We start from the raw sequence: 107,369 nt of genomic DNA, 5'->3' as shown, positions 1-107,369 counted from the left end.
GAGAGCAAGGGGCGCGGCTTTCGCCGCCTCCGCATCCAGATCTCCGGCTGACCCCCGCCTGCCGGGCGCAGGCTGGTCAGCGGGGCCCGATCACGGAGGCGAGGCCGTCGAGCAGGGGTTTCAGGCCGAACTCGAAGAGCACGTCGAGGTCGAGGTCGAAGTCCCCGTCCAGCTCCGCCACGACCCCGGCGAAGGCCCGGTAGCGCCCCGACCGCGTGATCCAGCCCAGGTGCTCCTCCTGCCTGCTCATCCACTCGTCGGCGGTCAGCCCGGTGGCGGCCCGCGCCCGCCGTTCCAGTTCGAGGTTGGCCGCGATCCCCTGCACGTAGCTGTAGAGCAGCGTGTGCACGTGCATCTTGGCCACCGCGTCGAGCGCCGTGTCCCGCAGCGCCGCCATCACCCATTCGGTGTGCCTGAGCAGGGCGGGTGAGGGCAGCGGCCGGGTCAGCGAGGTGACCCCGGCCATCCACGGGTGGGCGCGGTAGCCGGCCCACTGGACCCGGGCCGAGACCTCCAGCCGCGCCCGCCACCCCTCGGGCGGCTCGGCGGGCAGCGCGAACTTCTCGATCACCGCCTCGACCATCATCATGACCAGGTCGTCCTTGCCGCCGACGTGACGGTAGAGGGACATGGTGGCCACGCCCAGCCGTCCCGCGACGGCGCGCATGGTCAGCTCGGGCAGGCCCTCCGCGTCGGCGATCTCGATCGCGGCCCTGACGACGCGCTCGCGCGTCAGCTCGCCGCCGGACGGCGCCGGTCGGGCCCGTACGCCCCTGCGCTCGGCCACGACGGTGCCCACCCGGGGCTCGGCGACCACGACGCCCTCCCGCGCCAGCAGGGTCAGCGCCTTGGCGGCGGTGGCGAGGGCGACGCCCCAGTCTCGGGCGAGCTGCCGGGTGGAGGGCACCCGCTCGCCGGGACGGAGGCGGCCGTCGGCGACGCGCTGCCTGATGTCGGCGGCGACGCGGGCGTGGGGAGCTGTGGCCATCAAGCCTCCTGTACTAGTACAGATCCTCTCATCATAGCCTTGTGAGCTGCTGTATTTACTACGTACATTCAGATCTGCGTACGACGTCAACAACAAAGGAGTGGTGATGAGGGTACTGGTGTCAGGGGCGAGCGTCGGCGGCCCGGTGCTGGCCCACTGGCTGGGCCGGCACGGCTACGACGTGACCGTGGTCGAACGGGCGCCGGCCCCGCGCAAGGGCGGCCAGGCCGTCGACCTCAGGGGCGCCGCCCTGACCGTGGCCGCGCGCATGGGGGTGCTGTCGGAGATCGAGACCCTGCGTACGACCATGCGCGGCATGTCCATGGTCGACCGCGACGGCAACGAGACCATGCGCAGCACCGAGGAGACGTTCAGCGGCGGCCGGTTCGACAGCCCCGACGTGGAGATCATGCGCGACGACCTCACCCGGATCCTCGTCGCCACCAGCGGCGCCCGCCACGTCTACGGCGACTCGATCGCCACGCTGACCGAGGAGGGCGAGGTGACGTTCGAGAGCGGCGCGGAGGACCGCTACGACTACGTCATCGGCGCCGACGGCCTGCACTCCAACGTGCGCGGGCTCGCCTTCGGCCCGGAGTCGCGCTTCGTGCGTCACCTCGGCACGTACGTCTCCATCTTCACCGCCGAGAACTTCCTGGGCCTGGACCGCTGGCAGACCTGGTTCGGGGAGGGCGGGGCGGGAGGAGCCGTCTTCAGCGACCGCGACGGCTCGGTGATGCGGGTCAACCTGGGCTTCGAGGCCGAAGAGCCGATCGACTACGACCACCGCGACCTCGACGCGCAGCGGCGGCTCGTCGAGCGGCACTGCGCGCGGGTCTGGGAGGCGCCCAGGCTGCTGGAGGCGATGTGGAAGGCCGACGACTTCTACTTCGACGCCATGGCCCAGGTCAGGATGGAGCACTGGACGAAGGGCCGGGTCGCGCTGCTGGGCGACGCGGGCTACTGCGCCTCGCCGCTGTCGGGGCAGGGCACGAGCCTGGCCGTGGTGGGGGCGTACGTGCTGGCCGAGGAGCTGGGCGCGGACCCCGCGACCGCCTTCGCACGCTACGAGGAGCGCATGCGCCCGTACGTGGCCGCGAACCAGGCGCTGGCCCTGGAGAACCCCGGGCGGGGCGCGTCGCCGGAGAGCGTTCAGCGGGCGGCGAATGCCATCACACTGGACTGACAGTCACGAACCGATACGATTTGCCGCCATGACGGGTATCAGGCTGACGATGGCCGCCCTGGCGGCCACCGCTCTCACCTTGACCACCGCGCCGGCCGCCCTCGCGGCGCGGGCCGGGATCACGGACGAGGTGACGATGACCCTCGGCAAGGACGGCACCCTGCACGTGGTCGAGAAGATCAGCGGGGCGTCGGGGCCGCTCGAGCGGACGTTCATCACCCGGACCCGCTACGACGACACCACCGACCGCGTCTACCGGATCGCGAACGTCAAGGGCGGCACCCTGGCCGGCGACGTGCTCACCGTGACGGGCCAGACCGTCGAGTACGACGTCATCGGCGCGGTGACGACCTCGGGCGGCGTCGAGGAGCTGCGCTGGTTCGCGGTGAACGGCTGGAACCAGCCGGTCGCCAAGGCCACCGTCAAGGTGAACGGCCCCGGGCAGGTGCAGAACCTGTCCTGCTTCGCCGGCGATCTCACCTCGGCCATCGGCTGCACCTCGGCCTCCATGGACCACGTGGCCACGCGGGCCGACTTCGAGCAGGCGAACCTCTCCCCCGGCCAGGCCCTGACCGTGGTCATCGGATACCCGAAGGGCTCCAGCGGCGGCCGGCCCATCCTGGAGCGGCGCTTCTCGCTGGCCGCCGCGTTCACGCTGGACGCCGTCACCGGGGGCGCGCTGGCCGGGCTGCTGGTGCTGCTGCTCGGCGGCGTGGCGCTGCTCTACTGGACGCGGGGCCGCGACGCGCGGATCGCCGGCCACGAGAGCGGCGCGGTGGTCCCGGTACACAACGGGCATTTCACCCCGCCCGACGGCGTACGGCCCGGCCAGATCGGCACGCTGGTGGACGAGCAGGCCGACGTGGTCGACGTGACCGCCACCATCGTGGACCTCGCGGTACGCGGCTACCTGCGCATCGACGAGCAGCCCCGCCAGACGTACGACGCGCCCGACTGGCTGCTCGTCAGGCTGCCGAACGCGCCCGTCGACGCGCTCCTGCCGTACGAGCGGGCCCTCCACGACGCCATCTTCGAAGGCCGGGACGCGGTGCTGCTGTCGCAGTTGACCGGCTCGTTCGCGGCCCACCTGGGCGAGGTGCGCGACGCGCTCTACGCGGACGTGGTCAGGCAGGGCTGGTTCGCCCGCCGCCCCGACACCGAGCGCACCCGGTGGACCACGATCGGCGTGGTCCTCATCGGCGCGGGGCTGCTGGCCACGGTCGGGCTGGCCTGGTTCACCACGTACGGGCTGCTGGGCCTGGCCCTGGTCATCGCGGGCGGCGCGCTGGCGGTCGGCGGCCAGTACATGCCGGCCAAGACCGCCAAAGGCTCGGCGGCACTCGCGCACACCATGGGCTTTCGGCAGTACCTGTTCTCCGGCGAGCTGGGCGAGGTGCCGGAACAGCACCGGGTGGAGCTGTTCTCCCGCTACCTGCCCTACGCCGTGATCTTCGACGGGGTCGAGCACTGGTCGCGGGTGGTGGCCTCCGTCACCGGCAACGGCCACCGGGCCGACAACCTGTACTGGTACCACGGGCCGGCGGAGTGGGACCTGTCGAAGTTCGCCGGATCGATGCGGACGTTCACCACGACCACCTCCGGCGCCATCTCCGCCACCCGGCAGTTCCGCAGCCTCTAGCGGATCCTCAGCTCGCCCACGGGCCGTCCGCCGCCCAGCACCTCGGGGGCGCCGAGTTCGGCCAGTTCGGGCGCGTCCAGGCCGAGCGAGCGCAGCGCCGCGACGGTGACGGGCACGCGGGCCCGCTGGGAGCCGTCCTCGATCTTGATGGTGCCCGCGCGGCCGTCCTCGAACACGAACGCGTCGAACGCCTCCGCCCCGGCCTTCAGCATCAGGCCGGGCAGCGCCCGCATGAGCTTGGCCTCGGGCCGGTCGGTGCCCGAGGTCCACTCGGGGTAGGTGCGCATGGCGTCGAAGATCTTCCGTTCGAACGAGTCCTCCGCCGACATCGGGAACGCGCGGAACGCCTTGGTCACCCCGAGCATCGACACGAAGAACAGCGGCGCCCCGCACCCGTCCACGCCCGAGGCCGCGATCCGCTCCCCGGTCAGCTCCTCCACCGTCTCGCGGATCGTGCGCTGGAGCGGGTGCGCGGGCTCCAGGTACGTCGTCAGCGGCCAGTCGTTCACCACGCAGGTGGCGAGCATGGCGGCGTGCTTGCCCGAGCAGTTCATGTAGACGCGCCCGCGCTCGGTCACCGACCGGTCGAACGGGTAGTCCTCTGGACACCCCAGCGCCGACTCCTCCAGGCCCGCCCCGGCCAGGATCTTCCTGACGCCGTCCACGTGGAAGGGCTCGCCCGAGTGCGAGGCGCAGGCCAGCGCGAGCAGCTCGCCCTCCAGGCGCAGGCCGCCACGGAGCATGCCGAGCGCCTGCAGCGGCTTCATCGACGACCGTGGGGAGGCCGGCACGTGCACCGCGCCCCTGGTCTCGACCGGCCGGCCCTGGGCGTCCACGGTCAGCACGCGTGCCCGATGCGTGGACTCCACGAACCCCGAACGGACGACTTCCACCATCATCGACATGTCACATCCCCTTTCGGGACGAGTGTAGGGAGGGGCCGCACCTGGTCCAGAATGGGATTCCATGCGGGCAGTCGTACAGCGGGTCAGTTCAGCGTCGGTCGAGGTCGAGGGGCGCACGGTCGGGGCGATCGGCGAGCCCGGCCTGCTCGTCCTGGTGGGGGTCACGCACACCGACACGCGCGCGCAGGCCGCCAGGCTCGCCGCCAAGCTCTGGGGGCTGCGGATCCTGGACGGCGAGAAGTCGTGCTCCGACGTGGCCGCCCCACTGCTGGTGATCAGCCAGTTCACCCTGTACGGCGACGCGCGCAGGGGCCGCCGGCCCACCTGGCAGGCGGCCGCCCCAGGGCCGGTCGCCGAGCCGCTGGTGGCGGCCGTGGTGGAGGAGCTGAGGGCCTTGGGGGCGCACGTCGAGACGGGCGTGTTCGGGGCGGACATGAAGGTGTCGCTGGTGAACGACGGGCCGATCACGCTGGTGCTGGACCTGTGACCGCGCCTGCCGTGGAGCCCCGGCCAGGGCCCACGGCACGCGTGGCGGTCAGCGGACGCGGCGGCGCAGGGCGGGGTCGATGGCGACGTTGCGGCCCGCGTCCGGCGGGACGACGACCTCCTGCGCGGCGGCCACCCCACCGGCCAGCAGCGGGGCGTCGACCGGCACCGTACGCTTGATCACGGCCAGCGCGATCGGCCCCAGCTCGTGGTGCCGGGCCGCCGAGCCGACCACCCCGACCTCCTGGCTCTCGAAGATCACCGGGGCGCCGTGCTCGGGCAGCGTGTCGACGCTGCCGTCGAGGTGCAGGAAGACCAGGCGGCGCGGCGGGTGCCCGAGGTTGTGCACCCGCGCCACGGTCTCCTGACCGCGGTAGCAGCCCTTGCTGAGATGGACGGCCCCGCCGATCCAGGCCACCTCGTGGGGGATCGTCTTGTGGTCGGTCTCGAAGCCGAGCCGCGGCCGGTGCGCCTCGATCCGCAGCGCCTCGTAGGCCCACAGCCCCGCCAGGGGCTTGCCCAGGTGCTCGGCCAGCTCGGCCCGCGGCACCAGGAAGTCTTCCGCGGCCGTGGACAGCACGGCCAGGTCGTCGGCCCGCGACACCTCCACGCGCAGCATGAACCGCATGCGGTCGAGGTAGTCGACCAGGCTCTGCGCGGTGCCCGGCTCGACGTGGGCCAGCACGCTCTCGCCGTCGTCCACCAGCGTCAGGTGGTGCAGCACCCGGCCCTGCAGGTCGAGGTCGAGCGTCTGGGTCCACTCGCCCGGTCGCAACGTGTCGAGCTTTTGCGAGGTGAGGTCGTTGAGCCATTTCAGCCGGTCCGCGCCGGAGATGCGGATCACCTCGCGATTGCTGCGGTCGACGACCGCCTCTCCCTTGGCCAGCGCGCGCTGCTCGGCGAACAGGTCGCCGTAGTGCGCGGCTACGTCGGAGTCCGGGGCGTCCGCGGGGACTGCGCCGGGGAGATCGAGCAGAGGGCTACGCATGCCTTCCAGGCTATCCGCAGTCGCGGGACGGCCGGAAAGGGTGCCCACGCGGGACGGGCCCGCACTCCCTTCGCGGGAGGGAACCGGGGGTCAGCGGCAGTTGCGGCAGCGGCCGAAGACGGTCAGGTGGGCGACGTCCGCGGCGAAGCCCAGCTCCTCGTCCAGCCCGTTGACCAGCCCTTCGGCCAGCTCGGGGCGTACTTCGAAGACCTCGTCGCAGCCCCGGCACACCAGGTGCACGTGATCTGCCTCGGCGGCCAGGTGGTAGGTGGGGGCACCGTGACTCAGGTGGGTGTGGGTGACCAGGCCCAGCTCTTCGAGCAGCTCGAGCGTGCGGTAGACGGTCGAGATGTTGACGCCGCGGGCCGTCTCGCGGACCTTGACGCAGATCTCTTCCGGGGTGGCGTGCTCCAGCTCTTTGACCGCCTCCAGGACGAGCTGGCGCTGCGGGGTGACCCGGTAGCCCTTGGCGCGGAGTTCTTCATGCCACTGCGTCTCCGTCATAACCCCGAGTCTAAGCGCGCCTTGGATATTCGCTTGCCCCTTTCGCACGGCACCGCATAGCTTCATGGGTACGCGGAAAGGAGGTGGTCCGAATAATGGTTAGTCATAGTCGGGCTAGCGAGGTGGTTGCCCGCTGACCTCGCGGGCTGTTGTCTCGTGCTGTTAGCCGAATACGAGGCAACCACCGGGGCCCCTGGCAGCCGGAGGGCGGGACACCCGTCCCGACCATGGTCCATCCGGCCCGTCTGCACCGCAGGCGGAGCGCCGCCCGGGGCCCTTCTTCATGTCCGGGCCAGGTCCGGCACGACCGCTCACCTTCAGGGATGATCAGTCCTGACGCTCACCGCCAGGGGTGATCAGTCCTGGTGCTCGCCGCGGGCCTGGACCCCGAGCCTGGCGCACGCCTCCCGGTAGAGCCGTACCACGGCCTTGCGCACCTGGGCCCGCTCGGTCAGCGTCTCGCCCCAGGGCACCCGCACCCGCTCCCCGCCGTCGATCGTGAACGTGATCGCCTCGGAGTCCACGTCGCTCGTCACGGCGCTGCCCGCCCCCGGCCGGTCGCCGAGCGCCCGAACGATGAGCAGCGCGTCGCCGGCGTGGTCGTCGTTCATGTGGCGCTTGATCGCCTCGACGACCTCCTCGGTGAACGGCGTGCTCATCAGGCGACCTTCTTCAGCTCTGCCGACATGTGGTCGGTGAGCGGATGACCGACGGCGGCCATCTCATAGGCCCACATGAGGTTGCCGTTGACCAGCCCATAGAGCCGGTGGCCCGCGGTGTACTCCTTGGCGGAGGCGGTGCGCGCGACCATGTCGGTGCGCAGCTCGATCTTGTGGAAGACGACCTCGCCGATGTAGATCTCGACGATCCCGGTCGGGTGCGCGAGCACGACCTCGACCTGCCTGTCGGGCTGGGGCCGCCAGTAGCCCGACTCGGTCGCCAGCGGCCTGACCCGGTTGCCGTCGTCGTCGAGCAGCCAGGTGCGGCTCACGTAGGACAGGAACGGCTTCCCGTTGTGCCCGAACTCGATCTCCTGGCCGAAGTTGAAGCTCTCGATCGTCGGGTAGCCGCCCACGCCGGCGCCTTCCCACCGCCCCAGCAGGAACGCGATCGGCTCCAGGTCGGGGTGCACCTCAGGTTGTTCCATGCTGCCCAAGACTAGTGGCGGCGGGCGCCGCCGCGACTCCCGCGTGGCGTTAGGGTGGCGGGCATGGCACGATCACTGGTGATCAAGGTTACCGCCGGGGCCGACGCCCCCGAGCGGTGCAACCAGGCTTTCACGGTCGCGGCGGCCGCGCTCGCGAGCGGGGTGTCCGTCTCCCTGTGGCTGACCGGCGAGTCGTCGTGGTTCGCGGTGCCGGGGCGGGCCAAGGAGTTCGCCCTGCCGCACGCCGCACCCCTCCCCGACCTGCTCGACGCCGTGCTGGCCGCCGGCCGGGTGACGCTCTGCACCCAGTGCGCGGCCCGCAGGAACATCACCGTCGACGACCTCATCGACGGCATCCGCATCGCGGGGGCGCCGGCGTTCGTCGAGGAAGTGACCGCCGAAGGCGTGCAGGCCCTGGTTTACTGACCGGCCTCCCGGCCCGCCTGCTGGTCAGCGGCGGGCAGGGCCTCGCCGGTCTCCAGCAGGGTCTTGAGGCTGGACAGGATCTCCGGCCAGCCGCCGCTGATGCTCGCGCGTACGGCGCTGCCGGGCACGAAGCCGCCGTGCACGACGGTGAGCCTGACCGTCGGGCCCATCTGCTCGATCTCGAAGGACACCGTCGATCTCGGCTCCTGGTTCAACGCGGCCAGCTCGCCGGCGCTCACCCCGATGATCTCGCCGAACTCGGGGGTGAACGTGTGCCAGGTGTAGGCCAGGCGCTTGTGCGGATCCGACTCGGTCACGACCTGCTCGGGGTCGGTCATCGTGACGCCCTCGAACTCCCACGTCACCGCCGAGCCGACGGTCCAGTCGGAGGTGAGTTCGACGCCCCAGTAGCGCTTGGTCCAGGCGGGTTCGGTGAGCGCCTGCCAGAGGCGTTCCGGGGTGGTGCGGATGTGGGTGGTGTAGACGAAGTCGGTGCTCGCCTGGTCCATGGGGTGTTCCTCCAGTGCCGTCTTCAGGTCCGCCAGGGCTTCGGCGCGGTGGCGGTCGTACTGGTTGATCCAGCGTTCGGCGATGGCGTTGATCGGCTCGGCGTTGAGATGGTGCAGCTTCTCCCGCCCTCGCCGTACGGTGGTGACCAGGTTGGCCTCCTCCAGCACGGCCAGGTGCTTGCTGACCGACTGCCTGGCCATGTCGAGCCCGGCGCACAGCTCGCGCAGGGTCTGGCCGTTGCGGGAGTTGAGCGCGTCCAGCAGTCTGCGGCGGCTGGGGTCTGCCAGCGCTCTGAACACCTCGTCCATCTATCGCCGTCCAAACAGGCAGCCGTTTGGCTGCATGTCTGCAGAATAGGCAGCCGCACGGCTGCATGTCAACCGTGCGCCCATGGTCAGGCACCTCCTGAAGAAGGATCTTTGGGACGCCGTCAGCCCTGGAGGACGGTGGTGAGGCGTTCCTGGCGCAGGGCCTCGTAGCGGGAGTCGTCGAGCGGCGCCAGCTCCCCCACCCGCCACGACAGCAGCAGGTCGGCCAGGGCCGGGTTACGGGCCAGCGCGGGGCCGTGCAGGTAGGTGCCGACGACGTGCCCCGCGTAGCAGCCCTCGAACCCGTCGCCGTTGCCCACGCCCGCGATCGTCCTCGACAGCGGCCGGACGCCGGGGCCGAGGCTGGTGACGCCCATGTGGTTCTCGAACCCGGTCAGCGTGGGCAGGTTGAGGGCGGCGTCGACCTCGGCCACCAGCTCGCCCACGGCCCGCGCGGGCCCTCGGGTGCTGGCGATGTCGAGCAGGCCGATGCCGTCGACCGGCTGGCCCTCCTCGCCGCCGAACGTGCTGCCCATGATCTGGTAGCCGGCGCACACCGCCAGCATGGCCGCGCCGCGGGCGATGGCGCGGTGCAGGCCGCCGTCACGGCGCAGGCGCGCGGCGGCCAGGATCTGCGGGCGGTCCTCGCCGCCGCCGATCAGGTAGATGTCGCCCGTCTCTGGGACGGGGTCGGCCGAGCGTACGTGGATCGTCTCCGTCTCGATCCCCCTGCGCTGCGCCCGCTGCTCCAGGACCAGGACGTTGCCCTGGTCGCCGTACGTGCTCAGCAGGTCGGGGTAGATCCAGACGATGCGAAGGGCGCTGTCACTCGGCACGACCGAACTCCGATCGGATCTGCTGGAAGGCGGTGTAGTTGGCGATCACGTCGACCCGGCCCTGCGGCTGCATGGCCAGGGCCTCGGCGAACGTGCCGCAGAGCGTGAACGGCACGCCGGCCACGTCGAGCCGCAGCGCCAGGTCGAGCCGGCGCTCGCCGGTGACGAACACGGGACGCCCGCGCAGGATGCGGTAGTCGACGTCCCACAGCCACGAGGTGTCGCGGCCGTCGGGGCCCTGCGCGTTGACCGACAGGATGATGGGCAACTGCGGGTCGGCCACGTCGAACGCCTCCAGCCAGCCCGCCGGGTTCTTCGACAGCAGCAGGCGGGCGTGACGGCCGTCGCGCTCGACCGTGGTGTAGCGGCCGGCCACCGAGGTGACCTCGCGCAGCCTGGGCAGCGCCCGCTCCACCGGCACCCCGAACGCGTCGGCCACCGCCAGCGCCATCACCGCGTTGGAGCGGTTGGCCTGCCCGGGAAGCTGGATGTCGAGCAGCCAGCGCTGCCCGCGCGGGTCGATCGCCGACTCCTCGTCGACCGCCCACTGCGGCTCCGGCCGGTGGAAGGTGCACTCGCGGCACGCCCAGTCGGCGTCTTTACGGTCGAGCGGGCCGCCGCACTCGGGGCAGCACCAGGAGTCTTCCTTCCACCGCTGCCCGCCGGCCACCCAGGTGACCTTGGCGGCCGTGGAGGCGCCCCAGGTGACGAGCGGGTCGTCGCAGTTGGCGATGACGTGGGTGGGCTTGCCGGACAGGGCCTTGCGCCACTTCTGCGCCAGCAGCCAGATCTCGGCCGCGCGGTCCATCTGGTCGCGGCTGAGGTTCATCAGGCACACGACGCCCGCACCGGTCGTGCCGAGCACCTCGGGCAGGTACTTCTCGTCGACCTCCAGCACGCCGAACGGCGCGTTCTTGTGCATGGAGAGCGCGGAGACGTGCCCGGCCGGCATGTTGGCGCCGAAGGCGTTGGTGGCCACCTCGCCGACGTCGAGCAGGGCCGAGGTGATCAGCCGGGTCGTGGTGGTCTTGCCGTTGGTCGCACTGACCAGGGCCAGCTTGCGGTCGCGGGCCAGTTGGCGCAGGAGGTCGGGCTCCAGCAGCAGGCCCACCCGTCCGCCGATCACCGAGCCGTCGCCACGCCCGGTCATCCTGGACAGCGTGGCGGCACTGCGGCCCAGGGCACTGGCGAGCTGCGCCCGCAGAGGAAGCTGGGTCATGTGCATGAATCCTAGTCCGCGTTGGCCCTCGGACTGGAGACACACGGGAAAACGCCGCCAGGTCCGGCGCGTCCGGCACCCGGCGGCCGGTCCCTCCTCACGGCGAGGTGGCGGCGGGCTCACCGAAGGTGATCTCCGGGGCGCCGCCCTGCTCGAACGGGAGCACGAAGCGGCGCGGCCACGACAGCACGCCCTCCAGCCAGCCCGCGCCCATCGTCTGCCCCACGTGCCGGATCCGCGCCGACGACTCGACGCCGATCGCGACGGTCACGATGTCCCGCTGCACGCCGTCGTGCTCGTCGTCCCCGAGTATCACCCGCCACGCCAGCGTCCTGTTGCGGTCCACCTCCATCGACAGCGGGTGGTGGCGCAGCGCCCTGGCCCGGTGGCCGAGCAGCTCGGCGTGGACGAGGTCGCCCGAGCCGTTGCCGTTCGGCGGGCGGAACAGGGCGTACTCCATGGGCGGGGCGGGGCTGCGCAGGTTCGGGGCGGGCTGCCCGTACGGGAAGAGCCGGTCGACCTCGTGCAGCCAGCGCACCTGGGGGATGACCCACGACGCCCCAGGGCGCTCGCCGCCGGCGTCGAGCCCGCCGAGCAGGCGTCCGGCCGTCTCCGCCGCCTTCTCGGTGAGCAGCGCCGGGTCGAACCAGGTCCGCAGCGACCAGGCACGCCGCTGCACCGAGCGTTCGACCATGGTGGCCAGCAGGCACTCCCTGCGCCGCGCCGGCAGGTCACCCCAGGCGGCCGCCAGGGCGCGCGGCACGCCGGGCAGCGGCCGGTTGCTCACGAACGCCAGCACGACCGTGTCGCACCAGATCCGCAACCACGACCATTCGGGCGCGGCGGCCAGCACGTCGGCCTCGCGCAGCTCCACCAGCGTGCACGCCAGCCCGGTACGGCACTGCGTCCCGCACGCCGCCGACCTGCGCCCCCGGATGGGCGGCGGCGGCCCCGGCAGCACCTTCTCCCGCGACTCCCCCAGCGGCACGCGCACCCGCAGCGGCCGGTCCATGCCGTCGGCGAACACGGCGGCCGAGCCCGGCTCCAGCGAGACCACGTGGCGGGACTGCTCGTCGCTGAGGTTCATGGCGGCACCGACGAGCTTCCTGTCGTCCTCGGCGGGCAGCCGGTGCACGACCTTCAGCGCCGTGTTCTTGACCACGTCGGAGACGAGCTTGGTGGGGATCTGCTCGGCCACCACGATGCCCTCCCCGTACGCCCTGATCTCCGCGAGCATCCCGGCCAGCAGCTCCACGGCGTGGGTGGAGGCGCGGCCGTGCCCCCGGTCGCGCAGCAGCCGGTGCGCCTCCTCGATCACGATGACGTGGCGCAGCTCGGCCGAGCGCTCCTTCCTGGCGCGCATGCGCAGGTGCTCGACGATCCGGATGATCAGGGTGCCCATGAGGAACGCCTTGTCCTCGTCGTTGGCCACGTCCTCGATGGCCAGGACGACGTCGCGTTCGAGCAGGCCGCCGATGTCGGCGGGGTGGCCGCCCTCGAAGAAGCGCCCGGCCGAGCCCACCCGCAGCGAGCGCAGCCGCAGCGAGATGAAGCCCTCGACGTCGGCCTGCACCTCACGCCCGTAGCCGATCTCCTTGATGACGTCCATGGCGTGCTGCTGGAGCTGTTCGAGGGTGGGGACGCTGGGCGGGACGTTCGAGCCGGGCACGGCGCCGCCGGTGACCACGTCCCAGCCGGTGGCCTCGTAGACGCGCTGCAGGGCCAGCGACATGATCTGCGGGAACGGCTCCTCGGCGTCGAAGGCGGCCATGAACAGCGCCCTGACCATGTCGATGTGGGCCTGTACGGGGTAGCCGGGCTCGGGTTCGAGCGGGTTGACGCTGAACGGCACGCCGTCGGGCGCCGACGGGTTGATCACCGTGACGGGGTTGTCGATGCGGCCGGCCATGGCGGCGTACTCGGACTTGGCCGGCTCGATGGCCAGCCACGGGATGCGGGCCCGGCTGAGCTGCTCCAGCAGGTGCCGTACGGTCTGCGACTTGCCCGAGCCGGTCGCCCCCGTGACGAAGGCGTGCCGGTTGAGCGTCGCCAGGGGCACCCGGAACGTGCCGACCCCCCGGTCCTGACCGTCGAGGATCTCGCCCAGCTCCAGCTCGGCCCCGTCGGCCCGGCCGTCGGACTCGGACGTGACGTCGAAGAAGCCCGAGTCGAGCACGCGTACGCCGGGCACCTCCCGCCGGGGCAGCCCGGCCAGCGCCGCCAGCGCCCCCGCCGTGGCGGCGAACGGGGCGGCGGCGCCGTCGGCCGGGTCCTGCGCGGCGATGGCCAGGGCCTCCGACAGGGCGTAGGCGGCCCCGTGCGAGCTGCGCAGCCGGTAGGGGTGGTGGCTCATCTCGACCGACCCGACGAGGACGGGCGCGATCTGCCGCAGCTCATCGGCCGTGGCGCCGCCGGCCAGGACGCGTACGTTCCACAGGCCCGCCTCGCGGAAGGCGTCCAGCTCCTGCATGCGGCGCTCGGCCCGCTCGGCGTCGAAGCGGGAGCGCTCGGAGGCGTCGCCGTACTGGCGCAGCACGTTGAGCTGGGTACGCAGGTGCGCCACCTCGGCGTCCAGCAGGTCGGTCGGCTCGGCGACGACGAGCCAGGCGAACGGCCGCGACATCAGGGTCACCAGCGTCGACTCGAACAACGTCGGCCGCCGCAGCTCGTCGGGGTCGAACTCGCGCCCCTTGCTCCCCAGCGGCGGCGCCTGCCGCCCCGGGCACGGCGCCCACACCAGGTCCGCCAGGTCGGCGAGGTACTCCTCGTCGAGCCGCACCCCGCGCGCTCCCCCGGGGAACAGCAGCGGCTGCGGCCCGCTCGGGTCGTCGGGCAGGTCGGTGGACCGGCGCGGCTGGCGCGGCGGCGACAACGGGCCGGCGTTGGTGATGAGTTCGAGCGGCGCCCCGGAACCCCGCGACAGCCAGCCGATGACGAACGGCCGGCCACGCTGCGCCGCCGACAACACCGCGGGAAGCACGGTGACGAAATCCCATTCCGCCGACGAGCTTCGCGAGGGTGCTGCGATCGACTGAATTCGATACCAGGGCCCACTCAGCGACACACTCGGCTGCATTTCAATCCCCCACAGACGGTTCTTTGTTAAATTCCGCCAACCGTCAGCTCGTCACCTTGACATTGACCATGTCATTGCCTCCCCTTGCGCCAGTCCAGGCGCGGCGGTGGTGGCCCGAGGTTGGGCGGCGGCTCCGCCTCGCCGTTGCCGCCCCTGGGATCGAGGGCCAGCACGGCGTCTCCCACCTCCTCCAGCTCGCCCAGCGTGGTCTTGGGGAAGGCGAGGATGGCGGGGTTCGCGTCGGCCAGGCGTACGCGCCTGCCCTGGGTCGTGGCGTCCGTGACGATCACGGACGTCGTGGGGAGCTGCTGGAGCTGGTGCGGCTCGACGAGGAACTCGCGCGAGCGCTGGAGCACCCGCTCCTTCTCGGAGATCTTGTCGGCGGTCCTGCCCCACTCGGTGGACTCGGTGATGTCCCCGACCAGGTCCACCCGGTTCTGCTCGCGGTCCTCCCGCTCGTCGTCGAACTGGGCGATCGTGGAGGTGTAGCCGCCGTCGAGGCCCGGCAGCGAGTCGCTGATCGTCTCGGTGAGCTGGGCCAGCTCCAGCCGGTGCTCGGTGCCGACGTGCTCGCTGGCCACCCGGGCGTCCTCGGCGTTGCCCAGCCTCATGAACGCGACCGCGGCGTGCCCCCTGCCGAGCCGTTCGCGCACGGTCGGCGTCAGCGACCGGTACGTCAGGACCAGCCCGGTACGGGAGGTCTCGCAGGCGTCCATGAGCCGGTCGAGCACGTCGCCCCTGAGCTTGTCCGCGCCCGCCACGATGATCGTGTGGTACCAGGGGCGGTCGGAGGCGGGCGACTGGCGCAGGATGTGGGTCAGGGCGGTGGCCACGTACGTGCCGAGCACCCGGTTGCCGAACACGCCCGCCTGCCGGTCCATGCTCACCACCCGGAGCCGGGCGGGCGGCAGGCGTACGGCCTCGGTGCCGAGGGACTCGAGCTTGCGGAGCTGCGACTCCAGCGCCCAGGCCCGTTCGATCACCACCCGGTCGCTCACGCCGCGGCCGAACAGCGTGCCGATGCGTTCGAGCTGGGTGGCGGTGATCAGCCCGGACCGCAGGTCGTCGCGCGGGTCGCCCACCTGCGCCAGCGCCCGCAGGGCTGCCGTGACCTGCCTGATCGTGGCGTTCTCGCCGAGCACCTCCAGCACCCGCTCCAGGATCGCGTTGTCGAAGCTGAGGTCGCGCGTGGTGCGGTGTTCCTCGCTCACGCTCACCACGTGGGCCAGCACGTCCGCGAACGCCTCGGGTTTGAGCGTGGCGCCCAGGTCGAGCCGGGGCAGATCGACCGGCAGCACCCACACGAGCGGGTCGTCGCCGCCCTTGCGGGCCAGCTCGATCAGGTCTTTGGCGATGGCGCCCTCGGACAGGTCGAGCACGGTCAGGTGGCCGCCGCTGTAGAGCCGGGTGGCCCCGAGCAGCGTGATCAGCGCGGACCAGCCGGGTAAGGTGCCGCCCGCCACGTCGATGCGGTCGATCTCGTCGGGCACCGCGACGGCGTACCAGGAGAGCTGCCGGTCGTGCCGCTCCTTCGACTCCTGCCACTCGCGGTAGCGCCGGGCGTGCTCCTCCTGGGCGCGGAACAGCTCCCGGTCGCGTTCCTGCTGCTGGCGTTCGTCCCTGGCCTGCTGTTCCAGCACCCGGTACCTGACCGCCCGGTCGCCCTGCGCCAGCGCGTAGGTGCAGATGCCCGCCACGCCGCCGGCGGCGATGAGCCCGACCAGCGCGAACATCCAGGCGAGGTAACCGGCCAGGGCGGCGGCGAGGATCAGGGCGCTGAGGATCAGCATGAACAGGCGCACGTGCCGGACCGGCCGGTTGAGCATGTCCTTCTGGAGCCGCTCGCGGCGCAGCAGCTCGGACTGCGCGGGGTCGGGCGCGGCGGCCTCCTGGGGCGCCTCCTGGACGGGAGAGGGGCGCTTGGGCGGTGGGCCGGGGTCGGGGTGCAGCAGGATGTACTGCCAGCCCAGGTAGATGCGGTCCGCCTGGAGCTGGGCATGCTCGGGATGCACGTCCGTCACGTGACCCTCCGGCCGCCGATATGTCATTAGGTGTTGGGCTCGCCCTTTCCGCTTCGTGACAGCGTATGAGTTACCGGCCCGGTAATGGCAGGGTTCTCGGCAATTCGACCGACCCGATGGGAGCATAGGGGCAGATGGGACAAGCGATACCTATTACCATCCATACCCATGACGGAACCCACCGGCGGCAGCACCGACAGGCCCAGACGTCCGGTAGTGGTGCCCGCCATCGCCCTGGTGGCGGCCACCACCCTCGGGATCACCGCTCTCCTGGGCGGTCTGAGCGAGGCCGCCGAGGAGCCTGACCCTCTGGGCCAGGGCGCGGTGCTCGACCAGGGGCTGTACTCCACCAAGTTCGTCGAGTCGCGGGTGAAGGTCGAACCCCCGGAAAACGATTGGGACGAGGAGAAGCGGTTCGTGGAGCTGGTCTTCGACGTCACCAACCAGGCGGACGACACCTTCAGCGTGGGCGCCCCGCCCGTACGGCCTGACCAGGCCCACCTGGCCACCTCCTTCGCCGGCTCGCTGATCAAGATCAGCCCGGCCTTCGACAAGGACGCGGGGCCGTTCGCCTACGCCCTCAGCAAGGGCGGCGAGACGAGCCAGCTCTTCCCCGGGGTGACCAGCCAGGTCGTCGTGCGCTACGAGCTGAAGAACGGCCGGCAGCCGCCGGAGAAGATCACGATGGACGTGGCCGCCTTCGAGTTCACCACCGACTTCAACAACGTCCTCCCGCGCTGGACGATGGTCACCCAAGAGGTGGACGACAAGTTCGCACCCGAGATCAAGGCCCGGGTGACCCTGCCGGTCAAGAAGGGCGACCCAGCGTGACCGCCACACAGCGACGATCGGCGGCCGGCCCCGAGCCCCGGCGCGGCAGGCGGGCCGAGCGGCGGCGGGGCACCGGCTCGCGGCTGCTGAACGCGGTCGCCGGCCTGGTGCTGCTCGCCGGCGCCGTCGGGCTCCAGACCCTGCACCTGGGTGAGGGCGAACTCTCCGACGCGCTCACGTACACCGGGGGCAAGGGCGAGGAGGTGGACGCGCGGCGGTTCTCCGTACGGCTCGACTCGTTCACCGCCGCGAAGTCGATCGAGAGCTTCAGCAAGACCATCGGGACCGACAACCTCTTCCTCATCGTCAGCGTGTCCGCCAAGTCCAGCCGCCAGCCGTTCCGCCTCGGGCAGCCGGTGCTGCTGGCGGCCGACGGGAAGAGGTTCGACGCCACCGACCGGGTGGACAACTCCGTGCAGTTGTCGGACACCTGGCTGCAGCCGGACATCTGGGCCAGCGGGCGCTTCTTCTTCGAGGTCCCGGCGTCGGCGCTGCCGGGCGCGGGCGTCGTGTTCGGGCTCCCCGGGTCGGTGCTGGTCGAGTCGTACCGGCCGGAGGTCGAGATCGACCTCGGGCTCGACGAGCAGGGCGCGCGCACGCTCGCCGCCTCGCCACAGGCCGTCTACTCGGTGAAGAAGTGATCGCAGCATGAGCACGAACGAGGAGCGCGACTGGTTCACGCCGCGGAACGACCGGCGGCCGGACGCGGATCAACCGCCCCCGCCCGGCCAGGTTCCGCCGCCCAGTCAGGCCCCGCCGCCCGGCCTCGGAGCGCGTCCGGAGCAGGACGTGCCGCCCCGTCAGGGCCCGCCCCACCCTCAGGGCCCACCTCACCCCCAGAGCCCGCCCCAGTCGCAGGGAGCGCCGTACCAGCAGCGGGCGCCGCGCCCCCAGCGGCCGTTCCCGGCGAGGCCGCGCCCCCGGCAGGGCACGCCTCCCCAGCCCCGCCCCCGGCAGCCCCATCCCGACCAGCAGGTCTGGCCACCGGCTCAGCGTGAGCCCATCGACGACGCCACCCAGCCCTTCCCCGCCGTACGGTCCACCGCCGGGACGGCGCGGAGCGTCCCCATGTTCGGCCCCCCACCGGGCACACAGCAGGGCGCGGGGCCTGCCGCTCCGGAGCCGCCACCGTCCTCAGGCCAGGAGCAGCCCGCCCCGACCGTGGACGCGCCGCCCGCGCCGCGCGCCCGTCGCCGCGGCCGCACGGCGTTGGCCGCGGCCGCGGCCGTCGTCGTGTCCCTGCTCACCGTCGGCGCCCAGAGCTACGACGGCTACCTGTTCTACGAGAAGACCACCGAGAAGGAGACCAGGGAGATCGTCGTCCCGTTCGGCCAGGCGGGGAAGACCAGCTACAACATCGAGTTCACGGCCGCCATCAGCCACACCGAGGCCCCCGAGGACACCGTGTACGGCTCCGACGGGACCTGGCTGAAGGTCGACATCACGCGGAAGGTCCTGGACGAGCGCAGCGCCACCATGACCGCGGAACCCCAGGAGGTACGGCTGGAGGACGCCCAGGGGCGCATGTGGGCGGTGCAGCCCTTGCCGGTGGGCGACAGGCCGTTCGACCGGCTCGTGGTGGGCCAGGAGTACACGATCGAAGGGCGGGTCATCGTGCCCAGCCCGGTGGCCGACGAGGTCGAGCTCACGTTCCGGCCGAGCACCTACCGCTCCGACACCCCCACGGAGGACCTCCTCGACCCGGAGGCCGTCAAGAAGCTGGAGAAGAACGTCGACGTGCTGCGGTTCACACGTCGTTGAGCGGCTCTCCGCGCAGGCGGGCGCGGGTGGCCGCGAGGTCGTACGTGGCCGCCAGCAGCGCCGTCGTGAGCACCGTCACGACCAGCTCGCGCAGGAAGGACAGTGGCGGCCCCTGGAAGGTCCACACCCACTCCTCCTGGGTGCCGATGAGCTGCCGCAGCCAGCGGTCGGCGTACTCGGCGGCCACCGTCACGCCGACGTAGCACAGGCACATCATGCCGAACAGGGGCGCGCCCGCCCTGAACACCACCCGCAGCGAGTTGGCCAGCGGCAGCCAGCGGTCCCGGAAGCCGCCGGTGACCTGGTCGAACGACTTCTGGGTGAGGTCGTGGCTGCCTTCGAGGCGATCGACGCCCCCTTCCAGCCTGGTGCCCTTGACGAGCGTGCGGGTCTCGTCGGAGTAGGCGCCGTAGACGAGCATCGCCACGGTGAGCCAGGCCAGCGGGACCGCGACCGCGTCCAGGAAGAACGGCCAGACGTCGCCGAACCAGTCCGTGACGGCGTCCCAGACGGGCACGCTCTTCTTGGTCTCGGCCCAGATCTCCTCTGCGCCGCTGACCACGCTGCGGTGCTCCACCCAGTCGGAACGCGCGTTCGCGAGGACCACGGTGGCGTTCAGCCCGTAGAAGACGAACGCGAACTCGGAGAAGGCGGCGCCGAAGCCGAAGAACCCGCCCTTGCCCTTCGCCACGAACTTCGCGAACAGCGCCTTCAGCGCGAACATGGCGGCCATCGCCCCGAGCGACACCCGCCAGTCGAGGTCGACCAGCCCGCGCCCGACGTCGGAGTCCTCGCCGAACCAGGAGGCGCTGGTCAGGTCGTAGAAGTGGTGGAAGATGTCCATCTGGTAGACGTCACGGGCGTCCTCCTTCTGGAACCCCCACGCCAGGTAGAGCACGGCGAAGGCCGGGGCCACCCGGTCGAGGGTACGGAAGAACCGCTCGTCCGCCGCGCCCTCCCCGCTCCTGGCCCGGATCTCCCACAGCGCGCCGCGCAGGGCGTGCAGCATGCCGGTGACCACGGTCATCGCGGCCAGGATGATGAACGTGAGCAGCGTCATGACGGCCACGAGCCGGACCTGCCGGAAGTCGCCGTAGGCCACCTCGGTGGCGGCGTAGAGCAGCACGAAGCGCACCAGCTCACCGGCGGCGAACCAGAGGATCAGCGGCAGCGCGCACCTCTGGAGCAGGCGGAGGGCGTGGAGGGGCAGCGAGTACGGCGACGGCAGCTCCTGAGCCGTCGTGGGCCCAGGTCGCGGGGGCGCCGTCGCACCTGTCGATCCGGACATCGGTGGAATCGTAGCGGTATGCCCCTCGCGACGCAGCAGCAACACCCGAAGAACGCCACGCTCCGCAGATCGATCATGGACGCACAGCGAACACGACGCACGCGCCGACCTCGCACGGGCCCGACCCGCGCAGGCCAGATCCTGTGCAGGCCAGATCCTGTGCAGGCCCGACCCCGCGCAGGCCCGACACCGCGCAGGCCCGGCGCAGGCCCGACCCCGTGCGGGCGATGCCGCCGTGCACCCGGCCGGGCCTCTGTGCCCCTCGGGGGAGCTACCCGGCCTGGTCGTAGGCCGGGCGGCAGGTGCGGCAGGGGCGGTAGCCGGCCGCCCTGGCCTGGGCGAGGTCGCGGAACCCGTGCCGGTGGGCGGACGTGATGCGGCGAGCGTTGTGGCACGTCGGGAAGCAGACCACCCCCGTCGTGTCGCTGGCCAGGTAGAACACCCGCCGCCCTGCCAGCTCCCGCACCCGGTCCAGGTCGACGCCCTCGGCCAGCAGCAACCGCTCCTTGGCCGACGGGCCGAACACATGGTCGCCCGGCACCCCGTCCGACCGCGTGACCCGGTGGCAGGGGATGAGCAGCGGCACGGGGTTACGGGCCAGGGCCGTGCCGACCGCGCGTACGGCCTTGGGACGGCCCACGCGGGCCGCGATCCACGAGTACGGCCGCACCTCGCCCCTCGGGATCGTCCGCACCACCTCCAGCACCTCGCGCTGGAAGCCGCTCGCCCCGCGCAGGTCCAGCCGGACCCCCGACGAGCGGCCCGTACGCAGGGCGGGCAGCAGACCGGCGGGCGGCCGGTCGGCGGGCCGCAGCGGACGGGCGAAGCGCTTCCTGAACGTCTCGGCGAAGCCCTCCCCCTCGTGCACGTACGCCACGCCCTGGTCGGTGAACGCGACGGACAGCTCCCCGAGCGGGCTCGGCACGCGTACCCAGCGGGCCGCGATCCGGTCGAGAAGGCCGGCCGGCGGCTCTGCGCCCAGTGCCGCGAGTGCGGTGAGCAGTGGATCGTGGGTCATCGGGCACCTCCCCCTGCGCGCAGGCGCCGCAGCCCTCTGGACACGTGCGACTTGACCGTACCCTGGGGGATCTTCAGCACGGTGGCGATCTCGCTGACCGGCAGGTCCACGACGTGCCTGAGCACGACCGCGGCCCGCTGCTCCTCCGGCAGCAGGCCGAGCAGCTCGGCCAGTTCGTCGCCGGTCTCGTGGCGCACCGCCGCCTCCTCCACGTCCTCGCCGGGATCGACGGTGTCGACCGGCTCGTCCCACAGGTCGGGCGGGGGTTTGCGGGACCTCTTGCGCGCGCAGTTGCGCCAGATGTTCATGAGGATCGTCATGAGCCACGCGCGCGGCTGGAGCGCGGCGACGCGGTCTCGCTCATATCCGGCCAGCGCCCGGTACGCCCGCAGGAACGCCTCCGCGGTGAGGTCCTCGGCGTCGGCCCAGCGCCCGGTCAGCCGCAGCGCGGCCGAGAAGACCAGGCCCCGGTAGGCGCCGTACAGCTCGGCGAAGCCCTCGTCGAGGTCGTCGAGCAGCGCCTTGCGCACCGGCTCGGGGCAGTCGGATTCGCTCACGTCCACTACAACACCGCCGGGTCCCGTCCCGTTGCACCCCGCTGCGCCGCATTCCGGTCCACCGCAGCCCGGTTCCCTGCACCTCGGTTCACCGCACCCCGGTCCGTCGCGCCCCGGCCGGTGGCACGCGAGAGGCCCGCGTCCGTGGCGGACGCGGGCCTCAGGCGCGTTTCAGCGGTCAGACGGCCACCGCGAGCTGGGCGACCTCGCCCAGCCTCGCCTCGACGCGCACGTCCCTGGTGACGCCGCCGCCCGCGATGATGCGGACGGTCCAGTCGCCGGGCGCGGCGAAGAACCGGAAGACCCCGTCGTCGGACACCACGACCTCGCCGGTGAACTCACCGGACTTGTCGAGCAGCCGCGCGTACGCGGTGCCCACGCCGGTCACGACGCCCTGGATCACGGCCTGGTTGGACAGATCGATCCCGGCGGGCAGCGTCGCGGTCTGCTCCGGCGCTCCGCATCCCTGTGCCGCGGTGGTCATCAGCGGGCCTCCCCCAACTCGATCGGCACGCCCACGAGCGAGCCGTACTCGGTCCACGAACCGTCGTAGTTCTTCACGTTGGCCTGCTCGAGCAGCTCGTGCAGCACGAACCAGGTGTGCGCCGAGCGCTCGCCGATGCGGCAGTAGGCGATGGTGTCCTTGCCGAAGTCGACCCCGGCGTCCTGGTAGAGGACGCGCAGGTCGTCGTCGGACTTGAAGGTGCCGTCGTCGTTGGCGGCCTTGGACCACGGGATGTTGCGGGCCGTGGGCACGTGCCCGCCGCGCTGGGCCTGCTCCTGCGGGAGGTGGGCCGGGGCCAGCAGCTTGCCGGTGAACTCGTCGGGCGAGCGCACGTCGACCAGGTTGAGCTTGCCGATCGCCGAGACGACGTCGTCGCGGAAGGCGCGGATGGCGGAGTCTTGCTCCTGGGCGGCGTACTGGGTCTTGGCCCGCTCGGCCACCTCGCGCACCAGTTCGCGGGAGTCGAGCTCCCACTTCTTGCGCCCGCCGTCGAGCAGCTTCACGTCGGAGTGGCCGTAGAGCTTGAAGTACCAGTAGGCGTAGGCGGCGAACCAGTTGTTGTTTCCGCCGTAGAGCACGACGGTGTCGTCGTTGGAGATGCCCCGGTCGGACAGCAGTGCCTCGAAACCGGTCTTGTCCACGAAGTCGCGGCGCACCGGGTCCTGCAGGTCCTGGCGCCAGTCGACCTTGACGGCGCCACGGATGTGGCCCTTGTCATAGGCGCTGACGTCCTCGTCGACCTCCACGAGGACGACTCCGGGGGTGTCGAGGTTGGCTTCGACCCAGTCGGCGTCCACCAGGGCGGCGGAGCGGCTCATTTGGATACCTCCATGTTGGCGGCGGGCAGTAGTCGGCGGATGAGCAGGTACATCTCGCAGCCAAGGCAGAATCCGAAGGCTGCGTTGAGGAAGGCGGCGAGGAGAGCCGCGGCCGTGGCCGCGAGGGCCAGCGGCGTGATCCCGGTGGAGTACCCGACCAGGCCCGCGACCGCGAAGACCAACCCGACCGCCTGGGCGAAGCGCGGTGGGCGGGCGTCCTCGGTCTCCTTCGGGACGCTTCGGACGAGCACCTTGAAAAGCATCGGGTACGGCGAGCGCCAGACTGCTCCGAGGGCGAAGACCACCGCCTGGGCGGCGAGCAGCCAGAGACTCCCCGTCACCAGAACGGAGGCGAGGACAAGAGTGGTGACGGCCGCGCCGAAACGCAGCGCTCTAGGATCGGCACGCATCGCGGGATGCTCCTGAAGGGTCGATTTGGGGCGGATCGGAAGTCCGCGCGAGATCGTCCTCAGGCAGCGCGACAGAGCGCGGTGGCGACGCGGCAGAAATCAACCGCGCGCCGCTTCGTGAGCAGCTCTGTCGACGGGTTCATGGCGATGACACTACTCGGCGTCTCGTCATCTGTCACATCTCGTCCGGTTGGTGAGACAACTTGTGAGACGGCTCACACTCACCCCTCCGGTACGGCCTCCGCCAGCGCCGCCAGCACCTCGGCCTTCCTCGGCTGGCCGGCGGCCTTCTTGACCACGGCGCCCGCCGGGTCGAGCACCAGGACGGTGGGCGTGCGGGTGATGTCGAGACGCCGTACGAGATCGAGCCTCGACTCGGCGTCGACCTCGATGTGCCGCACCCCCGGCACGACCGCGCTCACGTCGGCCAGGATCCGCCGGGTGGCCCGGCACGGCTGGCAGAACGCGGTCGAGAACTGCACCAGCGTGGCCCGCTCCCCGAGCCCCTGCCCGAGGTCGGCCTCGGACAGCCGGTCGCCGTCCGTGTCGCGTACGCGTCCGTCGCGGCGCAGGCGGATCACCCCGATCACCGTGCCCAGCGCCAGCGTCGCCAGCACCACCCAGAATCCCGTCATCGTCAGATGCAACCGAGCGGGCCCGCGATTACTTCCGCGCGTCCTCCGGCACCGGGACGTTGACGAGCAGCCTGCCCGTCTGGTCGACGACCTCGAACCTGACGATCTCCCGCAGGGCCAAGGTCGTGTCCTGCCGGAAGACCGTGTTGTCCTGGTACGACTGGCGGCTGACGACCCACGTCGGCGTCTCCTCGCGTCGCCCGTCCGCGGCGACCACGACCAGGCGGCAGACGGTGCCCACCGGCACGCCGCCGACCTGGACGCCCAGCTCCGTACCGGTGTCGGAGGGCAGGGTCAGCACCGTGGCGCGGTACTGTTCCGCCTCGTTCACGCCGGGGAACTCGCGGCCCTCGCCGGGCTGCCGCGTGGCCGCCGTGTCGGCCTGCCCCTCGGCCTTCTCCGCGAGCGTCTCCTCGGGCTTGTCGGCGGGCTGCGACTGCGACGCGGGGCTCTTCGACGGCTGCGACCGCGCCTCGGGACTCCGCGAGGGCTCTTCGCTGCTCAGCGGGGCCACCAGCGCGGAGCCCTGGTCCTGCTGCGCCCCCGACTCAGGCTCCGCCGACCGGGCCGCCGCGGGGGCCTGCGCCGAAGTCGACGTCCCCATGCCCGACCTCGCCTGGATCGCCGTCCACACCGTGCCGCCCACCACCAGCACCGCCGCCGAGGCGGCCACGGCCATCAGGATCCGGCCGCGTCTGGCCCGCCTGACGCGGTCGTTCAGCAGCCGGTCGAGCACTCGGCGCGGGGGGCTGGCCACCAGCTCGACGTCGCGTTCCGACACCTTGCCCAGGAACGACCCGACGCCCTCCAGCTCGACCAGCTCGGCGCCGCACGCCTCGCAGGTCGCCAGATGGTGGTCGACCTCCAGCGCCTCCTCCGGGTCGAGCGCGCCCAGGGCGTGCGCGCCCAGCGCGATCCGGACCTCCTCGCACGTCATCACGGTGCCAGCCCCCGTTCTTCGAGCGCCAGTTTGAGTGCGCGCAACGCGTAGTACGTACGGGACTTGACCGTGCCCGCCGGAATGCCCAGCGTCGCCGACGCCTCCTTCACTGATCGCCCCCGGTAGTAGACCTCCAGCAGCACCTCGCGGTGCTCCGGTCGCAGAGCGGCCAGCGCCTCGGCGACCGCCCACGACTCGACCGCCCGCTCCAGCTCGTCGTCGGCCGGCAGGACCGCCAGCGCCTCGTCGCCGGTCTCCTGCGGCCTGGCCTTCTTGGCCCGATGCTGGTCGACGACGAGATTGCGGGCCACGGTGAACAGCCAGGCGCGGACGGGCCTGCCCGCCAGGGCGTCGGGATGCCGCCAGGCCCGCAACAGGGTCTCCTGGACGACGTCCTCGGCCCGGCCGGAGTCGCCGGTCAGCCGCAGCACGTAGCCGTAGAGGGGCCCGGCGTGCTCGTCGAAGAGGGTTCTCACCAGTTCCTCGTCAGCGGTGTCCGCCGCGCTCACAGGCCCGGCTCCGTCGGGCCCGCGGGCGCCGTGCCCCGGCTCCGGCCGGCTCGCTCGCTCTGCTCGCTCACGCCCCTCATCACGTACGCCGGGGCGCAGCGGTTCAACCTCATCCACGAATCGGCACGTCAGACGCTTCGGCCGAGATCTCCAGCCCTTCGGCCACGCTTCGCACCTTGGTCACCTTCACGTCGAAGGGCAGGTTCCCCTTGAACGGGATCGTGTACGAGAGCAGCCCGGCGACCTGGTCGGGCACGCCCTCGATCTTCTCCGCGGTGACCCTGATGCCGCCGTCGGCGACCTCGACCCGCAGCTCGGCGTCGAACTTGACCTTGCTTGCCCCCACCGCCACCTCGCCCGACGCCGTGAGCCGGTCCCCGTTGCCGCCGATCTTCACGCCGTCCGGCGCGAACTTGTCGATGGTCGCCCGGGTGAGCGTGCCGCTGACGGTCACCCGGCCGGCCCGGACGTCGGGCCGGTTCTGGATGATGTCGGCCAGGGGCGCCGTCACGTCGTAGGCGGCGCCACGCAGGTCGTTGATCGGCACTCCCCCGTAGGAGAACGTGCCGAGGTCGAACCGCACCTCGGGATAGTGGCCGGAGAGCGCCTGGGTGAGGAAGGGGATGCCCTCGATGGTCACGGTCGGGGGGTCGGAGAGGTCCGCGGCGGCCGCGATCCTGTTGCCCAGGTCCTTCTCGACGCCGGCCACGGCCACCCGGTCGACGGCGACAAGGAGAACGACGAGCACGATCAGGAAAACGATCAGCTTGCGCATGGGGCTCCCTGTCTTCGAGCGGGGGTCAAGAGCCTACCGACTGGCATCCCCCATTCCCCCGCAAAGCGCCCGCTCACCCGCCCGCTCACCCGCCCGCTCACCCGCCCGCGAACGGAGGCAGCACCTCCACGGTCGAGCCGTCGCCGAGCAGCACGTCGTCATGGGACCGCTTCCCGACCGGGGAGCCGTCGACGAGGAACGAGCAGCGCCGCACAATCCGTGCCAGATCTGCACGATTTTGTGTGATTTTCGTCATGAGTTCACCAAGAGTGACCGCCTCGAACGGCTCTTCGGCGACTCCGGCCGCTTCCTTCGCCGCCGCCCAATAACGTACTTTTCCCGTGGCCATGCCTGCCTCACAATCGGTTTCTGCTCTATTGTGCGCCGTCCTTAACAAGGTTGTTTCAGGAGACGCGCTGTTCACCTGCAGGACTCGCAATGGACGCCACTTACTCGTGGGATATCCTCACCTACAGGACCTGGGCGACGTAGCCCCCGGGTCCTTGCGTGTTTGAGGAGGCCGTAATGAGCAACCTGCTCCTGCTGACCAACGCCCTCGAGCCGTCCTCCGAGGTGCTACCGGCGCTGGGGTTGCTGCTGCACTCGATCCGCGTCGCACCGGCGGAGGCGTCCGCACTCATCGACACCCCGCCCGCCGACGCGGTCCTCGTCGACGCGCGCAAGGAGTTGGTGCAGGCCAAGAGCCTGTGCCGGCTGATCCGCACCACGGGCATCGACTGCCCGCTGCTGGTCGTCGTGACCGAGGGCGGGCTGGCCGCGATGACCGCGGAGTGGGGCGTCGACGACGTGCTGCTCGACAGCGCGGGCCCGGCCGAGGTGGAGGCGCGGCTGCGGATGGCCACGGGCCGCATCTCGCAGACCGGCGCGGAGGACACGCCCGACGAGATCCGCAGCGGCGACCTGGCGATCGACGAGGCCACCTACACGGCGCGGCTGCGCGGCCGGGTGCTCGACCTCACGTTCAAGGAGTTCGAGCTGCTCAAATACCTCGCCCAGCACCCCGGCCGGGTCTTCACCCGCGCCCAGTTGCTGCAGGAGGTCTGGGGCTACGACTACTTCGGCGGCACCAGGACGGTCGACGTCCACGTCCGACGTCTGCGCGCCAAGCTCGGCACCGAGTACGAATCCCTGATCGGGACGGTCCGTAACGTCGGCTACCGCTTCGTCCCCGACCGGGCCGACACCGCCAACGTCTGAGGCGCATTGACAGCGGGGTTCCTCCCGCAGTCCACTGTGGTGACAGGTCGTCGCGCAGGCCGTATCGCGCCTGTCATGCCGGGACACCGCCGTCCTAGAGGGGTGGCGTCGGGGTGGGTCCGTTCAGGTCGCTGGTCGACGAGGGCGCCCGCCCGCGCGTCTACCGGCGCAACGAGACGATCTGCTCACCGCTCAGGCCCGCGCACAGCGTCTACCTGATCGACTACGGCTACGCCCGCGAGCACACCCCGGCCGGCGACCGCGAGGCCGTGCACGACCTGCGGGGCGAGGGCGACCTCGTCGGCGAGCTGGCGTTCTGGAGCCCCGCCGACCGCGTCAAGATCGACGCGCTGACCGAGGTGCGCGTCTGGCCCATCGACCTGCGGCGATTACGCGAGCACGCCGCCTCCTCCGCGACTGTGGCGACGGCGCTGGTGCAGGAGCTGTTCGCCAGGAACATGGCCGCCCGCAGGCACGAGGCGCTGGCCCGCGCGCCCGTGGCCGCCCGGCTGGCGGTCTGGCTGCTGCACCTGGACGAACGGTACGGGCTGGCCGCCGAGTCGGCCCCGCCGCTGTCCATGGAGACGCTGGCCGACCTCGTGGGCAGTTCGCCGGACGTGGTGCAGCGGCAGCTCACCCAGTGGGTGCACCGGGGCTGGCTGGTCCGGCCCGGATACCGGCGGATGCGGATCGCCGACCCCTCCGCGCTGCGCGGCGTGGCGGGGAGCTGGGAGCACCTGTCGGCTCCGTGGCGGGGGCGGGTGACGCCGTTCCTCGTCCGGCCGGGCGGACCGGCCGAGCCGCTGCCGGTGGGCGAGGTGCCCAAGCCGCGCCAGCTCCCCGCCGACGTCCCCGACTTCACCGGCCGGCAGCAGAGCCTCGACCTGCTCACCGCCTGGCTGGAACGCCCTCGCCGGACCAACACCATGGTCGTGGCGGGGCTGCCGGGGATCGGCAAGACCGCCCTGGTGACGCACTGGGGGCACCTGCACGCCGACCGGTTCCCCGACGGGCAGATCGTCATCGACCTGCGGGGCCAGTCGCCGAGCCAGCCGCCGATGAGCGCCACGGAGGCGCTCGGGCAGATCCTGCGCTCGCTCGGCATCGGCGAGCACATGCCGGCCGCCGACGAGGCCGAGCTGATGCTGCTCTACCGCAGCAGGATCGCCGGGCGCAGGCTGCTGCTCATCCTCGACAACGCCGCCGACCCGTCCCAGGTGCGGGCCCTGCTGCCCGGCGGCAAGGACTGCGTGGTGCTGGTGACCAGCAGGACGCGGATGGCCCCGCTGCGCGCCACCGGGCACGCCGACCTCATGGACCTGCTGGTGCTGGACCCGGGCAACGCGGTGGCGCTGCTGGTGGCGGTGCTCGGGGAGGGTTCGCCGCGGGCGGCCGACCGGGACGCGCTGGCCGAGCTGGCGCGGGTGTGCTCGTACCATCCGTTCGCGTTGCGGATCTCGGCCGCCAAACTGGCCGAGAACCCCGGGCTCAGCGTGCAGCGGCGGGTGGAGGAGCTGCGCAGGCCCGATCCGCTGCTGGTGGGCGATCCCGAGGAGGCGTTCAGGTCGGCGCTGGACCTGGCGTACGAGTCGCTGAGCCCGGCGCAGCGGCGGGCGTTCCGGCACGTCGGGCTGCTGCCGACGCGCGACTTCAGCCCCGAGGTGCTGGCCGCCGCGCTCGGCGTGCCGGTGAGCGAGGCGGTGGTCGCGGTGGAGGGGCTGCACCGGGCGTACCTGGTGGAGCCGTTGCCCGGCCCCCGCTACCGGGTGCACGACCTGGTCAAGCGGCTGGCCAGGGAGCTGGGCAGGCACGCGGAGGCGGGCGTGCGCGAGGCCAGGGCGCGGCTGCTCGACCACTACCTGGCCAAGGCGATCGACGCTGAGACGCCGCGCGAGTGGTTCGAGGCGGAGCGGCGGTCGCTGGTCTCGTCCGTACGGCTGGCCGGGGAGAGCGGCGCGCACGGGATGGCCTGGCGGCTGGCGGAGGCGGTGTTCGAACCGTTCCGGCGGCTGCGCTACTACGCGAACAACCTGGAGGTCCAGCAGGGCGGCCTGACCTCGGCCATGCAGGTCAGCAACCGGCGGGCCATCGCGCTGATGCGCAGCAACCTCGGCTCGATCCACCGGGACATCGGGCCCTCGACGCTGGCGGCCAGGTTCATCGGCGAGGCGCTGGCGGACTTCGCCGAGCTGGGCGACAGCGTGGGGCGGGCGCGGGCGCTCAACGACCTGGCGGAGGTGCACGGCATCGCGGGCAACAGCGAGGACGCGCTGAGCCACGCCGGCGCCGCCCTGGAGGTCTACAAGGAGATCGGCGACCTGCGCGGGGTGGCGAGCTGCCTGCACACACTGTCGCGGCTGCACGTGTCCCAGGAGCGGTACGAGCTGGCGCTGCACCACGCCGGCCAGGCCCTCGACGTACGGGAGCAGCTCGGCGACCGGCACGGCACCGCCCAGAGCCTGATCATCCTGGCCACCGTGCAGCGCAACCTGGGCGAGCCGAACGCCGCGCTGTCGGAGGGCCTGGAGGCGCTGTCGATCTGCCACGAGCTGGGCGACGAGCACGCCGAGGCCGAGACCCTGCTGTGCCTGGCCGAGATCTACGACCTGCTGCGACTGCCGTACGACGCCCAGCGGGACGCGGAACGCGCGCTGGCCGGCTACACCGCGACCGGCGACCAGTACGGCTGCGGGCGGGCCCTGTGCGCGCTCGGCCGCATCGCGCGCAACGGCTCCCGCTACGACGAGGCGCTGTCGTACTACGAACAGGCCCTGGCCGTGCAGGTGGAGCTCCACCACGAGCAGGGCAAGGCCGAGACCCTCGGCGACATCGGCCTGGTGCACTGGCGGCTGTCGGACTACCTGCGGGCCGACGACTATCTCAACCAGGCGCTGGCCATCGGCCGGGTGATCCGCGACGAGCCGGTCGAGGCCCGCATGCTCAACCGGCTGGCCCGCGTGCGGCGGCGGCAGGGGCTGCCGCAGGTGGCCTTCGTGTACGCGCTCGAAGCGCTCGACATCGTGCAGGGCATGGGGAACCGGCGGGCCGAGGCCGACGTGCAGGAGACGCTGGCGTACACGTACCTGTCGCTGGGGCAGCACCGGCCCGCGCTGCGGGCGGCCAAGGCGGCGCTGGCGATCAGGGAGGAGCTGCGCGACAACCGGGCCGGCGCGCTGCTGTCCATGGCGCAGGCGCTGCACACGGCGGGCCGGTCGGCGGCGGCGCTGGAACCGGCCAGGGAGACCGTGGAGCTGCAGAACGAGAGCGGCACCCGCGACCGCTGGGCGGCGGCGCTGACCACGCTGGCCATGGTGCTGCTCGACCTGGACCGGGCGGACGAGGCCCTGGTGTACGCCCGGCAGGCCAGGGACGTGCACCTGGAGTGCGGGACGCGGCGGGACCTCGGGTGCGCGCTGCGGGCGCTGGGGCTGGTCTCGGCCCGGCTGGGGCACCGGGCCCAGGCGGTCGCCCATCTCAGGGACGCCGTACGGACGCTCGAGGACGTGGGAGACGTGTTCGAGGCGCAGCAGGCCGCGGCGGAGCTTCGGGATCTTTCCTGAGAACGCGAACATTCCTGAAATGCCGGACAAAGTCGGGAAAAGCCGGAAATCTCGATAAAAGTCGTTAAATCTCGGGGTCGAGGTCGCAGATCTTTTCCCGATCTCCTCGTTAGCTGTTCTCACCGGCTGCTCACAACGGAGGTGATCCGGATGCTCAAGAACCATCTGCGTCGAGACCTTCAATGGCTCAAGCGACAGGCACGCAAGGACCGGCGGATCACCGTCGCCCTGCTCGCCGTGGTGCTGGGCGCGTGGCTCCGCCAGCTCCCGACCGCCCCGGCCCCTGGGGAGTCACCGGTCCTGACGGCGCTCGCGCTCGGGCTCGTCATCGGGTCGGGTTCGGCCTGGCTGGTGTCGGCGTACTACGTCAGCAGGAGCCTGCGGGTACGCCGCGAGCCCACCGAGGAGCTGCGATGGGTCTCGCGGATCGGCAGGGGGAAGGAGTGGGCGTTCTGCTCGCTCGGCGCGTACGTGGCCTGGCACCTGCTGCGGTTCGTGACGGCGCTGGTGCTGGGCTGAGGACCGGCGGCGGGGCGGCACCGTGAAACGGGGCCAGGATGCCGTCCCGCCGTCATCCCGTAAGGCGGGCCAGTTCCAGGGAGTCCACCCGGATACCGGGGCCCGTGTGGACGAACTGGACGATCTCCGCCGTCTCCAGGTCCACCGGGCCGAAGTCGGCGGCCGCGTGGGCGTCGCACCACTCGACGATCTCCGCGCCGTTCGTCAGCGGGGCGGCGAAGTGCACGAGGCTGACGTACCAGCGGTCGCGGACGCGTCCGTGGTCCAGGTCGCGTACGCCGCGCGACTCCAGCGCGTGGGCGTAGCGCTTGGACAGCGTGCCCAGCGTGTCGTCGACCGGATGCGCCCCCACCAGGACGCCGCCCTGGTGGGGGCTCACGCCCGCCAGGTAGACCCGGGCCGGGACCAGGCCCTGTACGGCCTCGGACAGCGCCTCCCCATAGGCGCGGCGCAGCGGGTCGTCCGCCGGGATGCGGGCCCGGTACGCCTCCAGGGACCTGAGCGTGAGGTGCAGGGCCCGGCCGCCGTGCACCCAGTGGCCGGGGGCGGGGGCCGTGGCGGCCAGCTCCGTCATGCGCGTCACGGCCGCCCCCTCGGGCCGCAGCACGGCCGCCGCGCCCCAGCGGTCGGACCCCTCCACCATCGGGCTGTCGTGGACGGCCCGGCCGGACAGCAGGGTCTCGCGTCCCCTGACTCTGAACTCGGCGAAGTCGGACATCCGAGCAGTATGCCATGATCATCCCCGCGCGACGCCGGGTCCGACCTCCGAGGACCGGTCCGGGGGCTGCCCTGCGGCCGCCCGGCGGCTGCTGGGCGGCGCGGCTGATAGCGGGGTCCGTAACCGGGTAGCGGCAGGGTGCGAGGGGAGGGGGCGCATGTCCGGTGATCTGATCGTTCCTGACGCCGCTCAGGGCGTGGTGGTGTTCGTGCACGGCAGCGGCAGCAGCCGGCACAGCCCGCGCAACCGTTACGTGGCCGGCGCGCTCAACGAGTCGGGGCTGGGGACGCTGCTGTTCGACCTGCTCACGCCGGAGGAGGAGGCCGATCGGCGTAACGTGTTCGACATCGGGCTGCTGGCGGGGCGGCTGCTGGAGCGTACGGCGTGGGTGCGGGCGCAGCCGGAGGCGGCCGGGCTGCCGATCGGCTACTTCGGCGCCAGCACCGGCGCGGCGGCGGCGCTGTGGGCGGCGGCCGAGCCGGACAACGCGGTCACCGCGATCGTCTCGCGCGGCGGGCGTCCCGATCTGGCCGGTGACCGCCTGGCCCTGGTACGCGCGCCAACCCTGCTCATCGTGGGCGGACGCGACCCCCTGGTGGTGGAGCTGAACGAGGAGGCGCAGCAGCGGCTGCGCGCCGACAGCCGGATCACGGTGGTGCCCGGGGCCACCCACCTGTTCGAGGAGCCCGGCGCGCTGGAGGCCGTGGCCGGTCACGCCAGGGACTGGTTCGTCACCCATTTCGCGGCATCCCGCAGGCCGACGGGCTGACCACCGCGCCCGCCACGCCCTGACGGGGCCTGCCCGGCGCGGGGCGTCCGGCCGTTTCATCGAATTTTCAGCGACGTTCAAGGGCCGAGCGATACCTTCCGCTCGAGTAAAGACCAAGGCTCTTTCACCGCACCGAGAATGACGCGGTGACTCCTGCGCCCCCGGAGTAATCTTGCGCATTCGGACAAGGCGCTCCCGCACGCGCCCCCGTCATCTCCCCAGCCGAACGCCGTGAACCGGCGAGTCCCCCGATCAAGGGTCCGATGAACAGCAAACTCACCGCACTTGTCTCCGCTCTCCTGATCAGCTTCGGTGTCGGCCTCGCCGCTCCTCCTGCATCGGCGGCCGTACCGCACGACACGATGGTCGCGGCCCCCTTCGCGGCCGCACCCCCGAAGTCGTGCGACATCAATTCCAACCTCAACATGACGGCGACCGCCTACATCTCGGCCTGCCGCAAGGCGGGCATTCGCAAGGTATTCCCCGGCCAATATCTGAACGCCGCCATCATCAAGATCAAAAACGACCGGACCGCGGCGGGAAAGAAAGCCTGGAAACTTCTCAACGACCAGCGATGGAGAAAATAGCCGGTTGAATTCGCTCGGTGGCCGGCGGCGGCGTCGGCCACACGGGTCTGACGCCGGTGAAGCAGATCTTGACCGGGGACCGGCGGATGCCCACGATCGGTGCATGCGTCTACCCCGGGTCAAACCCGAGCACGCTCCCCACCGCCTCGACGACGGCACCATCCGGCTGGGCGGCGCCATGTACGGCATAGCCTCGGAGATCAGGGACGCCGACGGATGGGCCTGGTCGGCCCTGGCCCTCATGGACGGCACCCGGCCCCCCACCGCGATCGCCGCCGAGCTGTGCGCCGCCTTCACCGCCCTGACCCCCGACGAGGCCCACGGCATCGTGACGACGCTGCTCTCCTCCGGCCACGTGGAGGACGCCGTCCCCGCGCCCTGCGCCGAGCTGAGCGAACGGGAGCAGGAGCGCTACCGCCGCAACCGGGAGTTCTTCCGCTGGGTGGACCTGACCCCGCGCGAGCACGGCTGGGAGCCCCAGGTACGCCTCAAGTCCGCCCGCGTGCTGGTGCTCGGCCTGGGCGGGACCGGCAGCCACGCGGCCTGGTCACTGGCCGCCGCCGGGGTGGGCCGATTGCACCTGGTGGACCCCGACGTGGTCGAGCTGTCGAACCTCAACCGGCAGATCCTCTACACCGAGGCGGATGTCGGCCGGCCCAAGACCGAGGCTGCCCTGGAACGGTTGCGCCGGGTCAACTCCGACATCGAGATCACCGGCGAACAGGCCGCCGTGGACGGGCCCGAGCACCTGGCCCGGCTGGTCGGCGGCTTCCACGCGCTGGCGTTGTGCGCCGACCGGCCGCGCGAGCCGTACGGGATCCAGACCTGGGCGAACCGCGTCTGCGCGGCGGCCGGGATCCCGTGGGTGAGCGGCGGGTACAACGGCCCGCTGGTCAGCGTGGGCGTCTTCGGGCCGGGCGGGCCGTGTTTCGAGTGCGTACGGGCCGGGATCCCGCCGCAGCCCGGCGACGGGTACGCCTGGCCCGGCGTGACCGGCGCCTCGGCCGGGCTGTCGGGGCAACTGGTGGCGCACGACGTGCTGACGCTGGTGACCGGGCTCGCGAGGACGCCGCCCGGCTATTTCCACGGCCTGACATTGCTGGATCCGGACGCGCACGTCTATGCGCGATATCCCGCGAGAAACGAATGTGAAATCTGTTGTTGAGGTGACTCGGATTCGATCATACGATGACGCCACCGTTTCCCCGACCCGACCGGTAAGGAGTGCGATGAGTAACACCCCTGCCCCGGAACCACCGCAGGAGCGAAAGGCGCCGAAGAAGATCACGGTGCGCCGGCTGGACAAGATCGAGACGACTGGCGTACTCAAGCCCAGCCACGGCAACTCCAACTGATCCACGTGCGGGCAGGGCGACCTGCCCGCACCCCGGGAGTCTTGATGAGTGATGTCCTGACCCGGCTGCGGTCCGCCCCCGGCACCTCGATGAACGCCGCTGAATACGGCGCCGACTTCGCCCGGGAATTCGAAATCGCGAGTGGCGTCCTCTGGAAACTCGAACGCGCCCAGGAATTCGACGAGGGCGACCTGCCGAGCTATCGGGCGATGCTCGACGGCGATTGGCGGCGGGCCATGGCGCTGGTCGCGGAGATGCGTACCGGATTTCGTTCCGACAATCCCGGCCGGATGGACTTCCGGTGGATCAGGGTGGTCGAGGAGCCGCTCACGCGCTACCTGCGCTGGGAGCTGGCGGTGTTGTCGGCGCGCGCCGAGGAGGGCGAGAACAGCAGGGTGGTGCCGGTCTCCGCGCTGCGGCCGTACGAGGGCGGGGGGCCCGCGCCGGAACTGGTCCTGTTCCATCCCGCGCTGCTGTACGAGGTGCTCTACGACCGGCACGGCAGGCACCGCGGCGCGCGCCGCATCACCGACCCGCGCTTCGTGGAGCCGTGCGTCCCGGTGCTGTGGGGGTTGTTCGACCGGGGTGAGGACCTGCGCTCCTACTGGGCCGGGATGAGGACGGGTTGACTGTCACGTTCCACGAGCTGGGCGTCCGCCACGACGGCGACGAGTGGATCGTCGGGCGGGTGGACTCCGGCGACTTCGTGGCCGTGCCCGAGGAGGGGCTGCGGGTCATCCGCCTGCTGCAGGACGGGATGGACCGCGACCAGGCCAGGACCCACCTGCTGGCCGAGACCGGCGTCGACCTCGACGTGGCGGACTTCGTCGCCGCCCTCGTGGCGGCCGGGCTGGTGGCCGAGGTGGCGGGCCGTCCGGTGCCGAGCCCGCCGCCGGTACGGCCAAGTCTCCCGTGGTTGCGTCCGCGGCACCTTCGCTGGGCGCTGCATCCCGTGACGCACCTGGCCCTGCTGGTTCCGATCGCGGCGGGGGTCGCCTGCCTGGTCGCGCGGCCGTCGATCTTCCCGGCCTGGGAGGCGGCGCTCTGGACCGACCACGCCGCCGTCGTCCTGCTGACCTGGGCGGCCGTCCTGTGGCTGGCGACCGGCCTGCACGAGCTGGGCCACCTGGTCACCGCCCGCGCCGCCGGGGTGCCCGCGCGGATCGCGCTCGGCACGCGCCTGCAGTTCCTGGTGGCCCAGACCGACGTGTCGGGGGTGTGGGTGGCCCCCAGGCGGGTGCGGGTCGCCGTCTACCTGTCCGGCACCGTCCTCGACCTGGCCGTCTGCGGCCTGGCGCTGACGTGGGCGTACTTCGCGGGGCCGCATCCGCTCGTCACCTGGGTCGTCCTCATCCAGGTGGTCCGGGTGGCCGCGCAGCTCCTCGTGTTCATGCGTACCGATCTGTACTTCCTGCTGCAGGACCTCACCGGCTGCCGCAACCTCTACGGGGACGGGGGCGTCTACCTGCGCGGGCTCCTGCGGGGCAGGCGGGGCACGCTGGCCGGGCTGCCGCCGCGCGAGCGTACGGTCGTGCGCCTCTACGCGGCGCTCCAGAGCACGGGCACGCTCGCCTGCCTGGCCTTCGCCGTGCTCGTCACCCTGCCGCTGGTGCTCACCGTGCTGCTGGAGTCGGTACGCCATCTCGTACGGGCGGAGAGCCTGCCCGCCATGGCCGAAGCCGTCGTGGTGCTGGCGCTGATCATCCTCCCGGACGTGGTGTGGGCGCGGGCCTGGTGGCGGCGGCACGGCGACAGGCTGCGACGGCTGGCCCGGCGGCTCAGGCCGGGTCGGGCACGGCCGTGAAGAACTCGTAGCTGTGCCCGTCGGGGTCGCGGACGTAGACGCCACGGCCTCCGGCGAGGTGGTTGATCTCCCGGTCCCAGCCGTTCATGGGCCCGGACCCGTAGTCGATCGACGTGGCGGCCCGCAGCCGCTCGAGGACGGCGTCGAAGGTGGCGTCGTCCACGAGAAACGCGTAGTGGCCCGGCTGCGGTCGGCGGCGGTCGTCGAAGTCGAGGGTGAGGTCGCCGTTGACCCGTACGGGGGCGAACGGGCCGGCCGGGGCGCCGACCCGCAGGCCGAGCAGCTCGGCGAAGAAGGCGGCGGCGACGGTCTTGTCCGCGGCCGGGACGATCAGGTGGTTCATGACGATGCCCATGCGGCACTCCTCCTGCGCAGGACTGAAATGTGTGCGATACGCACATAATCATATATGCGTATCGCATGCAATCTGTCGTAAGATGGTCGGCATGAGCGAGGAGTCGGCATGAGCGAGCCGGAGGGCGGCGGGCCCGCGTTGTTCCGGCTGGTGCGGTTCTGGTCCCGGCGGTGGGCGGGCCGGGCGTCGCAGGAGCTGACCGGGCAGGGCCGTCACGTGCAGCACATCCTCGTGGTGGAGGCCGTTCACACGGGCACCCGCGAGGAGCCCACCGTGGGCACGGTGGCGCACCAGCTCGGGCTCGACCACTCCGGCGCCAGCCGCATGGTCAAGGACGCCGTCGACGCCGGCTACCTGGCCCGCGCCACCTCCGAGCACGACCGCCGCCGCGCCTCCCTGCGCCTCACGGAACGCGGCCACGACCTGCTGGCGGGCTCGCGGGCCTGGCAGGTGGACGCCTTCGCCGAGCTGACCGCCTCCTGGGACGAGCAGGACCGGCGGCGGTTCGCGGGCTACCTGCGACGCCTGGCCGACGAGGTGGGCGCCTGAGCCTCCCGCTACAGCTTCCGGGCGCTGAACAGGTAGTTGCGCCGCCGGTGGGTGACCTCGCGGGTCCGCTGCCATCGGCCGCGCCACCAGATGTGCATCCGGTATCCCATCCCCAGCAGCGGCTCCACCACGTCGTCCGCGGCCAGGCCGTACTTGTCGAGATGACGGTCCTCGATCTCCAGCAGGAGAGTGGGCCGCTGGCGCTCGATCGTCCGCTGCCCGCCTTCCAGCACCGCCGACTCGAAGCCCTCCACGTCCACCTTCATGAAGTTCACCCACGGGATCTTGCGGGTCTCGCAGATGTGGTCGATGGAGTACACCGGCACCTCCAGCGTCCTGCCACCGGACTCGTCCGGGCGTTTCACACCCGTCATCAGGTGGGCCCAGCCGTGGTTGGGCAGCAGCCCGAACCGGTAGGGCAGGCGGAGCCGCTGCCGTCCGTTACGGGGGCCGAGCGCGGCATTGGTGGCGATCACGTGACCGGCCCCCGCCGCCCGCCGCGCCGACTCCAGGATCCGGTACGGCACGCCCAGCGGCTCGAAGCTGTGCACCTGCCCTCCACGCCCCACCAGGCGGGCCAGCGGAAAGGTGTACATCCCGTACGCGGCGCCGACGTCCAGACACACGTCACCACGCCCTACGAACTGCGCCAGCCCGCGCAGCTCCGACTCCCGGGACAGCGTGCGAGCCACCGTGGCCGCCGTCGACAATCTGATCATGCCCAGGACGGTACGAACCAGCTCGGTGCGCCCGGATCCCCCTCAGGAGCGCAACCTCCGGCCGCGCCGTGCCTCCGCGGAGCTACGTCCGGCCACCACCAGGCCGCTCTCGTAGGCCAGCACCACCGCCTGCGCCCTGTCGCGCAGGTGGAGCTTGCCGAGGATCCGGCCCACGTGCGACTTGACCGTCTCCTCCGCGATGGTGAGGCTTCGCGCGATCTCGGCGTTGGACTGACCGTCGGCGATGAGCCTGAGCACGTCGAGTTCGCGAGGGGTGAGCGCGTTCAGCCGCAACGCCTCGCGCTCGTCGATCGACTGCCTGCTCGTGAACTCCTCGATCAGCCGCCGCGTCACCGACGGGGCCAGCAGCGCCTCTCCCCCGGCCACCACGCGCACCGCGCTGATCAGATCCTCCGGCGGCGCGTCCTTCAACAGGAACCCGCTGGCCCCGGCACGCAGCGCCGTGTACACGTAGTCGTCGACGTCGAACGTGGTCAGGATCACCACCCTGGTCCCCGGGACGTCCGCGACCACGCGCCGGGTGGCCTCCAGCCCGTCGAGCCGCGGCATGCGTACGTCCATGAGCGCCACGTCCGGTCGCGTGCTCCTGGCCATGGCCACCGCCTCGACGCCGTCGGCGGCCTCGCCCACCACCCGGACGTCGGGCTGCGCCGACAAAAGCGCCGCGAACCCTCCCCTGACCATCGCCTGGTCGTCCGCGATCAGCACGGAGATCATTTCTCCTCCTGTGGCAGCACGGCCCGCACGGCGTAACGCCCGTCGGCCCGCGTCCCCGTGAACAGCTCACCGCCCAGCAGCGTCACCCGCTCACGCATGCCCACCAGCCCGAACCCGGCCCCTGCCCGTGGCCCTGCCCCCGCCCCGAACCCGGGCTTGGCCCCGGGCTCCGGCTCCGCCCCCGCCTCGTTGACCACCTCGACCACGAGACCCGCGCCGTCCCGGCCGATCGTGACCGCTGTCGGGGCGCCGTTGGCATGCTTGATCACGTTGCTCAGCGCCTCCTGAACGATCCGGTACACGGTCAGCGACACCGACGCCCCCAGCTCGGGGACCGGCTCCCGCAGCTCCATCCGTACCGGCGTACCCGCCCGCCGCGCCGACTCCACCAACTCGGCCAGCTCGCCCAGCCCCGGCTGCGGCTCCGTCAGCGGACCGTCCCGATCACCCCGCAGCACACCCAGAAGCTGCCGCATCTCACCCAGCGAGGCGCTCGCGGCGGCGTTGATGTCACGAAACTCCCGCGCCACCTCCCCCGACACCCCACCCTCGATCCGGTACGGGGCCGTCGCCGCCTGCACCGCGATCACGGACATGTGGTGCGCCACCAGATCGTGCAGCTCACGGGCGACCCGCGCGCGCTCCTCCAGCAGCCGCCGCTTGCCGTACTCCTCCGCGACCCGCAGGGTGCTCAGCCGCCGCAGCTTGAGATGGTGCCCGAGCACCGTCGCGGTCAACAGGCTCAGCCCCCAGAGCATCATGGCCAGCACCACGTTCGGCCACCTGGACTGCACCCACGACGCCGACAACACCCCCGCCCCCAGCGTGATCAGGTACGCCACGGCGGTGACCCGCCACGTGGACACCAACGCCACGGTGAACATCACCACCGCCTGGGGCAACCCCTCACTGACCAGCCAGGGCCCCCAGTCACCCACGCTCAACAGGGTCGCCACGAGCAGCAACCCCAGCATGCTCCACCACGCCGCCATCGGCCGGTACCAGGCCACGACGACCGGCACCGCGTACAACACCCCGATCAGCAGCCCGGGAACACCCAGCCCTTGGAGGAACGCGAACATCCATACGTTCAACACGGCGACCACGCCTGCGATGGCCACGTACGGACGCCGCGCCACCAACGGCCTCCCCGGATCGGCCGGCGAACCAGGCATCCGCGCGAGGTGCGCATCACGCAGGACGGTCAACACCCCCACAACCTACGCGGTCACACCACACGATCAGCCCGCACGGCCCTCCCCACGAGGGAGCCGCTCGGGCTCGGGACAACGGCTCGCTGAATTCGGCGACCGGATGCCGTACGGTGGAGTTCCAATATCGCCCGTCGGAAGCCGCACGGGTCACTTGCGGCACTTGACGAATCCGTGGATGCCGGTTCCATGCCGAGATCTTGTTGCCCCTACACCATCAGCCAGGCCGTGCCCGCTGCGTGCCCGTTCGGACGGCGATCGACGGGAAGTCGCGGGAACTCACGATCACTCGACCCTAATCGGCTCAGGTCAGCATTTCCCTGGTCAAATTCTGTGACCTTGAAGGAATTCCCAAGCTGACAGCACGGGTTCGATTCCCGTCACCCGCTCCACAACGAAGGCCCAAGTCATCCCGCGCAGGTCGAGGCTATCGCGGCGACGCTGGTGTGCGCGTGCCCGGAATGCGGGCGATTGGCGCGATCGCTGAACCGTCTGGGCTTGACCTTGACGCGACGTCAACGTTTCTCATCGGAGGTGAACCGCCGAGGAGAGGAACGTGATGGTCGAAGCCGTGCTGCGGGTCGTGGGGTTCGAGCTCAAGGGCCTGGCCGCCATCGGGCAGTGGGTCGTACGCCGACGGCACGGGGTGCCCGCCGGTGCGACCGTCGTGACGTACGCCAAGGAGCAGGCGTTCATGCTGACGCTGATGGTGTTCGCCATGGCGGTGGAGACCGTGGTGGTGGACCTGCTGCTGGTGGCCCTCGGCGTGCCCGACTGGCTGCGGTACGCGGTGTTGGTCGCCGACGTGTACGGCCTGCTGTTCGGCGCCATGCTGGCCGCAGCCTGCGCGACCCGGCCCCACGTCGTCACCCCCGGCGAACTGCGCATCCGGTACGGCGTGTACTTCGACCTGCGCGTGCCCCGCGACCGCATCGCCTCCGTACGCACCAGCCGGGTCTACAACGAGTCGCACCTGGTCGCGATCGAGAACGACCGGCTCACCGTGGCCGTCTCCTCGCAGACCAACGTGACGATCGAGCTGACCGGGCCGGTCACCGCCGTGCGCCCGTTCGGCCGCCGGGCCGAGGTCACCTCGATCCGCCTGTTCGCCGACGCGCCGGACGTGCTGCTGTCGGCCCTGCGTACGGGCGACCCCGCGCAGCCCCGGACGTAGGGGGACCAAGGGGGCAAGCGCGTGGCCGGGCGGGCACCCCGCCCGGCCACGACGGAGTCAGCCCGCCGACAGAGCGGTGGCCGACTGGGCGGCCGCGGTCCTGGATGGGATGGCGCGCAGGTCGAAGGCGAAGCGGGCGACCGAGTCCGCGATCGCGTCCGCGTCGACGTCGAGCGCCGTCAGGTCGATGTTGGCGATCGTGTCGCACGCCTGGTGGTAGCACGGGTCGTACGCCACTCCCGCCGTCCCGCCGAACAGCGCCGCCTCCTCGGCCGTCTTGATCCCCTCGGCACCGGTGAAGATGCCGCCCGACGGGATCCCGACCGCGATGAACGGCCCATAGTCGGAGCGCCCGTCGAAGTCGGTGCCGACGGTGGGCAGGTCGCGGGAGTCGTAGAAGGCGGAGAGCTGCCGTTCGATCTGGGCCGAGCCGGGGGGACCCGCCGGTGAGCCGACGTTGTCGGAGTCGTCGCCGTCATACAGCTTGTACGCGTAGTTCGGCGAGGCGATCATGTCGAAGTTCAGGTAGACCCTGATCCGGTCTCGCTGCGACTCCGACAGGGAGGCGACGTACTGGTCCGACCCGAGCAGCCCGATCTCCTCCGCGGCCCAGAAGGCGAAGCGGACCTTGTTCTTGACGGGGAAGAACGCCATCTCCTCCGCCACTTCCAGGATCGCCGCGCTGCCCGAGCCGTTGTCGTTGATGCCGGGACCGACGGGCACGCCATCGAGATGCGCGCCGACCATGACGACGTTGCGCGGGTCACCGAAGCGGGACTCGGCGATCACGTTGTCGGTGGTGCCGAGCACGAGGTTGGCGTCGACCTTGAGCCGGACGGTCGCGCCCGCCGTGCCCGCCAGCTCCGCGCCCACGGCGAAGTCGGCGAACACCATCGGGATCCCGGCCCGCCACTCGCCGATGTCCAGCGGGTACGCGTCGGTGCGCCCCGGCTGGCCCTCGTTGAAGACGATGATGCCGGACGCTCCGGCGTTCTTCGCGTTCTGGACCTTCTGTACGAAGGCGCAGGTGCCGCGCTGGATGAGCGCGATGCGGCCGGCGGTGAACCCGGCGAAGTCCGACTCCTCGCAGCCGCTGGTCGAGCTGGGCGTCGGGGCCGGTGGCAGGGTCAGGTCCACGGCCTGGACCTGCGCGGTCACGTCGCCCGCCGGGGATGGCTGGAAGGAGAAGAAGTCCTCGTTGGGCACGTACGTCTTCGCGCCCGGCGCGGTGAGGTCGAGGACCGGCGGGCTGTTCTCGGACCAGCTCTCGACGTAGTTGATCGGCTGCAACGTCACCTTGTACCCGGCTTTGCGCAGCTTGCCGGCCACGTAGTCGCGGGAGGCGTCGTAGCCGGGGGTGCCGGTGGCGCGGTTGCCGCCGTTGGCGTCGGCGATGGCCTGCAGGGCGTCGAGGTGTTTCTTGGCGTTCGTCCCCTTGACCTGCTTGACGAGCAGCTTGGCGAACACGTCGTCGAGGCCGCCCGCGTGCGCGGGAGCAGCCATGGCCAGGGGTAAGGCGAGCACGGTGATCAGTACGGTGAGCGTTCTTCTCATTCGGGTTCCCCCCACGGTGGACGGAAGTCGCGGCCACGTCCCCCGAGGCGCCGCCTCAGGAAGGTAACCCGGAAGAGGATCAACGAGAAGACCCACTCATGTGGCAAAAACCGGACATCGTCCTCGGCTACTCGGCGCGACGCGCGCGTGCCCGCCGCTTCCCCTCGTGCATCGCCTGTACGCGGGCCACCGGAATCGTGTGCCCCTCCTCGACGAGGTCGGCGGGCAGCCGCTGCGGCTCGGGCATGTGCTCGGCCCACGGGTCTGCCTCGGCCAGCAGCCCCGGCGCGGTGCGGATGGTGAAGTCGCCCGGCGTCACCCGGTCGAGATCGTCCCAGGCCACGGGGAACGACACGGGCACCCCCGGCCGGATGCGCGGACTGTAGGCGGCCGCGACCGTCGCGCCGCCCGCCCGCGTCGAGTCGAGGAACACCTTGCCCGCGCGATCTTCCCTGATGAACGCCGTGGTGGCCAGCGAGGGGTCCACCCGTTCGGCACGGGCGGCCAGGGCTCTGGTAGCCGCCGCGAGATCGTCCATCGGCGTGCCCTCCACGACGGGTACGAACACGTGCACGCCCTTCGCCCCGCTCGTCTTCACCGCGCCCGTCAGTCCTGCGTCGGCGAGCGCCTGGCGCACCAGGAACGCGCCGCGCACGGCCAGCGAGAAGGAGTCGTCGTGCTCGGGCGGGTCGAGGTCGAGGACCAGGTGGGTGGGATGGTGACCGGCGAACAGCGCCGGATGGTATTCGACCGCCCGCTGGTTGGCGAACCACAGCAGCGTCCTGCGGTCGTCGCACAGCGCGTACGTGACCTGCCGGCGCGACGCCTCGGCCCACATCGACACCGAACGCACCCAGTCGGGGGCATATTTGGGGAGGTTTTTCTGCACGAACGGCTCTTGCCCTGGACGAACGCGGATGACCGAGAGCGCCCGGTCGCGCAGCACGGGCAGGATACGGTCACGGACGGCGTCGAGATAGTCGACCAGATCGCGCTTGGTGGCCTCGGCACCGTCGAACAGCGACTGGTCGAGGTTGGTCAGGGCAACCCCGTCACGCGTCTCATCAGCGGCCACCCGACCTACGATGCCCACATTCGAACGTGTGGTCAACTTCCCTGGCGGGGCTCGACCGCCGCTGGTGCACGAAGGAGGGCTGCGGCGACCGGGCCGAGGCGGCCAGGCGCTACCGGCGGGTCAAGCTCGTAGAATGCCACCTTCGCAACCGCGATGACGTCCGGCCGTCCTGTCTTCATCCGCATATTTCCCCGCCTTCCGGGCCAAAGCCTCACGGCACCCGGTGACCTCGGAAAAGAGACCGTGATGTTCTCCCACGACATGTGGCAGCGCACGTCCGACCTGATGAGCGCCGTCCACCGGCACCCCTTCGTCGTCGCCCTGGGCGACGGCACCCTCGACCGCGACCGGTTCGCGTTCTACATGGTGCAGGACGGCCGCTATCTGGAGGCGTACTCAAAGGTGCTGGCCACGGCCTCGGCCCGCGCCACGGACCCGGCCGACGCGGCGTTCTGGGCGCGGAGCGCGCACACCGCGCTGGCCGCCGAACGCCTGCTGCACGCCGGCTACATCGAGGAGCTGGGCGCCGACGCCAAGGCCCTGGCCACCTCGCCGACCTGCCTGGCATACGCGTCGTACCTGCAGGCTACGGCCCTCACCGCGCCGTACGAGGTGATCGCGGCGGCCGTCCTGCCGTGCTTCTGGATCTACCAGGACGTCGGTACGGCGCTGCTGCGCCACGCGGGCGACGCCACCGGTCACCCGTACGGCAAGTGGATCTCCACCTACGCGGACCCGGGCTTCGCAGCCTCGGTCGAGCAGGCCAAGGGCATCGCCGACCGGCTCGCCGCCGCCACTGACGGGGACACCCGCGCGGCCATGGCGCAGGCGTACTGCCGGGCGGCGGCGTACGAGTGGATGTTCTGGGACAGCGCCTGGCGGCGCGAGACCTGGCCGACACAACAGTGGCTGGCGCCCTGAGCGCAGCGAGCGCCGTGAGGTGCGTCAGCCGCCCGGCGAAGCCTTCGCCATCGCCTCCCTCTCCTCGCGGGTGGCGATGAGCCCGGCCGGCGCGAGCAGCTTCGACTCCTGGTACGGCGCCTCGGTGTCGGGCAGCGGCTCCCGCGACCTGATCGCCTTGACCCACACCCGGGCCGCGTCGAGGATCACCACGATGATCAGGACGGCGAACAGCGCCGCCAGGATGCCGTCGACGGTCGAGTTGACCACGATCTGCCGCATCGCGCCGGTCGTCTTGGCCGGTGCGAGGAGCTGCCCCTGGTCCAGCGCCGTCTGGTAGCGGTCACGCTGGGCGAAGAAGCCGAGCGTGGGGTCGGCCGAGAACACCTTCTGGTAGCTGGCGGTCAGCGTGACCGCCACGTCCCAGGCCAGCGGTATCCCCGTCACCCAGGCCCACTTGAGCCGCCCGCTCTTGATCAGCAGGGTCGTGGCCACGGTGAGCGCCACGGCGGCCAGGAGCTGGTTGGCGATGCCGAACAGCGGGAAGAGCTGGTTGATGCCGCCCAGCGGGTCGTTGACGCCCTGGTAGAGGAAGTAGCCCCAGGCCGCCACGACCACGGCGCTGGCCGCGACGAGCCCCGGCCACCAGCTCACCCGCGCGATCGGCTTCCACAGGTTGCCCAGCGTGTCCTGGAGCATGAACCGCCCCACCCGCGTGCCCGCGTCGACCGTGGTGAGGATGAACAGCGCCTCGAACATGATCGCGAAGTGGTACCAGAACGCCTGCAGCCCCGCTCCCCCGAGGAAGCCGGAGAAGATCTGCGAGATGCCGACGGCCAGCGTGGGCGCGCCGCCCGTCCTGGCGATCAGCGTCTCCTCCTGGACGGCCGCCGCCGCGGCCTGCAGTTGGTCGGGCGTGATGACGAAGCCCATGTTGGTGACCGCCTCAGCGGCGCTCTGCACGGTGGCCCCGACGACGCCCGCGGGCGAGTTCATCGCGAAGTAGAGCCCCGGGCTGAGCACGCTGGCCGCCGTGATGGCCATGACCGCCACGAACGACTCCATGAGCATGGAGCCGTAGCCGATCATCCGGACCTGGCTCTCCTTCTGGATCATCTTGGGCGTCGTGCCGGACGAGATCAGCGAGTGGAAGCCGGACAGCGCGCCGCAGGCGATGATGATGAACACGAACGGGAACAACGACCCGGCGAAGACCGGCCCCTTGCCGTTGAACGCGAAGTCGGTGAACGCGGTGGTCTGCAGCGGAGGCATGGTGACGGCGATGCCGACGGCGATCAGCACGATGGTGCCGATCTTCATGAACGTGGACAGGTAGTCGCGCGGCGCCAGCAGCATCCACACGGGCAGCACGGCGGCGACGAACCCGTACGCGATGAGCCACAGCGCCAGCGCCGACGGGCTGAGCGTGAAGAACGGCGCCCAGCTCGACCCCTGCACCCAGCCGCCCGCCACGATCGACAGGATCAGCAGCGCGACCCCGATCACCGTGGTCTCGACGACCCTGCCCGGCCGGATCACCCGCAGGTAGAACCCCATGAACAGGGCGATCGGGATGGTCATCGCGATGGAGAAGACACCCCACGGCGACTGCGCCAGGGCGTTGACCACGACGAGCGCCAGCACGGCCAGCAGGATGATCATGATGGCGAAGACCGCGACGAGCGCCGCCGCCCCGCCAACGGGCCCGATCTCCTCGCGGGCCATCTGCCCCAGGCTGCGCCCGTTGCGGCGCATGGAGAAGAACAGCACCACCATGTCCTGCACGGCCCCGGCGAAGATCACGCCCGCGATGATCCAGATGGTGCCGGGCAGATAGCCCATCTGAGCGGCCAGTACGGGCCCGACCAGCGGCCCCGCCCCGGCGATGGCGGCGAAGTGGTGGCCGAACAGGATCCGCCGGTCGGTCGGCTGGTAGTCGATGCCGTTGTCGAGCCGTTCGGCCGGGGTGGCCCTGCGGTCGTCGGCCCGCAGCACCTTGCGCACGATGAACCGGGCATAGAAGCGGTAGGCGATGGCGTACGAGCCGAGCGCGGCGCACAGGAGCCACACCGCGTTGACGTTCTCGCCTCTGGACAGGGCGAGCACGCCCCACCCCACGGCGCCGACGGCGGCCACCGCCGTCCAGATGATGATGGAACGCAGCTTCACCCGTTACCTCCCTGATGAAGGGCCATATATGGGGCGCCCCAGGCAGCAGCGCAGACCGGCGTCCGGCGGCAGATCGGAGGTGAACCGCCGCCAGCGCCACAGCGGACGGCAGTCGATCGTCACAGGAAGCTCGGCGAGATGCACCCAGGCGGTCGGATGGGCGTACACCAGATCGGTCGTCCCGAGCCTGCGCGCACGCCGGGGCAGCTTGGCGCGGCTCAGCGGCCTGACCGAGAACTCGCCCGCGTCGGCACAGCACAGGCCCGTCACGTGCCAGTCGAAGAAGACGACTTCTTCGGTGCGGAGGGCTTCTCGGGCGGCGGGAGTGAGCGTTATCGGGGACATCTGTGGCTCCTGAAAGAACAGGCAGCTCAGAAATTCACGTCCGCCGTACCCGGCGGTATGGCCGTTGAAACGTTTGTACGCCTCACGAGATGATCTCGGCCGCTCAGGAGTGGCCGGCCAGGCGGCGTTCCCAGGCCCAGGCGACCAGTTCGACCCGGTTGCGCATCCCGAGCTTGGCCAGGACGGCGGTGACGTGCCCCTTGACCGTGCTCAGGGAGATGCACAGCTCGGCGGCGATCTCCTGGTTGGTACGGCCCCTGGCGACGGCCAGGACGACCTCGGTCTCCCGCTCGGACAGGGGTTGCGAGGGCGCTCTGACGGGTTCGTCCATGGTGACCCCGGTGGCCGCGAGGTGGCGCAGCAGGCGCAGGGTGATCTGCGGTGAGATCAGGGAGTCGCCCTGGTGGGCCGCCCGTACCGCCTCGACCAGCAGGTCGGGGCCGGCGTCCTTGAGCACGAAGCCGGTCGCGCCGCCGCGGAGCGCGCCGTAGACGTACTCGTCGAGGTCGAACGTGGTGACCACGATGACGCGCAGCGGGTCGCGGGCGCCCGGCCCGGCCAGCGCGCCGGTCACCTCGATACCGTCTAGGCGGGGCATCTGGACGTCCACCAGGCACACGTCCGGACGCAGCCGCCGGGCCAGCGCGACCGCCTCGGCGCCGTCCGCCGCCTCGGCGATCACGCGGATGTCGGGCTGGTCCTCCAGGATGAGGCGCAGGCAGTCGCGAATCACCGCCTGGTCGTCGGCCAGCAGCACCGTGATGCTCACCGCCACCCCCGACCGCCGTCGCCCCGCCCCCGACCGCCCTCGCCCTCGCCCTGCCCGCGATCGCCGTCGCCCCGCCTCCGATCGCCGTCGCCCCGCCCGCGACCGGCAGGGGTGGCGCGGGCCGGGAGCGGCAGCTCCGCCCGGACGGCCCAGCCGCCCTCGGGACGCGGCCCCGCCGTCAGCTCCCCGCCCAGGGACTCCACCCGCTCCCGCATGCCGACCAGCCCGTATCCGCCACCGACACCGACACCAACCCAGCCGGTGCCGGTGCCGGGAGAGGGCGGGGCGTCGTCAGCGACCTCGACCGTCACCAGCCCTGCGGCCTGTGCGACGGTGACGGTGACCGCGGCGGCCTCGGACGCGTGGCGGGAGACGTTGGTCAGCGCCTCCTGGACCACCCGATGGACGGTGCCGGCCACCTCCGACGGCCACACCGGCTCCCCATCGGGCAGGCGCAGGGACACCGAAGGCCCGGCGAAGCGGCCGACCAGCTCCGTGAGCCGTTCGGCGGGTCCGTACGCGTCGCGAGGCGGCCCTCCCGACTCGCGCAACAGGCCGACCACCCGCCGGGTCGCGGCCAGCGCGTCGGAACCGGCGGCCTCGATGTCCGCCAGCGAGCCCGCCACCCGGCCCGGGTCCCCCCGGGCGACGAGCCGCGCGGCCTGGGCCTGGAGCACGACGCAGGTGACGTGGTGGGCCACGACGTCGTGCAGCTCCCTGGCCAGCTCGAGGCGTTCGTGGCGGCGTACCCGGTCGGCGGCGGCCGCACGGCGGGCGTCGAGCAGCCGTGGCCCCAGACCGGCGGCGAGCGCGGCGAGCCAGGCCCCACCGTTCAGCAGGACGGGCGCGGTGTGCGCGGAGCCGGAGAACAGGCTGCCCACCACCACCGCCAGACCGCCACCGCCCACCGCCACGGCCTGCGACGGCGGCAGCACCCTGATCGCGGACCCGACCAGCACCGACAGTCCAAGAGCCAGACCCGGCCCCGGCTCGGCGGGCAGTTCGGCCAGCCGCGCGACCACGATGGCGGCCACCGCCACGCCGAGACCGGCGACGGCCGCCCACCACCGGGCGCGACGGCGTACGAGGGCGAGCCCGCACACCACCGCGCCCGCCGCACAGTCGAACACCCAATAGCCGCCGCCCCAGGTCACCGCCAGCCGGTACGCGCAGAAGGCGAGCACCACGGCGAACACCACGGCGAGCCCGGCCTCCACCCATCGCTCCCGCACAAGCCCACGCTAGGGTCGGCGCCTCGCACGGCGACACCGGCCAAAAGTACGGTCCCACCCCCGCGCCCGCCCGACCCGCCTCGACTTCGCCGACGTCAGCACTCCTCCACGGAAACGACCAGCTTCTCCTGACCACCCTCCGGGGAGTCGTCAACCGCTGCCGTCCCCGCCCTCTACTTCAACTACGACGCCGCGAACCACGACACCCGCCGGCTGGACGGCACCGGCGCCACCGTCACCCGCCACGACCGTCCACTCGACCTGGTCGCCCGCTACGAGCACCTCGACCCGCGCTGACCGGCCCGCGCCGATCCCGCGGAGAGCGGACCCGTCGATCTTGTTAGGCTCCGTGACGGGACCCGCCCCCACCTGACCATGGAGGCCGCCGATGCCACCCGAGCCCGCCACCACCGCCGACGGCACGGCCGAGCAGTACCGGCTTTTCGCGTCCATGGAGGCCCACGGAGAGTCCCCGCTCTACGAGCACCTGGCCAGGAGCGTGGCCGACGACCCCGTCCTGCTCGACCTCCTGGCCACCCTCCCCCCGGCCAAGCGCCAGCCCAACCTCCTCTTCGCCGCCGTCCGCCACGTCACCGGCGTCCCGGACGACTACGCCGGCTTCCGGCGGGCCCTCCTCGGCCACCGTGACGCGGTCGTCGCCACGATGCTCGCCCGCCGCACCCAGACGAACGAACCGGCCAGATGCGCCGCGCTCTACCCGCTGCTCGCGTCCCTGCCCCAGCCCCTCGCCCTGCTGGAGGTGGGGGCGTCGGCCGGGCTGTGCCTGCTCCCCGACCGCTACGCCTACGACTACGACGGCGTCGTGACCGGGGACGTGGACAGCTCGTTGCGGCTGCCCTGCCACGTCGAGGGCGAGCTGCCCAGGCCGGGGGCCGTCTCGGTCGCCTGGCGGGCCGGCATCGACCTCAACCCGCTCGACGTCACCGACCCGGACGACGTCCGCTGGCTGCGTACGCTGGTCTGGCCGGAACAACACGACCGCCTGCGCCGGCTGGACACCGCGATCGCCCTGGCCGGCGCCGACCCGCCGCGCATCGTACGGGGCGACCTGAACGCCCGGCTCGGCGAGCTGGCGGCCGAAGCCCCTCAGGACGCCACGCTCGTCGTCTACCACACCGCGGTCCTCACGTACGTGCCGATGGCGGAGCGGGCCGCGTTCGTGGACCGGCTCGCCCGCCTCGACGCCCACTGGATCTCCCAGGAGGGCCCCGACGTGCTGCCCGACATCACCGCCCGCCTCGGGCCGCTCCCGCCGGCGCGGAAGCTGACGTACGTCCTGGCACTGGACCACCGGCCCGTCGCGCTCACCGCCGTCCACGGCGGCCTGATCCAGTGGCTGCCGTGACCCCTGGACGCCCCAGGGCGTTCGGCGCTCCCTAGAGTCTCCGTCATGCCGACAAACCTCCACCTCGTGCCTGTGACTTCCGCCAACTTCGACGCGGCCATCGCGGTCAAGGTCCGGCCCGACCAGGAGCGCTTCGTCTCGCCGGTGGTGAAGTCGCTGGCCGAGGCGTACGTGTATCCCAAGGCGGCCTGGCCGCGCCTCATCCTCGACGGCGACGACCACCCGGTGGGTTTCCTCATGGCCTTCATCGACATCGACTGGACCGGCACCGGCACCGACTTCCGCTCCGGGCTGTGGCGACTCAACGTGACACCGGACGCGCAGGGCAAGGGGGTCGGCCGTTTCGCGGTCGAGTCGGTGGCCGCCGAGGTCAGGCGCAACGGCGGCCACCAGATGTACGTCACGTGGGAGCCAGGGGAAGCCGGCCCCGAGGGTTTCTACCGCAAGCTCGGATTCCGGCTCACCGGCGAAACGAGCGGCGGCCAGACGGTCGGCGTCCTCGACCTGCCGTCACCCGTTGCCCTCACTCACCCCACACGAGCCTGACGAACACGATGAAGAACGCGCTGCCCACCGCCAGCCACTGGGCTGCCCGCGCCCACGCCGGAAGCTTCGCGCCGGGCTCGCCCGCCACGCGTCTCCTCGCATGGACTACGAGCCCCAGCCCGGCGAAGACCACGGGTGCGAGCAGCAAGGTCAGCCAATCAACCAGCACCGGCATGTTCATCGGACGCCCTCCCCCTCCAGCCACCACGCCCCGCATCCTCCCCCACCAACCCGGGACCCTTCCCACAGCCCACAGACCCGGGCCGGTTCCCCCCGCCTGACCGCCACAAGGAGCCCCGTGACCTCGTCTCCCCGCCCTCCCCGCCCGAAGACCAGGGACGAGGCACTGGGCTGGATCCGGTGGAATCAGCACGGCCGGGCCGGTGCGACCCCCCCGGCCTGAACGAGCCCGCGGGAGCGCCAGGGCCGTTCAGGCGGGTGGCCAGTTCCTGAGGACGGCGTCGAGGGCGTCCAAGGTCCGCTGCCACGAAACCTCCACGTCGCGCGGGTGGCGACCGAACCCGCCCTGCGCCTCCAGGCTCACGTAGCCGTGGAACATGCTGCCCAGCATCCGTACCGCGTCCGTCTGGTCGGGCTCCGCCAGGTCGTAGCCGCGCAGGATCGCCCGCGTCATGTCCGAGTGCCGCCGCGCGGCGCTCGCCACCGCCGTCTCCGGGTCGAGCTCGATCTGCGCCGCCGCGTACCTGCCCGGGTGTTCCTTCGCGTAGTCCCGGTACGCGTTGGCGAACGCCACCAGAGCGTCCTTGCCCGCGCGCCCGACCAGGGCGGCGGCGGCCCGGTCGGCCAGTTCGGACAGGGCCAGCGCCGCCACCCTGACGCGCAGGTCCTGGAGGTCCTTGACGTGCGCGTACAGGGCCGCGGGCTTGACGCCGAACCTGCGGGCGAGCGCCGAGGCGGTCACGTTGTGGAAGCCGATCTCGTCGGCCAGTTCCGCCGCCGCCCGGGTCAGCCGCTCCGGAGTCACTCCCGCACGTGCCATGGGCCACCCTTCGCCTTCTTACACGTTTTAAGTATTTGCATAGCATGCCTAGGACGGCTAGCCTCGCCGCTCATGAGACCAGTCACCGAACGCGACATCCGCACATCATTCATCAACTGCTCCAAGGGTGAGGCCAACCGGCTCGGCCTGCCCAAGGACCTCGCCGACCTGCCATGGGACGACCTCGACTTCCTCGGCTGGCGAGATCCGGGCGCGCCGGAACGCGCCTACCTCATCGCCGAGCGGGACGGCCCGCTGGTCGGGATCGCCCTCCGGGTGACGTCCGGCGCCTCGCGGGGCTTCACGGCACGCAGCATGTGCTCGCTGTGCCTGACCACGCACACGGGCGGGGGCGTGGCGCTGATGACCGCACGCCGTACCGGCGAGGCCGGTCGCCAGGGCAACTCGGTCGGGCAGTACCTGTGCACCGACCTGTCCTGCTCCCTCTACACCAGAGGGAGGAAGGACACCGCGGGAGCCGGAGTCATCGACGAGTCCCTCACCCTGGAGGAGAAGGTCGCCCGCATCCGGCTCAACCTGCACTCCTTCCTGGACAAGGTCGGATGACGACGGCGACCGGGCGAGGCCCAACCGCGCGCCAGGATCAACGACCTCACCGAACCAGCCGCGTCCCCCTCCCGCCCCACACCCGAGACGGCCCCGACCACGGCGCCTCACTGGAACGAGATCTCAACGGAACGGCGCCTCACCGACCGCCGCGAGCAACTGGATCGGAAACTCCGGATCGGCCTGCCCCACCACGAGCGCAACCCATCGTCCGGCCACGCCGCCCGGCCGCCAGACCACCATCCTGTCGCTGAGCTGGCTGAGCCGGCCCATCGGCTCAGGCGCCGGGGCCTCGCTCTCCAGCCAAGGCCACAGATCGACCACCTCAGGCCGCCCCCAGCGCTTGGTCAGCGCGCTCGCCAGCGCCTCGTACGCGGCGTCGATCTCTTCCTCCGCCGCCTCGACGACCTCCTCGCCGCGACCGTCCCAGAAGTCCTGGCTGGCCTTCAGAACGCACACGTGATAGCCCTGCCCGCTGGGGCGACACCCCTCCCACGCCCCTCCGTCCACCGCCACTCGTTCCACTTCGCCGGGAAAGGGCCGGACGAGCAGTCCGTCAACGGCGGCGAGCCGGTCTTCCACTGTCATGCGTCGAGGCTAGTAACCCGGCGAGACTTCACGGCCCCCGCGCAACCTTCGCCGTAGGACGTCAGCGGATCCCCCTGGCGAGAAGATCCTTGGCGGCCTGCGGCGCCTTGGCGGGTGAGCCGGCATCGAAAGGCGGCTGGGGGTCGTACTCGATCGCAAGCTGGATCGCCTCGGCCGTGGTCTGATCAGCGATCTGCGCCGCCAGGGCGAGGGCCATGTCGATGCCGGAAGAAACCCCTGCCGCGGTCACGATCTTCCCCTGGAACACGACTCTCTCGGGGGTGTAGGTGGCTCCGAACGACTCCAGTACGTCGATCGCCGCCCAGTGCGTCGTCGCGGAGAGCCCATCGAGCAGCCCGGCTGCGGCCAGCAGCAGCGAACCCGTACAGACGGAGGTGGTCCAGACACTCCCCCGGTGCATTCGACGGATCCAGCCGAGAAGCCTGTCGTCCTGGAGGAGGCCCCTGCTGCCGGGCCCTCCTGGAACGAGCAGTACATCGCAGAAGTCGATCTCGGCGAACGCCGCGTCGGCGCTGATGGCCAACCACTTGGGGACGTCACGCACCGGCCCGGCTTCTTCGGCGACGAACACGATCTCGGCCTCAGGAAGGAATTTGAGCACCTCGTACGGGCCGACCGCGTCAAGGGCCGTGAACCGATCGAACAGCGGGATGGCGATGCGCACGACGACTCCTCCGGTCAGCTTGATTGGTCGAGCAGGGCGCGGGCCTCGTCCGGCCCCAGCTCGAGACCTCGGCCGAACGCCTCGGCGAAGCCGTCGTCGCCCAGGGCGGCTCGTGCCGCGGCGGTCGCCCGTTCCGTGTCGCCCCGTTCGGCAGGAGTGGCCGCGACGCGCGTCGATTCGCGCGCGGCCGCCGCCGCGCCCAGCAACCGGGCGGCATCGTGGGGGCGGCCGTCGAGCGCGCTCGCGCCGGCGAGTCCGGACAGCGCCTGGACGATGTCACCCATGACTCCGAGCTGGCGGCCGACCGCGAAGGCTTCCAGATGCCGGGCCAGGGCCGCCGCCGCGTTCCCGCGCAGCTCCTCGACGTACCCGAACTCGACCAGCACGCTTGGCAGGTACAGCGGGCGGCCCGGTCCCTCGTCCTGCCGCTCCGCGGCCTCCATCAGAGTACGTAGGTGAGCCTCGGCGGCATCGAGGTCGCCCTCCCTACGAGCGGCGAAGGCCAGCCCCATCTCGGCGAACACGACCCCAAGCGGAGAGCCCTGCTCGACGGCGAGCCGCAGGCCCCTGCCGCAGTAGTCGCGTGCCAGGGGGTAGTCGCCGTTCTGCATGGCGATCCAGCCGAGCCAGGACAGGTGCCCGGAGACGTCGGGCCACAGCTCGAGCTCCTCGGCTATGCGCAGGGCGTCGCGGTGCAGGCGGGCGGCCCGTTCGTAGTCACCGGTCAACCCGGCGTGGGCGCCGAGCCACTCGGTGGCCTGCAGCAGGCCCCACCGGTCGCCGAGCCGGTGGAACAGAGCCGCGCTCTCCGCGCCGTCCCGTTCGAGCGCGCCGGCGTCACCTCTCACGTGGGCCTGCTTGGCCCGCAGTGCCAGCGCGGCGGCGACTCCCCACTGGTCGTCCAGCGCGCGGAAGGAGTCAAGGGCGCGGTCTATCCGTTCTCCCGTGGCGGCCACGTCGCCCAGGTCGATCTCGGCGAACGAGAGGAACCACTCCGCCCTGGCCCGTCCCCTGGGGTCGTCCGCCTTCTCGTAGGGGCGCAGCGCGGCCGCGTGGCGCTCCGGCCAGTCCGCGAGGTCGCCGAGGAGAAACGAGATGCCGGTGCGACAGGCCGCGGCCCGCGCTCGGGCGGACGGTGGGGCGGCGGTGCCGACGCGGAGCGCGGCCTCGAGCGAGCGCCGGGCCTCGGCCAGCCGCCCGCGCAGGAACCAGTACCAGGTGAGCGCGTTGACCAGCCGCAACGCCAGGTCGGCGGCACCCTGCTGCACGGCGGTGTCGAGCGCGCCGCGCAGGTTGGCGGCCTCGGCGTCCAGGCGCTGCAGCCATCGCCGTTGCTCAGGCCCGTACAGGTGCGGCTCGGCCTCCTCTGCCAGCGCGACGTAGTGGGCGCAGTGCCTCAGCCGGATCCGCTGGACCTCGCCCGCCTCGTGCAGCCGATCCAGGCAGTAGGCGGCCACCGATTCGAGCAGCCGGTAGCGAGGTCTGTCGTCACCACGGTCGGAAACGGTCACCAGCGAGCGATCCACCAGGCGGGCCAGGGTGTCGAGCGTCTCCCCGCGCGACGCGCCGTCCGCCGAGGACACCGCCTCGGCGGCCTCCGCCGTGCAGCCGTCCGAGTGGACGGCCAGTCGGCGCAGTACGACCCGCTCGGCGGGAGTGAGCAACTGCCAGCTCCAGTCGATCGTCCCCGTGAGCGTCTGCTGGCGTGGCGGAGCACCCCGGTGTCCCGTGGCCAGCAACCGGAAGCGGTCGTCGAGCCCAGCGGCCAGACCGTTCATCCCGAGTGCCCGTACGCGGGTGGCGGCCAGCTCCAGCGCCAGCGGAATGCCGTCCAGCCTGCGACAGACCAGGGCGACGGCCTCCGCGTTGCCGGGGGTGAGGGCGAACCCGCGGGCCGCGGCGCCGGCCCGGGTGACGAACAGCCGCACCGCGCTGAAGCGCTCCAGGCTCGCGGGGTCGCTCCCGTGGGCGGGTTCCGGCGCCTCGAGCGGAGGCACGGGCCACACGACCTCGCCCGCCAGGCCGAGCGGCTCGCGGCTGGTCGCCAGAACGCGCAGGCCGGGAGCGGCGCGGAGCAGGAGATTCGCTAGCTCGGCCACATGCTCGACCACGTGCTCGCAGTTGTCGAGCACCAGCATCAGCCGCCGGGTGCGCAGGGCGCGGGCGAGCCGTTCGGTCGGCGTCAACTGCTCGTGCGGCGCGGCGACGTCCCGGATGTCCAGTACGGCCATCACCGCGTCGGCGAGGACATCCACGGCGTCCGGCTCCCCGGGACGGTCGAACGTCCCCAGCTCGGCCAGCCAGACGCCGTCGGGGTACGACTCGACCAGCGGGATGGCCACCTCCACCGCGAGACGGGTCTTGCCGACTCCCCCGGACCCGGTGAGCGTCACCAGGCGGCTCCGCTCCAGCACCACGCGCACCTCGGCGACGGCATCGTCCCGGCCGATGAGGCCGGTGACCGGGCTGGGCAGGTTCGTCGCGGGCCGTACCGCGGCCACGGCGATCCCGGAAACGCCGATCTCGGAGACGACGGGGGACGCGACGGGCACGTCCAGCCCGCGATCCTGGACCAGGATCGCCTGTCGCAGGCCAGCCAGATCTTGGCCAGGGACCAGCCCCAGCTCCTCGTCCAGGTGAACGCGCAGTTCCTCGTAGCTCGCCAGTGCCTCGGCCTGCCGCCCGGCCCGGTACAGGGCGAGCATGTGCAGGGCCCGCGCCCGCTCGCGCAGCGGGTGCCGGGCCAGCAGGTCACCGAGGTCGGCGGCCACGTCGGCGGCGACGCCGAGTGCGAGCCGCGCCTCCGCCAGGTCCTCCAGGGCAGCCAGGCGCAGCTCCTCGACGCGGGCGATCGTGGCGCGCGCGAACGGCTCGTCGGCGAAGTCCGCGAAGGCGGGCCCGCGCCACAGCGCGAGGGCGTCGGACAGCAGCGCCGCCTTCGCCCGCGGGTCCGTCGTGTCGCGGGCCTCGGCCGTCAGGCGCTCGAACCGGCCGGCGTCCACCAGGTCGTCGCCTGCCGCGAGCAGGTAGCCGGGCGGGGGCGAGATGACGAGCGCGCGGCCGCCCGGCTCGGCGTCCTCCAGCGCCCGGCGGAGCTGGGAGACCTTCGCCGACAGCGCTCCCGGGGGATTGCCTGGCAGGTCGTCGCCCCACAGGTGCTCGATCAGCGTGTCGGCGGAGACCGGGCGTCCCGCGTGCACGAGCAGCGCCGCGAGCAGGGCACGGACCTTGAGCCCCGGCACCGCGACGAGGTCGCCCTCGTCGCTCCACACGGCCAGCGGCCCCAGGACCCCGAAACGCATGACCGTCACGATAACCGCACGCGGTCGCGCTCCGCCTGCCAGGAAGGCCCCTGTGTACGGCGCTTCAGCAACGAGCCGGGTGGCCCGTCACCGGGGAGACAGCACCTTGGCGACGATCGCGCCGAGGTGGTGGAAGGTGCTGTAGTCGCCGGCGGTGACCCGGGTCTTCGCGACCGCGAAGGCGACGCCGCTCGCGGTGTCGGCGTACGCGGCGGTGCCGCCGCTGCCGGCCAGGCCGAACAGGGTGGGGCTGTCCAGCGGGCCGGGGAAGCCGAGGTCGTAGCCCAGCCCTCGGTTCGCCGGGAAGCCGGTGGTCTCGTCGACACCGCCGATCGCGACGGCGGTGACCTCGCTGAGCCGCTCGGGGGAGATGAGCCGTACGCCGTCGACCTCGCCCATCAACGCCGCGTACATCCGCGCCACGGCGCGGGCGGTCACGACGGCGCCCGCGGGGATGTCGGCGGTGAGCAGGTCACGGCGATTGCAGTACGCGGCGGTCGGCATGGCGGCGGGCGGCGCCGCCGTCCACCCGTTGACGACGCGGAAGAACGGCACCTGTTCGGCCATCGCCGCCATCATCTCCGGGGTCAACTCCAGGCCGCCCTCCGGCTCCCCGAGGCGGGCCAGGCGGTCCAGCTCGGACTCCGGAACCCCGAAGAACATCTCCGCGGAGACGCCGAGCGGCCCGGCCACCTCGTCCGCGAGCACGCGTGAGATCGGCCGGCCGGTGACGCGCCGCACGATCTCGCCGATGATGTACCCGTACGACTGGGGGTGGTAGCCGGTCCTGGTTCCCGGCTCCCACCATGGCGCGGCCCCGGCGATCGCCGCGCACATGGCGTCCCAGTCGGTCAGGTCCTCGGGCGTGGTGGCCTGGGGGAGGCCGGGCACGCCTGTCGAGTGGGTGAGCGCGTGGCGGACCGTGGCCCGCTCCTTGCCGTGCACGCCGAACTCCGGCCACAGATCCACGATCGGTGTGTCGTAGCCGAGCACGCCCCTTTCCACGAGCACGTGAACGACGGTCGAGGCGACACCCTTGCCCGTCGACGTGACGTGGAATGGCGTGTCCGCAGTGACCGGCCGACCCGTGGTCGCGTCGGCCGTCCCGGCGACGGCGTCGACCACGAGGTCGCCGTGCCGGTACACCGCGACCTGCAGGCCATCCTCGGCGCCCGACTCGACCAGATGGTCGACGGCGTCCCGTACCTGCCGCTGAACGTCCTTCATCCCGGTGTTCCCTCCTGGTGATGGCATGTGATGGTTTCGCTGTCAGCGCATCGGCTCGTAGGTCTGCACGACGACGCCCGACTCGAACGTCCTGGTGCCGACCGGCCGCATGCGGGTTTCGCTCCAGCCCGTGAACAGGTGGTCTCCGCGGCCGAGGACGACGGGGTGGATCCAGAGCCGGATCTCGTCGACCAGGCCGTGCCGGGTCAGGAGGCGGGCCAGGTCGCCGCAGCCGTACATGAGGATGTCCCGGCCCGGCTGCCGTTTCAGCTCGCGCACCGCATCCACGACCTCGCCTTCGATCAGCCTGGAGTTGGTCCACGCGAGTTCGCGGAGCGTGGTGGACGCGACGAACTTCGGCATGGTGTTGATCCGGTCGGCGAAGCCCTCCTGCGGGCTTCCCGCGTCCGTGATCGAGGGCCAGCTCTCGGCGAACCCCTGATAGGTCACTCGGCCCATCAACAGCGCGTCCGCGGCGAACAGTTGGTCGCGGGCGTAGCTGCCGTACTCGTCGGTCAAGTATTCGAGCGACCACTCCTGGGGGTCGTCCTGGACGCCGTCCAGGGTCACGAAGACCGATACGATCACCTTGCGCACATCGTGCTCCTCGGGTCACGCGCACGCCGCCTCCGGCGGTCCCGCGCTTCAGCAGGCTTCAGTGGCCTTCAGTAGGTGTAGGGGGTCCTGGCTCGCGCCTCGCACAGCGCGTACGCCCACCAGGTCAGCTCGTCGAGCAGCGTCTTGACCGTGGTGTTGCAGGCCGCGGTCGGTACGGGCCAGCTACCGTCGGCCGCGAACAGGTTCCAGTAGCAGGGCAGGCTCACCACGGTGCGGATGGGCACCGCGTGCAGCTCCGTGAACACCTCCCGCAACTGGGCGGCGGCGTGCAGGCCGCCCGATTCCCTCCCGTACGCGATGAAGGTGACCGGTTTGGCCCGCCACTCCTCGTAGAACCAGTCGATGGCCGTCTTGAGCGGAGCGGGGAAGCTCCGGTTGTACTCCGGTGTGACCACCACGAACGCGTCGGCCGCGGTCAACCGCGGAGCCATCTGCCGCACCTGCTCCGGCATGGGATCGCCGTGGTCGGGGAGGGTGTCGGGCAGCCGCGCGTCGACCAGGTCGATGATGTCGAGGTCGAGGTTCCCGCGCCTGCGCGCATGGGCGGCGAACCAGCCGGCGACCGTGGGGCCGAACCGGCCGTTCCGGGTGCTGCCGATGATGACCGCCAGCCGCAAAGTACTACCGTCCGACATCTCCGCCCTCCCTCGGGCTCGCCCGTCCCACGCCGTCGACTGTGCCGGAGGGTGTTTACGGCCTGTTGACGTCCGGCGCGCGGGTGAGCGTCAACGACCCGTAAGAGCTGTCCCGCACAGTGGGGCCCGCACATCGAGGAGCGCCGACGACGTGAGCGCCGGTGGCCCGCAGATCACCATTCACTTCGAGTCACTTCAAGTCACTTCGAGGAAGGCCCCGCCATGCCCGGTTACGACGTGGACGAGTACGTGCAGACCATGCTCCCGGCACAGCATCGGGACGTGGTCGGTGCGTTGCGCGAGCTGATGCGCGAGAGCGCGCCGGACGCCGCCGAGGTGATCAGCCGCGGATCGCCCGCGTGGAAGGGCGACCGGATTCTGGCCATCATCAGCCACAGCAGAACGCACGTCACCCTGGCCTTCGCCCGGGGAGCGGAGTTCGACGACGAACACGGACTGCTGGAGGGCGTCGGGAAGACGACGAGGCATGTGAAGATCAAGAACCTTGACGGCATCGACCGAACCGCCCTGCGCGACTACATCCACCAGGCCGTCACCCTGGACGGCAACCCGGCCCCCGGGCCGCGCCACTGACCCCACGTCCACACTTCGGAAGGCTGGTCAGCCCACCTGGCCGGAAGTCCTCGATCGCGAGGTGTGGGCCCAGCGCCCGGTAGCCCTGCAACCACCCGAACACCGTCGCCCACCCGAATCCCAAAATCTCTGCGACCAGGCCCGCCTTGATACCAACGAGGCTGGTCCCGGTCTGCTCGGTTTGCCCCGGATCGATGGCGGACGAGGTGATCACACTTCCACCTCAGCCGAGGACGGTCCTGACAAGCCTCGACGATCGTGGTCCCGAAGCCAAAGCGGCTCCTACCGGCGGCATGGGTTCTGTCTGTCGCCACCGCTATTGTCATGGGCCGTGGGATACAACACCGCGCATCTGAACCAGCTCATTGCCCTGGTTCCGCCCCCGTCGTCACCGCTTTCCGGTGCTCGCGCATGGGATGAGCTTTTCGGAGACATCGGGATCCGACTTCCGGATGACTACGTTGCGCTTATCGATCGCTACGGTAGCTGCGAGTTCGCCCGCTGGCTCGGCATCGTCGATATTCGCCTGCTCAGCAAGGAGGCTTGCGCACAATTGCCTCACGAAATGGACTATTACCGGAAATGGCGAGAAGAAGACCCTGAAAAATACTCCCTTGCCATGTGGCCCGAGCCCGACGGATTCTTCCCGTGGGGAAGGACGATCGACGGCGATGCGATCGGCTGGATGACCACAGGAGAGCCCGAAGAGTGGCCCGTGATCGTCATTCCGCATGACTCTGGCCAGGAGCTGCCTATTGCGGAGAGCATGACCGAGTGGTTGGTCGGGTGGGCTTCCGGCAACCGATTCGGCAGTAGCGAATTTGCTGAAGGCGCCGAAGATCACCCGTTGGTGTGTGAACGATGGTGAGGAGTCTTCTCGTCGCGGCCCGAGTGGCGGGCGTGCGAAAACTGCCCTCGGGCCGCACGCGCAACGCGGCCCGCAAGCTCGGGCTGCTCTCAACCGAGGCGATCCCGGACTGGAGAGCCGACCTGCTCGGCAAAGGTGCGTCAGCGGGGACGGCACCCAAGGCTTATCGCCTGCTGCGAGCCGGTTGATCGGTGGTGAACTATGCCGGTGAGGTTACATACGCGGCTGATGAGCGTCCTGCTTGTGGGCTGTCTTGGAATCGTGTTGGTCACCGGTGCTTTCCTGGCGTTCTTCTACTCGCCCACGGACAACTCGATCATCTATGACGGCCCCTATGAGCCGCTGCGCGGTGTGGAGATGAGCCCCGCCTACGCCTCGGAGCTGGCACTCGCCTTTGAGACACCTGGCGGCCTGCTCGTGCGAGCGTTGCACCATTGGGCGGGGATGGCTTTCCTGGTGGTGGCCGTCTTCCGACTGGTGCTCATCCGGAGGTTCCCCCAGGTTCTGCCTGTGCTCGCGCTGCTCGGGCTGGGTGCGCTGAACGTGGCCGTCGGGCTCGTGGCCACCGGCGCTGTGCCCACCGGGGAGACCTTCGAGCAGGTGCCGACCACCTGGTGGTACACCACGCACCTACTGCTGGCGCTCCTGACGACGGCAGCCCTGGTGGTCGCCTGGCGCCGGCATTCGCGGCCGGATTGATCTGCGGGCCTGGTCAGCAACAACTGTTCGGCGGCCAGTGAGCCAGAGGGAGGAACAAACCCCAAATCGTCGATCGCCCCCGAGCACGAACGGCGTCCAGCCATGCAGGGGCGATCGTAGGGCTGTATCCGTGCGGCAGCGCGATTATCCCGTCGGGGCGATCGCTCGGCACGGCGGGGCCGACGTACGGTACCGGGCCCGGCGTCCTCCCACCATCCGGGACCGACCCCAGGCCGCACACCCGGACAGCCTGGTGCCGCGACCGCCCAAGTCCAAGTCCGGACGTCGGACGTTGGGCAGCCCACAGATCATCGTCCCCATCCCGCAAGAGCACACAGGCTCTCACGCTAAGGGCGAGTGACGGGCATCGTGTCGAACCCGCGCTGTCAGCTTGGGAACCGGCTACTGATCCTGGCGTCCTGAGCAGGGAAAACGGGGATGCAGGTCAGAACGGATTGCTTGCTCGTGAGTGACCGTGAGAGACCGCGACTGTCCGCCTGTTCTGGCACGGATCTGGCACGCGATCGATGCCTCCATGTTGTGGCATTGTTGGCCGAAGCCGGCAGCATGCAGCCTTATGGACGTGAACGACTTCAGGTTCTTCCTCTCGCGGTCCCGCACGCGGAGTGCAGATCATGACTGAGGATGAGATCTTCGAAGCGATACGGTTAAACCCTGGGCCCGATGTCCTACCGGTGGCCTCGTCCGAGTCGGTCGCCGAAGCTGAAGAAGCCATTGGGTACTCGCTCCCTTCGCTGCTACGGCGGTTGTATCTGGAGGTGGGAAACGGAGGTTTCGGTCCTCGGGGTGGCATCATCGGTGTACGAGGCTACGACTTCTGGAGAAGCGACATCTTCCCGGACATCACTGAATCGGCTGTGGGATTTCAAACCGATTCCTACGGACGACGGGCGGGCATGATCCAGTTGTTGGACTGGGGATGTGCGATCGCGTCGTTGCTGGATTGCCGTGATCCCGAGGGCGCGATGTGGGGATGGGATCCCAACCTGTGCTGCTTGGATCATGCGCTCTTTCCTCAGGACATCACCCTCGCGTCGTGGCTCGCGGAGTCGATTGGCCGCGACTTCGCCGAGCCCTTCTATGACGGTTACTGCGAGGTCTCGTCGCAAGATGAGCCAGGGAGCGCGGTGAGCACCATCGGTGAAGTGGATGAACCATGCATGTGGTTGCCACCCGTCTGGGCGAAAGGCAGGAAGGCCGCCATCTGGGAGCACCGTGACCAATCCGATGACTGACGGGTTAGCTTCGTAGCGAATACGGGGCCCAGCTAGGGAGGAGCGCTTCCACCAAGATCTGCCAAGGCGATCAAGAAGGCGCAGGTCTCCGATTCCGCATCCGACCTGGACCTCACGCACTGAGAGCGGGTGACGGGAATCGAACCCGCGCTGTCAGCTCGGGAATTGCAGGGATCTTGGCTTTGTGGGAGCGTTTACCTGCGGCTGAGACCAATCCTGAGTGACCGCGGTTGACCTCTCGCTGCTCTCATTAATGGCACGACCTTAGGCGAAGATATGGGGATGAACGAGCAGGTCGCGGCCGAGATCGCAGAGGAGTATCTGACCCGCTGGCGTCGCGTTGCCATCTACGCGGAGCTTGCCCTCATGGAAGAGAACGGGGACAAGGACTGGGAGAACATTGTCGGGCGGGACGGCAACGAGTACAAGATCCTCACCTACGTCGTTCGCGACGCCGACGAGGGCCTCCGGATGATCGTGGCAGTGAGCGATAGACGACGCCGGTCAACCGACGCTCCATTTTCACGTGACCAGATAATCCGATCGGACGGCACCTACGTCGAGTAGTACAGGTTGCGCGCCTGCGCGCCCCCCGGTCCGCCTGATCACCCCGGGATGATCAGGCTTCCACCTCAGCACCTGCAGACCTGGACGTCGCGGATGGTGTTCATCCCGGAGCCGGAGATCCCCTGCCGGAGGCATTGAGCATTGTTACCTTGTGCGCCATGAGGTCAACGGCGCGGGCGTTCAATGAACGCGGCGATTCTGTGGAGAACCCGAGCTCTGACGACCTGCATACTCTGCTGCGCGGATTGACCATGTCCAACCGTTTCCTCGTAGCCGAGCGCCTGGACGCAGAAAATGATGAGTACTACATGCAGGCTTACCTACGGGACGATGGGGCCTACTGGCTGGAGTATCGCGACGGCAGCGTGGACGCGCACTTCCGCGCTTCCAGCAGGACGCTGCCGACTCTGGCGCAGATCTTCACCATGTGGCTCTACACGTTGCCTGGGTGGCGGGAGACGCTGACTTGGACTGCTTGGCCGGACGAGTCCGAAAACTAGTGCGGCGGTGTGCCGGTGGTCGGCGCGTTGGCTGGGTACGGCGAGTACGCGCTACGGGTGGGCCCGGGCCGCCGCCGTCCGGGACCGGCCCCCAGGCCGCACGCCTGGCCGGCGTCGCGTCTGGGCGGCAGCGCTGAAGAAGGCAAAGCTCAGCGAGTTCCACTTTCATGATCTTCGCCACACCGGGGAACACCTTCGCGGCCCAGTCCGGCGCGACTCTCAGGGACCTGATGACCCGCATGGGGCGCTCCTCCACGCGGGCCGCGCTTGATCTACCAGCACGCCGCGATGGAACTCGACAGGGCAACCGCAGACGCTCTCGGCAAGCTCGCCGAGGAAGCCCTGAAGCCCGAGGAGCCCGAGCCAGACGAGCAAGATCCAGACGGATCGGGCACGTCACGGACACGGAAGATCGAAAACAGCTCCGAGAACGATCCAATCCACATCGGGAAACCATCCCTGACCTGGCCTTTCGCGGCAAGAGCTGGTGACGGGAATCGAACCCGCGCTGTCAGCTTGGGAACTGCACGAATCGCGGCACGTGAGGGCTCTGAGCTGGGCGGAGACTCGGTCGTGAGTGACCGTGATGGCCCCCTCGTCCCCCCGTCTGATTGCACGCTAATTGCACGGCGATCAGCCCTTGGACTGGGGTTTCGCGGTGCGCGAACTCTGTCTTCTGATCACCAGTCCGGCGTCGTCCCACCCGGAAGGGGAAGCGGGCCGTGGCCATGGGGACAAGGTGGAGCGCCCTCACTGGACGAACGACCTTGTCCCCATGGCCTTGGCCTGCTCGACTTTGCCAGGGCCGATGGCGGGCGCGCCGAGGCGAAGGTGTCGCCAGCGCCGGATGAGTCCATCCGCCACATGGCGGCCGACGACCTTGCCCGGGAGGAGTTCGAGAACCTCCCCGACCTGGGCCTGCTCCTCGAGCTTCCGGAACATGGGTTTCCGTAATCGGTAGGACGACCGCTAGCGTCCCTGAACGGCGTAGGCAACCTGCCTGGAACCCTCGCAAGAAACTGTCACACGTGCCGGTCACACTTCAGCCCATGGACGTCAGATCAGACTTCTCATTGGAGTTGCAGCTCGAGTACGTTCACAAGCAGGCGGCGAGCGACGAGGTGAAGCGAGCGGTCTCCTCCGTGCTCCAGCACATGCGAACTGGACGCGACGGCCACCGCAAGGGCGGGAAGGCGCTCGTGCAACTCTTGACACAGGCGCGCGGACACGCAGCCTCGGTCGGCGAGTGGGAGGTTGTGCGACTGCTGCAGGACTCTCTGGATTACGCCGAGGAACGTATCCTGCAACCGGAGCTCAACGAGAGATACCGTCTTTTTCAAGACGGCATACGCAATCAAGGGTTGCGGAAGCTTGCGGCGAACGTGCTGGAGATCAAATTCAAGCACGTCGCAGAGACGGGGCGCGAGTTCCTGGACCAACACCCCGGTGCAGATGTGGATGATCTGCTGGCCTATATCAGCTCGCTCAGCTATGACGCTCGGCATCTCGTAGCACCGAAAGATCTGCCAGGAAGATACTCGCTCTTCCGCGGCCGGAGGGAGACGATGGTGTGGCTGGAGCGTGTGCTCCAGGAGCGGGTTGATATCGAAGACCCAAAGAAAGCCGCTCAGCGGATTGCTGCGTCACCAGAGGCATGGGCTCTCCTAGCCGCTGATTCAGATGGTCAGATGATCCTCCGGGCATCCCAGCTTCAGCAGCGCTCGGCCCGCCTGGCAAGCCTGCGCAAAGTGGTGGAGGACAGGACCGCCACGGAGCTGGACCTACAACGGGCGCTGGAAGGGCAGCACTGGATCTTCGGTGGGCGTTTCGTCGGGGAAGCCGCTCAGCGCAGGTTGGTGTCGGGTGACGAGGTAGACATCCCTCTGATCCGCGGCGATGGAAGTCTTCACATCGTCGAGTTGAAGCGGGCCATGAGCATGAAGGGTTCTCTGGTGAAGCGGCATCGCGGAGCCTGGGTGCCTACTGCTGAGGTGCATGATGCGGTCGGCCAAGCCGTCAACTACCTTGTCGGACTAGATGAGAACCGTCAGCAGATCTTCGAAGACTTCGGCATCGAGACACGCCGAGCAAGCGCGGTCGTTCTGATCGGCCATCCAGCCGTCCAGCCGAATGTGCCAGAACGGGAGATCAACGAAGCGCTTCGGACGTTCAACACGCACGTGAACCGCGTTGAGGTCATCACGTACAAGGAGCTCATCGACAACGCCAGACGCTCCCTCGGGGACCTCTGAGACTGCAATAGCTGCGTCGTGGCTCACCGCCGGAGTAGCCAGCACCTCAGGTCGCTGAGTTGGCTCGGCACAACGCACAACGTGAACGTCCTACAACGGGTCTCCGCCAAGTGCATCCACGGCCAGGGCAGGCGATGCGCCGGATTTAGCCGCCACGGGCCTCAGCTTGGACACAGCAGTCGCAACGCACAGGAGGATAAGCGGTAGGATAAGGGGTATGGGCGAGCCCACTGGAAAGTACTCGATCACCATGCCCCGTGACATCGCCGAGGCTGCCCGATCCCGGAGCGGCCCTTCCGGCCTGTCCGCTTACGTCGCCGCTGCCGTCGCCCGCCAAGTCGAGCGCGACAACCTCAGCGAACTCATTCAGATCGCCGAGGCCGAGCATGGCCCCATCACCGACGACGAGGTCCAGGCACTGCGCGACCAACTCCACCAGGCCCGGCGGGGCCAGGCCAATGGTGGTACGGCTGCGTGACCCGTTCTCCCGCCACTCCCGGCGGCACCCTCGTCCTCGACAGCGAGGGACTGGCCAAGGCCGTCCTGCGCGACCGTACGGTCACAGCATGGCTTGCTCTCGCCCGTGCTGACGACCTCCGCGTCATCACCTCTGCCGCCACCCTCGTCGAGGTGGTCCACCCTCGCGTCAACCGGCCAGCTCTGGAGTGGACGCTCTCCCGCCTTGTCATCGAGCCGGTCACCGAACCAATCGCCCGCCACGCCGCCACACTCTTGTCCAACGCCGGCTTGCACGGGCACAAGTACGCCATCGATGCCATGCTCAGCGCCACCGCCCTCGCTGCCCCTGGGCCCGTCACGGTCCTCACCTCCGACCCCGAGGACCTCGCCGCACTGTGCGGTGTACGCGTTACAGTCATCAAGGTTTGAGCTATGCCCCATCCTGCAGTTCTGACAGGGTGATCATGACCCTGCTGGCACACAGGGATCAACAACATCGAGAAAACATCAAAGCCCAGGTGCCGAATCCATCGGTCTACCTGGGCTTTCGCTATGAGAGCGGATGACGGGAATCGAACCCGCGCTGTCAGCTTGAGAATTGCAACTAGCGCGGGCTCTGGACCCTGGGTTCCCTGGTCAGCGTCCGTCTCGGGCCGGTCGTGAGTGACCGTGGTTGACCGCTCGTCGCCGGGGCTAATGGCACGACGCTCATTCTGCGACCTGGTCTTTCACTCCTCGTACGGATCAGCCAGAGCCATGGCCTTTCGGATAGGAAGCCCCTTCCGATCCACTACTTGGAGACGTTCTCGGACTTGCCTAGGCGTCCGTGGTCGGAAGCCCGGACCGCTGCAACCGCAGGAGTGGAAATCCAAACCGGCATGGAGGACGGCGCTCAATGCTCGCCAACCGGGGCCATCACTCCGGCGTGGTGCCGCGAAATCTCGCCCGGCGTCAATCATGGGCTCGCGGCAACAGTTACAGAGCTGGGCTCGCTCCTCCGGGCGTCGCTTGGTAGTCACGCGGCAAGGCAAGCACACGTAGTGGACCTTGTAAGTTCCCGCGCTATACCGGCACATGCCGCAAGGGTACGTGAGTACTGGCGCACCGCGCGTACCCCGCTCTCCTGATCATCCCGTCTACCGTCGACCCGCCCGAGGGGGAAGCCGGCCAGGGCCACGGGTACCAGATGGAACGCCCCACCGGACGAACGATCTGGTACCCGTGGCCCTGGTCTGCTCGGCTTGTCCCGGGTCGATGGCGGACGGGATGATCAGGCTCCTACCTCAGCAGCCTACGGACCTGTACTTCGAGGGTGTTGATCATCCCGGAGTCTGAGGCCCCTGCCGGAGGCAATTGGTTTGGAGCGACGCCAGATGGTGCGGGCTCGAATGTGGTCGGAGGCATGGGTGACGAACCGTCGAAGGACGTGGAACCGGGAAGCGCGTAAGGTCTTGCTGGTCTGGACCTGCTTGGTAGTGGGCTGGTTCTTGGCGATGCTGGCCATCGATCTCATCAGCCAAGGGCCGGGGAGGATCACGACGGCGTATCTCATCGCCCGGCCTGTTGTGTTCGGGCTCGGCTGGTTCGGGGGAATGCTGATCATCCGTTGGTGGGCACGCGGGGCGACCAACGATCCGGAAGAGGCGGATGATAGCCACTCGTAGCCATCGAGTCGCAGCTCGGTGACAGTGATCTGATGGCGGCGCGACGCTCAGGTCGGCGGGCGTGCGTGGTTACGGCGGGGCAGGCGTGCGGCGATGCCCCACGCGGCGCCCCGCGCCGCGACCGGCCCCCAGGCCGCAGCGCGGCGTGGGGACGCTGACGCGGGGCATACGGCGGCCCGGCGCGCCGCCGCTTGATACCTACAAGAGCTATTCGGCAACTTCCCGGCCGGACACCACGACCTTGCGGGCCTCGGAAATGAGTTCCACGAGATCGGCTATGAGCTTGGGGCTCGCTGCGATGGTCGCGTGGGCGGTCATGCTGTGCGGGCTGCCATCGAGATCGACCACCGTCGCTCCGGCCTCTCGGGCGATGACGACCCCGGCTGCGGTGTCCCAGGGGTTGTTGCTGAGCATGACGTTCGCGTCGACCCTGCCGTCCGCAACCCATGCGAGATCGATCGCGGCTGAGCCGAACATCCGTATGCGCTGGACGCGAGCGGCGAGTTCTTGAGTCAGGGCGAGGCGTGGTCGGTTCCGCTGGTCCGCGTTCTCCCCCACGGCGTAGTCGCCGATCGCCACGATCGCCGTTCGCAACTCGCGGGCGTCGCTCACTCGAATTTCGGATCCGTTGGCGACGGCGCCGGCGCCTTCGGCCGCCGAGTAGCGGAGGTTGAGGAACGGAAGATCGATCACCCCAAGGGTGGGTGTGTCTTTGTCCACCAGGCCCAGGGAGACTGCGCAGAGTGGGATGCCGTGCAGGAAGTTGGCCGTTCCGTCCACAGGGTCCAGCGCCCACATCAGGCCGTCGCCCGTACGGCTGACGCCTTCCTCCTCGCCAAGGAATCCGATCTCAGGCGTCTCACGAGACAGGAACTCCCGCACGGCATGCTCAACGGCGTAGTCCACCTCCGTCGCCATGTCCCGGTCACCCTTGGCCGTGACGAGGCCGGGAGCTTTGGTACGGACGATCTCGCTGGCGATCGACACGGCGCGCTCAGCGATCGGGAGAAGAGTCCGGGCGTCGATGGTCATACAGGTTTGCTCCGCTCCCACATATCCCTGAACACCTGGTCGAAGACGGGGAACAGCCCTTCTGCGGCGGTGTTGTCCTTGATCACAAACGTTGGCGAGTCCACACCGCGTGCTTGCGGCAGGTACGGCTGGACCACGCACAGCGCCCGGTCCACGAAGAGCAAGTTGAACCGGATCGTCTCGTCCTCAGACGTGGAGTTCAAGGCGCTGGGCCGGCGTGGTGTCGAGCCCATCGCGCAACCTGGTCAGCATGCTGATGTTGAGTGGTCAGGGTGCTGTCGGTGTAGCCCTCTTCTGCTTCGCGGGCGCGGATCGCTTGGCCCTTCGGGTCGAGGAAGAGGCAGCGGATACGAGTGCCGGAGTCCAGCAGACGCTTGAGCTGATGATCGGGGTAGCTCTGGCAGAGGATGTTGAGCGACAGGACTGCTGCGCTGATCTCCTTCGCCTCGTCGAACATCGACGAGGCCGGGTAAGCGGAGGAGAAGGCCGAGCGGCTACTGAAGACAGCGGTCACGTCGGCAATCTGCGGCATGGAGCAGGCCGCGGCGTCGGGGCCGGCACTTCTGACTGGCTCCGGCTCTGCCCTTTGTGCCGGGATCTCGACAGCGGTCGCGGTGAACAGTTCGTGTGCCGACCTGTCCGGGAACATCGCCTCCAGGACACGGCAGTGACCTGAGTACGGCAAGCCTTTGAGCTCCCCGTCCAGCCATCGGTGGAGCTGCGCTCGACTCGGCCAACCGCCCTGCAACGACGGGCCCACCTTCTTGGCGGCTTTGTCGTACTCCTTACAGAACGTGCTCTAGGTCTGCCAGTGGCGTTGCGTCAGGAGGGTCTCCAACAGGATCGGCTGGTCAGTCAGGATCCGCGCCTCGGGCTGGGGTGCCATATAGGGCCCAGGCTAGCGACAGAGACGGGCTCGGACGAGACCAAGAGGAGACGAAAAGAGACGAGCCGATCACAGAAGGTACTCGGGAGCGATCGAGACGTGACAGATCCTCGGGCAATTCTCGTCGCATGACTGCGCCGTGTAACTCCTGCTCAGGGTGAGGTTGGAAATACATCAGCCTCCGCCGGGCCGTGGTGGCAGCCGAGAACGACTCAGGCGAGGCCGCTCACGATGACCGACACCGCGATGGCTGCTGGCGGTGCAACGGGACCGGTCAGGCGGGTGCGCTGCTGTGAACATTTACGTCGGCTGTTTCGCACTTCACGTCGATCCGCCTCGGCCGAACCACATGCGCCTCGAAGGTGGCCACACTGTCCCGATCAGTCACGGCCTCAACGCGGGTACGGTCCGCGTTCGCCTGGCCCACTTGGAACGCTCCACAGGTGAGCCGGTTCTCGGCCCACCCAAGTCCAAGGCCAGCGAGCGAATCGTCGGCATCCCACAAGCGATCGTCCCGGCCCTGAGAGAACACCTGCGGCTCTGCGTGAAGCCCGAAGCCGGAGCACTCATCTTCACGAGGATCAAGGGCGGCCCGATGCGCAGAAGCGGGTTCAACAAACTCTCCGGCCGGAGGGAGGCGGTACGGGCGATCGGCGCCCCGGGGCTGCACTTCCATGATCTCCGTCACACGGGAAACATGATCGCGGCGGACTCGGGCGCGGGCCTCAAGGACCTCATGGCGCATATGGGACACGACAACGTCCGAGCCGCGATTGATCTATCAGCACGCCGTCCGGAGAGCCGACAAGCTGATCACGGACGCCATCGACAAGCGTCTACTCGGGCATGAGACGAAGGGTAAGGCCGAGGGTGACACGGACGACGGCCCGTCCGCTCTGCCTGCAGTGAGGTAGATGCGACGCGCTCCCCGGCTTACGCGATCAAGACTGCAGCCAGCGCCCGTCTTGGTACTCGATCGGGATCTCGTCAGTCGACGGGTCGACTCCGAGCGCCTCCAGCGCATCGAACCACCGGTCCCGCTGAGATTCAGTCAGCCGCATCCCGCACCACGGGCAGTAGGAGATGACGATGACGGATGTTCCACCGTCATGGATGATCAAGCCGTACTCAATGAACCGCTCATTGAAGGTGATCAGCGCGTCTGGACAGACGAACGGGTCCGCATGCTGATCACACTCCCAGGCCACCTGGCGAACCATCGACTCGCAACAGTGCTCGACCACAGACACCTCTCCGCCTGATGGCACGCAGAGATCAACAACCTTGGACAAGATCAAGCCCAGGCACCGAATCTATCGGTCTACCTGGGCTTTCGCAGTGAGAGCGGGTGACGGGAATCGAACCCGCGCTGTCAGCTTGGGAACTGCATCGATCACGGCCCACTGGGGCGCTGAGCTGGGCAGAAGGCCGGTCCTGAGTGACCGTGGTTGACCCCTCGTCACCCCACTTAATGGCCCGCTAATGGCCCGACGACCAGCCTTCGACCTGGCATGACCCGAGCACCGAGGCACGTAACAGGACAATTTCACTTCTCCAAGACCCGACTCTTGCTTGCAGTATAACGTTTGTGTTATGAACTGGGGAGAGGTGGAGCTGGAGCCAGAAGTTGATGAGTGGTTCGACACCCTTGATCAGGAAGACCAGGAAACAGCGGCGTTCTACATCGACCTACTGGCCGAGCGTGGTGTCCTGCTCGACGAGCCTTTACACTCGTCAGCTCCGCGGCAAACTACGGGAGTTGCGGTTTCACCTCCACCGAGAGGCGGTGCGGATCACCTACTGGATCGCTCCGGGAAGAAGGACCGTCATGCTGACGGTGTTCCGCAAGCAGCGGATGCGCGAGACCACTGAGATCGATCGTGCGTGGCGGGCCATACAGCGGTGTATCACTGAGGCGCACACCACTGATGAGGAGTGAGCGGAGTGAGCGAGCGCAGGACTTGGGCCGACAGGAAGTCCGAAATAATGAGTCGTCCCGGTGCCGGAGCGGCCTACGAGGCGGCCAAGATCCGGTTCGAACTGGGCGAGGCCGTGAGACTGCGGCGTGAGCAACTTGGACTGACCCAGACCGAACTAGCTGAGCGCACTGGGCTGCAGCAGCCGGCGGTTGCACGGTTCGAGGCAGGAGGGACCATGCCGACCATCCCCATGTTGGAGCGCCTGGCAGAGGCTCTGGAGATGCGGCTCAGCGTCGAGTTCCAACCGCTGCGTGAGGCCGGCTGATCTCACCGAAAGCAGTGCCGGCAGTCGCATCCTGACTGCCTGCACTGCATCGCTAGTTGCACGGAAGATCGAGAACAGCCCCGGAAACGATCAGAGCCAGGTCGGAAATCCATCCCTGACCTGGCTTTCCTAGTGAGAGCGGGTGACGGGAATCGAACCCGCGCTGTCAGCTTGGGAACTCTTTCGAGATCAAGACCTCTGAGCAGGGGAAACGCTGACTTGGGCATCTGCGGGTGGAGTGACCGTGAGTTCCCGTGACTCCCCGCTGGTCGCTCTGCGAACGGGCACGCAACGGGCACGAACCTATGGCCATTCGATGCGAACAAGATAGACCTCGCGCTGCCGGTCCAGAACCACATAGGTGGCGAGACCACGTTCTCCGAACGCGTGCGTAAGCATCTTCGCCCTGGGGTTCTTGAAGTTGTACGGGTCTCCACTCCATGGAGCGGTCTCCAGAAGTGCGAACAGATCCGCGAGCGGATGCAGTGCGTGATCGGGTAGCGCGGCGATCTGTTCCTCGGCCACGGGATCGATGATGAGCTTGAACACCTAGACATCGATCCCACGAGCAGCAAGGATCTCCCGCCACGGCCTCCCGTGAGGAACGGGTTCGCCGGCAAGAGCCTGCTGGGCGCGGACGTGCATCTGACGGCGCCCCTCGGGATCCTTTGCGGTGTCACACGCGGAGATCCACCAGCGGTGCACGAAAGCGTTGAGCGCCCCAAGATCCAGGCTCACCTTGACCTCGTCGAGCACGGCCTTGAGCCCGGCGTCGAAAGCTTCGCGATCTTCCGGGACGACCAGCGCGGCACGGATGGTCCGCAGGTTCTTCTCAGGCAGAGGCGCGCCGACGGAGACGAAGTCCTGCGGTTGTGCGGTCATTCCCGCTCCCTTCCTTGTCCTCTAGAGACTACAGAGGAGGGGCGACATCCTTCACGCGCACACGAGAGATGGTCCTGCCACAGTATGAGAGTGGAGCGGGTGACGGGAATCGAACCCGCGCTGTCAGCTTGGGAAGCTGATGTTCTGCCATTGAACTACACCCGCGTACGACTCAAGGTCGCGTCCCCCACTGTAGCGGAAACTTGGCGCGCATCAGCAATCCCGGCCCCGCGCATTCTCCGCCAGCCCGGTAAGTTGCTCACCGTGTTGCTATCTGACCGTGACATCCTCGCCGAGATCAAGGCCGGGCGGCTGGGGCTGGACCCGTTCGATCCGGACATGATCCAGCCCTCCAGCATCGACGTACGGCTCGATCGCTTCTTCCGGGTGTTCGAGAACCACCGCTACCCGCACATAGACCCATCCGTCGAGCAGCCGGATCTCACGCGGATGGTGGAGCCCCAGGGGGACGATCCATTCATCTTGCATCCGGGCGAGTTCGTGCTGGCCTCCACGTACGAGGTCGTCACGGTGCCCGACCATCTGGCCTCGCGGCTGGAGGGGAAGAGTTCGCTGGGACGGCTGGGGTTGCTGACGCATTCGACGGCCGGGTTCATCGATCCGGGGTTCAGCGGGCATGTGACGCTGGAGTTGTCGAACGTGGCGACGTTGCCGATCAAGTTGTGGCCGGGGATGAAGATCGGGCAGTTGTGCGTGTTCAGGCTCAGTTCCCCCGCCGAACACCCGTACGGCTCCAGCAAGTACGGTTCCCGCTATCAGGGCCAGCGCGGCCCCACTCCGTCGAGGTCGTTCCGGAACTTCCACCGCACCAAGATCTGAGCGGGATGAGTGAGACGAGCACGATGAGTACGAAGGGGACGAGGGGCAAGGCGGGAGAAAGGTGAACGGAAGGTAGACGCGGAAGGTCTGATGGGTGATCGGGGCGGGTCGCCGCCTGCCCGCGAGGCGTTCCGTGACGCACGCGGGCCGGCGCGCCCGGCCAACCGGCGCGCCACCGGTCGGCGCCACCCGTCGGCGCCACCGATCACCGGGTCACGCCCCAGGCCACCGACACCGGCCGAGAGGTCACAACGCAGGTCGGGGTGCCTGGCCGATGGTCATGCCGTGGGCCGGTGCGGTCGGCCGGTACGGGCGACCAGTACGATCGGCCGGCACGGTCGGCCAATGCGGACGACCCAAAAGATCACGAAAGTACGCGGAATGCCGGTGTCGCACAACAGACGCCGGGTAGCCACAAGGCGAAGAGAAGATGAAGTTCGCATTTCTCCTGGTAAGCCATACCCTTTGCACGGACCATCCCCGCACATCTGGAGAACGACGTGCGCCTGCGTCTCACGCCACGTGAGGACAGCTACTACGACCTGTTCGCCGACTCGGCGAACAACCTGGTCACGGCATCCCGTCTACTGGTCGAGATCATCAGTGACGGCTCGGACAGGGAGGCCCTGGCCGAGAAGATGCGCGCCTGCGAGCACGCCGGTGACGAACGCACCCATGCGATCATGAACCGGCTCAATGAGAGCTTCATCACTCCGTTCGACCGCGAGGACATCTACCGGCTCGCCTCGAACCTCGACGACGTGATGGACGCCATGGAGGCCGCCTCCGACCTCATCCTGCTCTACCAGATCGACCATCTCCCCAAGGACGTCGTACGGCAGGTGGAGGTGCTGGAGCGGGCGGCGGAGCTGACCGCCGAGGCCATGCCGCGCCTCCGCTCGATGAAGAACCTCACCGAGTACTGGATCGAGGTCAACCGCCTGGAGAACCAGGGCGACCAGGTCTACCGGCGACTGCTGGCCAAGCTGTTCAGCGGTGAGTACGACGCGCTGACCGTCATGAAGATGAAGGAGGTCGTCGACGCGCTCGAAGAGGCGGCCGACGCCTTCGAGAGCGTGGCCAACACCGTCGAGTCGATCGCGGTCAAGGAAAGCTAGGACCAGCAGTGGACCTCACGCTCGCGCTCGTCATCGGCGTGGTCGTCATCGCACTGGCCTTCGACTACACCAACGGGTTCCACGACGCGGCGAACGCGATCGCCACCTCCGTCTCGACCAGGGCGCTGACCCCGAGGGTCGCGCTGTTCATGGCCGCGGCGATGAACTTCATCGGCGCCCACCTAGGCACCCAGATCGCCCAGACGGTGGGCCAGGGCATCATCGACGCCCCGGATGGATCGCACGGCCTGGTCATCGTGATCGCCGCCCTCATCGGCGCGATCGTGTGGAACGTGATCACCTGGTACTTCGGGCTGCCCTCCTCCTCCAGTCACGCCCTCATCGGCGGCCTGGTGGGCGCCGCGCTGGCCTCGGCCAGCGTCGTGCACTGGGACGGCGTCTTCGCGAAGGTCGTCATCCCGATGGTGCTGTCGCCGCTGATCGGGTTCAGCCTCGCCGCAGCGATCATGATCGCAATATATTGGATCTTCCGCAACCGCCAGCCGGGCAGGACCAACCGCGGCTTCCGCTACACCCAGACCGTCTCCGCCGCCGCCATGGCGCTCGGGCACGGGCTGCAGGACGCGCAGAAGACGATGGGCGTCATCTTCCTGGCCCTCACCGTCGGCGGCTTCGCCGAGCCGAGCGACCCCATCCCGCAGTGGGTCATCCTCTCCGCCGCGGGGGCGATCTCGCTGGGGACGTACGCGGGCGGCTGGCGCATCATGCGTACGCTGGGACGCCGCATCATCGCGCTCCACCCGCCCCAGGGCTTCGCCGCGGAGTCGGCGGCGGCGGCCGTCCTGTACGTGGCGGCCATCGGCTTCGGGGCGCCGATCTCCACCACGCACACGATCACCGCCGCGATCATGGGGGTGGGCTCCACCAAGCGGCTCAGCGCCGTACGGTGGGGGGTCGCGGGGAACATCGTCACCGCGTGGATCCTCACCATTCCGGCCGCGGCCATCGTGGCCGGGCTCTCCTACCTCGCCCTCCACCTCGTCATAGGGTGAACCGGCTCACTGTGGCGGGGCGTACATCACGTCGACGTCCCAGCGGTTGAAGCCGAGGGACTCGTACAGGCCGATCGCCGCCGTGTTGGTCTCGTCCACGTACAGCATGGCCTGGGCGAGGCCACGTGAGCGCAGATGGCCCAGCCCGGCCAGGGTGAGCGATCTGCCCAGGCCGGTGCCCTGCTGGGAGGGGTCGACGCCGACCACGTACACCTCTCCGAGCGGCTCGTGCCCGTGGTCGGAGGAGCCGTGGATCTTCGTCCAGTGGAAGCCGACGAGCCGGTCGCCGCGCACGGCCAGGAAGAAGCCGTCCGGGTCGAACCAGGGCTCCCGCTCGCGCCGCAGCAGGTCGTCCAGCGTCCAGGCGCCCTGCTCGGGGTGGTGGGCGAAGGCGGCGGCGTTGACCTTGAGCCAGGGCTCCTCGTCCTGACCGGGCACGAACGTGCGCAGGCTCACCCCCTCCGGCAGCGGGTGGGCAGCGAGGGGCGCGAAGAGGGAGCGGCGCATCTGCCACAGGGAGCGGACGCGCTCGAAGCCGAAGGCGGCGGCGAGCGCTCCCGCGCCCGGGTGGTCGCCGTGCGCCCACAGGCGGAGCGGGCCGCCGGTCAGGTCAATGATCGACCGCAGCAGCCGCGCGCCGAGGCCCCGGCGGCGGCGGGACGGGTGGACGACCAGCTCGACGCTCGGCCCCTCCACCTCGTCGGTGGGATCGACGTGCGCGTAGCCGGCCAGGGCTCCGTCGGCGCGCAACAGCAGCGAGCGGGCCCGCGGGTCGCCGCCGTAGCGCAGGTGGAGCATCACGTGCTCGTTGAGCGGCCGTACGCCGTCGGCGTCCGTCGCCGCCTCCACCAGGGCGAGCACTTCGGTGATCTCCTGGTCATCCAGCCGTTCGCGGATCTCCACGTTCACACTCACAGAACGAACTCTAGGCGTATGACTGGCAAATGACGCCATGTGACAGCCGGGCAAATCGTCACCTTTGTGACATTAGCCGCATGGTTTGCGGCCGTAACGTCTTGGGCCATGACGTCTCGTTCCCTCCTCCGGCTGGCGCTGGCCGGCGCCCTCGCCTCGGGTGCGGTCCTTCTCGCCACCCTCCCGGCGAACGCGAGCAAGGCCCCCAAGACGGTCCCCGTCCGGCTGCTCGCGCTCAACGACTTCCACGGCAACCTCGAACCGCCCACCGGATCCGCCGGCCGCATCGTGGACGAACACGGCCAGACGGTCGAGGCCGGTGGTGCCGCCTACATCGCCACGCACATGAAGGCCCTGTCCGACAGGAACACCATCGCCGTGGCCCAGGGCGACCTCATCGGCGCCACACCGCTCATCTCGGCCGCCTACCACGACGAGCCGTCGATCGAGTTCCTGGACAAGCTGGGGCTCAAGGTGGCCGCGGTCGGCAACCACGAGTTCGACGAGGGCTACGCCGAACTGCGGCGGATCATGGACGGTGGCTGCCACCCGGTGGACGGCTGCTCGCCCGCCGGCAAGTGGAAGGGCGCCAAGTTCGACTACGTGGGCGCGAACGTCCTGTTCAAGAACCCCAACGAGAAGACCGACGCGCTCGCGGCGCTCGGCGGCTCGAACTCGCGGCAGGTCAAGCAGCTCCTGGCCGACTGGGGCGTGCCCGCGCTGCCCCCGGTCAGCATCAAGGTGATGAACGGCGTGCCGATCGGCTTCATCGGGCTGGTCACGCAGACGACCCCGAACATCGTCACGACCGAGGGCATCAAGGACCTCAAGTTCGTGGACGAGGTCAAGGCCGCGAACGTGGCCTCCAAGCTGCTCAAGCTGCTCGGGGTGAAGGCCCAGGTCGTCCTGATGCACGAGGGTGACCAGGTGGCGGCCGGGCAGTCGCCCGACGCGTGCAGCGCCGTCCCGGGGGCGGGCAACCGCATCGCCGCCGAGGTGGACACCGAGGTCGACCTGATCCTGAGCGGCCACTCGCACCAGGCGTACCTGTGCGAGGTCAAGGACCCGGCGGGCAACGACCGCGTGTACTCCCAGGGCGGTTCGAACGGCCGGGTCATCACGCAGGTCGACCTGAAGGTGAACGTCAAGACCAAGGACATCGACCGGGCCTCCGTCGTGGCGGACAACCACGTCGTGACGCGTACGGTCGCCGCCGACCCCGCGATCTCGAAGTTCGTCGGGTTCTGGCAGGACGAGGTCTCGTCCGTCGCCAACAAGGCGGTCGGCACGATCAGCTCCGACATCACCAACGCCGCCGCGCCCTCCGGCGAGTCGCCCCTCGGCAACTTCATCGCCGACGCCCAGCTCGCCGCCACCAAGACCGGCGGCAACGCGCAGATCGCGCTGATGAACCCGGGCGGCGTACGGGCCGCGCTGACGCACGCCGGCTCCCCGGCCAAGGAGGGCGACGGCGTCGTCACGTACGGCGAGGCGTTCACCGTGCAGCCGTTCAACAACCTGATGCAGGTGGTCACCCTCACCGGCGCCCAGCTCAAGACGGTGCTGGAGCAGCAGTTCACCGGCGGGCCGAACAGCCAGGCGTTCACCAAGATCCTGCAGCCGTCGGCGAACTTCACCTACACCTACAGCCGCGGCGCCGCCTGGGGCTCGAAGATCTCCGGCATGAAGATCGACGGTGTGCCGGTGACGGACGCGCAGACGATCCGGGTCGCGGCCAACAACTTCCTGGTGGGCGGCGGCGACGCGTTCCTCGCCTTCAAGGACGGGACGGACCTGTGGAGCGGGCCGCTGGACATCGACGCCTTCGTCGACCACCTCGGCAAGAACAACCCCATCGCCCCGCCGGCCACCGACCGCATCACGGTCGTCGACTAGCCCCTGCTCTCTGAAATCCCTGCTTCACCTGCGGCCCGGCCTCTTCAGGCCGGGCCGCTACCGCTCCCAGGCCAGCCACTTGCGCTCGACCTCCGCCTCCAGGTCGACCCCGTGATGGCGGGCCATGAGCAGGACGTGACACACCACGTCGGCCAGTTCCTCGCGGAAACCGGCCGCCCGCTCCTCCTCGGTACGGCCCCTGTCCCTGGCCCTGCCGGTGAGCATGAGGAACGCCTGGGTCAGCTCGCCCACCTCCTCCTGGAGCTTCAGCAGGAACCAGGTGTCGTCGCGATCGATGCCCAGGTGGTCGGCGTAACGCCGCGAGATGGACTCGATCTCGTCGGAGAGCTGTCTTAGGTCCACCCCGCCGAGTCTAGGTGTCGCAGGGGGTGCCGCCGTAGCCGTCGTCAGGCGTCGTGCAACGGCAGCACCGCTACGAATCGTGCGCCCGGGTCGTGGTCGGCGACGGTGAGGGTGCCGCCGTGGGCCGTGGCGATCTCCCTCGACAGCGACAGCCCGAGCCCGCTGCCGCCGTTGTCCTTGGCCCTGGCGTTCTCCAGCCGGGTGAACCGTTCGAACACGCGCTCCCTGTCCTGGGGCGGGATCCCGTCGCCGTCGTCGGTCACCGTGACGACCACCCGGCTCCCCCGTACGGCCGCCTCGACGTCGATGCGGGTGGCGGCGTGCCGGGTGGCGTTGTCGAGCAGGTTCGTCAGGAGGCGGTCGAGCTGCACCGGCGAGCCGAGGACGGGCGCCACCCCGCACGCGCGCAGGAAGATCGGCACCCGGGCGTCCGCGCGGCGGCGGACCTGGTCCTCGGCCACGCGGCACAGGTCCACCACGCGGCGTTGCGGCGGCGCGCCGGCGTCGAGCCTGGCCAGCATCAGCAGTTCGTCGATGATGCCGGTCAGCCGGTCGGCGGCGGCCAGCACCCGCGCGCCCGTGACCTGCCAGTCGGTCTCGTCGGGGTAGGCGTTGGCCACCTCGATCTGCGTGCGCAGGGCGGAGATGGGGCTGCGCAGCTCGTGCGAGGCGTCGGCGACGAAGCGGCGCTGGGTCTCGGCCGAACGTTCCAGCCGGTCGAGCGCGTGGTTGGCGGTGGCGGCCAGGGCGGCGATCTCGTCCCCCGTGTCGGGTACGGGCACCCGCCGGCTCAGGTCACGGCCCGTCAGCTCGGCCAGCCCGCCGCTGATGCGCTCGACGGGCCGCAGGGCCGTCCTGACGGCGGCCCACGTGAGGCTCCCCACGACCAGCGGGACCAGCGGGGTGCCGAGGAACACCAGGGCGTGGATCCATCTGAGCGACCGGTCCACGTCGGCGAGCGAGGCGGCCCCGTACACGGTGACCGACCCGGCGACGGCGCGCTGGGCGGTGGCGGGTCCGGCGGTGGAGTGGGCGACTGTGGGAGGTCCGATGGTGGCGGATGCGGCGAGGGCGGGTCCCGCGGGTGTGCGGACGGTCATGGCCATCACGAGGTAGCGGGTCGCGGGCTCGGCGGGGTCGCGCGTCACCTCCACCTCGGTCGTACGGACGGTTTCTAACCCGTACGGCCTGAGTGCCGTGACCCGCGCGTCGGCGGGATGGGACGGGCCGCTGCTCGCGAGCACGTCACCGGTGGCCGAGACCACCCGTAGCAGCTCGACGCGCTCCGGCGGCTCCAGCACCCCGGGCAACTGCCCGGCACGTACGTCGCCGGCCACCCTGCGCACGGCCAGCTCGACCCTGGCCAGCAGGACCCCGTGCAGGCTGTCGGGCACGGTGGCGAGCATGAGGGCGGCCGTGGCGGCGACGACACCAGCGGCCGCCAAGGTCGCGATCGCGGTCAGGCGTGCCCGGATCGAGCGCGGAAACAGCCGGTCTACCATCCCATCTCACCCTCCGTACGTCACCGTCCGTGACATCTACCCCGGGCGCACGCCCGCCACGTTTAGCGAGTTGATCTGGGCCCACGGGGTTGGACCTGCCGACTTCTGGATACGCTCCGTATTCCTTTCGCTCGTGGCGATTCCGCTGACGGCGTGCACGCCTTCCGCACGAGGAGCGCCGGGGCCAGGGTGGACGCCATGAAGGTTCTGGTGCTGGGCGGCACGGAGTTCGTGGGCAGGGCGGTCGTCGACGAGGCGTTGGCGCTGGGGTGGGAGGTGACGACGTTCAACCGGGGCAGCCACGCGCCGGTCGAAGGGGTGACGGCGGTGCGCGGCGACCGGGCGGCGCCCGGCGGGCTGGCGGCGTTGGAGAGCGGCGAGTGGGACGTCGTGGTCGACACCTGGTCATGGGCGCCCTCGGCGGTCAGGGACACCGCGACGCTGCTGGCCGGGCGGGCGGGCTCCTACGTCTACGTGTCGAGCCGGTCGGTCTACGCCGACCCGGTGCCGTTCGGCGCCGACGAGAGCGCGCCGGTGGTGGCGTCCTCGCCCGACGAGAGCGACGACAGCGACTACGCCAGGAACAAGGCGGGGGCCGAGCTGGCGGCCGTGGCCGCCTTCGGCGACCGGGCGCTGCTGGCGCGGGCCGGCCTGATCCTCGGGCCCTACGAGAACGTCGGGCGGCTGCCCTACTGGCTGACCCGGATCGCGCAGGGTGGTCCGGTGGTCGCCCCGGCGCCAGGAGACCTCGGGCTGCAGTACGTCGACGCGCGTGACCTGGCCGGGTGGTGCCTGGAGGCGGGGGCGCGGGGCGTCGGCGGGGCGTTCAACGTGGTGAGCCCGCCGGGGTTCACGACGATGCGCGAGCTGCTCGAAGAGTGCGTGAAGGCCACCGGGTCCGACGCCGAGCTGCGCTGGATCGAGCCCGAGCGGCTGCTGGCGGCCGGGGTGCAGCCGTGGATCGAGCTGCCGATCTGGCTGGTGGGCGACGACTACGCGTTCATGCACGGGGGTGAGGTGGGCAAGGCGGTGGCGGCCGGGCTGCGCCTGCGTCCGGTGTCGGAGACGGTGGCCGACACGTGGGCCTGGCTGCGCGGCATCGGCGGAAAGGCGCCCATACGGCCCGACCGGCCGAACAAGGGGCTCGACCCGGCGGTGGAGGCGCGGCTCCTGGCATAACAGGCCAAGTCATGGGCGAGGCTGGTCACGAACGGGACGGATCATGAGCGGGGCGGGTCACGGGCGGGGTGGGTCGCGCCGGGTGCGGGCGAGGTCGTAGAGGGCGGCGGCGAGGGCGATGCAGACCGAGGCCACCACCACGACCAGCCCGTGCCGGAACGCCACCGCCCAGCCGTCCCCCAGCGAGCCGAAAAAAGTCGTGCCCGCCGCCGCGATCCCGATGGCCGACCCGAGCCGCTGCCCGGTCTGCAGCACCCCGGCCGCGCTGCCCCCGCCCGCGGGCGGCACCTCCGACAGCGTGATGGCCTGGTTCGGCGAGATGACCAGGCCGCTGCCCATGCCCGCCACCAGCAGCGGCAGCGCGGTCGCCAGCCCCGCCGCCCGGCCGGGCACCAGCTCGGTGGCGACCATCGTGGCCAGCAGCCCCACGATCACCATGGTCAGCCCGACGGCCACCAGCCGCCGTCCGAACCGTGTCACGAGGTGGCCCCCGACCGCGGCGGCCGAGGCCGAGCCGAGCGCGAACGGCGTGATCGACAGCCCCGCCATGAGCGCGCTGTAGCCGTGGCCGCTCTGCAGGTACAGCGTGAAGATGAAGAAGATGCCGGTGAATCCGGCGAAGTAGAACAGCGCGATGGCCGTACCCAGCCGGTACGACCGTTTGCGGAAGAGCGACAGGTCCACCAGCGGCTCACGCCGGTACAACCGTTCCCACGTCACGAACCCGGCCAGCACCGTCAACGCGGCCGGTACGAGCAGCCACTTGGCGTTCCCCTCCCACTGGTTGCGCTGGATGAAGGGCAGCAGCAGCCCCGCCACCCCGACGCCGAGCAGGAGCACACCGACCGGGTCCATGCTCTCGTGCCGCCGGTGCACGAGCTGTGGACGCGGCAGCACCCGCCAGGCCAGCGGCAGCAGGACGAGCCCGATCGGCAGGTTCACCAGGAACACCCAGCGCCAGCCGTGGTCGGCCCCGAACACGGTCACCAGCGAGCCGCCGATCAGCGGCCCGGCGGCCGTGGAGACGCCGATGGTGGCGCCGAGCGCGCCGAAGGCCCGGCCGCGTTCGTAGCCCTGGAACATCTGCTGGATCAGCCCCGAGACCTGCGGGTTCAGCATTCCGGCCGCCATGCCCTGCACCAGGCGGGAGACGATCAGCGTGTTCATCTCCGCGGCGAAGCCGCAGGCGGCGCTGGAGAGGGTGAAGAACGCCACACCCCACAGGAAGACCGTGCGACGGCTCCGGGCGTCCCCCAGGCGTCCGGCCGGGATGAGCAGGAGGCCGAACGTGAGGGCGTACCCCGACAGGGTCCACTGCAGGCCGTCGTCCGTGGCGTTCAGGCTCTGGCGGATCGACGGCAGCGCGACGTTGACGATGCTCACGTCGAGCCCCGTCATGAAGGCGGCGACCAGGCACACGGCCAGTGCGCGCCGTCGTGTGTCGGACCCGGACGCCCTCATCACCCCCTTGCCGCACTGCGCTCATGATTCCCGTCAGATCCTGAAATATCGCCCACCGACGGCTTCTTTACCGGCCCGCCCACGCGAGCCGCCCCTCTCCCAAGTGATCGGCCTCGACGGTCCGCAGGGAGGAACGGTGGTCTTCGTTTCGGGACGAAAGGGGAGTAGCGTCCGATCATGGGCACGACGGCGGTCGAGCAGAACGGCATCAACGCGATCCCCGAAGGCGAGCGGCGCGGTCGGCCGCGCGACCTGTTCTGGCCGTGGGCGGGGTCCAACCTGTCGTTGTTCGGTGTCGCGTTCGGCGTCTACATCGTCGGGCTGGGCCTCGGCGTGGTGCCCGCGATCATCGTCGGAGCCCTCGGGTACGCGCTGTCGTTCCTGCTCGTGGGCCTGGTCGCGGTCGGTGGCGCGCGCTCGGGCGTGCCCACGATGACGCTGGGCCGCGCGCCGTTCGGCTACCAGGGCAACAAGCTGCCCACCCTGCTGTCCTACGTCTCGAACGTCGGCTGGGAGATCGTGCTCGTCACGCTGGCGGCGCAGAGCGGCGCGGAGATCCTCAGGCGGATCGCCCCGGGCCTCCCGGTCACGACCACCACCGCCGTGTGCTTCGCCGTCGCCGCCGTGGCGGTGATCGCGGTCGGCGTGTACGGCCACGCCATGATCATGGTCGTCCAGCGCTACCTCACGTACGTGTTCGTCGTGCTGACGGTCGTCTACCTGGTCCTCATGGTCCCGAGGCTCGGCGGCTCGCTGGAGACCACGGCCGGGCCCGGCGGCTGGGTGGGCGGGATCGTCTTCGCCATGACGCTGCTGGGCCTGGGCTGGGTCAACTGCGGCGCCGACTACTCCCGCTACCTGCCCGCGACCTCCTCACCACGCTCGGTGGCCCTGTGGACGACGCTCGGCGGCGCGCTGCCGCCGATGGTGCTGCTCGTGTTCGGCGTGCTGCTGACCGGCGGCGATCCCCGGCTGGCCGAGGCGGCGGGCGCCAACCCGGTGGCGGCGCTGGCCGGGGCGCTACCGACCTGGTTCCTGCTGCCGTACCTGCTGACCGCCATCGGCGGATTCCTGGCCGGGGCCATCATGGACATCTACTCCTCCGGGCTGTCGATGCTGGCGCTGGGCGTGCCCGTCAGGCGGCACCACGCGGTGCTGATCGACGGGTTGCTCATGGTGCTGGGCGGCTACTACCTGCTGTTCGTCTCGACCAGTTTCCTGGCCACGTTCCAGGCGTTCCTGGCCGTCGTGGGCGTGGTGATGGCGGCCTGGGCCGCGATCTTCCTGGTGGACATGCGGCGGCTGCGGGGCGGCGGCAGGACGTACGACGAGCGGCTGTTGCGCCCGGACGCGCCCGCGCTCAACTGGCCCGGCGTGGTGTCGCTGGTCGTGGCGTCGGCCGTCGGCCTCGGGCTCATCACCTCGGCCGATCCGAACATCGCCGCGTTCGTCGGCTTCCTGATGAGCGACGAGATGAGGTCCGGCACGTTCGGGTCGGCGAACATCGGCGTAGTCGTCGCGCTCGCGCTGGCCGGGCTCCTCTACTTCGTGATCACGGCCGTCGCCCGCCCCAGGAGCGCGATGGCGCGGGGCTGAGCCGTCGCACGACCCCGTCGCCCCGGATCCGAGCCTCGCCGCTGCGCCTCGCGGAGGCCGCCCCAGGTTACTCTTGGTGAGTCATGATGGACATTCCGTTGCGGCTGCTGAAGTGGGCGGCGCCGGTCACCGCGTGTGTGCTGCTGGCGATCGACGTGGTCGGCGCGTGGCGCGACGGTCGCACGGGCGTGGCCGTGGGCGGTGTGCTGCTCGGCCTGGTGTACGCGGCGGGTCCGGCGATCGAGGGGCGGCGGCGGTTCGCCAGGGGGTTGTGGCTGGGCCTGGTGACGTCCGGGTGGGCGGTGCTGGCCGTGGCGGCGCCGCCGTTCGTGTGGCTGGCGTTCCCGCTGCTGTTCGCGTACCTGCACGTGTTGCCGTTGTGGGCGGCCATGTTCGGGGTGGCGGTGCTGACGTCGGCGGCGACCCTGGCGGCGGCCTGGCACGCGGGTGAGCCGGCCGTGCCGCTGCTGGTCGGTCCAGGCGTCGCGGCGCTCGTGGTGACGCTGCTCGCGCTCGCCTGCCGGGCGCTGCGCGCCGAGATGGAGCGGCGTCACCACGAGTACGAGCCGCCACCGGGCGGGAGGGCCGGGCGGGTGGTCAGGCGGTGACGACGGCGAAGTCCGGGACCGGGCGGTCCAGTACGGCGACCAGCCGCCGCAGGACCGTCGTGTCCCCCTCGCGCTCGACCCCCTCCACCCCCTTGCCCGCCAGCAGCCCGACGAGCTGGGCCTTGGTCAGCCGCAGGGTCAGGTCGGCGCTCTCGTCGCGCGGGTCGGCCTGCTGGATGAGCGCGCCGTTGGACAGCGTCGTACGGTAACGCCTGCCCAGGTCGGTCAGGTGCCAGTCGATGGCCAGCCGCTCGTGCCAGGCCCTGGGGCCGTCCACCCGGATGGCGATCGAGTCGAAGATCTGCTCCACGGTCAGCGCGGCGAGCAGGTCGGGCGCTGCGGGCTCCAGGGTGGCGGGCACGATGCCGTCGGCCAACTCCAGGGCGCCCATGAGGTAGAAGTTGCGCCAGGTGGCGTTCTCGGCGCCGTGGCCGAGCCTGGTGTAGACCTCGACCAGCAGGTCGCGGGCCTCCTTGTTGCCCTCGTCGGCGAAGACGGCGTGGTTGAGGAGCTGGGCGGCGAAGCGCAGGTCGTTCTCGTCGACGTAGCGACGGGCGAAGGCGACCACGGCCGCGCCTCCGCCGAGGCACTCGACGTAGCGCAGGGCGCTCTCGCGCGGCGGGTGCTCCCACAGGTGCGCCGGGTTGCCGTCGAACCAGCCCAGGTACCGCTGGTAGACGGCCTTGACGTTGTGGCTGAGCGAGCCGGTGTAGCCGTGCGTGTGCCAGACCTGCTCCAGCTCGGGCGGCAGTTGCACGGTCTCGGCGATCTCGACGGCCGTCAGTCCCTTGTTGAGCAGGCGCAGGGTCTGGTCGTGCAGGTAGGCGTACATGTCGCGCTGCTGCCCGAGGAAGCGTTCGACGCGTTCGCGGCCCCAGGTGGGCCAGTGGTGCGAGGCGAAGGCGACCTCGGCCCGCCCGGCGAACAGGGAGACGGTCTCGGTGAGGTAGCGCGCCCAGGCCCGCGCGTCTCGGACGGCGGCGCCGCGCAGGGGCAGCATGTTGTGCTGGTTGTGGGTGGCGTTCTCGGCCAGGCACAGGGCGTGGTGTCCGGGCAGGAGGAAGGTCATCTCGGGGGACCCGCGGGTCACGTGGAAGACCAGGTGGACGCCGTCGACGATCTCCTCCTGGCCGGTACGCGCGATCTCGACCGTGGGCGGGACGAGCGACATGGTGCCGGTGGAGACGGTCATGCCGAGTCCGGCGCCGATCTGGCCCTCCGGGGAGCGGGGCAGGGCGGGGCCGTACGTGTAGACGGCGCGGCGGTTCATGGCGGGGCCCGCGTAGACGTTCTCGGCCATCGCGTGCTCCATGAACCCGGCGGGGGCCAGGATCGGCACCCCGCCGCCGGTCGCGGGGAGCACGCCGCGTACGCCGCCGAAGTGGTCGGCGTGGGCGTTGGTGTAGATCACGCCGGTGACGGGACGGTCGCCGCGGTGGGCCCGGTACAGCTTGAGCGCGGCGGCGGCGCACTCTGTGGAGATCAGCGGGTCGATGACGACGACGCCGCGTTCGCCCTCGGCCAGGGTCATGTTGGAGATGTCCAGGCCGCGTACCTGGTAGATGCCGTTCGTGACCTCGTACAGGCCCTGTCTGGCGCAGAGCCGGCCGTGGCGCCAGAGGCTGGGATGGGCCGTGTCGGGGCAGTCCGCCTGGAGGAAGTCGTAGGAGTCGTTGTCCCACACGACCCGGCCGTCCACCGTTCTGATCACTGCGGGGGTGAGCTTGGCGATGAACCCACGGTCCGCGTCGTCGAAGTCACCCCGGTCGTGAAATGGAAGGTCTGCCATGCCTAGCCGACTTCCCCACAATTCGGGCAAATAGCTCAATAGACGCCCAAATAGGATGAATCTCCAGCAGGGGCATCCGCGCTGCGTTCTGGGGCGGATGTGGTTGGCTGGTCGGGTGAAAGCGTGCGTGTTCGACCTCGACGGTGTGCTGGTGGACTCCGAGCCGGTCTGGGAGGAGGTACGCCGGGCGTTCGTCGCCGACCACGGCGGCACGTGGCAGCCCGACACGCAGTCCAGGCTCATGGGCATGAGCACCGCCGAGTGGGCGGCGTACCTGCACGAACTGGGGGTGGGCCTGGCGCCCGCCGACATCGCGCGCGGCGTGGTCGAGCAGATGGCGGCCCGCTACCGCCACGGGGTGCCGCTGATGCCGGGGGCGGTGGAGGCCGTGCAGCGCCTGTCGGAGCAGGTCACGCTGGGGCTGGCCAGCTCGTCCCCGCGCCGGTTGATCGACGTGGTGCTCGACGGGGCCGGGCTGACGCGGTGCTTCGCGGCCACCGTCTCCACGGAGGAGGTGGCGCGCGGCAAGCCCGCGCCCGACGGCTACCTGGAGGCGGCCCGGCGGATGCGGGTCGATCCGCGCGGCTGCGTGGCGGTCGAGGACTCCAGCAACGGGCTGCGCTCGGCGTACGCGGCGGGCATGCGCGTGATCGCCGTACCGCATCCGCGCTACCCGCCCGCGCCCGACGCCCTCGCCCTGGCCTGGCACGTGCTGCCCGGCCTCGACGCGCTCACCCCGGAGACGCTCTCATGACACGGAACCCTTGTGGCAGCGGGGCCGACGACCCGCACCGGGGGTCGCTCTCGGAGAAAGTCGGCCCTGGTGGCTACGATTTGGGAATCGTGCGAGACATCACGGTTTTCAGCGGCAGTGCTCATCCCGACCTGGCTGAGGAGATCTGCGCCCACCTGGGCACCCCACTACACCCCGTACGGCTCAACCGCTTCGCCAACGACGTGCTCGAAGTGCAGCTCCAGGCCAACTGCCGTGAGCGCGACGTCTTCCTCATCCAGCCGCTCGTCCCGCCCGTGCAGGAGCACCTCGTGGAGCTGCTGCTGATGCTCGACGCCGCCCGCGGCGCCTCCGCGGCCCGCACGACCGTAGTGATCCCCCACTATGCCTACGCCCGCAGCGACAAGAAGGACGCCCCGCGCATCTCGATCGGGGCGCGGCTGGTGGCCGACCTGATGGTGGCCGCGGGCGCGAGCCGGGTGCTGGCGATGACGCTGCACTCGCCGCAGGTCCACGGCTTCTTCAGCGTGCCCGTCGACCACCTGCACGCGCTGCGCGAGCTGGCCGCCCACTTCCAGCGCTACGACCTGTCGAACACGGTCGTCGTCTCCCCCGACCTCGGCAACGCCAAGGAGGCCGCGCACTTCGCCCGGCTGCTCGGCACCGACGTCGCGATGGGCGCCAAGCAGCGCTTCAGCGACGACCGGGTGGTGATCAGCTCGGTGATCGGCGACGTGGCGGACAAGGACGTGATCATCCTCGACGACGAGATCGCCAAGGGCAGCACGGTGATCGAGCTGCTCGACCGGCTGCGCGAGCGCCGGGTCAGGTCCGTACGCGTGGCCTGCACCCACGGCCTGTTCGCCGGCGGGGCGATCGAGCGGCTGAGCGCGCTGCCCGAGGTCGAGGAGATCGTCTGCACCAACACCGTGCCGCCGCCCAAGCCCAGCGACAAGCTAACCGTGCTGTCGATCGCGCCCGCCCTGGCCGAGGCCATGCGGCGCATCCACGACGGCGAGTCGGTCAGCGCCCTGTTCGGCACGCCCTGACACCCGGCGCCGACGTCGCGCGACCTTCCATGACGGCCGCGAATCGATCATAGTTGCGTTCATGCACGCAGCGACGGAACGCCTGCTGGAGGACTTTCTCGACGCCGTCGGACCGGCCGTACCCCTGGTCGCGCTCTGGGCCCACGGTTCGCTCGCGCGCGGCGACTACCAGCCAGAACGCAGCGACCTGGACCTGATCGCGGTGCTCGACTCCCCCGCGACGATGGACCACTGGCGGCGGATCAAGGCCGTCCACCGGAGGCTGCGGCTGCCGCCGGCGGAGCTGCTGCACTGCTCCTACCTGGCCAGGCAGGAGCTGGACGACCTCGCGGGCGAGCACGTCACGTGGGCGCACGGGCGCATCTTCCGCCGTCCGGTCACCGCGGTCACGCGTCGCGAACTGCACGAGGGGGCCCGGGTGCTGTACGGGCCGCCGCCGGCCGAGCTGCTGCCGCCCGTGTCGGACGAGGAGCTGGCCCGGTTCGTCCGTACGGACCTGCGTGACTACTGGCTGGTCAAGGCCCAGGCGCGGCGGCGCTGGCTGCAGGACATCTGGGTGGACCTGGGCATGATGACGGTCGCCAGGGCCACGGTGACCCTGCGGGAGGGACGCCTGATCAGCAAGCTGGAGTCGCTGGACGTCCTGGCCGAGCTGGGCGCCCCGGAGACGGTCGTGGCCGACATCCGCGCCCGCCGCTACGGCACCCCGCGCCCGGTGCTGAGCCGGTTCAGGAGGGGGCGCCTGGCGCGTGCGTTCGTACGGTCCGCCATCAGACGCGCCCTCGCCTGAGCCCCGTCGGCGCGCGGAGGCGGCCTACCGTCTCACCAGCCAGGATGGCAATGCGCGGCTGGTTTGTTAGGTGCATAGTGTTAGCGCCAACCTAAACCCGGGAGAGGGCAGCAAATGGGGGAAAGCAGGCAGTCCTATCTGGTGGCCGCGGCCTCGGCGGTGTCGCTCCTGAACGACCCGGCCGTGGCGGCGTCGTGGGACAAGCCGAGCGCGCTGATGGAGTTCAGCGTCGCGGGACTGGCCGGACACCTGGCTCACCAGCTCGTGAGGGCCGCCGACGTGCTCCCGCCCGCCGCGCCCGACGGGCCCGCCCAGGAGCCGATCGCGCTCATCGAGCACTTCTCGCGCTCGCCGTGGGTGCAGGCCGGGCTCGACCACGAGAGCAACCTGAGCATCCGGCGCGGCGGTGAGGCGGCCGCGGCGGCCGGGCCCGCGGTGCTGGTCGAGCGGGCCCAGGCGCTGCTGGAGATGCTGAGCGCCGCGCTGCCCGCCGAGCCCGCGGACCGGGTCGTGTACCTGCCGTGGTCGGGCTGGTCGCTGCGGCTGGACGACTTCCTGCTCACCAGGCTCGTGGAGCTGGTCGTACACTCCGACGACCTGGCGTCCAGCGTCGGCGTGGAGACCCCGGCCCTGCCCGACTCGGTCATCGAACCGGTGGTCGAGCTGCTGGCCCGGCTCGCCGTACACCGCCACGGCCCGACGGCCGTCATCCGTACGTTGAGCCGAACCGAACGCGCCCCAGCCACCATCAGCGCCTTCTGACCCTCCGAGATGAGCGTCGTCAAGCGTCGCTGAGCGGTGCGGCGGTGAGGCTGCGTAGTTCGCGAGCAGCCTCCAGTCCTCGCGCCTTCTCCGGCAGCCCGTCAAGCATCTGACCGATGATCCGCGCGCGGATCGTGCTGACCGGCCACGCCTGCGCCGTCGCGATGGCCTGCTGCAGCCCGTCGGAAACATCGCGGTCCCGGGCCTGAGTGAGGGCATGTACGAGCGACAAGTTCGCCGCGTTGCCGAGGAACGCGCGGGGGCACAGCGTGCGGGCCTGCTCTGCTGCCTTGAGCGCCTCTCGAGGCTCCCCGACCAAGGCGTAGGGATAGGCGAGCGCCCACGCCTGCGCCCACGCCCGGAAGCTCCACAGGGGCGAAGTCTGATCGCTGTTCACCGATTCCGGCAGCTTGTCGAATGTACGCTGCAGGTCACGCAGCGCGGCATAAGTGTTCTCCTTGTCGCCCTGAGACGCCATCAGGAACGCGCGCACCATGTGGGCCTCGGCGAGGCTCCGGGACGGCGCCCCGTCCGCGATCTCAATGGCCTCGTTCGCCAGCTTGGCCACGACCGGTGCTGGCCGCCCGGCCCAGAACCCGTACTCGGCCTCCCAACCGCGGACCCAGACACGGAGTTCACGGTCGTCGGTGGCGTCGGCGGCCCGGCGGGCCAGCCGCCAGGATCGCAGCGAGGAGCCCTGATCTCCGATGTCGCTCAATTCCATGCCCATGAGTACGGCGAGTTGCGCGCTGACTCGTAGTAACCCTAAGCGAGCGGTGGACGATGACGTCCGCTTGAGGATCGTGGAGACCTCGGCGAAGTCAGACGCGATGGTGGGGAAGACCGTCCCGGGGCGATTGGTGTAGTAGGCGAAGTCGTGCTCCCAGGCAATCTCTGTCCAGTCGTCCATGCTGATACCGCTGCGACTCGCGATGGTCCGCTCAACCCCAGAGAAGAGGGCGTCCCACGTGCCTGGCGGGATTGCAGCGCCCGCACCGAGAGCGGCGAGGATCTGCATGACGGCGCGGCGTTCCATATCGTCGTCCTCGACATGAGATGAGGGTTTTGTACTTTCCACCGTACCCACACGGAAGTTATCCAACTCGGTCATTGCAGCATGGAGAGCCACAAGTCGACCGTCGGCCCCGTAGAGGTTGTCCAGGCGTTCCAATACATCCGGCTGCACGCGAGCGAGTCCCCGCTCCCACCTGGACAGGTCGCCATCGTCGCACAGCGCCTTCGCCGCCGCTTCGCGCTGAGGGAGGTTGCATACGTCATCCCGCCAATGCCGCAATTCGGAGCCCAGCAAGTGCCAGGGCGACGCGGAGGGATCGACGGCGTCAGGGCGGCGGGGCATCGCATTCATCTCCTCGTTGCTGGGATTTCTGGAAAAGCGAGTTCCAACATCCATCCCCTTGGATGTCCCCCCGAACTCTTTCACTATGACACTGCGCGTTCCGCCGGACCGCGAAAACCACTGGAGAGTGCGTAACCGCTGATCAGAAAGGCCGCAAGGTGAATCCCGGAATTGATCTCGAATCAGCCGATTCGCTTGAGCGGGATGGCGACTGAAATGGATTCGAGTGATGTGGGCGTGCGGGCCTCCGAGCAGGAGGCCGCGATCAGAGCGTGGCTCCGCCTCGATGTGAGAGAACGTCAGCGCGCCGTCCTCGCCAACACCTTCCCGGAGTGGACGTTCGCGTACCGGCTCGGCGGTGACGGCCGCTGGGTCTGGACCGCCACGGCGTTGTGGCAGCCCACGCTGGAAATGGTCACTGCCGGTGTGCTGCGGGAGGTTCAGCGCGGCGATCCCATCGAACTCATGGCCGCTCTGACCGTACAGATGTCGCGCGTCAAGTGCCTGGCTCGGCATCGCGCTCGCGGGCGGCCCGCGCCATGACCGACGCGCTTTCCTGCTGCGGCGACTGTGGCCGGAACGTGGTCATGGTCCACCTCATCGATCGCGGCGGTGTGCCGATCGATCTCGACCCTGAGCCCGTGGTCGGCGGCGACTACACGTTCTGGAACCCGACCTATGGCGTGCCAAGTCCAGGCCCGCCACCGTCCCAGCGCCCCGCGACCTGCCGGAGCACCTGCGCGGGCAGTGGAACGGCGAGCAGGTGGCCGACGGCCGCGCCTGGTTCGTCCAGCACGTGTGCGGGCTGGCGGCAGCCCAGATCGCAGCAGGGCGACGCGCGAGTCAGCGCGCATAGACCGCCCTCGCCCGGTGCGTAGCCGGAGGGCCTCCCCGGGCAGGGGCGCCGTCTCGCTCAGGGACTACCGGGTCGCGGAGAGCGTCACCAGCGAGTGATCGGTGACCTCGGGGTAGTCCTTGACGGGCGTGCGCCTCCCCAGCAGGTGGCGGTCGAGGAAGCTCGCCAGGTGGGCGCGGGTGATCTCCAGAGCCCGCGTGCCGTCGAGTTCCTGCGCCGGGATGCCGAGCGGCTTCCTGAGCACCGCGTAGTCGACGAACGCCGAGTGGTCGGCACCCGTCACCGTGATCCAGCGCTTCTGGCCCGTCAGGCTGGGCCAGGCCGTGCTCCACGACTTGTCCGCACCCTCCGGTGTGTGCAGCGGAGCTGCTCCGAGCAGCATGAACGGCCGCTTGATCGGCCGATCGACCTTGAACGTGCCGTCCAGGTTGACGCCCGCCTTGATACGGGGGTCGCCGGGCATGGCCGCGGCGGTGGCGTACCCGCCGACCGAGTGGCCGACCATGGCGATGCGCGAGCGGTCGATCTTCGCGCCCCAGCGGCCCCCGGTCAGCTCGTCGAGCACGAACCGTACGTCCCGCGCCCGGCCCGACACCACCTTGGCCTGGTCCTGCCCGGGTACGCAGGCCAGGCAGGAGGTGGTGCGGCCGTCGGGGAAGGTGGTGGCGACCGACTCGTACGTGTGCTCCACGGCCGCGACCAGGTATCCCCTGCTGGCGAAGTCCTCGGCCAGCGAGGTCAGGGTGGCGCGCGGGAAGCTGAACCCGGGCGACATGACGACCAGGGGCCGCCTCCCCCCTGCGGCGGGCGCGTCGAGGCGGGCGTGCGTCCTGACCCTGGTCAACGCGTCCTTCGGGACGGAGTACGCCTTCAGCACCGCCTCCGACTCCTGGGCCGTCATGTACGGCGCGACCTTGCCGGTGGCCGACCTGGCCGGATACCAGAGCGTGACCATCAGCTCCCGCTCGCGGGCCGCCGGGTTCCACGGGTCGGGGCGGCTCTCGTCCACCAGGTGCAGTCTGGTCGTGCCGACGGGCTCGGCCCCGGTCGGGGCGGGCAGCGACAACTCAGGCACGGAATCGGGCACAGGATCGGGCACAGCCGCCTGCGCGGGAGCGGTCAGCAGGGTCAGCGAGGTGGCCGTGACGGCCAGGGTTCTCCACATGGGCACCACTCTCGCGGCGGCGGGCCCGGGGGCGTACGCCCCGATCGTCGGTCGGCCGTTACTACTTTCGTCGTAAGGTGCTCTCCCGACCGGCCCATACGCTGTGAGCATGCGGTTCGTACTGCTCGGCGCGGGGATGTCCGCCCTGTCGATGTTCGTCGCGACCGGGCAGGCGGGAGTGCCGTCGGACCTGCCGCTCCCGGTGCTCGCCGTGATCGCGGTGGCCACGGGGGTGGCCGCCTGGCACGCGCGGCGGTCCTGGTGGCCGCTCGCCGTCGTGGGCGCGGTCGTCCACGTCTGGCTGGTGATCTGGCCGCCGCTGCTGCTGGCCTCCTACTTCGCGGGCCGCACACTCACCGGACGCCGCCTCCCCGCCACCTACCTCGGCGGCGGCCTGGCGGTGTGCGGGCTCTCGGCGCTGGTCGGCGAGCGGGTCGGCGGCCTGCAGCGGATGACGACCGCGACCTCGGGCAACGCGGTGTTCATCGCGCTGGGCGTGGTCGTGCTGCCGCTGCTGGTGGGCCTGTGGACGCGGGCCAGGGCCGAGGTGCTGGCGTCGGCGCAGGACCGGGCGGCCCGGCTCGAACGCGAGCAGGTCATGCGGGCCGAGCAGGCCAGGGCGCACGAGCGGGCCAGGATCGCCAGGGAGATGCACGACGTGGTCGCCCACCGGGTCTCGCTGATCGTGCTGCACGCCGGGGCCCTCGAGGTGCGTACGGGCGACGCGGAGACGGCGGAGACGGCCGCGCTCATCGGCGGGATCGGCCGCGAGGCGCTGGCCAACCTGCGCGAGGTGCTCGGCGTGCTGCGCTCGCCCGGCCAGGAAGCCCGCGACGCCGACTACCGGCCGCCGCCCACGCTGGGCGACCTCGACCGGCTGCTCGACCAGTCCAGGGCCTTGGGCATCGCGGTGACCAGGCATGACGAGGGGCGTCCTCGGCCGGTGGAGTCCACCGTGGAGCGCACGGCGTACCGGGTGGTCCAGGAGGCGCTCACCAACGTGCACAAGCACGCCGGGGACGCCGGCACCGACGTGCGCATCCGCTACGGCGAGGGGGAGCTGGAAGTGGAGGTGCGCAACCAGGCCCCCCGCGAGGCGGGGGCGGTCACGTCGCGCGGCCCGCACGAGGACGGCCCGCACGAGGACGGCACGGGCCGCACGCCGGTGCGCGCGGAGCTGCCCGGCGCGGGATGGGGGCTGGTGGGGCTGCGCGAGCGGGTGGAGCTGCTCGGCGGCACGCTGCGTACCTGCCCGGAGGAGGGCGGCGGCTTCCTCGTGAGCGCGCGGATCCCGGCATGATCAGGGTTCTCGTCGTGGACGACGAGCAGCTCGTCCGCTCGGGGCTGCGGCTGATCCTGGAGGCGGCGGGCGACATCGCCGTCGTCGGCGAGGCCCGCGACGGCGCCGAGGCGGTCTCGGCCGTGGCGCGGCTGCGCCCCGAGGTCGTGCTGATGGACGTACGCATGCCGGTCCTCGACGGCCTGACCGCCGCCGCCCGCATCCTCGCAGAACCGCAGCCGAAGCCAGCCAAGGTGATCATGCTGACCACGTTCGACCTCGACGAGTACGTGCACCGGGCCCTGCGCCTGGGCGCGGTCGGCTTCCTGCTGAAGGACACCCCGCCGCGCGAGCTGACCGCGGCGGTCCGTACGGTCGCGGGCGGCCAGGCCATGCTCTCCCCCTCGGTCACCAAACGGCTGATCGCCTCCTACGCCGAGCGCGCCCCCTCCCGCGCCGAGGCCGCCCGCAGGCAGCTCGCCGGGCTCACCGGCCGGGAGGAGGAGGTGATCAGGGCGCTGGCCCGCGGCCTGTCCAACGCCGAGATCGGCCGCGAGCTGCGCCTGACAGAGGCCACGGTGAAGGCCCACGTCAGCCGCGTGCTGGCCAAGCTGGGCCTGGCCAACCGGGTCCAGGCCGCCATCCTGGTCCACGACGCCGCACTCGGCTAGGTCAGGAGGTCAGCCCGGCGTAGTGGCAGGCCGCCTGCGCCCCTGGCACGGCCGGCAGGATGTCCAGCGGCTCCGTACGGCACCGTCCGTCCACCCCGGCCTCGGCCGCCGGCCCCGAGGCGAGCACCTGGCACCGGGCGTGGAAGCGGCACCCGCCGGGGATCCTGGTCGGGTCCGGCGGCTCACCGGTCAGCACCACCCGCTCGGGCGACTCCGGCAGCACCGACATCAGCGCCTGCGTGTACGGGTGCCGCGGCGCGGTGAGCACCTGCTCCACGGGCCCCGACTCCACGATCCTGCCCAGGTACATCACGGCCACCCGGTCGGCGATGTTCCAGGCCAGACCGAGGTCGTGGGTGACGACCAGCGCCGACAGCCCCAGCTCGTCGCGGAGCCTGAGCAGCAGGGCCAGGATCTCGCCGCGTACGGAGGCGTCCAGCGAGGCCACCGGCTCGTCGGCGATCAGCACCTTCGGGTCCAGCGCGAGCGCGCCCGCGATCACCACGCGCTGCCGCTGCCCGCCCGACAGCTCGTGCGGGTAGCGCAGGAAGAACCGGTCGGGCGGTCGCAGCCCCGCCCTGGCCAGGGCCGTGGCCACGACCTCGCGCTCGTCGGGCAGCCCGTGGATGCGCGGGCCCTCGGCGACGGCCTCGTACACGGTGTGCCGGGGGTTGAGCGAGCCGGTCGGGTCCTGCAGGACGAGCTGCACCTGCCGCCGGTACGCCTTGAGCGCCTTGGAGGAGTAGCTCAGGGCGGCGCCGCCGTAGTGGACCTCGCCGGAGGTGGGGCGTTCGAGGCCGAGCAACGTGCGGGCGAGCGTGGTCTTGCCGCAGCCCGACTCGCCGACGAGGGCCACGATCTCGCCCTCGCCTATGGCCAGGTTGACGCCGTCGACCGCGCGGGCGCGGCGGCCCCGCGAGGAGAACTCCACGTGCAGGTCGCGGGCCTCCAGCAGGGCCGGGCGGGTGGTCGAGACCGCCTCCGCGGCGGTGCGCGTCTCGGTCATGAGACCTCCTCCTCGGCCCTGACGTGCACACAGGCGGCCGTACGGTCCTGGCCGGCCGGCCACAGCTCCACGTCCAGGCTCGCGCAGCCGTCCAGCGCGACCGGGCAGCGGGGGTGGAACGCGCAGCCGCCGGGAAGCTGCATCGGGTCGGGCGGGTCGCCGCCCAGCCCCTTGGGCGCCATGCGCGAGGCCGGGTCGCCGACCGTGGGGAAGGCGGCCGCCAGCGCCCGGCTGTAGGGGTGGCGGGCGTCGTGGAACACCTCGCCGGACGGGCCGTGCTCGACGACGCGACCGGCGTACATGACGGCGAGCCGGTCGCAGACGTCGGCCAGCACCGACAGGTCGTGCGAGATCATGATCAGGGAGATGCCGTGCTCGGCGACCAGGTCCTTGATCAGGGTCAGCACCTGGGCCTGCACCATCACGTCGAGCGCGGTGGTCGGCTCGTCGGCGATGATCAGCCGGGGCGAGCAGGCCAGCGCCATCGCGATCATCACGCGCTGCCGCTGCCCGCCGGACAGCTCGTGCGGGTAGCTGCGGGCCCGCCAGGCGGGCAGGCCGACCTGTTCGAGCAGTTCGGCCACGCGCCTGCGGGCCCCGTCCGGCTTGGCCAGGCCGTGGACGAGCAGCGGCTCGGCGATCTGGTCGCCGATCCTGCGTACGGGGTTGAGGCCGTGCTGGGCCCCCTGGAAGACGATGGACGCCTCGGCCCACCGTACGGCGCGTATGCGGCCCCACTTCATGGTGAGCACGTCGTCGCCGTCGAGCAGGATCCGGCCGCCGACGCGCGCGTCCCGGGGCAGGAGCCGGAGCAGCGCCATGGCCAGGGTCGACTTGCCGGATCCCGACTCGCCGGCGACTCCGAGTGCCGCTCCGGAGTCCAGCGTCAGCGACACCCCGCGCACGGCGGGCACCTCGCCCGAGGCGATGCGGTACGTCACCGACACGTCGTCAAGTTCGAGCAGGCTCACGCGGCCCTCCTCAGCCGGGGGTTGAGCACGGCCTCCAGAGCCCTTCCCACCAGGGTGAACGCCATGACGACGACGAGAATGGCCAGGCCGGGGATGAGGATGTACCACCAGGCGCCCTGGGTGGCGGCGCCGAAGTCGTAGGAGGCCCGCAACATGGTGCCCCACGAGGTCTTGTTCGAACTGGCGCCGAGGAAGGCCAGGGTCGACTCGGTGACGATCGCGCTGGCCACCTCCAGCGTGGTGCTGGCCAGCAGCAGCGGCGCCACGTTCGGCAGCACGTGCCTGGTGGTGATGTGCCAGTGGCCGCCGCCGAGCGCCCTGGAGCGCTCGATGTACGGCCGGGCCTCCACGGCCAGCGTCTGCGCCCTGATCAGCCGGGCGGTGGACGGCCACGTGGTGATGCCGATGGCCACGATGATGGTGAACGTGCTGCCGCCCAGGATGGCCGCCAGCACCAGCGCCGTCACCAGCGACGGCAGCACCAGGAACCAGTCGGTGACGCGCATCAGCGCGCCGCCCGCCCAGCCGCGGAAGTGCCCGGCGGTGATCCCGACGAGCAGCCCGATCACGATGCTGAGCAGCGCCGCGAGGAAGCCGATGAGCAGCGACGTCCGCGAGCCCCACCAGACCATCAGCAGGGTGGAACGGCCGGACTCGTCGGTGCCGAACGGCTCGGAGAGGCTGGGCGCGGCCCAGCGCTCCCCCGTGCCCACCACGACGCTCGTCACGCTGTCGTCGATGAACAGCGGGGCGACCAGCGCGAGCACGACCGCGACGACGAGCACGACCAGCCCGGCGACGCCGGCCCGATGGCCGCGGAACTCGGCCCAGAACCGGCCCACGGCCTGCCGCCTGCGGGCCGTGGCGACCCCCGTCATGCGGACCTCACTCTCGGGTCGAGCAGGTGGTAGACCACGTCGGCGAGCGTGTTCATGACGATCACGGCCACGGTGATCAGCAGGAACGTGCCCTGCATGAGGGTGAAGTCGGGCACCCGGACCGCCTCGTAGAAGAGCTGGCCGAGGCCCGGCCAGGTGAAGATCGTCTCCACGGTGACCGCCCCGCCGACGACGAAGCCGATGCGCATGAACACCAGCGTCACCGTCGGCAGCAGCGCGTTGGGCACCGCGTGGCGGCGGCGTACGTCGTCGTCACGCAACCCCTTGGCCCTGGCCACGGTGACGTAGTCCTGGCTGACCTCCTCCAGCAGCGACGACCGCATGACCAGCAGGTACTGCGCGTACACCACGGCCACCAGGGTCAGGCAGGGCAGCACCATGTGGGAGGCCACGTCCAGCACGTACGCGAACCCGTCGGGCGCGTCCACGCTCTCGATGCCGCGGAACGGGAACAGGCCGGGGATCGGCCCGATGCCCACGCCGAACACCATCATCAGCAGCAGCCCGAGCCAGAACGTCGGCACCGACCACAGCAGCAGCGACGCGCCGGTGGAGACGCGGTCGAAGCGGCTGCCGTGCCGCCAGCCCGCCCGCGTGCCCTGCCAGATGCCCAGGCTGACCGCGATGGCCAGGCCGGTCCCTGCGAGCAGCAGGGTCGGGCCGAGGCGTTCGCCGATCAGGTCGAGCACGGGGCGCTTGTACTCGTACGAGGTGCCCAGGTCGAGCCGGAGCGTGTCGCCCACGAAGTCGACGAACTGGTCGATCAGCGGCTTGTCCAGCCCGAGCCGCCGCCGTTCCAGGTCGAGCTGGGCCGGGGTCATGTTGCGGCCCTGTGCCAGGTTGCGCACGGGGTCGCCGGGCAACAGCCGGAACACGAAGAACGTGCCGACGATCACCATGGCGATGCTGAACAGCGCCCCACCGGCCTTCGACAACGCGTATCGCAGCGTGCCTCGGTGGGCGGGGCGCTCGTCACCAGGGCCCGCCGCCTGGACGGCGGGCTCTGCTGCTTCCAGCGGAGTGGTCATCCGCGTGCTTCTCGCGCTGTCGCCGGTCGCGCTGTGGTCGGACGCGCTGTGGTCGGACGCGCCGTCATCGGTCGCGCTGTCGTCATTCGCGCTCGTCGGCGGTGCTCTTGCGCCGCCTGCTCAGGAGGAACACCGCGAGCCCGATGACCACCACGCCGCCGACGATCCCGACGATGAGGCCGGTGTTGGAGCCGCCCTCGGCGCTGCCGCCGGAGGAGGCCGCCACCGCCTTGGCGTCCACGGTGTAGAACGGCCAGTAGCCGCTGCCGCCGTACAGGAGGCCCTTGTCCTCGGGGATCGGGGTGATGCTGGTGATCCGGTCCTTGCGGTAGCCCTCGAGGTCGTTGGTGTAGTAGATCGCGATGACAGGGGCGTCGGTGTAGAGCCGCTCCTGCATCTTCTTGAGGATCTCGATGCGCTTGGGCCGGTCGAGCTCCTTCTGCTGGTCCTTGTAGAGCTGCTCGAAGGTGTCGTCGCAGTAGAAGGACTCGGTGCCGCCGCCCTCGCCGGTCGGCGCGGGCCTGCGGCTGCACAGGTGGGTGGCCAGCACCTCTTCCGGGTCGGGGTTGACCGACCAGCCGCTGATCGCGATGTCGAACAGGCCGGTGACGCCGGTCTCCTCGGTGAACTTGCTGGAGTCGAGCTTCTTGGTGGTCAGCGTGATGCCGATCTCCTTGAAGAAGCCCGTCAGGTACTCGGCGAGCTTGTCCTCGATCGGGGTGTCGGTGTGGATGCTGAAGCGGAACTCCAGCTTGCGGTCACCGTCGGGCATCGTACGGACGCCGTCGGAGCCCTTCTTGTAACCGGCGTCGTCGAGGATCTGGTTGGCCTTGGCCGGGTCGAAGGCGACCTTGGCGTCGCCGGTGGCCTCCCAGAAGAACTCCTTGTACAGCGGCGGCACGATCGAGCCGTCGGCGGGCTTGGCCAGGCCCTCCTGCACCTCGTCGACCAGCTTCTGCTTGTCGATGGCGTAGTGGAGCGCCTGGCGCACCTTCGGGTCCTTCAGCGCCGGGTGCCCGTCGCCGACGGGCTTGTCGTCGCTGGTGGTGGCGCCGTGGTTGATCTGCAGGTACGTCGCGCGCCGGCCCTGGGTGTTCCACGCCTCGATGTTCGGGTCGTTCTGGATGGCCTGGAACTCCGGCGGGTTCAGCCGGCCGATGAGGTCGATGTCGCCGGTCTTCAGCCCGGCGATGGCGGCCTGCGGGTTGTCGTAGAAGATGACCTGCAGCTCGTCGATCTTGGGCTTGCCGCGCCAGTAGTTCGGGTTGGCCTGCAGCTTGACGTACTGGTCCTTCTTGTGCTCGATCGCGATGTACGGGCCGCTGCTGACCGACGGGTACTTCTCGGCGTCGTAGTTGGCCATGTCGGTGACCGACTCCCAGGCATGCTTGGGCATGATCGGGACCGGGTTCTCCAGCATGGACGCCTGCGGGGCCTTGAGCTTGATGACCAGGTCCTGGCCGTTGGCCGTGACGCTCTCGAAGTTCTCCACCGCCGGGCCGTTCGCGGTCTTGGCGGCCTCGTCGGTCATCATCTTGTTGAACGTCCAGGCCGCGTCCTCGGCCGTGACCGGCTGCCCGTCCGACCACTTGGCCGTACGGATCTTGAAGGTCCACGTGAGCCCGTCGGGCGACGTGGTCCACGTCTCGGCCAGGTCGGGGCTGGGCTGGAGGGTCTTGGAGTCGGGGACCGTGAGGTAGCCGTACATCCAGCGGTGGATCGACGTCGAGACCAGGCGGACGGCGAGGAACGGGTTCATCGAGTCCATCGACTGCGTCGCACCCACGCGTACGATCTTCTTCCCCGCCGCCGGGTCTTGGGCGAGGGCCGCCGTGGCGCCCTGACCGGCCACTAATAGCGCGACGCCCAGCACTGCCAGGCGCGCGAACCATTTCCTCATGAGTGCCTCACCTTCAGGCGGGGGTTTCCTGTGTAGAGAAAGGCACACCATAGAGAGACCGCATGTCAACGAGTGGCGGAAAATTGTTTCAGTCTCGTTTCCTTTCGCGGTGTAAATTTTCAGCCCGCTTGACCTCGGCATGGGCCGGCCCGTCGGCCGGGCCGGCCCACGACTCCTAGTGGCAGCCGCCGCTGCCGCAGCACGAGCCGCCCGCCTGGGGAAGCAGGTCGACCTTGCCCGCCAGCTCGTATCCGGCCTCCACCACCGCGGCGTCGATCAACGTGACGTCGAGCGGCGTCTCGCTCGTCACCGTCACGGCTCCCGCCGCCAGGTCGATCTCGACCCCGCTCACCCCGGCGACCTTACCCACCTCGGTGGTCACCGCGCTGACGCAGTGGCCACAGGTCATGCCCTCGACCTGGTACGTGGCGACAGTCATGGGCCAACTCCTCACTCTCGACTCTGGACCGCACTATACCCCCTAGGGGTAAAAGCGCATACATCCCCCCGCGCGGGAAAGGGGGAACCAGACAAGCACCACGAGATGAGAACCCGCAGCACAAGGGGGGAATCGACATGCTGGACGGCAAGACCATCGCCTTCCTGGTCGCTCCCGAGGGGGCCGAGCAGGTCGAGCTGACCGAACCGTGGAAGGCGGTCAAGCAGGCGGGCGGCACACCCAGGCTCGTCTCGACCGCCCCCGGCCAGATCCGGGCGTTCGACCACCTGGACAAGGCCGACACCTTCGCCGTGGACGCCACGGTGGACGACGTCGACGTGGCCTCGTTCGACGGCCTCGTCCTGCCCGGGGGCGTGGCGAACCCCGACCTCCTGCGTACGGTGCCGCAGGCCGTCCGGTTCGCCCGCGCCTTCTTCGACACGGGCAAGCCGGTGGCCGCCATCTGCCACGCGCCGTGGACGCTGATCGAGGCGGACGTCGTACGCGGCCGCACGCTCACGTCGTGGCCCAGCCTGCGTACCGACCTGCGCAACGCCGGGGCCACCTGGGTCGACCGGGAGGTCGTGGTGTGCGACGAAGGCCCGAACACGCTGGTGACCAGCAGGAAGCCGGACGACCTGAAGGCGTTCTGCCAGGCCGCCACCGACGCGTTCGACGGCGGGTGAGCCTCCGAGGTGGTCTCCTTCCGGCGGGCGGAGGAGACCACCGACGGAGCTGACGAGATCGAAACCGTTCTGTAACGCCTTGTCACCTGGGGAGAAATGGTCTAGACGTAGACCAAAAGGAGCGTCCTCCGCGCCCCCAGGGAGACCTCAATGACCACTGAAGAGGATTCCAGGCGACTCGCCGAGCTCGGCTACAAGCAGGAGCTGGCCCGCACCTGGAGCGGTTTCTCGAACTTCGCCATCTCCTTCTCGATCATCTCCATCCTCGCCGGCTGCTTCACGACGTTCGGACAAGCCTGGAACAACGGCGGCCCCATCGCCATCTCGTGGGGCTGGCCGCTGATCTCCCTGTTCATCCTGATCATCGGGTTCTGCATGTCGGAGCTGGTGTCGGCGTACCCGACGGCGGGCGGCATCTACTGGTGGGCCGCCAAGCTGGGCAAGCCGATCCACGGCTGGTTCACCGGCTGGCTCAACCTGGTCGGCCTCATCGCCGTGACCGCGTCGGTCGACTACGGCTGCGCGACCTTCCTCAACATCACCCTCAACCGGCTGACCGGCGGGGCCTGGGCGGGCACGCTCTCGCAGGCGTTCCTGCTGTTCGTGATCATCCTGGTGCTGCACGCCCTGATCAACATCTACAGCCACCGGCTGATCGCGCTGCTGCAGAACATCTCGGTCTGGTGGCACGTGGCCGGGGCCGCGATCGTGGTCGCGATCCTGGTCTTCGCCCCGGAGAGCCACCAGTCGGCGAGCTTCGTCTTCACCGGCACGAACAACAACTCGGGCTTCGGCGCCGGCTCCGACGGCCTGCCCTTCTGGCTGTACGTGCTGCCGCTCGGCTTCCTGCTCACCCAGTACACGATCACCGGCTTCGACGCCTGCGCGCACGTCTCGGAGGAGACCCAGGGCGCGGCCAGGAGCGCGGCACGCGGCCTGTGGCAGTCGATCTTCTACTCGGCCATCGGCGGGTGGATCCTGCTGCTGTCGTTCCTGTTCGCCGCCACCAACGTGGACGAGCTGAACAAACAGGCCGGTTTCGTCGGCGCCATCTTCGAGACCGCGCTGTCGTCGCCGCTGGCCACCGCGATCTTCGCGATCTCCACGATCGGGCAGTTCTTCTGCGGGATGAGCTGCGTGACGTCGATGTCGCGGATGACGTACGCGTTCTCGCGCGACGGGGCGGTGCCCGGCTGGCGGCTGTGGTCGCGGGTGGACCGCAACCGCACCCCGGTCAACGCGATCATCGCGGGCTGCGCCGTGGCCGCGCTGATCACCCTGCCCGCGCTCTACGCGCCTCCTGGGCTGACCACGCCGGTCGCGTTCTACGCGGTGGTGTCGATCGCGGTCATCGGCCTCTACCTGGCCTTCCTCATCCCGATCTGGCTCCGGCTGCGCATGGGCGACGCCTTCAAGCCGGGCCCGTGGACGCTCGGGCGGAAGTACAAGGCGCTGTGCTGGATCGCGTGCGTCGAGATCGTGATCGTGTCGATCTACTTCGTCATGCCGTTCTCGCCGGCCGGCGTGCCCGGCAACGCGGACTTCACCTGGACGTCGGTCAACTACGCGCCCATCGCCGTGGGGGTGGTGCTGGTCGGGATCGCGCTGTGGTGGGTCCTGTCGGCCCGCCACTGGTTCACGGGCCCGCGCCGCACGATCGACCAGACCCCCGTCGCGTGAGCGTGAAAGGGGGTACGGGCCCCGGCGCGCGGGGCCCGTACCCCGGGACCTAGCGCGGGGCCGTCGCGGCCGGGGCGGACCAGTTGAGCCCGTCCACCGGCCACGCCGGCTGCCGCTTGAGCGTGTTCTCCGGCAGGAGGGTGCCCACGGCGCAGCGGGTGCCGTGCGGCGGCACCTTCAACGAGATCAGGTACTCGTCGATGATGTCCGTCTGGCACTTGTCCTTGCCGTAGATGCGGTGCCCCCATCCCTCGTACGTGAGCAGCACCGCCTTGGGGCCGAGCTGCCGGGCGGCGTTGGCCGACCAGATCCACGGGGTGGCCGGGTCGTGCAGCGAGTTGCCCAGCAGGATCGGGGCACTGCCCGTGTACCGCAGCTTGTGCGGCGGGTTCGTGCTCGGGTAGTTCATGCAGATCGGCAGGTCATCGGTCGGGTACGGGTGGTAGCGCGTGTCCGGGGCCAGCTTGTTGGACAGGCGCATCAGCTCCGCGTACTCCGCGTAGTTCCGTACCCGGAGGGTGTAGTCCTGGCAGAGGATCGTGGTCGGCAGCCACGCCACGTCGCCCTGCACCGGCCCCCTGCCGGGCAGCGGAGGCACCCACGACGGCGGCGGGCCGCCGTTCAGCCAGTTGATCATGTCGCTCAGCAGGCGCCAGTCGGGCCCCTCGGTGCCCAGCGCGGCGTTGTAGATGACCTGCAGCTCGGTCATCGTCTGGCCCGTGCTCGGGTACTTCAGCTCGCCGCGCCGCGCCTTCTCCCGCAGGTCCTTCCAGATCGCGCGGACGTCCTGCCCGTGCAGGACGCAGCTCGGCTCCTGGTCGCACCAGCCGACGAACTGGTCGAACGCGTCCTCCACGGCGAGCGCCTCGGTGGCGAAGAAGCCCTTCACGTCCAGGCTGTGGTCCATGTTGCTGTCGAGCGCGAGTGCCCGGATCCGGTCCGGGAACAGCTCGGCGTACATCTGGCCGATCAGGGTGCCGTACGAGATCCCGTAGAAGGTGAGCTTGTCGTCGCCGAGGGCGGCGCGCAGGGCATCCACGTCACGGGCGACGTCGACCGAGTCGACGTGGTCGTAGACGGGGCCGGTACGCGCCCGGCAGTCGGCGTGCAGCCTCTTGGTGAAGGCGTTCCAGGCGTCGTAGTCGGCCTGGCTCGCCATGACGGTGTGCGGCATCTGGTTGTAGACGGACGCCGAGCAGATCACCGGGTTGCTGCGGCCCACGCCCCGCGGGTCGAAGCCCACGATGTCGAAGCGCCGCTGGAGCTCCTCGGTGTACGAGCCCGGAGCGCCGTAGACGGCCTCCACCCCCGAGCCGCCGGGGCCGCCGGGGTTGATCACCAGCGACCCGACCCTGGCCGCGGGGTCGGTGGCCTGGCGCCGGGCGACCGCGATCTCGATGGTCGGGCCGTCGGGCTCGGCCCAGTCGACCGGGACGGTCAGCTTGCCGCACTCGGCGGCGGGCTCCTCCGCGCAGGGCGCCCAGGCGATGGCCGCCGACTCGGTGGCCGCGTCGGCCGTCGATGCCGGTAACAGCGTCGTCAGCGCCACGGAAGCGGCGGCGAACAAGGAAAGTCCTCTTCGCACAATGCTCCAATCTTCATCGATTCCCCCCGTCGGGGCGTGCGATCAAAGCGGATCATCGCGCATTTGCTGTTATGGATGGGGGAGAAATGACAATTTTCTACCCCTGGGAATGACAAAACCAGTGGAAAAGGGCACGAAACCGCCGTTCAGGGCGTTTCCCACGGGGGCCGGTCGGGCATTTCCGCGCGGA

At 70.2% G+C, this 107,369-nt stretch carries 115 protein-coding genes and 1 tRNA gene (1 of these 116 only partly in view); 52 read left to right on the top strand and 64 right to left on the bottom strand.

What is annotated here, in order from left to right:
* Positions 1-51, top strand: partial view of an alanyl-tRNA editing protein gene (locus tag ACZ6S0_RS10780; RefSeq protein WP_465915519.1) — the end only. Its footprint begins 684 nt before the window's first position; 51 of the gene's 735 nt are visible here — the last part of the coding sequence; its start codon lies off the left edge, out of view; the stop codon is at positions 49-51.
* A 25-nt stretch (positions 52-76) separates the two neighbouring features.
* Here ACZ6S0_RS10780 and ACZ6S0_RS10775 read toward each other — a convergent pair whose 3' ends face one another.
* Positions 77-988, bottom strand: a complete 912-nt coding sequence (locus tag ACZ6S0_RS10775; protein ID WP_465915518.1) for a TetR/AcrR family transcriptional regulator — start codon at positions 986-988, stop codon at positions 77-79.
* Between the two features lie 106 nt (positions 989-1,094).
* Between ACZ6S0_RS10775 and ACZ6S0_RS10770 the strand changes: the two genes are divergently transcribed.
* Entirely contained in the window at positions 1,095-2,174 is a 1,080-nt protein-coding gene (locus ACZ6S0_RS10770) for an FAD-dependent monooxygenase (protein ID WP_465915517.1), read from the top strand.
* 28 nt (positions 2,175-2,202) lie between these two features.
* Complete coding sequence (locus ACZ6S0_RS10765; RefSeq protein ID WP_465915516.1) at positions 2,203-3,813, top strand: DUF2207 domain-containing protein; 1,611 nt, start codon at positions 2,203-2,205, stop codon at positions 3,811-3,813.
* Here the strand turns inward: ACZ6S0_RS10765 and ACZ6S0_RS10760 are convergent.
* Positions 3,810-4,718, bottom strand: coding sequence for an asparaginase (locus ACZ6S0_RS10760; protein WP_465915515.1), 909 nt, complete (start codon positions 4,716-4,718; stop codon positions 3,810-3,812). The two genes, ACZ6S0_RS10765 and ACZ6S0_RS10760, sit on opposite strands and share 4 nt — an antisense overlap.
* 61 nt (positions 4,719-4,779) lie before the next feature.
* Here ACZ6S0_RS10760 and dtd point away from each other — a divergent pair, with 61 nt between their 5' ends.
* Entirely contained in the window at positions 4,780-5,205 is a 426-nt protein-coding gene (gene dtd / locus ACZ6S0_RS10755) for a D-aminoacyl-tRNA deacylase (RefSeq protein WP_465915514.1), read from the top strand.
* A gap of 48 nt (positions 5,206-5,253) precedes the next feature.
* Here the strand turns inward: dtd and ygfZ are convergent, their stop codons facing one another.
* The 4 genes from ygfZ to ACZ6S0_RS10735 form a co-directional block, all read right to left on the bottom strand.
* Positions 5,254-6,192 (bottom strand): CAF17-like 4Fe-4S cluster assembly/insertion protein YgfZ, encoded by a 939-nt coding sequence (ygfZ, locus tag ACZ6S0_RS10750; protein ID WP_465915513.1) that lies wholly within the window; start codon positions 6,190-6,192, stop codon positions 5,254-5,256.
* 90 nt (positions 6,193-6,282) lie between these two features.
* Entirely contained in the window at positions 6,283-6,696 is a 414-nt protein-coding gene (locus tag ACZ6S0_RS10745; RefSeq protein ID WP_465915512.1) for a Fur family transcriptional regulator, read from the bottom strand.
* A gap of 356 nt (positions 6,697-7,052) precedes the next feature.
* Complete coding sequence (locus ACZ6S0_RS10740; RefSeq protein ID WP_465915511.1) at positions 7,053-7,355, bottom strand: DUF2470 domain-containing protein; 303 nt, start codon at positions 7,353-7,355, stop codon at positions 7,053-7,055.
* Positions 7,355-7,843, bottom strand: a complete 489-nt coding sequence (locus tag ACZ6S0_RS10735; protein ID WP_465915510.1) for a heme-binding beta-barrel domain-containing protein — start codon at positions 7,841-7,843, stop codon at positions 7,355-7,357. Before ACZ6S0_RS10735 ends, ACZ6S0_RS10740 begins: the two co-directional genes overlap by 1 nt.
* A 63-nt stretch (positions 7,844-7,906) precedes the next feature.
* On the opposite strand from ACZ6S0_RS10735, the gene ACZ6S0_RS10730 reads away from it, so the two are divergent.
* Complete coding sequence (locus ACZ6S0_RS10730; protein WP_465915509.1) at positions 7,907-8,269, top strand: DsrE family protein; 363 nt, start codon at positions 7,907-7,909, stop codon at positions 8,267-8,269.
* On the opposite strand, the gene ACZ6S0_RS10725 is transcribed toward ACZ6S0_RS10730, so the two are convergent.
* The 5 genes from ACZ6S0_RS10725 to ACZ6S0_RS10705 form a co-directional block, all read right to left on the bottom strand.
* Positions 8,263-9,087, bottom strand: a complete 825-nt coding sequence (locus tag ACZ6S0_RS10725; RefSeq protein ID WP_465915508.1) for an ArsR/SmtB family transcription factor — start codon at positions 9,085-9,087, stop codon at positions 8,263-8,265. The two genes, ACZ6S0_RS10730 and ACZ6S0_RS10725, sit on opposite strands and share 7 nt — an antisense overlap.
* A 122-nt stretch (positions 9,088-9,209) precedes the next feature.
* Positions 9,210-9,923 carry a type 1 glutamine amidotransferase gene (locus ACZ6S0_RS10720; protein WP_465915507.1) on the bottom strand — a complete coding sequence of 238 codons (714 nt, stop codon included), beginning with the start codon at positions 9,921-9,923 and terminating at the stop codon, positions 9,210-9,212.
* Positions 9,913-11,142 (bottom strand): MurT ligase domain-containing protein, encoded by a 1,230-nt coding sequence (locus ACZ6S0_RS10715; protein ID WP_465915506.1) that lies wholly within the window; start codon positions 11,140-11,142, stop codon positions 9,913-9,915. The genes ACZ6S0_RS10720 and ACZ6S0_RS10715 overlap by 11 nt, the downstream gene beginning before the upstream one ends.
* 97 nt (positions 11,143-11,239) lie before the next feature.
* The gene (locus ACZ6S0_RS10710) at positions 11,240-14,122 is read right to left on the bottom strand and encodes an ATP-binding protein (protein WP_465915505.1); all 2,883 of its coding nucleotides are present in this window, start codon (positions 14,120-14,122) and stop codon (positions 11,240-11,242) included.
* Between the two features lie 167 nt (positions 14,123-14,289).
* Positions 14,290-16,239, bottom strand: a complete 1,950-nt coding sequence (locus ACZ6S0_RS10705; RefSeq protein WP_465915504.1) for a hypothetical protein — start codon at positions 16,237-16,239, stop codon at positions 14,290-14,292.
* A gap of 168 nt (positions 16,240-16,407) precedes the next feature.
* Here ACZ6S0_RS10705 and ACZ6S0_RS10700 point away from each other — a divergent pair, with 168 nt between their 5' ends.
* From ACZ6S0_RS10700 to ACZ6S0_RS10690, 3 genes are read left to right on the top strand one after another with little or no spacing between them, the layout of a single operon-like run.
* Positions 16,408-17,070 carry a hypothetical protein gene (locus ACZ6S0_RS10700; RefSeq protein ID WP_465915503.1) on the top strand — a complete coding sequence of 221 codons (663 nt, stop codon included), beginning with the start codon at positions 16,408-16,410 and terminating at the stop codon, positions 17,068-17,070.
* Complete coding sequence (locus ACZ6S0_RS10695; RefSeq protein ID WP_465915502.1) at positions 17,067-17,711, top strand: hypothetical protein; 645 nt, start codon at positions 17,067-17,069, stop codon at positions 17,709-17,711. Before ACZ6S0_RS10700 ends, ACZ6S0_RS10695 begins: the two co-directional genes overlap by 4 nt.
* 7 nt (positions 17,712-17,718) lie before the next feature.
* Positions 17,719-18,831, top strand: a complete 1,113-nt coding sequence (locus ACZ6S0_RS10690; RefSeq protein ID WP_465915501.1) for a hypothetical protein — start codon at positions 17,719-17,721, stop codon at positions 18,829-18,831.
* On the opposite strand, the gene ACZ6S0_RS10685 is transcribed toward ACZ6S0_RS10690, so the two are convergent.
* The 12 genes from ACZ6S0_RS10685 to ACZ6S0_RS10630 form a co-directional block, all read right to left on the bottom strand.
* Positions 18,818-20,119 carry a hypothetical protein gene (locus ACZ6S0_RS10685; RefSeq protein ID WP_465915500.1) on the bottom strand — a complete coding sequence of 434 codons (1,302 nt, stop codon included), beginning with the start codon at positions 20,117-20,119 and terminating at the stop codon, positions 18,818-18,820. The two genes, ACZ6S0_RS10690 and ACZ6S0_RS10685, sit on opposite strands and share 14 nt — an antisense overlap.
* A 271-nt stretch (positions 20,120-20,390) precedes the next feature.
* Positions 20,391-21,137, bottom strand: a complete 747-nt coding sequence (locus tag ACZ6S0_RS10680; protein ID WP_465915499.1) for a methylated-DNA--[protein]-cysteine S-methyltransferase — start codon at positions 21,135-21,137, stop codon at positions 20,391-20,393.
* Positions 21,134-21,694: an RNA polymerase sigma factor gene (locus tag ACZ6S0_RS10675; protein WP_465915498.1), complete on the bottom strand. Its 561-nt coding sequence runs from the start codon at positions 21,692-21,694 to the stop codon at positions 21,134-21,136. Before ACZ6S0_RS10675 ends, ACZ6S0_RS10680 begins: the two co-directional genes overlap by 4 nt.
* Before the next feature lie 178 nt (positions 21,695-21,872).
* Positions 21,873-22,178, bottom strand: a complete 306-nt coding sequence (locus ACZ6S0_RS10670) for a DUF1416 domain-containing protein (protein ID WP_465915497.1) — start codon at positions 22,176-22,178, stop codon at positions 21,873-21,875.
* Positions 22,178-23,017, bottom strand: a complete 840-nt coding sequence (locus ACZ6S0_RS10665; protein ID WP_465915496.1) for a sulfurtransferase — start codon at positions 23,015-23,017, stop codon at positions 22,178-22,180. The genes ACZ6S0_RS10670 and ACZ6S0_RS10665 overlap by 1 nt, the downstream gene beginning before the upstream one ends.
* A complete protein-coding gene (locus ACZ6S0_RS10660) occupies positions 23,014-23,427 on the bottom strand; it encodes a DUF4395 domain-containing protein (protein ID WP_344894509.1) in 414 nt (137 codons plus the stop codon). The genes ACZ6S0_RS10665 and ACZ6S0_RS10660 overlap by 4 nt, the downstream gene beginning before the upstream one ends.
* Before the next feature lie 59 nt (positions 23,428-23,486).
* Positions 23,487-23,570: a putative leader peptide gene (locus ACZ6S0_RS10655; RefSeq protein WP_350668905.1), complete on the bottom strand. Its 84-nt coding sequence runs from the start codon at positions 23,568-23,570 to the stop codon at positions 23,487-23,489.
* A 78-nt stretch (positions 23,571-23,648) separates the two neighbouring features.
* The gene (locus ACZ6S0_RS10650; protein ID WP_465915495.1) at positions 23,649-24,062 is read right to left on the bottom strand and encodes a thioredoxin family protein; all 414 of its coding nucleotides are present in this window, start codon (positions 24,060-24,062) and stop codon (positions 23,649-23,651) included.
* 28 nt (positions 24,063-24,090) lie between these two features.
* Entirely contained in the window at positions 24,091-24,999 is a 909-nt protein-coding gene (locus ACZ6S0_RS10645; protein ID WP_465916121.1) for an anti-sigma factor family protein, read from the bottom strand.
* Positions 24,999-25,511 (bottom strand): sigma-70 family RNA polymerase sigma factor, encoded by a 513-nt coding sequence (locus tag ACZ6S0_RS10640; protein ID WP_344894515.1) that lies wholly within the window; start codon positions 25,509-25,511, stop codon positions 24,999-25,001. Before ACZ6S0_RS10640 ends, ACZ6S0_RS10645 begins: the two co-directional genes overlap by 1 nt.
* A 109-nt stretch (positions 25,512-25,620) precedes the next feature.
* Positions 25,621-26,286 (bottom strand): LmeA family phospholipid-binding protein, encoded by a 666-nt coding sequence (locus tag ACZ6S0_RS10635; protein WP_465915494.1) that lies wholly within the window; start codon positions 26,284-26,286, stop codon positions 25,621-25,623.
* 97 nt (positions 26,287-26,383) lie between these two features.
* Entirely contained in the window at positions 26,384-26,635 is a 252-nt protein-coding gene (locus ACZ6S0_RS10630; protein WP_465915493.1) for a MoaD/ThiS family protein, read from the bottom strand.
* Positions 26,636-26,811: 176 nt separating this feature from the next.
* Here ACZ6S0_RS10630 and ACZ6S0_RS10625 point away from each other — a divergent pair, with 176 nt between their 5' ends.
* The 3 genes from ACZ6S0_RS10625 to ACZ6S0_RS10615 all read left to right on the top strand — a co-directional run bounded on the left by ACZ6S0_RS10625 (position 26,812) and on the right by ACZ6S0_RS10615 (position 31,583).
* Positions 26,812-27,504, top strand: coding sequence for a response regulator transcription factor (locus tag ACZ6S0_RS10625; protein ID WP_465915492.1), 693 nt, complete (start codon positions 26,812-26,814; stop codon positions 27,502-27,504).
* 113 nt (positions 27,505-27,617) lie between these two features.
* A complete protein-coding gene (locus tag ACZ6S0_RS10620; RefSeq protein ID WP_465915491.1) occupies positions 27,618-31,064 on the top strand; it encodes a tetratricopeptide repeat protein in 3,447 nt (1,148 codons plus the stop codon).
* Positions 31,065-31,214: 150 nt separating this feature from the next.
* On the top strand, positions 31,215-31,583 hold the full coding sequence (locus ACZ6S0_RS10615) for a hypothetical protein (protein ID WP_465915490.1): 369 nt from the start codon (positions 31,215-31,217) through the stop codon (positions 31,581-31,583).
* 52 nt (positions 31,584-31,635) lie between these two features.
* Here the strand turns inward: ACZ6S0_RS10615 and ACZ6S0_RS10610 are convergent, their stop codons facing one another.
* Positions 31,636-32,301, bottom strand: a complete 666-nt coding sequence (locus ACZ6S0_RS10610) for a hypothetical protein (protein WP_465915489.1) — start codon at positions 32,299-32,301, stop codon at positions 31,636-31,638.
* A gap of 157 nt (positions 32,302-32,458) precedes the next feature.
* Between ACZ6S0_RS10610 and ACZ6S0_RS10605 the strand changes: the two genes are divergently transcribed.
* The 6 genes from ACZ6S0_RS10605 to ACZ6S0_RS10580 all read left to right on the top strand — a co-directional run bounded on the left by ACZ6S0_RS10605 (position 32,459) and on the right by ACZ6S0_RS10580 (position 36,816).
* Complete coding sequence (locus ACZ6S0_RS10605) at positions 32,459-33,070, top strand: dienelactone hydrolase family protein (protein WP_465915488.1); 612 nt, start codon at positions 32,459-32,461, stop codon at positions 33,068-33,070.
* A gap of 263 nt (positions 33,071-33,333) precedes the next feature.
* Complete coding sequence (locus tag ACZ6S0_RS10600) at positions 33,334-33,657, top strand: hypothetical protein (RefSeq protein ID WP_465915487.1); 324 nt, start codon at positions 33,334-33,336, stop codon at positions 33,655-33,657.
* A gap of 103 nt (positions 33,658-33,760) precedes the next feature.
* Entirely contained in the window at positions 33,761-34,822 is a 1,062-nt protein-coding gene (locus tag ACZ6S0_RS10595) for a HesA/MoeB/ThiF family protein (RefSeq protein ID WP_465915486.1), read from the top strand.
* A 64-nt stretch (positions 34,823-34,886) separates the two neighbouring features.
* Positions 34,887-35,012 (top strand): hypothetical protein, encoded by a 126-nt coding sequence (locus ACZ6S0_RS10590; RefSeq protein WP_465915485.1) that lies wholly within the window; start codon positions 34,887-34,889, stop codon positions 35,010-35,012.
* 44 nt (positions 35,013-35,056) lie between these two features.
* Positions 35,057-35,641 (top strand): DUF6879 family protein, encoded by a 585-nt coding sequence (locus tag ACZ6S0_RS10585; protein WP_465915484.1) that lies wholly within the window; start codon positions 35,057-35,059, stop codon positions 35,639-35,641.
* Positions 35,638-36,816, top strand: a complete 1,179-nt coding sequence (locus ACZ6S0_RS10580) for a zinc metalloprotease (RefSeq protein WP_465915483.1) — start codon at positions 35,638-35,640, stop codon at positions 36,814-36,816. The genes ACZ6S0_RS10585 and ACZ6S0_RS10580 overlap by 4 nt, the downstream gene beginning before the upstream one ends.
* Here ACZ6S0_RS10580 and ACZ6S0_RS10575 read toward each other — a convergent pair.
* Positions 36,791-37,171 (bottom strand): VOC family protein, encoded by a 381-nt coding sequence (locus ACZ6S0_RS10575; RefSeq protein WP_465915482.1) that lies wholly within the window; start codon positions 37,169-37,171, stop codon positions 36,791-36,793. The two genes, ACZ6S0_RS10580 and ACZ6S0_RS10575, sit on opposite strands and share 26 nt — an antisense overlap.
* A 108-nt stretch (positions 37,172-37,279) precedes the next feature.
* On the opposite strand from ACZ6S0_RS10575, the gene ACZ6S0_RS10570 reads away from it, so the two are divergent.
* Complete coding sequence (locus tag ACZ6S0_RS10570) at positions 37,280-37,720, top strand: MarR family winged helix-turn-helix transcriptional regulator (protein WP_465915481.1); 441 nt, start codon at positions 37,280-37,282, stop codon at positions 37,718-37,720.
* Positions 37,721-37,728: 8 nt separating this feature from the next.
* Here ACZ6S0_RS10570 and ACZ6S0_RS10565 read toward each other — a convergent pair whose 3' ends face one another.
* Genes ACZ6S0_RS10565 through ACZ6S0_RS10555 form a run of 3 tightly spaced genes read right to left on the bottom strand, consistent with a single transcriptional unit; the run spans position 37,729 to position 40,316 of the window.
* The gene (locus ACZ6S0_RS10565; RefSeq protein WP_465915480.1) at positions 37,729-38,439 is read right to left on the bottom strand and encodes an FkbM family methyltransferase; all 711 of its coding nucleotides are present in this window, start codon (positions 38,437-38,439) and stop codon (positions 37,729-37,731) included.
* Positions 38,440-38,481: 42 nt separating this feature from the next.
* Positions 38,482-39,177: a response regulator gene (locus ACZ6S0_RS10560; protein ID WP_465915479.1), complete on the bottom strand. Its 696-nt coding sequence runs from the start codon at positions 39,175-39,177 to the stop codon at positions 38,482-38,484.
* Positions 39,174-40,316 (bottom strand): sensor histidine kinase, encoded by a 1,143-nt coding sequence (locus tag ACZ6S0_RS10555; RefSeq protein WP_465915478.1) that lies wholly within the window; start codon positions 40,314-40,316, stop codon positions 39,174-39,176. Before ACZ6S0_RS10555 ends, ACZ6S0_RS10560 begins: the two co-directional genes overlap by 4 nt.
* 628 nt (positions 40,317-40,944) lie before the next feature.
* Here ACZ6S0_RS10555 and ACZ6S0_RS10550 point away from each other — a divergent pair.
* A complete protein-coding gene (locus ACZ6S0_RS10550; protein WP_465915477.1) occupies positions 40,945-41,562 on the top strand; it encodes a hypothetical protein in 618 nt (205 codons plus the stop codon).
* Between the two features lie 57 nt (positions 41,563-41,619).
* Here the strand turns inward: ACZ6S0_RS10550 and ACZ6S0_RS10545 are convergent, their stop codons facing one another.
* Together ACZ6S0_RS10545 and ACZ6S0_RS10540 are read right to left on the bottom strand one after the other, a co-directional pair.
* Positions 41,620-43,116 (bottom strand): M28 family metallopeptidase, encoded by a 1,497-nt coding sequence (locus tag ACZ6S0_RS10545; RefSeq protein ID WP_465915476.1) that lies wholly within the window; start codon positions 43,114-43,116, stop codon positions 41,620-41,622.
* A 127-nt stretch (positions 43,117-43,243) separates the two neighbouring features.
* Positions 43,244-44,191, bottom strand: coding sequence for a DNA polymerase domain-containing protein (locus tag ACZ6S0_RS10540; RefSeq protein WP_465915475.1), 948 nt, complete (start codon positions 44,189-44,191; stop codon positions 43,244-43,246).
* 246 nt (positions 44,192-44,437) lie between these two features.
* Here ACZ6S0_RS10540 and ACZ6S0_RS10535 point away from each other — a divergent pair, with 246 nt between their 5' ends.
* The gene (locus tag ACZ6S0_RS10535) at positions 44,438-45,112 is read left to right on the top strand and encodes a TenA family protein (protein ID WP_465915474.1); all 675 of its coding nucleotides are present in this window, start codon (positions 44,438-44,440) and stop codon (positions 45,110-45,112) included.
* A 24-nt stretch (positions 45,113-45,136) separates the two neighbouring features.
* Here the strand turns inward: ACZ6S0_RS10535 and ACZ6S0_RS10530 are convergent, their stop codons facing one another.
* From ACZ6S0_RS10530 to ACZ6S0_RS10515, 4 genes are all read right to left on the bottom strand, one after another.
* On the bottom strand, positions 45,137-47,260 hold the full coding sequence (locus tag ACZ6S0_RS10530; protein WP_465915473.1) for a carbon starvation CstA family protein: 2,124 nt from the start codon (positions 47,258-47,260) through the stop codon (positions 45,137-45,139).
* Positions 47,261-47,263: 3 nt separating this feature from the next.
* The gene (locus ACZ6S0_RS10525; protein WP_344894588.1) at positions 47,264-47,605 is read right to left on the bottom strand and encodes a hypothetical protein; all 342 of its coding nucleotides are present in this window, start codon (positions 47,603-47,605) and stop codon (positions 47,264-47,266) included.
* Between the two features lie 103 nt (positions 47,606-47,708).
* Entirely contained in the window at positions 47,709-48,374 is a 666-nt protein-coding gene (locus ACZ6S0_RS10520) for a response regulator (protein WP_465915472.1), read from the bottom strand.
* Entirely contained in the window at positions 48,371-49,606 is a 1,236-nt protein-coding gene (locus tag ACZ6S0_RS10515; protein ID WP_465915471.1) for a sensor histidine kinase, read from the bottom strand. Before ACZ6S0_RS10515 ends, ACZ6S0_RS10520 begins: the two co-directional genes overlap by 4 nt.
* 388 nt (positions 49,607-49,994) lie before the next feature.
* Between ACZ6S0_RS10515 and ACZ6S0_RS10510 the strand changes: the two genes are divergently transcribed.
* Together ACZ6S0_RS10510 and ACZ6S0_RS10505 are read left to right on the top strand one after the other, a co-directional pair.
* Positions 49,995-50,972: a DUF2332 domain-containing protein gene (locus ACZ6S0_RS10510; protein WP_465915470.1), complete on the top strand. Its 978-nt coding sequence runs from the start codon at positions 49,995-49,997 to the stop codon at positions 50,970-50,972.
* A gap of 66 nt (positions 50,973-51,038) precedes the next feature.
* On the top strand, positions 51,039-51,518 hold the full coding sequence (locus tag ACZ6S0_RS10505) for a GNAT family N-acetyltransferase (protein WP_465915469.1): 480 nt from the start codon (positions 51,039-51,041) through the stop codon (positions 51,516-51,518).
* Here the strand turns inward: ACZ6S0_RS10505 and ACZ6S0_RS10500 are convergent.
* Together ACZ6S0_RS10500 and ACZ6S0_RS10495 are read right to left on the bottom strand one after the other, a co-directional pair.
* Positions 51,496-51,699, bottom strand: coding sequence for a hypothetical protein (locus tag ACZ6S0_RS10500; RefSeq protein WP_465915468.1), 204 nt, complete (start codon positions 51,697-51,699; stop codon positions 51,496-51,498). The two genes, ACZ6S0_RS10505 and ACZ6S0_RS10500, sit on opposite strands and share 23 nt — an antisense overlap.
* 249 nt (positions 51,700-51,948) lie before the next feature.
* Positions 51,949-52,518 carry a TetR/AcrR family transcriptional regulator gene (locus tag ACZ6S0_RS10495; RefSeq protein ID WP_465915467.1) on the bottom strand — a complete coding sequence of 190 codons (570 nt, stop codon included), beginning with the start codon at positions 52,516-52,518 and terminating at the stop codon, positions 51,949-51,951.
* A 72-nt stretch (positions 52,519-52,590) separates the two neighbouring features.
* Between ACZ6S0_RS10495 and ACZ6S0_RS10490 the strand changes: the two genes are divergently transcribed.
* Positions 52,591-53,085, top strand: coding sequence for an FBP domain-containing protein (locus ACZ6S0_RS10490; RefSeq protein ID WP_465915466.1), 495 nt, complete (start codon positions 52,591-52,593; stop codon positions 53,083-53,085).
* A gap of 123 nt (positions 53,086-53,208) precedes the next feature.
* Here ACZ6S0_RS10490 and ACZ6S0_RS10485 read toward each other — a convergent pair whose 3' ends face one another.
* The 6 genes from ACZ6S0_RS10485 to ACZ6S0_RS10460 form a co-directional block, all read right to left on the bottom strand.
* Entirely contained in the window at positions 53,209-53,673 is a 465-nt protein-coding gene (locus ACZ6S0_RS10485; protein ID WP_465915465.1) for a hypothetical protein, read from the bottom strand.
* A gap of 61 nt (positions 53,674-53,734) precedes the next feature.
* Positions 53,735-54,358: a DJ-1/PfpI family protein gene (locus tag ACZ6S0_RS10480; RefSeq protein WP_465915464.1), complete on the bottom strand. Its 624-nt coding sequence runs from the start codon at positions 54,356-54,358 to the stop codon at positions 53,735-53,737.
* 14 nt (positions 54,359-54,372) lie between these two features.
* Entirely contained in the window at positions 54,373-57,660 is a 3,288-nt protein-coding gene (locus ACZ6S0_RS10475) for an AfsR/SARP family transcriptional regulator (RefSeq protein WP_465915463.1), read from the bottom strand.
* Positions 57,661-57,747: 87 nt separating this feature from the next.
* Positions 57,748-58,887 (bottom strand): serine hydrolase domain-containing protein, encoded by a 1,140-nt coding sequence (locus tag ACZ6S0_RS10470; protein ID WP_465915462.1) that lies wholly within the window; start codon positions 58,885-58,887, stop codon positions 57,748-57,750.
* A 42-nt stretch (positions 58,888-58,929) separates the two neighbouring features.
* Positions 58,930-59,484 carry a dihydrofolate reductase family protein gene (locus tag ACZ6S0_RS10465; RefSeq protein ID WP_465915461.1) on the bottom strand — a complete coding sequence of 185 codons (555 nt, stop codon included), beginning with the start codon at positions 59,482-59,484 and terminating at the stop codon, positions 58,930-58,932.
* Between the two features lie 68 nt (positions 59,485-59,552).
* A complete protein-coding gene (locus ACZ6S0_RS10460) occupies positions 59,553-60,140 on the bottom strand; it encodes an NADPH-dependent FMN reductase (protein ID WP_465915460.1) in 588 nt (195 codons plus the stop codon).
* Positions 60,141-60,362: 222 nt separating this feature from the next.
* Between ACZ6S0_RS10460 and ACZ6S0_RS10455 the strand changes: the two genes are divergently transcribed.
* The 6 genes from ACZ6S0_RS10455 (at position 60,363) to ACZ6S0_RS10430 (ending at position 64,624) form a co-directional block, all read left to right on the top strand.
* Entirely contained in the window at positions 60,363-60,734 is a 372-nt protein-coding gene (locus tag ACZ6S0_RS10455; RefSeq protein ID WP_465915459.1) for a DUF1801 domain-containing protein, read from the top strand.
* A 331-nt stretch (positions 60,735-61,065) separates the two neighbouring features.
* Positions 61,066-61,602, top strand: coding sequence for an SMI1/KNR4 family protein (locus ACZ6S0_RS10450; RefSeq protein ID WP_465915458.1), 537 nt, complete (start codon positions 61,066-61,068; stop codon positions 61,600-61,602).
* Positions 61,603-61,830: 228 nt separating this feature from the next.
* Positions 61,831-62,301: a hypothetical protein gene (locus ACZ6S0_RS10445; protein ID WP_465915457.1), complete on the top strand. Its 471-nt coding sequence runs from the start codon at positions 61,831-61,833 to the stop codon at positions 62,299-62,301.
* 635 nt (positions 62,302-62,936) lie between these two features.
* Positions 62,937-63,557, top strand: coding sequence for an SMI1/KNR4 family protein (locus tag ACZ6S0_RS10440; RefSeq protein WP_465915456.1), 621 nt, complete (start codon positions 62,937-62,939; stop codon positions 63,555-63,557).
* Between the two features lie 282 nt (positions 63,558-63,839).
* Complete coding sequence (locus tag ACZ6S0_RS10435) at positions 63,840-64,124, top strand: hypothetical protein (RefSeq protein ID WP_465915455.1); 285 nt, start codon at positions 63,840-63,842, stop codon at positions 64,122-64,124.
* 158 nt (positions 64,125-64,282) lie between these two features.
* The gene (locus tag ACZ6S0_RS10430) at positions 64,283-64,624 is read left to right on the top strand and encodes a hypothetical protein (RefSeq protein WP_465915454.1); all 342 of its coding nucleotides are present in this window, start codon (positions 64,283-64,285) and stop codon (positions 64,622-64,624) included.
* Between the two features lie 750 nt (positions 64,625-65,374).
* Here the strand turns inward: ACZ6S0_RS10430 and ACZ6S0_RS10425 are convergent.
* Positions 65,375-65,566: a hypothetical protein gene (locus ACZ6S0_RS10425; RefSeq protein ID WP_465915453.1), complete on the bottom strand. Its 192-nt coding sequence runs from the start codon at positions 65,564-65,566 to the stop codon at positions 65,375-65,377.
* Positions 65,567-65,673: 107 nt separating this feature from the next.
* On the opposite strand from ACZ6S0_RS10425, the gene ACZ6S0_RS10420 reads away from it, so the two are divergent.
* From ACZ6S0_RS10420 to ACZ6S0_RS10405, 4 genes are all read left to right on the top strand, one after another.
* The gene (locus tag ACZ6S0_RS10420; RefSeq protein ID WP_465915452.1) at positions 65,674-66,876 is read left to right on the top strand and encodes a Shedu anti-phage system protein SduA domain-containing protein; all 1,203 of its coding nucleotides are present in this window, start codon (positions 65,674-65,676) and stop codon (positions 66,874-66,876) included.
* A gap of 217 nt (positions 66,877-67,093) precedes the next feature.
* A complete protein-coding gene (locus ACZ6S0_RS10415) occupies positions 67,094-67,354 on the top strand; it encodes a CopG family transcriptional regulator (RefSeq protein ID WP_465915451.1) in 261 nt (86 codons plus the stop codon).
* Positions 67,351-67,764, top strand: coding sequence for a type II toxin-antitoxin system VapC family toxin (locus tag ACZ6S0_RS10410; protein ID WP_465915450.1), 414 nt, complete (start codon positions 67,351-67,353; stop codon positions 67,762-67,764). The genes ACZ6S0_RS10415 and ACZ6S0_RS10410 overlap by 4 nt, the downstream gene beginning before the upstream one ends.
* A 1,064-nt stretch (positions 67,765-68,828) precedes the next feature.
* Positions 68,829-68,999 carry a hypothetical protein gene (locus ACZ6S0_RS10405; RefSeq protein ID WP_465915449.1) on the top strand — a complete coding sequence of 57 codons (171 nt, stop codon included), beginning with the start codon at positions 68,829-68,831 and terminating at the stop codon, positions 68,997-68,999.
* Between the two features lie 207 nt (positions 69,000-69,206).
* Here the strand turns inward: ACZ6S0_RS10405 and ACZ6S0_RS10400 are convergent, their stop codons facing one another.
* The 3 genes from ACZ6S0_RS10400 to ACZ6S0_RS10390 are packed head-to-tail and all read right to left on the bottom strand — an operon-like array spanning position 69,207 to position 70,680.
* A complete protein-coding gene (locus tag ACZ6S0_RS10400) occupies positions 69,207-70,031 on the bottom strand; it encodes an inositol monophosphatase family protein (protein ID WP_465915448.1) in 825 nt (274 codons plus the stop codon).
* Positions 70,028-70,264, bottom strand: a complete 237-nt coding sequence (locus ACZ6S0_RS10395) for a DUF5919 domain-containing protein (protein WP_465915446.1) — start codon at positions 70,262-70,264, stop codon at positions 70,028-70,030. Before ACZ6S0_RS10395 ends, ACZ6S0_RS10400 begins: the two co-directional genes overlap by 4 nt.
* On the bottom strand, positions 70,231-70,680 hold the full coding sequence (locus ACZ6S0_RS10390; protein WP_465915443.1) for a DUF5919 domain-containing protein: 450 nt from the start codon (positions 70,678-70,680) through the stop codon (positions 70,231-70,233). The genes ACZ6S0_RS10395 and ACZ6S0_RS10390 overlap by 34 nt, the downstream gene beginning before the upstream one ends.
* Positions 70,681-71,209: 529 nt before the next feature.
* On the opposite strand from ACZ6S0_RS10390, the gene ACZ6S0_RS10385 reads away from it, so the two are divergent.
* Complete coding sequence (locus ACZ6S0_RS10385; RefSeq protein ID WP_465915439.1) at positions 71,210-71,767, top strand: tyrosine-type recombinase/integrase; 558 nt, start codon at positions 71,210-71,212, stop codon at positions 71,765-71,767.
* A 91-nt stretch (positions 71,768-71,858) separates the two neighbouring features.
* Here ACZ6S0_RS10385 and ACZ6S0_RS10380 read toward each other — a convergent pair whose 3' ends face one another.
* On the bottom strand, positions 71,859-72,215 hold the full coding sequence (locus ACZ6S0_RS10380) for a DUF6980 family protein (RefSeq protein WP_465915435.1): 357 nt from the start codon (positions 72,213-72,215) through the stop codon (positions 71,859-71,861).
* 332 nt (positions 72,216-72,547) lie between these two features.
* Here ACZ6S0_RS10380 and ACZ6S0_RS10375 point away from each other — a divergent pair, with 332 nt between their 5' ends.
* Positions 72,548-72,856, top strand: a complete 309-nt coding sequence (locus ACZ6S0_RS10375; protein ID WP_465915432.1) for a type II toxin-antitoxin system RelE/ParE family toxin — start codon at positions 72,548-72,550, stop codon at positions 72,854-72,856.
* A gap of 5 nt (positions 72,857-72,861) precedes the next feature.
* Positions 72,862-73,161: a helix-turn-helix domain-containing protein gene (locus ACZ6S0_RS10370; protein ID WP_465915428.1), complete on the top strand. Its 300-nt coding sequence runs from the start codon at positions 72,862-72,864 to the stop codon at positions 73,159-73,161.
* A gap of 303 nt (positions 73,162-73,464) precedes the next feature.
* Here the strand turns inward: ACZ6S0_RS10370 and ACZ6S0_RS10365 are convergent, their stop codons facing one another.
* The 3 genes from ACZ6S0_RS10365 to ACZ6S0_RS10355 form a co-directional block, all read right to left on the bottom strand.
* The gene (locus ACZ6S0_RS10365) at positions 73,465-73,710 is read right to left on the bottom strand and encodes a hypothetical protein (RefSeq protein WP_465915425.1); all 246 of its coding nucleotides are present in this window, start codon (positions 73,708-73,710) and stop codon (positions 73,465-73,467) included.
* A complete protein-coding gene (locus ACZ6S0_RS10360; RefSeq protein WP_465915423.1) occupies positions 73,711-74,043 on the bottom strand; it encodes a DUF6247 family protein in 333 nt (110 codons plus the stop codon).
* A gap of 91 nt (positions 74,044-74,134) precedes the next feature.
* Positions 74,135-74,208, bottom strand: a tRNA-Gly gene (locus ACZ6S0_RS10355).
* 99 nt (positions 74,209-74,307) lie between these two features.
* Between ACZ6S0_RS10355 and dcd the strand changes: the two genes are divergently transcribed.
* The 3 genes from dcd to ACZ6S0_RS10340 all read left to right on the top strand — a co-directional run bounded on the left by dcd (position 74,308) and on the right by ACZ6S0_RS10340 (position 77,014).
* On the top strand, positions 74,308-74,883 hold the full coding sequence (dcd, locus tag ACZ6S0_RS10350) for a dCTP deaminase (protein WP_465915421.1): 576 nt from the start codon (positions 74,308-74,310) through the stop codon (positions 74,881-74,883).
* Positions 74,884-75,383: 500 nt separating this feature from the next.
* Positions 75,384-76,001, top strand: a complete 618-nt coding sequence (locus ACZ6S0_RS10345) for a DUF47 domain-containing protein (protein ID WP_344889962.1) — start codon at positions 75,384-75,386, stop codon at positions 75,999-76,001.
* 8 nt (positions 76,002-76,009) lie between these two features.
* Complete coding sequence (locus tag ACZ6S0_RS10340) at positions 76,010-77,014, top strand: inorganic phosphate transporter (protein WP_465915418.1); 1,005 nt, start codon at positions 76,010-76,012, stop codon at positions 77,012-77,014.
* A 6-nt stretch (positions 77,015-77,020) separates the two neighbouring features.
* Here ACZ6S0_RS10340 and mshD read toward each other — a convergent pair whose 3' ends face one another.
* Positions 77,021-77,929, bottom strand: a complete 909-nt coding sequence (mshD, locus tag ACZ6S0_RS10335; RefSeq protein ID WP_465915417.1) for a mycothiol synthase — start codon at positions 77,927-77,929, stop codon at positions 77,021-77,023.
* A gap of 108 nt (positions 77,930-78,037) precedes the next feature.
* Here mshD and ACZ6S0_RS10330 point away from each other — a divergent pair, with 108 nt between their 5' ends.
* Positions 78,038-79,825: a bifunctional metallophosphatase/5'-nucleotidase gene (locus ACZ6S0_RS10330; protein WP_465915415.1), complete on the top strand. Its 1,788-nt coding sequence runs from the start codon at positions 78,038-78,040 to the stop codon at positions 79,823-79,825.
* Between the two features lie 57 nt (positions 79,826-79,882).
* Here the strand turns inward: ACZ6S0_RS10330 and ACZ6S0_RS10325 are convergent, their stop codons facing one another.
* Both ACZ6S0_RS10325 and ACZ6S0_RS10320 read right to left on the bottom strand, forming a co-directional pair.
* A complete protein-coding gene (locus tag ACZ6S0_RS10325) occupies positions 79,883-80,188 on the bottom strand; it encodes a pyrophosphatase (RefSeq protein ID WP_465915414.1) in 306 nt (101 codons plus the stop codon).
* A 44-nt stretch (positions 80,189-80,232) separates the two neighbouring features.
* Positions 80,233-81,690 carry a sensor histidine kinase gene (locus tag ACZ6S0_RS10320; protein ID WP_465915412.1) on the bottom strand — a complete coding sequence of 486 codons (1,458 nt, stop codon included), beginning with the start codon at positions 81,688-81,690 and terminating at the stop codon, positions 80,233-80,235.
* A 198-nt stretch (positions 81,691-81,888) separates the two neighbouring features.
* Here ACZ6S0_RS10320 and ACZ6S0_RS10315 point away from each other — a divergent pair, with 198 nt between their 5' ends.
* On the top strand, positions 81,889-82,869 hold the full coding sequence (locus tag ACZ6S0_RS10315; RefSeq protein ID WP_465915410.1) for an NAD-dependent epimerase/dehydratase family protein: 981 nt from the start codon (positions 81,889-81,891) through the stop codon (positions 82,867-82,869).
* 57 nt (positions 82,870-82,926) lie between these two features.
* Here the strand turns inward: ACZ6S0_RS10315 and ACZ6S0_RS10310 are convergent, their stop codons facing one another.
* On the bottom strand, positions 82,927-84,330 hold the full coding sequence (locus ACZ6S0_RS10310; RefSeq protein ID WP_465915408.1) for an MFS transporter: 1,404 nt from the start codon (positions 84,328-84,330) through the stop codon (positions 82,927-82,929).
* Between the two features lie 177 nt (positions 84,331-84,507).
* Between ACZ6S0_RS10310 and ACZ6S0_RS10305 the strand changes: the two genes are divergently transcribed.
* Positions 84,508-85,926, top strand: coding sequence for a purine-cytosine permease family protein (locus ACZ6S0_RS10305; protein ID WP_465915406.1), 1,419 nt, complete (start codon positions 84,508-84,510; stop codon positions 85,924-85,926).
* A gap of 83 nt (positions 85,927-86,009) precedes the next feature.
* Positions 86,010-86,534, top strand: coding sequence for a hypothetical protein (locus tag ACZ6S0_RS10300; RefSeq protein ID WP_465915404.1), 525 nt, complete (start codon positions 86,010-86,012; stop codon positions 86,532-86,534).
* Here the strand turns inward: ACZ6S0_RS10300 and ACZ6S0_RS10295 are convergent.
* Positions 86,524-88,323 (bottom strand): alkyl/aryl-sulfatase, encoded by a 1,800-nt coding sequence (locus ACZ6S0_RS10295; protein WP_465915402.1) that lies wholly within the window; start codon positions 88,321-88,323, stop codon positions 86,524-86,526. The genes ACZ6S0_RS10300 and ACZ6S0_RS10295 overlap by 11 nt on opposite strands.
* A gap of 115 nt (positions 88,324-88,438) precedes the next feature.
* Here ACZ6S0_RS10295 and ACZ6S0_RS10290 point away from each other — a divergent pair, with 115 nt between their 5' ends.
* From ACZ6S0_RS10290 to ACZ6S0_RS10275, 4 genes are all read left to right on the top strand, one after another.
* Positions 88,439-89,077, top strand: coding sequence for an HAD family hydrolase (locus ACZ6S0_RS10290; protein ID WP_465915400.1), 639 nt, complete (start codon positions 88,439-88,441; stop codon positions 89,075-89,077).
* A gap of 89 nt (positions 89,078-89,166) precedes the next feature.
* Positions 89,167-90,105, top strand: coding sequence for a ribose-phosphate diphosphokinase (locus ACZ6S0_RS10285; RefSeq protein ID WP_465915398.1), 939 nt, complete (start codon positions 89,167-89,169; stop codon positions 90,103-90,105).
* A 61-nt stretch (positions 90,106-90,166) separates the two neighbouring features.
* Positions 90,167-90,895 (top strand): nucleotidyltransferase domain-containing protein, encoded by a 729-nt coding sequence (locus ACZ6S0_RS10280; protein WP_465915396.1) that lies wholly within the window; start codon positions 90,167-90,169, stop codon positions 90,893-90,895.
* 114 nt (positions 90,896-91,009) lie between these two features.
* Positions 91,010-91,657, top strand: coding sequence for a maleylpyruvate isomerase N-terminal domain-containing protein (locus ACZ6S0_RS10275; RefSeq protein WP_465915394.1), 648 nt, complete (start codon positions 91,010-91,012; stop codon positions 91,655-91,657).
* A 19-nt stretch (positions 91,658-91,676) separates the two neighbouring features.
* Here the strand turns inward: ACZ6S0_RS10275 and ACZ6S0_RS10270 are convergent, their stop codons facing one another.
* Positions 91,677-93,023 (bottom strand): helix-turn-helix domain-containing protein, encoded by a 1,347-nt coding sequence (locus ACZ6S0_RS10270; RefSeq protein ID WP_465915393.1) that lies wholly within the window; start codon positions 93,021-93,023, stop codon positions 91,677-91,679.
* 162 nt (positions 93,024-93,185) lie between these two features.
* On the opposite strand from ACZ6S0_RS10270, the gene ACZ6S0_RS10265 reads away from it, so the two are divergent.
* The gene (locus tag ACZ6S0_RS10265; protein ID WP_465915392.1) at positions 93,186-93,557 is read left to right on the top strand and encodes a hypothetical protein; all 372 of its coding nucleotides are present in this window, start codon (positions 93,186-93,188) and stop codon (positions 93,555-93,557) included.
* A gap of 377 nt (positions 93,558-93,934) precedes the next feature.
* Here the strand turns inward: ACZ6S0_RS10265 and ACZ6S0_RS10260 are convergent, their stop codons facing one another.
* Positions 93,935-95,035 carry an alpha/beta hydrolase family protein gene (locus ACZ6S0_RS10260; RefSeq protein WP_465915390.1) on the bottom strand — a complete coding sequence of 367 codons (1,101 nt, stop codon included), beginning with the start codon at positions 95,033-95,035 and terminating at the stop codon, positions 93,935-93,937.
* A gap of 109 nt (positions 95,036-95,144) precedes the next feature.
* Here ACZ6S0_RS10260 and ACZ6S0_RS10255 point away from each other — a divergent pair, with 109 nt between their 5' ends.
* Together ACZ6S0_RS10255 and ACZ6S0_RS10250 are read left to right on the top strand one after the other, a co-directional pair.
* Positions 95,145-96,335 (top strand): sensor histidine kinase, encoded by a 1,191-nt coding sequence (locus ACZ6S0_RS10255; protein ID WP_465915388.1) that lies wholly within the window; start codon positions 95,145-95,147, stop codon positions 96,333-96,335.
* A complete protein-coding gene (locus tag ACZ6S0_RS10250) occupies positions 96,332-96,985 on the top strand; it encodes a response regulator (protein ID WP_465915386.1) in 654 nt (217 codons plus the stop codon). The genes ACZ6S0_RS10255 and ACZ6S0_RS10250 overlap by 4 nt, the downstream gene beginning before the upstream one ends.
* Before the next feature lies 1 nt (position 96,986).
* On the opposite strand, the gene ACZ6S0_RS10245 is transcribed toward ACZ6S0_RS10250, so the two are convergent.
* From ACZ6S0_RS10245 to ACZ6S0_RS10220, 6 genes are all read right to left on the bottom strand, one after another.
* Complete coding sequence (locus ACZ6S0_RS10245) at positions 96,987-97,991, bottom strand: ABC transporter ATP-binding protein (RefSeq protein ID WP_465915384.1); 1,005 nt, start codon at positions 97,989-97,991, stop codon at positions 96,987-96,989.
* Positions 97,988-98,962: an ABC transporter ATP-binding protein gene (locus tag ACZ6S0_RS10240; RefSeq protein WP_465915382.1), complete on the bottom strand. Its 975-nt coding sequence runs from the start codon at positions 98,960-98,962 to the stop codon at positions 97,988-97,990. Before ACZ6S0_RS10240 ends, ACZ6S0_RS10245 begins: the two co-directional genes overlap by 4 nt.
* Positions 98,959-99,840, bottom strand: a complete 882-nt coding sequence (locus ACZ6S0_RS10235; protein WP_465915380.1) for an ABC transporter permease — start codon at positions 99,838-99,840, stop codon at positions 98,959-98,961. Before ACZ6S0_RS10235 ends, ACZ6S0_RS10240 begins: the two co-directional genes overlap by 4 nt.
* Complete coding sequence (locus ACZ6S0_RS10230; protein WP_465915378.1) at positions 99,837-100,889, bottom strand: ABC transporter permease; 1,053 nt, start codon at positions 100,887-100,889, stop codon at positions 99,837-99,839. The genes ACZ6S0_RS10235 and ACZ6S0_RS10230 overlap by 4 nt, the downstream gene beginning before the upstream one ends.
* 82 nt (positions 100,890-100,971) lie before the next feature.
* Positions 100,972-102,789: an ABC transporter substrate-binding protein gene (locus ACZ6S0_RS10225; protein WP_465915376.1), complete on the bottom strand. Its 1,818-nt coding sequence runs from the start codon at positions 102,787-102,789 to the stop codon at positions 100,972-100,974.
* Positions 102,790-102,964: 175 nt separating this feature from the next.
* Positions 102,965-103,228, bottom strand: a complete 264-nt coding sequence (locus ACZ6S0_RS10220) for a heavy-metal-associated domain-containing protein (RefSeq protein WP_465915374.1) — start codon at positions 103,226-103,228, stop codon at positions 102,965-102,967.
* Positions 103,229-103,365: 137 nt separating this feature from the next.
* Here ACZ6S0_RS10220 and ACZ6S0_RS10215 point away from each other — a divergent pair, with 137 nt between their 5' ends.
* Both ACZ6S0_RS10215 and ACZ6S0_RS10210 read left to right on the top strand, forming a co-directional pair.
* A complete protein-coding gene (locus ACZ6S0_RS10215; protein ID WP_465915372.1) occupies positions 103,366-103,914 on the top strand; it encodes a type 1 glutamine amidotransferase domain-containing protein in 549 nt (182 codons plus the stop codon).
* A 150-nt stretch (positions 103,915-104,064) separates the two neighbouring features.
* Entirely contained in the window at positions 104,065-105,594 is a 1,530-nt protein-coding gene (locus ACZ6S0_RS10210; RefSeq protein WP_465915371.1) for an amino acid permease, read from the top strand.
* Positions 105,595-105,643: 49 nt separating this feature from the next.
* Here ACZ6S0_RS10210 and ACZ6S0_RS10205 read toward each other — a convergent pair whose 3' ends face one another.
* Complete coding sequence (locus tag ACZ6S0_RS10205) at positions 105,644-107,161, bottom strand: alpha/beta fold hydrolase (protein WP_465915368.1); 1,518 nt, start codon at positions 107,159-107,161, stop codon at positions 105,644-105,646.
* Between the last annotated feature and the right edge of the window lie 208 nt (positions 107,162-107,369).

This window comes from Nonomuraea sp. NPDC051298 (assembly GCF_055586305.1).
The sequence above is the reverse complement of the archived record's forward strand: the minus strand, read 5'-3'. Positions and strand labels throughout refer to the sequence as shown.

Bases quoted from the DNA above. Each gene is read 5' to 3' on its own strand.
- ACZ6S0_RS10775 (WP_465915518.1), bottom strand. From the start codon at position 988: ATGGCCACAGCTCCCCACGCCCGCGTCGCCGCCGACATCAGGCAGCGC.
- ACZ6S0_RS10770 (WP_465915517.1), top strand. From the start codon at position 1,095: ATGAGGGTACTGGTGTCAGGGGCGAGCGTCGGCGGCCCGGTGCTGGCC.
- ACZ6S0_RS10765 (WP_465915516.1), top strand. From the start codon at position 2,203: ATGACGGGTATCAGGCTGACGATGGCCGCCCTGGCGGCCACCGCTCTC.
- ACZ6S0_RS10760 (WP_465915515.1), bottom strand. From the start codon at position 4,718: ATGTCGATGATGGTGGAAGTCGTCCGTTCGGGGTTCGTGGAGTCCACG.
- dtd (WP_465915514.1), top strand. From the start codon at position 4,780: ATGCGGGCAGTCGTACAGCGGGTCAGTTCAGCGTCGGTCGAGGTCGAG.
- ygfZ (WP_465915513.1), bottom strand. From the start codon at position 6,192: ATGCGTAGCCCTCTGCTCGATCTCCCCGGCGCAGTCCCCGCGGACGCC.
- ACZ6S0_RS10745 (WP_465915512.1), bottom strand. From the start codon at position 6,696: ATGACGGAGACGCAGTGGCATGAAGAACTCCGCGCCAAGGGCTACCGG.
- ACZ6S0_RS10740 (WP_465915511.1), bottom strand. From the start codon at position 7,355: ATGAGCACGCCGTTCACCGAGGAGGTCGTCGAGGCGATCAAGCGCCAC.
- ACZ6S0_RS10735 (WP_465915510.1), bottom strand. From the start codon at position 7,843: ATGGAACAACCTGAGGTGCACCCCGACCTGGAGCCGATCGCGTTCCTG.
- ACZ6S0_RS10730 (WP_465915509.1), top strand. From the start codon at position 7,907: ATGGCACGATCACTGGTGATCAAGGTTACCGCCGGGGCCGACGCCCCC.
- ACZ6S0_RS10725 (WP_465915508.1), bottom strand. From the start codon at position 9,087: ATGGACGAGGTGTTCAGAGCGCTGGCAGACCCCAGCCGCCGCAGACTG.
- ACZ6S0_RS10715 (WP_465915506.1), bottom strand. From the start codon at position 11,142: ATGACCCAGCTTCCTCTGCGGGCGCAGCTCGCCAGTGCCCTGGGCCGC.
- ACZ6S0_RS10700 (WP_465915503.1), top strand. From the start codon at position 16,408: ATGACGGAACCCACCGGCGGCAGCACCGACAGGCCCAGACGTCCGGTA.
- ACZ6S0_RS10690 (WP_465915501.1), top strand. From the start codon at position 17,719: ATGAGCACGAACGAGGAGCGCGACTGGTTCACGCCGCGGAACGACCGG.
- ACZ6S0_RS10685 (WP_465915500.1), bottom strand. From the start codon at position 20,119: ATGTCCGGATCGACAGGTGCGACGGCGCCCCCGCGACCTGGGCCCACG.
- ACZ6S0_RS10680 (WP_465915499.1), bottom strand. From the start codon at position 21,137: ATGACCCACGATCCACTGCTCACCGCACTCGCGGCACTGGGCGCAGAG.
- ACZ6S0_RS10670 (WP_465915497.1), bottom strand. From the start codon at position 22,178: ATGACCACCGCGGCACAGGGATGCGGAGCGCCGGAGCAGACCGCGACG.
- ACZ6S0_RS10665 (WP_465915496.1), bottom strand. From the start codon at position 23,017: ATGAGCCGCTCCGCCGCCCTGGTGGACGCCGACTGGGTCGAAGCCAAC.
- ACZ6S0_RS10660 (WP_344894509.1), bottom strand. From the start codon at position 23,427: ATGCGTGCCGATCCTAGAGCGCTGCGTTTCGGCGCGGCCGTCACCACT.
- ACZ6S0_RS10655 (WP_350668905.1), bottom strand. From the start codon at position 23,570: ATGAACCCGTCGACAGAGCTGCTCACGAAGCGGCGCGCGGTTGATTTC.
- ACZ6S0_RS10650 (WP_465915495.1), bottom strand. From the start codon at position 24,062: ATGACGGGATTCTGGGTGGTGCTGGCGACGCTGGCGCTGGGCACGGTG.
- ACZ6S0_RS10645 (WP_465916121.1), bottom strand. From the start codon at position 24,999: ATGACGTGCGAGGAGGTCCGGATCGCGCTGGGCGCGCACGCCCTGGGC.
- ACZ6S0_RS10635 (WP_465915494.1), bottom strand. From the start codon at position 26,286: ATGCGCAAGCTGATCGTTTTCCTGATCGTGCTCGTCGTTCTCCTTGTC.
- ACZ6S0_RS10630 (WP_465915493.1), bottom strand. From the start codon at position 26,635: ATGGCCACGGGAAAAGTACGTTATTGGGCGGCGGCGAAGGAAGCGGCC.
- ACZ6S0_RS10625 (WP_465915492.1), top strand. From the start codon at position 26,812: ATGAGCAACCTGCTCCTGCTGACCAACGCCCTCGAGCCGTCCTCCGAG.
- ACZ6S0_RS10615 (WP_465915490.1), top strand. From the start codon at position 31,215: ATGCTCAAGAACCATCTGCGTCGAGACCTTCAATGGCTCAAGCGACAG.
- ACZ6S0_RS10610 (WP_465915489.1), bottom strand. From the start codon at position 32,301: ATGTCCGACTTCGCCGAGTTCAGAGTCAGGGGACGCGAGACCCTGCTG.
- ACZ6S0_RS10605 (WP_465915488.1), top strand. From the start codon at position 32,459: ATGTCCGGTGATCTGATCGTTCCTGACGCCGCTCAGGGCGTGGTGGTG.
- ACZ6S0_RS10600 (WP_465915487.1), top strand. From the start codon at position 33,334: ATGAACAGCAAACTCACCGCACTTGTCTCCGCTCTCCTGATCAGCTTC.
- ACZ6S0_RS10595 (WP_465915486.1), top strand. From the start codon at position 33,761: ATGCGTCTACCCCGGGTCAAACCCGAGCACGCTCCCCACCGCCTCGAC.
- ACZ6S0_RS10590 (WP_465915485.1), top strand. From the start codon at position 34,887: ATGAGTAACACCCCTGCCCCGGAACCACCGCAGGAGCGAAAGGCGCCG.
- ACZ6S0_RS10585 (WP_465915484.1), top strand. From the start codon at position 35,057: ATGAGTGATGTCCTGACCCGGCTGCGGTCCGCCCCCGGCACCTCGATG.
- ACZ6S0_RS10575 (WP_465915482.1), bottom strand. From the start codon at position 37,171: ATGGGCATCGTCATGAACCACCTGATCGTCCCGGCCGCGGACAAGACC.
- ACZ6S0_RS10570 (WP_465915481.1), top strand. From the start codon at position 37,280: ATGAGCGAGCCGGAGGGCGGCGGGCCCGCGTTGTTCCGGCTGGTGCGG.
- ACZ6S0_RS10565 (WP_465915480.1), bottom strand. From the start codon at position 38,439: ATGATCAGATTGTCGACGGCGGCCACGGTGGCTCGCACGCTGTCCCGG.
- ACZ6S0_RS10560 (WP_465915479.1), bottom strand. From the start codon at position 39,177: ATGATCTCCGTGCTGATCGCGGACGACCAGGCGATGGTCAGGGGAGGG.
- ACZ6S0_RS10545 (WP_465915476.1), bottom strand. From the start codon at position 43,116: ATGAGAAGAACGCTCACCGTACTGATCACCGTGCTCGCCTTACCCCTG.
- ACZ6S0_RS10535 (WP_465915474.1), top strand. From the start codon at position 44,438: ATGTTCTCCCACGACATGTGGCAGCGCACGTCCGACCTGATGAGCGCC.
- ACZ6S0_RS10525 (WP_344894588.1), bottom strand. From the start codon at position 47,605: ATGTCCCCGATAACGCTCACTCCCGCCGCCCGAGAAGCCCTCCGCACC.
- ACZ6S0_RS10510 (WP_465915470.1), top strand. From the start codon at position 49,995: ATGCCACCCGAGCCCGCCACCACCGCCGACGGCACGGCCGAGCAGTAC.
- ACZ6S0_RS10500 (WP_465915468.1), bottom strand. From the start codon at position 51,699: ATGAACATGCCGGTGCTGGTTGATTGGCTGACCTTGCTGCTCGCACCC.
- ACZ6S0_RS10495 (WP_465915467.1), bottom strand. From the start codon at position 52,518: ATGGCACGTGCGGGAGTGACTCCGGAGCGGCTGACCCGGGCGGCGGCG.
- ACZ6S0_RS10490 (WP_465915466.1), top strand. From the start codon at position 52,591: ATGAGACCAGTCACCGAACGCGACATCCGCACATCATTCATCAACTGC.
- ACZ6S0_RS10485 (WP_465915465.1), bottom strand. From the start codon at position 53,673: ATGACAGTGGAAGACCGGCTCGCCGCCGTTGACGGACTGCTCGTCCGG.
- ACZ6S0_RS10475 (WP_465915463.1), bottom strand. From the start codon at position 57,660: ATGCGTTTCGGGGTCCTGGGGCCGCTGGCCGTGTGGAGCGACGAGGGC.
- ACZ6S0_RS10470 (WP_465915462.1), bottom strand. From the start codon at position 58,887: ATGAAGGACGTTCAGCGGCAGGTACGGGACGCCGTCGACCATCTGGTC.
- ACZ6S0_RS10460 (WP_465915460.1), bottom strand. From the start codon at position 60,140: ATGTCGGACGGTAGTACTTTGCGGCTGGCGGTCATCATCGGCAGCACC.
- ACZ6S0_RS10455 (WP_465915459.1), top strand. From the start codon at position 60,363: ATGCCCGGTTACGACGTGGACGAGTACGTGCAGACCATGCTCCCGGCA.
- ACZ6S0_RS10445 (WP_465915457.1), top strand. From the start codon at position 61,831: ATGAGCGTCCTGCTTGTGGGCTGTCTTGGAATCGTGTTGGTCACCGGT.
- ACZ6S0_RS10440 (WP_465915456.1), top strand. From the start codon at position 62,937: ATGACTGAGGATGAGATCTTCGAAGCGATACGGTTAAACCCTGGGCCC.
- ACZ6S0_RS10435 (WP_465915455.1), top strand. From the start codon at position 63,840: ATGAACGAGCAGGTCGCGGCCGAGATCGCAGAGGAGTATCTGACCCGC.
- ACZ6S0_RS10430 (WP_465915454.1), top strand. From the start codon at position 64,283: ATGAGGTCAACGGCGCGGGCGTTCAATGAACGCGGCGATTCTGTGGAG.
- ACZ6S0_RS10425 (WP_465915453.1), bottom strand. From the start codon at position 65,566: ATGTTCCGGAAGCTCGAGGAGCAGGCCCAGGTCGGGGAGGTTCTCGAA.
- ACZ6S0_RS10420 (WP_465915452.1), top strand. From the start codon at position 65,674: ATGGACGTCAGATCAGACTTCTCATTGGAGTTGCAGCTCGAGTACGTT.
- ACZ6S0_RS10415 (WP_465915451.1), top strand. From the start codon at position 67,094: ATGGGCGAGCCCACTGGAAAGTACTCGATCACCATGCCCCGTGACATC.
- ACZ6S0_RS10405 (WP_465915449.1), top strand. From the start codon at position 68,829: ATGCTGGCCATCGATCTCATCAGCCAAGGGCCGGGGAGGATCACGACG.
- ACZ6S0_RS10400 (WP_465915448.1), bottom strand. From the start codon at position 70,031: ATGACCATCGACGCCCGGACTCTTCTCCCGATCGCTGAGCGCGCCGTG.
- ACZ6S0_RS10395 (WP_465915446.1), bottom strand. From the start codon at position 70,264: ATGGGCTCGACACCACGCCGGCCCAGCGCCTTGAACTCCACGTCTGAG.
- ACZ6S0_RS10390 (WP_465915443.1), bottom strand. From the start codon at position 70,680: ATGTTCCCGGACAGGTCGGCACACGAACTGTTCACCGCGACCGCTGTC.
- ACZ6S0_RS10375 (WP_465915432.1), top strand. From the start codon at position 72,548: ATGAGTGGTTCGACACCCTTGATCAGGAAGACCAGGAAACAGCGGCGT.
- ACZ6S0_RS10360 (WP_465915423.1), bottom strand. From the start codon at position 74,043: ATGACCGCACAACCGCAGGACTTCGTCTCCGTCGGCGCGCCTCTGCCT.
- ACZ6S0_RS10330 (WP_465915415.1), top strand. From the start codon at position 78,038: ATGACGTCTCGTTCCCTCCTCCGGCTGGCGCTGGCCGGCGCCCTCGCC.
- ACZ6S0_RS10320 (WP_465915412.1), bottom strand. From the start codon at position 81,690: ATGGTAGACCGGCTGTTTCCGCGCTCGATCCGGGCACGCCTGACCGCG.
- ACZ6S0_RS10315 (WP_465915410.1), top strand. From the start codon at position 81,889: ATGAAGGTTCTGGTGCTGGGCGGCACGGAGTTCGTGGGCAGGGCGGTC.
- ACZ6S0_RS10310 (WP_465915408.1), bottom strand. From the start codon at position 84,330: ATGAGGGCGTCCGGGTCCGACACACGACGGCGCGCACTGGCCGTGTGC.
- ACZ6S0_RS10305 (WP_465915406.1), top strand. From the start codon at position 84,508: ATGGGCACGACGGCGGTCGAGCAGAACGGCATCAACGCGATCCCCGAA.
- ACZ6S0_RS10300 (WP_465915404.1), top strand. From the start codon at position 86,010: ATGATGGACATTCCGTTGCGGCTGCTGAAGTGGGCGGCGCCGGTCACC.
- ACZ6S0_RS10295 (WP_465915402.1), bottom strand. From the start codon at position 88,323: ATGGCAGACCTTCCATTTCACGACCGGGGTGACTTCGACGACGCGGAC.
- ACZ6S0_RS10280 (WP_465915396.1), top strand. From the start codon at position 90,167: ATGCACGCAGCGACGGAACGCCTGCTGGAGGACTTTCTCGACGCCGTC.
- ACZ6S0_RS10275 (WP_465915394.1), top strand. From the start codon at position 91,010: ATGGGGGAAAGCAGGCAGTCCTATCTGGTGGCCGCGGCCTCGGCGGTG.
- ACZ6S0_RS10270 (WP_465915393.1), bottom strand. From the start codon at position 93,023: ATGAATGCGATGCCCCGCCGCCCTGACGCCGTCGATCCCTCCGCGTCG.
- ACZ6S0_RS10260 (WP_465915390.1), bottom strand. From the start codon at position 95,035: ATGTGGAGAACCCTGGCCGTCACGGCCACCTCGCTGACCCTGCTGACC.
- ACZ6S0_RS10255 (WP_465915388.1), top strand. From the start codon at position 95,145: ATGCGGTTCGTACTGCTCGGCGCGGGGATGTCCGCCCTGTCGATGTTC.
- ACZ6S0_RS10250 (WP_465915386.1), top strand. From the start codon at position 96,332: ATGATCAGGGTTCTCGTCGTGGACGACGAGCAGCTCGTCCGCTCGGGG.
- ACZ6S0_RS10245 (WP_465915384.1), bottom strand. From the start codon at position 97,991: ATGACCGAGACGCGCACCGCCGCGGAGGCGGTCTCGACCACCCGCCCG.
- ACZ6S0_RS10235 (WP_465915380.1), bottom strand. From the start codon at position 99,840: ATGACGGGGGTCGCCACGGCCCGCAGGCGGCAGGCCGTGGGCCGGTTC.
- ACZ6S0_RS10230 (WP_465915378.1), bottom strand. From the start codon at position 100,889: ATGACCACTCCGCTGGAAGCAGCAGAGCCCGCCGTCCAGGCGGCGGGC.
- ACZ6S0_RS10225 (WP_465915376.1), bottom strand. From the start codon at position 102,789: ATGAGGAAATGGTTCGCGCGCCTGGCAGTGCTGGGCGTCGCGCTATTA.
- ACZ6S0_RS10220 (WP_465915374.1), bottom strand. From the start codon at position 103,228: ATGACTGTCGCCACGTACCAGGTCGAGGGCATGACCTGTGGCCACTGC.
- ACZ6S0_RS10215 (WP_465915372.1), top strand. From the start codon at position 103,366: ATGCTGGACGGCAAGACCATCGCCTTCCTGGTCGCTCCCGAGGGGGCC.
- ACZ6S0_RS10210 (WP_465915371.1), top strand. From the start codon at position 104,065: ATGACCACTGAAGAGGATTCCAGGCGACTCGCCGAGCTCGGCTACAAG.